The sequence below is a fragment of the Streptosporangium sp. NPDC020072 genome (genome assembly GCF_040631445.1).
Lineage (GTDB): Bacteria > Actinomycetota > Actinomycetes > Streptosporangiales > Streptosporangiaceae > Streptosporangium.
The window spans coordinates 57,672-170,400 of record NZ_JBEYAB010000003.1 but is presented as its reverse complement, the minus strand read 5'-3'; the positions used below and the strand labels follow the sequence as shown (position 1 = coordinate 170,400).

Genomic DNA, 112,729 nt, shown 5'->3' with positions numbered 1-112,729 from the left:
GGCCTTGACGCGCTCGGTGGCCTGGCGCTCACGGAGCTGCCGGTAGGCCTCCTTGCGGTTCTGGGGGGCGTTCACCGGCTGACGGCGGCGCCCCTCGGCGTCGCGGCGCTTGGGTGTGGGACGCCCCTTGCCCGCAGGCTTAGGATCGTTGACGGAGACGGGGGAGTCGTCCGCGGTGGTCTGGGTACGTCGGAACACATCGTCAGCCTACCGGGAGTGCAACTTAGTGACGCCCTCGTGCGTTATGCGTAGGGTGAACCTAGGTGGCTCCGGTGCTTAGCTTGGGGGGCTGGAATCACTGGGGTGACCCGAAGCGCATTTGAAGAAGGGGACGGCCGACGCGCATGAGCGTGATGAAGAGACTTTCAATGATCTTCAAGTCCAAGGCGAACAACGCCTTGGACAAGATGGAGGATCCGCGCGAGACCCTCGACTACTCCTACCAGCGTCAGTTGGAGTTGTTGCAGAAGGTGCGCCGTGGTGTGGCCGATGTCGCCACCTCGCGCAAGCGGGTGGAACTGCAGATCAACCAGATCGAGGCTCAGGCGCGCAAGCTTGAGGAGCAGGGCCGTAAGGCGCTGGGGGTCGGCCGTGAGGACCTGGCCCGTGAGGCGCTGACCCGCCGGTCGAGCCTGCAGACCCAGATCGCCGAGCTCCGGGTGCAGCACGACAACCTCCAGGGTGAGGAGGAGAAGCTCACCACCGCCTCGCACCGCCTGCAGGCCAAGGTCGACTCCTTCCGTACGCGCAAGGAGACGATCAAGGCGACCTACACCGCCGCCGAGGCGCAGACCCGCATCAACGAGGCCTTCTCCGGCATCTCCGAGGAGATGGGCGACGTCGGCCTGGCGATCCAGCGGGCCGAGGACAAGACCGCCTCGATGCAGGCCCGCGCGGGCGCCATCGACGAGCTGCTCGCCAGCGGCGCGCTCGACGACTTCAGCGGCCAGCGCGGCGACGACATCCAGGCCGAGCTCGACCGCATGGGCGGCGGGCACGACGTGGAGCTGGAGATCGCCCGGATGAAGGCCGAGCTCGGCCAGGGCCCCGCGCCGAAGAGCGCGATCGAGCAGGGCCCGTCCCAGCAGGGCTACCAGCAGCAGCCTCACCAGCAGCCGCAGCAGCAGCCCCAGGGCACCCAGCAGTTCCGCCAGCCGGGGGAGGGGCTGTGATCGTACGAATCATGGGCGAGGGGCAGATCGCCATCGACGAGGCCGACCTCGACGTTCTCAACACCCTCGACGGCGAGCTTGAGGCCGCCATCGCCGCCGAGGACGAGGCCGCCTTCCGGAGCAGGCTGCACGACCTGCTCGACAAGGTGCGCCATGTCGGCAAGGCGCTTCCCGACGACAGTCTGGAGCCGTCCGAGCTGATTTTGCCTCCGGCAGACGCTTCCATGGACGAAGTGCGGGAGATGCTCGGTGATGAGGGCCTGATTCCCGGATAGTTTGGGCATATGGCACATACCCGGTTCGCCCCGGACCGGGGCCTGACCAACCGCATGGTCCTGACCATGTTCCTGCTGGGCCTGCTCTACGTCGTGTTCGTCGGCGTACTGGTGGCGCTGGGCGTCCAAGCCGTCGTGGTGCTGCTCATCGCGGGTGCCATGCTCCTGGTGCAGTACTTCATGTCCGACCGCATCGCGTTGTTCGCGATGCACGGGCGTGTCGTCGGCCCCCAGGAGGCGCCGGAGCTGCACGGCGTGATCGACCGGCTCTGCGCCATGGCCGACATGCCCAAGCCGCGGGTGGCGATCGCCGACTCGGACGTCCCGAACGCGTTCGCCACCGGCCGCAACCAGAAGAACGCCGTGGTCTGCGCGACCACGGGCCTGCTGCGGCGCCTGGACCGCGCCGAGCTCGAAGGCGTGCTCGCCCACGAGATGTCCCACGTGGCCCACCGTGACGTCGCGGTGATGACGATCGCCTCGTTCCTGGGCATCGTCGCCGGGCTGATGACCAGGGTCGCGCTCTACAGCGGCCTCGGTGGGCGCAGGGACAACCAGAACGGGCCGCCGATCGGCCTGATCGTGATGCTGGTCTCCGTCCTGGTCTACGCGGTCAGCTTCCTGCTCACCCGTGCCCTGTCGCGCTACCGCGAGCTGGCCGCCGACCGCGCGGGGGCGCTGCTGACCCAGCGGCCGTCGGCCCTGGCCAGCGCGCTGGTCAAGGTCTCCGGTGACATGGCCCGTATCCCGACCAGGGATCTGCGCGAGGCGGAGCCGTTCAACGCGTTCTTCTTCGTCCCCGCGCTCGCGGGTCGCGCGGGAGCCTCCCTGGCCTCGCTGCTGGCCACCCACCCCCCGCTCGACCGGCGTCTTGAGCAGCTGCGGAGGATCTCCGGCCAGCTCGGCCAGGGGGTGTGAGCCGGTGGCCAGATGGTGGGACGCGCTGCTTGGCCGTACCGACCCCGTCAAGCCCGACCTGGACGCGCTGTTCGCGCTGCCCTCGGCCGCGGTGACCCTGCAGGCCGCGACCGGCCTTGAGCCGAACGGGGTGGGGTCCGTCTGCTTCCGCCCCGCGGAGGGCGGGGCGTTCAGCGCCCTGGAACACGACGTCGTGGAACTGCTCGCCACAGGCGAGGGACCGCCGGTCGAGGAGGTCAGGGACTCCTACGGCTACACCTGGCTGGTGGTGCGCCGCGACCCCGGCGCGCTCGGCGGCCTGGTCACCGACCTGCACGCGGTCAACTCCTCCCTGGAGGTGGCGGGCTTCGGCCCGTCCCTGCTCTGCTCGCTGGTCACCTTCACCGGCTCGGCCTCCCCGGGAGGGGGGATCGCGTTGGTCTACCTCTACAAACGGGGCACCTTCTACCCGTTCGCGCCGATGCCCGGCCAGCGCAGGGACAACCCGCTGGAGCTTCAGGTGCGCGGCGCGCTCGCCGGGGAGCTGAAGATCGAGCCCGACCTCGGCCGCTGGTTCCCCCTCTGGGGCGCCCCCGGGCTGTGACCGGTGCGCTCCAGGCGAGGTGTGACGAAGGCCGCCGCCCTGGCGTTCCTCCTGGCGGGCCTGTGTTACACGGCCTGGGCGCCGCTGCAGTTCCTCAACCCGCAGGTGGACCGTTCCCTCTCCTATCTCAGCGAACTGGCCGCCGTGGACCAGCCGTGGTCGTGGCTGGTGCGCTGCGCCGACGTGCTGGCCGGGGCCGCCTGTCTGGCGGGGGTCGCCCTGGCGCCCGACGAGCGTCCCGGTGGGGCGGGCGCGGCCGGCTGGCTCGGCCTGGCGCTGTTCGGGACGATGACGGTGCTGGACGCGGGTGTCTTCCCGCTGGACTGCGCGGTGCTGAGCGACCCCTCGTGCGCCGCGGCGGAGGCGGCGGGCCGTCTGTCCGTCTCCCACACCGTCCACGCGGCGGTCAGCTCCCTGGCCCTCGCGGGGGCCGGGCTCAGCCTCGTCGCGCTGCCGGTGAGCGCGCTGCGGCGCCGCCGCCTGCTCCCGCTGGGGTACGGCGGTGCCGTACTGGCCGTTCTGATGGCCGCCGCGACGGCGTGGACACTCACCCTGGTCGCCGAGGCGGAGGAAGGCGTGCCCGGTGTCCCCGTCGGTCTCGCCCAGCGTCTGCAGGTCGGGGTCGTGACGCTCTGGCTGCTGCTGGCCGGGGCCGCGCTGTGGCGCGACAGGACACGCGTGGTCCCGCAGAGGTCGCACGTCCTGCTCCAGGGGACGGGAACGCCGCCGGTGGTGATCTGCGCGGGAATGGCCGGGGCGTGGTTCCACTGGGACCGGGTCGCCGAGGACCTTCGCTCCGACCACCTGGTGATCCGTTTCGACCGTCCCGGCCTCGGGCTCAGCTCGGGCCACCCGGGGCCGCCGTCCCTGGCCGAGGAGGCGGGACGGATCGCCGCGCTGGCGCGCAGGCCGATCGTGGTCGGTCACTCCGTCGCGGCCTTCCACGCCGAGGCCTTCGCCAGACTCAACCCCGGCGGGGTCGCGGGCCTGGTCCTGGTCGATCCGAGCTGCGAACGGCCGGCCGGGCGCGGGGACGGGACGCGGGCCGCACAGGGGGCCGCACAGGGGGCCGCACAGGGGGCCGCACGGGGGGCCGTGCGCGGTGCCGTGCAGAGGGCACTGCCCGCGCTGGGCGGGACGTTCGGCGCGACCGCGCTCGCCCGTCTGGTCCTGCCTCCGGCGCACCGCCTCCTCATGGGGCCGCACGAGGAGGCCGGGCTCGTGTACGGCAGGGGCCGGGTGCTGGCCGCGGCACTGGCCGAGTGGCTCGCCTACCCGGAGATGGCCGCGGAACTCGACGAACTACGCCGCGCCCGCCCCCTGCCCCCGGTCCCGGTCGTCGTGCTCAGCGCGGGATCCGGCGACGCCTGCCACCGCGACCTGGCCCGGCTGCTCGGCGCCCGGCTGGTCCCGCTGGCGGACAGCGGGCACGAGGTACAGCTCGACCGGCCGGAGGCGGTCGCCGAGGCGGTCAGGACACTCGACATCCCGCGCGACACACCTCCCGTGGCCGGGCACTGATGCACTGACCGTGACTATTTGCCGTCACAATGGAGCCTAAAAGGCCCCTAAAGGGAGGGTAGGTATGCCGGACCTTGCGTCCTTGCGGTCTGGAGATCCCGAGCAGGTCCGGGAGTACCGGCTCACCGCGCGGCTCGGCGAGGGCGGGCAGGGAACGGTCTACCTCGGCGTCTCCCCGACGGGTGCCCAGGTCGCGGTCAAACTGCTGCGGGCCGATCTGGCACAGGACGTCGAGGCGATGGAGCGCTTCGTCCGCGAGGTCAGCACGGCCAGACGGGTCGCGCCGTTCTGCACCGCCGCGGTCATCGACACCGGGATGGACCATAACCGCCCCTACATCGTCAGCGAGTACATCGACGGCCCGACGCTGGCGGAGGTCGTGGCCGCCGAGGGGCCGCGTGAGGGCTCGGCGCTGCACCGCCTGGCGATCGGCACGGTGACCGCGCTCGTCGCGATCCACCAGGCGGGGATCGTGCACCGGGACTTCAAGCCGTCCAACGTGCTGCTGGCCCCCGACGGGCCCCGGGTGATCGACTTCGGCATCGCCAAGGCGCTGGACCGGACCTCGACGCTGACCGCCACGGCGATCGGCACCCCCTCCTACATGACGCCCGAGCAACTCGCCGGGGAGACGGCGGGGTCGCCCGCGGACATGTTCGCCTGGGGCTGCACGATGGTCTTCGCGGCCACCGGCAGTCCTCCGTTCGGCACGGACAGCCTGCCCGCGATCTTCAACCGCATCATGAACCTTGAGCCCGACCTGCGGGCCATCGCCGACCCGGCGCTGCGCGAACTGGTCGGCCAGTGCCTGGCCAAGGACCCCGCCGTACGGCCGAGCGCGGGGGACGCCCTGCTGCGGCTGCTCGGTCACGCGGGCACCGTACCGGGCGGCATGCCGGGCACCGCGGCGGGAACCGTCCCAGGCACCGCGGCACCGGCGGCGCCCGGGGGCATCCTCGCCGAGGGGTCGGCCGCCGCCGCCCAGCGGACGGGCCCCGGCGGGTACGGCCAGGCGCCCCCTCAGCAGCCCCAGTTCCCTCAGCAGCACCACCAGCAGCCCGGACCGCCCGTCCAGGAGGCCTACCCGCAGGCTCCGTTCTACGGCCGTCCCGACCAGACGGGGCCCGGCGCGCTGGGAACGGTCCCTGCGGGACGGCCGTCCTACCCGGTTCCCGGGCCCGGTTACCCGCAGTCGCCCGCGCCGGGCTACCCGCCCCACGGGGCGGCGCCGTACGGGAACAAGGGGCGGCGGGGGGTCTGGATCGCGCTCGCGGCGGGCCTCGTCGTCCTGCTGGCCGGGGGCGGCCTCGCGCTGACGCTGGTGAACGGGGAGCCGGAGACGGGCAGCGAGACGGGCGTGATCGACGTCGCGGAGACCGGTGACCCGGTGAAGCCGGACCGGAGCGACGCGCCGCCGACGCAGGACCCCACGGTCGCCGACCCGCCGCAGCAGACGAACAAGATCAAGCTGCCGGGCAGTTCGATCACGCTCCACGAGAACCCGGACGACCCGATCAAGCTCACCGCCTACAGCCTCGACTGGGACAAGACCCTCTACACGCGTTCCCGGGCCGGCGCCTTCAGCAAGAACGACAAGTACTTCCAGTACGTGGTCAACACCGAGGGCACCAAGGCACTGGGGGTCGACAGGCAGTACGACTCGGGCAACTACGCCGTCGTCTCCCTCGTCGACCGGAGCGACAACTCCGTGACGCCGCTCAGGATCGCCAAGACGCCGGTCTACGCGACCGTCCCCCAGTGGTCCCCGGACGGCACCCGTGGCCTGGTGACGCTGTACGAGTCGGCGGGCAAGACCAGCAAGGAGTACGGCTACGCGATCATCGACATAGCCAAGAAGAAGGTCAGGACCGTCCGGGTCAAGGAGAAGGACGCCGGGAAGTGGAGCTACTTCTGGCGGGGGGACGGCAAGGCGGTCGGCACCTGGGCGCTCACCGGCAAGACCAAGCGCATCCGCTTCTACGACCTGCAGGGCACGGTCCTACAGACCCTGCTCGACGTGGGCACCCCGCTCACCGTCGAGGGCGACGACGTCTCCCCCTCGGGCACGTTGATCATGACCTACTGCAAGCAGGACGACAAGAAGGTCTGCGTCTGGTCCACCGTCGCCGACGCGGACGCCCAGCACCGGGTCCCGTTCGAGACCGACCGGCTCATCGGCTGGTACGACGACACGCACATCGCGGGCTGGCGGCGCAAGGGGAGCGGCTACGAGGCCGTGGTGATCGACTTCGAGGGACGCGTCAAGCGGGTCCTGGCCACCACGACCAACGCCGAGGAGTACAAGAAGCAGTACATGCGCTTCACCCGCGCCGACTGACGGTCCGATCCCCAAGTCTCCGCAAGACACGGCGGACGGCGCCGGGCTTCTCCCCGGCGCCACCGCTCCGCCGTGGTGCCATGAGCCTATGATCAAGTTGTCTCACATCACGGCCGCGGGGGCCGCCGTGGCCGCCGCGGTGTTCGTCACCGCGGGGCCGCTCGGCGGGGCCGCGTCCGCAGACACCGCTTTCGGCACCGCTTTCGACACCGGGAGGACGGTCATGGAGGAGAACCGAGACCAGGTGACGGTCGTGGGGGAGGGCAGCGTCTCCTCGGCTCCCGACGTCATGCGCCTGAACACCGGTGTCGAGGTGCGCCACGCGAGCGCGAGCCAGGCCTTCGCCGAGGCCAGGGCCGCCGCGGCCAGGCTGACCACGGCGCTGAGGGGGGTGGGCGTCGCCGCCGAGGACCTGCGCACGAACGAGTTGTCCCTGGGGCCCGAGTACGAGACCTACCCCAAGGTCTCCGCCTACCGGGCGGCCCAGGGTGTCGAGGCCGTGGTGCGTGACCTGGAGAGCGCCGACAGGGTCATCGAGGCCGCGGTGGCCGTGGGTGAGGAGGTGCGCCTGAACGGCCTGTCCTTCGAGGTCTCCGACAGCCGTGGCGCGCTCGGGGCGGCCCGCGACCTGGCCTTCGCCGACGCCAGGGCCCGCGCCGAGCAGTACGCGAGGCTGGCGGGCCGCCGGCTGGGCCGGGTCGTGGCGATCGCCGAGGAGAACGTCACCCCGCCCAGGCCGGTGTCCTACGGGGCGGGGTTCGCCGCGGAGAAGGCCTCCGTCAGCCCCGGCCAGCAGACCGTCTCCGTCAGCGTCAGGGTGGTCTACGGGCTCGACTGAGCCCCGCTGAGCCCCGTCCGGGGCCCCACAGCGGGGGCCCCGGCGAAAGAGGGTCAGGGCAGGGCGAGCATGCGGTCCAGGGCGACCTTGGCCCAGCGGGTGGTCTCCGGGTCCACGGTGATCTGGTTGACCGTCTGGCCCGCCGCCAGCGACTCCAGCGCCCACACCAGGTGCGGCAGGTCGATCCGGTTCATCGTCGAGCAGTAGCAGACGGTCTTGTCGAGGAACGTCACGTTCTTGTCGGGGAACATCTGCCCCAGCCGCTTGACCAGGTTCAGCTCGGTGCCGACCGCCCAGGACGACCCGGCGGGGGCCTCCTTCAGCCTGTTGATGATGTACTCGGTCGATCCGACGTAGTCGGCCTTGGTGACGACCTCGTGCCTGCACTCGGGGTGGACCAGCACGTTGACGCCGGGGATGCGCTCACGCACCTCGTCGACGCACTCGGCGGTGAAACGGCCGTGGACCGAGCAGTGCCCCTTCCACAGGATCATCTTGGCGTTCTGGAGCTGCTCGGCGGTCAGGCCGCCGTTGGGCCGGTGCGGGTTGTAGACGACGCAGTCGTCGAGGGACAGGCCCATCTCCAGCACCGCGGTGTTGCGCCCCAGGTGCTGGTCGGGCAGGAACAGCACCTTCTCTCCATGGGAGAAGGCCCATTCGAGGGCGCGCCTGGCGTTGGAGGAGGTGCACACGGCGCCGCCGTTGCGCCCGCAGAAGGCCTTGATGTCGGCGCTTGAGTTCATGTAGGTGACCGGGACGGTCGTCTCGGCGATCCCGGCGTCCTGCAACGCCTCCCAGCACTCCTCGACCTGGTCGAAGGTGGCCATGTCCGCCATCGAGCACCCGGCGGCCATGTCGGGCAGCACGACCTTCTGGTCGTCGTTGGTGAGGATGTCGGCGGACTCGGCCATGAAGTGCACGCCGCAGAAGACGATGTACTCGGCCTGCGGCCTGGCCGCGGCGTCGCGGGCCAGTTTGAAGGAGTCGCCGGTCACGTCGGCGAACTGGATGACCTCGTCACGCTGGTAGTGGTGGCCGAGGACGAAGACCCGCTCCCCGAGCGCCGCCTTGGCCCGCCTGGCACGCTCGACGAGCGCCGGGTCCGAGGCGGTCGGCAGCTCCCCGGGACAGTCGACACCGCGCTCGCTGTGCGGGTCTGTCCCCCTGCCGAGGACGAAAAGCGGAAGGCCGGTCTCGGTGGTCGTCACGACCACACCCCCTTATCGTCGAACTGACGACTAATGATGACACACACCTCCGGGGGTTTTATTCCGGGGTGGGGAAGGGCCGAAGCCCCAGGAATGTGTAGCGGTCTGCACGTGTTGGTAGCGTCTAAGAAGGACGTCACACACAGACAGCCGACCCGTCCGGGCGGCTGACGCAGACGCGGGAGTCACCACATGTCGGTTGAGAGCAGCGAGACCAAGACGCAGGGCCTGGTCCTCAGTGACGCGGCCGCGGCCAAGGTCAAGAGCCTGCTGGAGCAGCAGGGCGAGGAAGGCCTCAAGCTGCGCGTGGCCGTGCAGCCCGGTGGCTGCTCGGGCCTGCGCTACCAGCTCTTCTTCGACGACCGTTCGATGGACGGCGACGTCGTCTCGGACTTCGACGGTGTCAGCGTTGTCACCGATCGGATGAGCGCGCCGTACCTCGGTGGCGCGACCATCGACTTCGTCGACACGATCGAGAAGCAGGGCTTCACGATCGACAACCCGAACGCCACCGGTTCCTGTGCCTGCGGCGACTCGTTCAACTAACGGACGCACGCGGACAGTCCGCGGCAAGTGACATACGGCGGCCCCGCGGGGTGAGATCTCTCACCTCGCGGGGCCGCCGTGCGTCCATGTGGTCACGTATTCTTGCGGGGCTCCAAACCCCGTCCATCCAGAAGATGCTGACAACGAGGAGAATGACCCCGTGCGCATCGCCGTCACCGGCTCCATCGCGACCGACCACCTGATGACCTTCCCGGGGCGCTTCGGCGACCAGCTCATCGCCGACCAGCTCGACCGGGTCTCCCTGTCGTTCCTCGTGGACGACCTGCAGGTCCGCCGCGGAGGCTGCGCGGCCAACATCGCCTTCGGCATGGGCAGCCTGGGGCTGCGGCCCGTCCTGGTCGGCGCGGTCGGCACGGACTTCGCCGACTACCGCTCCTGGCTCGAACGGCACGGTGTCGACTGCGACTCCGTGCACACCTCCGAGGTCCACCACACGGCCCGGTTCCTGTGCACGACCGATGACGACCACAACCAGATCGCCTCGTTCTACACCGGCGCGATGGCCGAGGCCAGGCTCATCGAGCTGGGCCCCATCGCCGAACGGCTCGGCGGCCTCGATCTCGTCCTGATCAGCCCCAACGACCCCGAGGCGATGCTCAGGCACACCGACGAGGCCCGGGATCGGGGCATCCCGTTCGCCGCCGACCCCTCCCAGCAGCTCGCGCGCATGCCCGGTGAGGACATCAGGAGGCTCGTGGACGGCGCCGCCTACCTGTTCGGCAACGACTACGAGCGCGGCCTGATCGAGCAGAAGACCGGCTGGTCGGACGAGGAGATCCTGGAGCGGGTCGGCGTCCGCGTCACCACGCTCGGCCCCAAGGGCGTGGTGATCGACCGCAAGGGCGAGCCGTCCCTGCACGTCTCGCCCGCCCCGGAGAACGGCAAGGCAGACCCGACCGGCGTCGGTGACGCCTTCCGGGCCGGATTCCTGTCGGCCCTGGCCTGGGGCCTGTCGCTGGAGCGCTGCGGCCAGCTCGGCAACCTCACCGCGACCCACGTCCTTGAGCGTGTCGGCGGCCAGGAGTACGAACTCGGCCAGGAGGAGTTCCTCAAGCGCCTCGCCGCCGCCTACGGCGCCGAGGCCGCCGAGGAGGCGGGCAGTTTCGTACGGTGCCACCACGCCTGAGGTCGCGCACCGCCCCTCCCGCGCGCCGGGAGGGGCCGGTCAGTAGTTGCGCCGCACGTGGATGGCCCAGCCTCCGTCGGGAAGCTCGTAGCTCGCCACGTGGTGGTGCGACTTCAGCCTGCACCAGGCCGGGATGTCGGTGAAGGCGGCGGGATCGTCGGCCAGGACCGAGACGATCGCGTTGCGCGGCACGTAGTTGATCTGCTCGGCGAGCATGATGATGGGAATCGGGCATTTCTTGCCCAGCGCGTCGATGGTCAGCGCGGGAGGCTGGCCCGCCTCCGCCTCAGCCGCCTGGATGGACGTCATGGAGCGCTCACTCCCCACATCTTGGTCACGACTTGACTCCCGCGTCCTCACGAATCCTCCTCACCGCGTCCGGCAGGACGGTGAGGAAACGGTCGACATCCGTCGCGGACGCGCCCTGGGGCAGCGATACCCGTACGTTCCCGTGCGTAAGCACGCCCATGGCCTCCAAAACATGCGACGGACGAAGCGTACTGGCCGTGCAGGAGCTGCCAGATGATACGGCGAACCCTGCCTTGTCCAATTCTGTCAGTAACGCTTCACCTTCGACGTAAAGACAGGAAAAGGTGATGATATGCGGTGCCCGGGAGACCGGGTCGCCGATCACCTCGACGTCCGGGACGAGCCGGGGGACCTCGGCCCTGATCCGGTCGACCAGCGCGGACAGGCGCGCCGACTCCCTGGCGGATTCGGCGGCCACGGCGCGCAGCGCGGCGGCGGCGGCCACGATCGCGGGCACGTTCTCGAACCCGGGGACCCTGCGCCGCTCACGCTCGTCCTCGGGCAGTGGGCTGCGCCAGCGGGTGCCCTTGCGGACCGCAAGCACACCGACCCCCGCGGGGCCGCCCCACTTGTGCGCGCTGGCCGTCAGCACCGACCAGCCGCCGGGCGGCGGCATCCGGCCCGCGGTCTGCGCGGCGTCGACCAGCAGCGGCACGCCCGCCTCCGCGCACGCCGCCGCCGCCTCGGCGACCGGCTGGAGCGTCCCGACCTCGTGATTGGCGCTCTGCAGGCAGGCCAGCGCCGTGCCCGGCGCCAGTACGGCCTCGCGGAAGGCGGCCGGGTCGACCGCGCCGGTGAGGCCGACGCCGACCGTCTCGACGCTGCCCCCGTCGCGTTCGTGGACCTCGGCGGCGTGCAGCACACTGGAGTGCTCGACGGCGGAGGTCACCAGGCGGCGCCCGGTCCTGCGCCGCCCGTGCAGGGCGCCCAGCACGCCGAGGTGCACGGCCTGGGTCCCGGAGGAGGTGAAGGAGATCTCGTCGGGGCGGGTTCCCAGGGCCTCGGCGACCTCTGTACGCGCCTGTTCCAGTAACATCCTTGCCCGGCGGGCGGGGCCGTACAGCCTCGCCGGGTCGGCCCAGCCGGCGTCGAGCGCCGCGATGAGAGCCTCGCGTGCCTGAGGGTGCAGCGGCTCTGTCGAGGCCGCGTCGAAGTACGCCACGTCCCAATCGTCGCATCACACGCGGCGCAATCGGGGGCTGCGCGGGGGGGCGAGGGTGGTCCGCGCTAATGTGTCCCCCAGCGTAAAGCTGTGAACTACAAGTTGTGAACATGAACAAACGACCGCCCAGGAGCGATTTCTGGGCTTCATCTGTGGGGTAGGCGATCCGTGAGTCCGACCCGCCGTTCCGCACGGCGTCCGTTGGCCCGCCGCCGGGTGCCACGCGCTGCCGCTCTGGCGCTGCTGCTGGTTTCCGTGTCGGCGTGCAGTGCTGAGAACATCGCCGGGGAGTGGTCTCGTGGCGGTATGACCGAGGGCATCACCAAGCAGGCCGATACCGTCCAGAGCCTGTGGAACGGCTCCTGGATCGCGGCACTCGCCACCGGTTTGGTCGTGTGGGGCCTGATCCTGTGGTCCGTGGCCTTCCACCGTAAGAGGAAGAACTCCAAGGAGAGCCTGCCTCCGCAGGTGCGCTACAACCTCCCGATCGAGATCCTCTACACGGTTGTGCCGATCATCATGGTCGGCGTCTTCTTCTACTTCACCGCGCGGGACCAGAACTACATCAACGCCGTCTCCGGCAAGGCCGACGTCAAGGTCAAGGTCGAGGGCTTCCAGTGGAGCTGGCGCTTCACCACCGACTACAACGGCAAGAAGGCCGAAGTGGTCGGCATGCCCGTCAGCGACTACCGCCAGGGCCCGCGGCTGGTGCTTCCCGCGGGCAAGAAGGTGGAGTTCGACCTCGTCTCGCCCGACGTCATCCACTCCTTCTGGGTTCCCGCCTTCCACTTCAAGCGGGACGTCATCCCCGGAGTGGAGAACAAGTTCGAGGTCGAGACCCTGAACAAGTCCGGTGTGTTCGCGGGCCGCTGCGCCGAGCTGTGCGGTACCGACCACAGCCGGATGCTCTTCTACGTGGAGCTCGTCAGCCCAGCCGAGTTCGACAAGTACATCGCTAGTCAGGCGGGTGCCCAGTGACCGCACTTCAAGAGCCCATCGCTCTGACCCCGGTGACGACCCGCAAGGGCTCGGTCGTCGCGAAGTGGATGTCGTCCACCGATCACAAGATCATCGGACACCTCTACCTCATCACCTCGTTCGTGTTCTTCCTGATCGGCGGCGTGATGGCGCTGATCATGCGGGCCGAGCTGGCGCAGCCGGGGCTGCAGCTCACCAGCAACGAGCAGTTCAACCAGCTGTTCACCATGCACGGCACGGTCATGCTGCTGATGTTCGCGACGCCGCTGTTCGCGGGCTTCGCCAACGAGCTGATGCCGCTGCAGATCGGCGCCCCGGACGTGGCCTTCCCGCGTCTGAACATGGTCAGCTACTGGCTGTTCCTGTTCGGCAGCACCATCGCCCTGTCGGGCTTCCTCACCCCGGGCGGCGCGGCCAGCTTCGGCTGGTTCGCCTACGCCCCGCTGTCGGACGCGATCCACTCGCCCGGTATCGGTGGCGACCTGTGGATCGTCGGTCTGACCATCAGCGGTCTGGGCACGATCCTCGGCTCGGTGAACTTCATCACCACGATCGTGTGCATGCGCGCTCCGGGCATGACGATGTTCCGCATGCCGATGTTCACCTGGAACATCCTGCTCACCTCGATCCTGGTGCTGATGGCCTTCCCGGTGCTGGCCGCCGCGCTGCTGGCGCTTGAGGCCGACCGCAAGCTCGGCACGCACATCTTCGACTCGGCGACCGGTGGTGCCATGCTCTGGCAGCACCTGTTCTGGTTCTTCGGTCATCCCGAGGTGTACATCATCGCGCTGCCGTTCTTCGGCATCGTGACGGAGATCCTGCCGGTCTTCAGCCGCAAGCCGCTGTTCGGCTACATCGGCCTGGTCGGCGCGACCATCGCCATCGCCGGTCTGTCGATCACCGTGTGGGCGCACCACATGTTCCCGACCGGCCAGGTGCTGCTGCCGTTCTTCTCCTTCATGACGTTCCTCATCGCGGTCCCGACCGGGGTGAAGTTCTTCAACTGGATCGGCACGATGTGGCGGGGACACCTGTCGTTCGAGTCACCCATGCTGTTCTCGATCGGCTTCCTGGTGACCTTCCTCTTCGGTGGTCTGACCGGCGTCATCCTGGCCTCGCCGCCGCTGGACTTCCAGGTGTCGGACTCCTACTTCGTGGTGGCCCACTTCCACTACGTCGTCTTCGGCACCGTGGTCTTCGCGATGTTCGCGGGCTTCTACTTCTGGTGGCCCAAGTTCACCGGCAAGCTGCTCAACGACACGCTGGGCAAGGTCCACTTCTGGACGCTGTTCATCGGCTTCCACACCACGTTCCTGGTGCAGCACTGGCTCGGCGCGGCCGGCTTCCCGCGCCGCTACGCCGACTACAGCCCGGCCGACGGCTTCACCAACCTGAACATGGTCTCCTCGGTCGGCGCGTTCCTGCTGGGCGCATCGACGCTGCCGTTCCTGTACAACGTGTGGCGGACCCACAAGTCCGCCCCCAAGGTCACGGTGGACGACCCGTGGGGCTACGGCAACTCGCTGGAGTGGGCGACCTCCTGCCCGCCGCCGCGGCACAACTTCACCTCGCTGCCGCGCATCAGGTCCGAGCGCCCCGCGTTCGACCTCAAGTACCCGCACATCACCTCGGCCTCGCGTGAGCTGGAGGACAACCGATGAAGGTCCAGGGCTGGCTGTTCATCCTCTGCGGCATCTTCTTCGCCGCGGTGGACGTCGTCTACTGGTTCTGGTCAAGGGAACCGGTCGGCACGACGGCGATGGCGATCTCGGTCGGCTTCGCCTTCATGATCGGCTACTACCTCATGTACACCGCCCGCCGCATCGGCGAGCAGCCTGAGGACGACAAGCAGGGCGAGATCAGCGACGGCGCGGGGGAGCTCGGCTTCTTCAGCCCGCACAGCTGGTGGCCGCTGTTCGTCTGCCTGGCCGTCTCGCTCACCGCGGTCGGCCTGGTCATCGGCTGGTGGCTGTTCCTGATCGGTGTGTTCGCGGTCATCATGAGCATGATCGGGTTCGTCTTCGAGTACTACCGGGGTCACTTCTCGCACTGAGCGCGTCGCCACCCCAGGCTTCCGGAAACGGGCCACGGAGATTCCGTGGCCCGTTTTTTGGTGTTTATTGGGGACCCACACCCATCGCCATATGTGGCGCTCCGCTTACTACGGGTAATAACAGGATCACCGGACCGGTCCTGAACAGGGGAGCACACGTGGGGCACGTGGGACAGACGATGCGTGGTTCGATTCCGGGGGCCGGGCTACTGGCCCTGCTACTGGTGGCCTCATGCTCGGACGGTTCCACCACCGCCGCGCGCGGGCCGGCGGGACCCGTGTCGCACGCGGACGCGGCGGTCAGTGTGGTCCCCCTCGACAGGGCGGGCAACGTGCCCACCCACGCGACCGTCCTGGTGGCGGCCAGCGGGGGGACACTCAGGAACGTCACCGTGAAGGGCCCCAGGAACTCCCTGACGGGTGTGCTGAGCGCCGACGGGACCCAGTGGCACAGTCAGGACACCGCGCTGCCGGGGACGACCTACGAGGTCACCGCGGTCGCGGTGAACCCGGGAGGAAAGGTCAGCGAGACCCACACCTCCTTCTCCACGGTCAAGGCGGAGAAGACCTTCGAGATCAAGGAGTTCCTCCCCGACAAGGAGCTGACGGGCCTGACGGTCGGGGTCGGCATGCCGGTCATGATCACCTTCGACCAGCCCATCACCGACCGCGTCGAGGTCGAGCGCAACCTGGCGATCCGCTCCTCGAAGCCGGTCCTCGGGGCCTGGCACTGGTTCGACGACAAGACCGTGCACTTCCGTCCCAAGACGTTCTGGCCCGCCAACACCACCGTCCGCGTCGACGCCAACCTTGAGGGCGTCAGGGGCGGCAGGGGCGTGTACGGCAAGCAGAACCAGAGCATCCGCTTCAGGGTCGGCCGCTCCCAGATCACCCGGGGCAGCACCCAGACCCACCACCTGACCGTCAGGCGCAACGGCAAGGTCGTCAGGCAGATCCCGATGAGCGCGGGCCAGGGCGGCGCCTGGAAGTACTACACGACCAGCGGCGTGCACCTGGCCATGTCCAGGGAGCCGGTGACCATCATGACCTCGCCCGGCATCGGCCCCGGCTCTCCCGGCTACTACCAGATGACCGTCTACAACACCGTCCGCATCTCCAACAGCGGCGAGTACGTGCACAGCGCCCCGTGGTCGGTCGGCTCCCAGGGGTACTCCAACGTCAGTCACGGCTGCGTCAACGTCAGCCCGGACAACGCCGTCTGGTTCATCAACAACACCCTCATCGGTGACCCGATCATCATCACGGGCACCCCTCGCCCGCTTGAGCCGACCAACGGCTGGGGCCACTGGCAGGAGGACTGGAAGCAGTGGCTGAAGTGGAGCAGCGTCAAGTACTTCACCACCGACTCCCTGTGACGCCTGAAGGCCGCTGAGAGGCTTTTGCGGCTCTCGGGTCAGAGGAATGCGGCCAGGCCGTTTCCGGGGCTCCCTGAGCCGTACAGGGGCGTTCCAGGGCGGGCGGGGCTCGTCGCCAGCTCCGGGCGGAGACAGACAACAGGGCCCGGACACCTGATCGGTGTCCGGGCCCCGTCGTGTGGCGAAGCTTGTGACGGCCTCTAGTGGGTCAGGGACCTGTCGTCCCCGCCCGAGCCGACCTGCGCGTGCTCGCCGTGCTCGACGCCGTGACCGTGGCCGTCGTCCAGCGGGATCTTCTCGCCGCCGTAGGCCTTGCTCATCTTGGCGCGGAGCCTGCCGAGCGGGCCGCGCATCCCCTTGGGCGGGATGCCGTCCTTGTCGGTGTCGGTCCCGGCGATGGTCGGAACCGGGGCCTTGCCCCGCAGGTGCGCCTCGATGGAGGCCTCCGGCGGAACGTGGACCTCGATGTACTCACCGTGGGGCAGGCGCTTGATGACACCCGACTCCACGCCGTGCCCGATGATCGCCGCGTCGCTGCGCTGCAGGCCGAGGCAGATCCGGTAGGTGACGATGTAGGCCACCAGCGGGCCGAGGAAGACCAGGACCCGGCCGATGTAGGTCGTCCAGTTGAGCGAGACGTGGAAGACCGAGGAGATCTCGTCGTTCGCGCCCAGCAGCCACAGCACACCGTAGAACGTGATGGCCGAGATGCCGATCGAGGTGCGGTGCGGGTTGTTGCGGGGACGGTCGGCGACGTGGTGCTCGCTGCGGTCCCCGGTGACCCACTGCTCCAGGAAGGGATACAGGGCCAGGCCGGTCATGATGATGCCCATCGGGACCAGCGCCGGGATCAGCACGCTCATCGGCAGCGTGAAGCCCAGGATGTTGATCTCCCAGGAGGGCATCAGACGGAGCGAGCCCTCAAGGAAGCCCATGTAGAAGTCGGGCTGGGAACCCGCCGAGATGTCGGCGGGCGTGTAGGGACCGAACAGCCAGATCGGGTTGATCTGGGCGAAGGTGCCCAGCAGCGCGATGACGCCGAACGTGAACATGAAGTACGCGCCCGCCTTGGCCATGAAGGCCGGGTAGAACGGCGCGCCGACCACGTTCTCGTTGGTGCGTCCCTTGCCCGGCATCTGGGTGTGCTTCTGCACCCACATGAGGACCATGTGGGCGGAGATGAGCGCGAGCAGGATGCCGGGGATGAGCAGGATGTGCAGCGAGTAGAACCGGGAGATCACGTCCTCGCCGGGATACTCGCCGCCGAAGAGGAAGAAGGTGATCCAGGTGCCGACCAGCGGCAGCGAGATCGCCACACCCTCGGTGATGCGCAGACCCGCACCGGAGAGCAGGTCGTCGGGCAGGGAGTAGCCGGTCAGGCCCTCGGCCAGCGCCAGCGTCAGCAGCAGCACGCCGATGAGCCAGTTCAGCTCGCGCGGCTTGCGGTACGCACCGGTGAAGAACACACGGAGCGCGTGCACCATCATGCCGGCGACGAACAGCAGGGCCGCCCAGTGGTGCATCTGCCGCATCAGCAGACCACCGCGCACGTCGAAGCTGATCTGCAGAGCCGAGGCGTACGCCTCGGACATCGTGACGTCCTTGAGCGGTTCGTAGGAGCCCTCGTAGACGACGTGCGCCATGGAGGGCTTGAAGAAGAACGTCAGGAAGGTGCCGGTCAGCAGCAGGATGATGAACGAGTAGAGCGCGATCTCACCCAGCAGGAACGACCAGTGGTCGGGGAACACCTTGCGCAGGTTGCGCTTGAGGAAGTTTCCCGCGCCGAGCCGGTCGTCGAGGAAACCGCTCGCGCCCGCGATGGGCTTCGGAACCGTTCCGGTGCTCATGCGTGGCCTCCCTTCTCACGGACCTCGGCCTCGGCGTCGCCGCGTTCCCAGAAGCTGGGCCCCGGCGGGACGGCGAAGTCGGCCGTGGCGACCAGGTAGCCCTCGCTGTCGACGGCGATGGGCAGCTGGGGCAGCGGCCTGGCGGCCGGACCGAAGATCACCTTGGCGCCGTCCGCGGCGTCGAAGGTGGACTGGTGGCACGGGCACAGGATGTGGTGGGTGGTCTGCTCGTACAGGGCCGCGGGGCAGCCGACGTGCGTGCAGATCTTGGAGTACGCCACGATCCCGTCGTGCGTCCAGTTCTTGTTCGTCCCGGACTTGATCTCCTCCGGGCGGAACTTGATCAGGATCAGCGTGGCCTTGGCCAGGGCGTCGAGGTCGTGCTCGTAACCCTCGGGCACGACCGACAGGATGCCGCCGGGGGAGTTGAAGTCGGCCGCGCGGATCGGCGCGCCGGTTCCCTCGACGACGAGCCTGCGGTCCTTGCCGTCCTTGGTCTTCTCGCCCCAGACGGTGTGCCGCAGCTTCTCGGGGAAGTTCTTGTAGCGCGGGCCGAGGTCGCGCAGCAGCACTATCGGCAGCACGCCCAGCGGGGCGGCGGCCAGCAGGAGCGTACGGCGCAGCAGCGGCCGCTTGGTGATGCCGCTCTCGGCGGCGCCCTGCAGGAAGGTCTCGCCGACCTGCTCCCTGACCTCGGAGGAGGAGGCCATCGTGTGGCGCTCCTGGACCAGGCTGTACTTCGGCATGACCATGCGGACCCAGAACACGATGCCCGCCGCGAGCGACAGCAGCGCCAGGGTCAGCGAGCCGCCCAGCGCCAGGGTCGAGGTCTTGGTCGTCTCGACGTCGCCCACCTGGAAGATCACGTAGGAGGCGACGAAGGCGACCGCGGCCAGGAAGGTGATGAGGAAGCACAGGGCCGCGGCCCGCTCACCCTTCCTGGCGGTCTGCTCGTCCTGCAGGTTCACACCCGGGACGTCGGCTGTGGCTTCGGTGCGCTCCTCCTCGCCCAGCAGGGAGGTGGCCGTCGCGGGCGCCGGGGTGCCGATGACGCGGTGTGGCACGCGCCCCTCGGGCTGTTCGATGTCGTGGTTGTTGTCTGTCATTGGTGGGCCTGTCGCTTCTTGGCGGTGATCCAGATAGCGGCCAGGGCGAGCAGGCTGATGCCCGCGATCCAGGCCACGAGACCCTCGGTCACCGGACCGATGCGGCCGAGGCCGGCGCCGCCCGGGTTGGGCTCGTCACGCACGCCCACGATGTAGGCGATCATGTCCCGCTTCTGGTCGGGGGTGATGATGCTGTCGTTGAACACCGGCATCGCCTGCGGGCCGGTGACCATGGCCTCGTAGATCTGCTTCGGGGTGGCCTCGTTCAGCGGCGGGGCGTACTTGCCCTGGGTCAGGGCACCCCCGGCGCCGACGAAGTTGTGGCACTGGATGCAGTTCGCGCGGAACAGCTCGCCACCCTTCGACTTGTCACCCTTGGCCGGGTCGACCTGCTCGTCGGCGGGGACGGTGGGACCGCCGCCCAGCGACTGGATGTAGGCGGAGAGCTGCCGGACGGTGTCCTCGTTGACCCAGGGCGCCGTCGGCTTGCGCGGGGCCTGGGCGCCGGGGTTGGCCAGGGGCATACGGCCACTGCTGACCTGGAAGTCCACGGCGGCGGCGCCGACGCCGACGAGCGTCGGGCCGTTCTTGGTGCCCTCGGCGCTGAGGCCGTGGCAGCTGGAGCAGCTCTGCTCGAAGAGTTTCTTACCCTCGGCGACGTCGTCGGCCCTGCCGGACGCGATGGCCGCGTCAGCCCGCTCGCTCGTCGGAGCCGCGAGGGTGTAGAACCCCCCGAGCAGCCCAAGGGCAAGAAGCAGGACGGCGTATCTCGCGAGGGGATGCCGCCGCCCAGCGGTGATCCTATTCACAGAGATCCCCGATTCCTTAATGAATGCCGTAGATGGTCACGAAAAGGCCGATCCAGACCACGTCGACGAAGTGCCAGTAGTAGGACACGACGATGGCGCTGGTCGCCTGCTCACGGGTGAAGCGCTTCGCGGCGTACGTGCGTCCCAGCATGAACAGGAACGCGATCAGTCCACCGGTCACGTGAAGGCCGTGGAAGCCCGTGGTCAGGTAGAACACCGAGTCGTACGCGGAGTGCGACAGGGTGTGCCCCTCCTCGACCAGCTGGCTGTACTCATACAGCTGGCCGGCGACGAACACGGCACCCATCAGGAAGCTGACGATGTACCAGAAGCGCAGCTTGGCGACCTGGCCCTTCTCAGCCGCCCACACGCCCAGCTGACAGGTCACGCTCGACAGGACCAGAATGATCGTGTTGACCAGCGAGAACTGGACGTTCAAGTGAGCCTCCGGCCAGGGGAGACCCTGGCCGAGACTGACCGACCGGATGGTGAAGTACATCGCGAACAGCGCCGCGAAGAACATGAGCTCAGAGGACAGCCAGACGATCGTCCCGACGCTGACCAGGTCTGGCCTGCGGGACGAATGCGCTGTCGTCGTCGTTGATATTGCGGATGCTGTCGCCACGGGCAGCATTATTGCGGTTCTCCTGGTCGGGTCGCCGCACGACCCCCCACTAGGGGGTCCCCGCGCTCCCTAAAACCGGGCTTATGGCGCATTTATCTCATGGATGCGTCCGGTCTGGGTCTCCGGGCGAGCCGCCCGGTACCATCCCAGGTGACCATACATCGACAAGGGATAGTGAGCGCCACCGTGAGCACCGACGACAAGATGAGGGTCCTCGTCTACAGCGACGACGCGAGCACTCGCGAGAAGGTGCGGCAGGCGATCGGCAGGCGTCCCGCCGCCGACGTGCCCCTCGTGGAGATCGTGGAGTGCGCCACCCACGCGAAGGTCGTCCAGCACTTCGACTCGGGTGAGATCGACGTCGCCGTGCTCGACGCCGAAACCCAGCCCGCGGGCGGCATGGGGGTCGCCAGGCAGGCCAAGGACGAGGTGTACGACTGCCCTCCGATCTGCCTGCTGATCGCCCGCCGCGACGACCGGTGGCTGGCCGAGTGGTCCCGCGCCGAGGCCGTCGTGCCGCAGCCGATCGACCCGGTCGTGCTGGCCGACACCGTCGCCGACCTGATGCGCCGCCGCCTGTCGACCCGCCTGACCGCCCGGTAGACCGAACCCCTCTGGAGACCCCACATGGACGCGCGCACCACCTGGCCCGCGTTGTTGTCCGCCCTGCTCGCGGGTGAGCACCTCACCGCGGACGAGAGCTCCTGGGCGATGAACGAGATCATGTCCGGTTCGGCGACCTCCGTGCAGATCGCGGGCTTCGCCGTGGCGCTGCGGGCCAAGGGGGTGACGGTCGCCGAGCTGACCGGGCTGACGCGCACCATGCTGGAACGGGCGACCCCGCTGACGGTCGAGGGGCCCGTCGTCGACGTCGTCGGCACCGGTGGCGACCGAGCCCACACCGTCAACGTCTCCACGATGGCCGCCATCGTGGCCGCCGCGGCCGGCGCCCGGGTCGTCAAGCACGGCAACAGGGCCGCCTCCTCCCTCTGCGGCGCCGCCGACGTGCTGGAGCACCTGGGAGTCGTGCTCGACCTGACGCCGGAGAACACCGCCAGGGTCGCCGTCGAGGCGGGCATCTCCTTCTGCTTCGCGCCCGTCTACCACCCGGCGCTGCGCTTCGTCGGACCGGCGCGCAAGGAACTCGGCATCCCGACCGTCTTCAACTTCCTCGGGCCGCTGACCAACCCCGCCAGGCCGCAGGCCCAGGCCATCGGCATCTTCGACCCGATCATGCTCCCCGTGGTCGCCGGCGTGTTCGCCGAGCGCGGCGTCTCCGCCCTGGTCTTCAGGGGAGACGACGGTCTCGACGAGCTCACCACCGCGACGACCTCGACCGTCTGGATCGTGCGTGACGGCACCGCGAGGAAGACCGTCTTCGACCCGGCCGTGCTCGGCATCCCCAGGTCCGACCAGGACGCGCTGCGCGGCGGGGACGTGGCCTTCAACGCGCAGGCCGTACGCGACCTGCTGGGCGGCAAGACCGGGCCGGTCCGCGACGCGGTGCTGCTCAACGCCGCCGCGGCCCTGGTCGCCTACGACGCCGCGGGCGACGACCTGGACGCCGCGATGGCGGGCGCCTACGCCAGGGCGGGACAGGCCGTCGACTCCGGCGAGGCCGGGGCGCTCCTCGACCGCTGGGTCGAGGTCAGCCAGGCTCTGAAAACGCCCTGATCCGCGAGTCCTCCCCTCCCGGGCGGACGCAAGATCCTCCCGTGAGGGGATGTCGCGCTGGTCGTGGCCGTCCTAGATTGCGCCCATGTGGCGTGTTGACCTTCCTGCCTGGCGAGTGGCGCTCGGCCTGCTTGTCCTCGCGGTCGTCTGCCTCTCGCTGGCCGCGGCGAGGCTGGCGCGTGAGCGACGCCTGCTGCTGCTGAGCCTGGCCGCCGAGCGCACCAGGCTGGCCGGGCAACGGGAGGCGCTGAGCCGTGCCGCGGCGATGCGGGAGCGCGCCCGCATCGCCGGGGAACTGCACGACGTGGTCGCCCACGGGGTCAGCATGATGACGCTCGGCGTCGGCGCGGGCCGGATGATCATGGAGAAGGACCCCGCGAGGGCCCGCGAGACACTGCGCGTCGCCGAGGAGTCGGGCCGTCAGGCGCTCGTCGAGTTACAGCGGATCCTGAGCCTGCTGAGCGTCGAGGGCGCCCCCGCGGCGACCAGGCACCCCCAGCCAAGGCTGTCCGACCTGTCCGACCTGCTGACCCAGGTCCGTACGGCGGGCCTGCGGGTCGAGGTGGTCGAGGACGGGTCCCCGGCGGAGGTCGGCCTGACCCTGGAACTGGCGGCCTACCGGATCGTCCAGGAGGCGCTGGGCAACACGCTCAAGCACGCGGGAGCCAGTACGGCCCATGTCACGCTGCGCTGGCGTCCCGGCTTCCTCGACGTGCTCGTCCGCGACGACGGCCAGGTGGTTCCTCCGCCCGCCGGGGCCGGCGCCGGGACGGGGCTGCTCGGCATGCGTGAGCGCGCCACGATGTTCGGCGGGAGCCTGGAGGCCAGGCCGATGCCCGAAGGGGGGTTCGAGGTGCGGGCCCGCCTGCCGACAACGGGCGAACTACGCCCGGGGGCCCGCCTGCCCACCTGAGGGGCCGGTCAGTCCGACTCGCCCAGGCCGATCGAGAAGGCGGCCTCAAGATCGTGCCGGGAGTAGGTGCGGAAGGCGATGTGCGTCTCGGTGCGCAGCACCCCGGCCACCTTGTTCAGCCTGCCGGGGATGACCTCGGCGACCTGCTCGTAGGCGGGGACGCGGACGATGGCCAGCAGGTCGTACTCCCCGGTTATGGAGTAGACCTCGCTCACCCCGTCGAGCTCGGCGATCGTCTGGGCCACCTCGGGGATCCGGTCCACCTCGGCGTTGATGTGCACGATCGCGGTGACCACTGGCTCTCCTCCTGGTTGGGAACTGCTCCCACGACGCTATCAGCGCCCCCTGCGGCCCTCGCCGTCCCCGTACTGCTCACGGGAGCGGTAGGCCAGGTCGATGCGGGACCTGAACCGTCCGGCGCCGCCGATCGGCAGGCTCCAGCCGCCCTCGACCTGCACCAGCCGCACCCCGGGGGCCTCCAGCCAGCGCAGCACGCACTCGGTCTCCTCGGCCCCGGCGGCCGGGACCGGGCCGGGACCGGGCACGACGGTCTCCGCCGTCGCCACCAGCGCGTCCACGAACGGGGTCGGGTGGGCGCCTCTGGGCATCACCCCGGCCGAGACCAGCCTGCCGTGCCTGACGACGTGGATCTCCCAGTCGCCGCCCGTCAGCGGGGCCGCGGCGACCAGCTGCGGCAGCGAGGTCAGCCCGCGCAGCCGCTGCATGCGCGCCGAGACGCGCACGTAGGAGGCCAGCCGGTCGCGGTCCGCCGCGGCCTCCTCGTAGCGCTCCTCACGGGACAGGCGCTCCATCCTGGCCTCGATCGCGGAGAAGACCTCCGAGGCGTCCAGCTCCATAGCCCTGCGGGCGGCCGCGGCGTGCAGGCCGTACTCCTCGACGCTCTGACGGCCCTCGCAGGGGGCGCCGCACCGGCCGATCCCGGCCAGTGCGCACGCGGGCCGGCCCGTGCGGGGGGTGATCCGCTCCGTGCACCGGCGCAGGGGGATCGCCTCGTGCAGCGCGGAGCGGGCGTCCTCGGCGGCGCGGACGCTGCCGAACGGGCCGAGGTATCCGGCCCCGTCGTCCTTGACCTCGCGCACGACGGACAGGCGGGGGAAGGGCTCCTCGGTGAGTTTGAGCCAGACCATCCGTTCGGGGAAACGCGACCTGCGGTTGTAGCGCGGTTTGGCCGAGCCGATCAGCCTGAGCTCTCTGACCTCGGCCTCAAGGGGGGTGGCGCAGACGATGGTCCTGATCCGCTCGGCGACGGCGACCATCTCGCGGATCCTCGGCCGGGTCTCGGCGGCGGTGAAGTAGCTGCGGACACGGTTGCGCAGGTTGGTGCTCTTGCCGACGTAGAGAGGCTCGCCCCGATCGTCCTCGAACACGTAGACCCCCGGCTCGCCGGGCACCCCGTTGGCCAGGTGGCGTTTGCGGCGTTGCTCGGGCGTCGGCGCCCGCACGAAGCCCTTCAGCTCCTCCAGCGTGTGCACCCCGAACGAGCCCGCCCGCTCGATCAGGGCGTGCAGCACGTCCACGGTCGCCCTGGCGTCGGCGAGCGCGCGGTGGCACGGCTCGGTCCTGCTGAAGACCCTGGCCAGGGTGGAGAGCTTGTAGTTGGGGACCTCGTCGCGGGTCAGCAGCCTGCGGGCCAGCACGACGGTGTCGACCACGGGGTTGCCGGGCGGAGGGTAGCCCAGGGCCGCGCAGGCCGCCCTGACGAACGACAGGTCGAAGCCCGCGTTGTGGGCGACGAACGTGGCGCCCCTGGCGAACTCCAGGAAGGAGGGCAGCACCGAGTCGATCCTCGGCGCGGCGGTCACCATGGCGTCGGTGATGCCGGTGAGCACCGAGATGAAAGGCGGGATCGGTGAACCCGGATCGACCAGCGTGCCGAACTCGCCGAGCACCTCACCGCCGCGAACCTTGACCGCGCCTATCTCCGTGATGGCGTGCTCGTCGGCGGAGACCCCCGTGGTCTCCAGGTCGAACACGACGAACGTGATCTGCTCAAGCGGCGTGCCCAGTTCGTCAAGCGTCCCCTGCACGGCGTACTCCACGGCTCACGACCATAGGAGCATCGACCGACATTTACCGCTCCGGGGTCCGCCTGGCGTCGTTCCCCCTTGGTGTTCCGGCAACCCTCACGTAACCCTCATCTCACCGCGCGGGCACCATGGGGCACGAGAGGCCCAGATGGGCTCACTCGTCCCGTACGGCCGCGCCCGCCGCCCACAGCGCCAGCCCGAGCACCCCGAGCACGATGCAGGCGAAGACCTCGTAGCCCTCCAGCAGGCCCACGCGGTGCACCAGGAACCACTCGCGGCCGAGGCTCCCCGGCCCCCCGAACTCGCCGATCACGCCGCCGGCGGCCTGGACGACGCAGACGCTCCCGAGGATCCGCAGGGTCGCTCTCATGCCCTCGATGGTGACGCGGGGACCGGATGGGCCGCGTCGGCCGAAAGTCGGCGGAACATCGACTTTGGTCGGTACCGGACGTTCCGGATGGGTCCTACCCTCGGACAACGTGACGGAGTATCGGTGGCTGCTGCCCGCGGTCCTGCACGGTGACCTGGCGGGCGAGCGGTCCCCGACGCGGCGTTCGGCCCGCGACTGGGGTGTCGACATCGTCGTCTTCGTCGTGGCCGCGCTGCTGGGGCTCGCCACCGCGCTGGCCATGCGACCCGGAGGTTCGACCCCGTACGCCGTCGTCCTCACCGACCAGATCGTCGGGGCCGCCGCGTGCGCGCTGCTGTGGCTGCGGCGCCGCTGGCCGGTCGGCCTGGCCCTCGTCATGGTGCCCGCCGCGCTCGCCTCGGGCATCGCCTCCGGAGCCGTCGCCGTGGCGCTCTTCACGGTCGCGGTGCACCGCCCCTTCAAGACGGTCGCCGCGATCACCGGGTTGCACGTCCTCGCACTCGTCCCCCAGCTGTGGTGGCGGCCCGACCCGGAGGTCTCCTACTGGGGGGCGATGGCGTTCTCGGTGCTGTCCTACCTGCTGCTGATCATGTGGGGCATGTTCGTCAGGGCGAGGCGCCAGCTGGTGCTCTCGCTGCGCGACCGCGCAGAACGGGCGGAGGTCGAGGCCGAGCTGCGGGTCGAGCGGGCCAGGCACATGGAGCGCGAGCGCATCGCCAGGGAGATGCACGACGCCCTCGCGCACCGCCTGTCGCTGCTCAGCGTGCACGCCGGGGCCCTGGAGTACCGCCCCGACATCCCCCGCGACGACCTGGTCAGGACGGCGGGGGTGCTCAGGACGGGGGCGCACCAGGCGCTCCAGGACCTGCGGGAGGTCATCGGCGTGCTGCGGCTCGGCGGCGAGGAGACCGCCCCTGACCGGCCCCAGCCGACCCTCGCCGACCTGGAGGGCCTCGTCGAGGAGTCCAGGCTCGCGGGCATGGAGGTGACGCTCGACATGCGGGTGGCCGAGCCGGGCAGGGCGCCCGCAGGGCTCGGCAGGAACGTCTACCGGATCACCCAGGAGGGACTGACCAACGCGCGCAAGCACGCGACCGCGGCCCCGGTCGACGTCACCGTCAGGGGAGGGCCGGGAGACGGGCTCACCGTCGAGATCGGCAACCCCACGACCTCCGGGCGGGCCATCCCGGGCAGCGGGACGGGGCTGATCGGGCTCACCGAGCGGGCCGGGCTCGTGGGCGGGCGCCTCGCCTACGGTGTGGGTGAGGACGGCAGGTTCCGGCTCAGCGCGTGGCTGCCGTGGGCCACGTGAGGCGTACGGCGGGGCGATGACGGCCGAGGTGACGGGGTGTGGTTAACGTGGCGGACATGAGTTCCCCGCCCGCGGGTCAGGCGATCCGCGTGCTGATCGTGGACGACGACGCCCTCGTCAGGGCCGGGCTGTCGATGATCCTCGGCGGCGCCCCCGACCTGCTCGTCGTCGGCGAGGCGGGGGACGGGCTTGAGGTACCGGAGCTGGTTGCCGCGCACCGGCCGGACGTGGTGCTGATGGACATCCGCATGCCCAGGGTCGACGGACTGACCGCGACCGAGCGGCTGCGCGCCGCCCCTGCCCCTCCCGAGGTGGTCGTGCTGACCACCTTCCACGCCGACGCCCAGGTGCTCCGGGCCCTGCGGGCCGGGGCGGCGGGGTTCCTGCTGAAGGACACCCCTCCGGCCGACCTGGTCGCCGCGATCCGCAGGGTCGGCGCGGGCGAGCCGATCCTGTCGCCCGCCGTCACCAGGCAGCTCATCGCGCACGTCTCCGACGTCGGCGCGGGCACCCGCAGGGAGCAGGCGCGGGCGTCGCTCGCGGTGCTCAGCGAGCGTGAGCGCGACGTCGCGCTCGCCGTCGGCAGGGGAAGGTCGAACGCGGAGATCGCCGCCGAGCTCTACATGAGCGTGGCGACGGTCAAGGCGCATGTCTCCCGGGTGCTGACGAAGCTGGAACTGAACAACCGGGTCCAGATCGCGCTGACCGTTCACGACGCGGGTCATTTGATCTGACCTGTTCTGATCTGAATTGGCCAGGTATGGACACGACCGTGCCGAGCATGGCCGGGGCACCTGGCCGGACACCCGCCGCCGATGTCACGTTCGCCTGGGAAGGGGGGCGGCGGACGTCGGCCAGGTCGGTGCCCGGGTGAGGTAGCCGTACCCTTGACGTGAAGACCGATCCGAGTAGGGGCCGTGATGAGTTCAGCCGGAGAGGGCCTGTCTCGTCCACTGCCCGAGCAGGTCCGCTTACACGTCGTGGAGCTGGCGTCCCAGGTTCTGGGGTCGATGCCGCAGGCCGTGATGCCCGCGCCGCTACGGGGGATCGCCAAGTTCGACCCGAGGAAACGGGCCAGGCTGGGCGGCGCGCCGATCGCCGCCCAGCTGGAGACCGACAAGAAGTTCCGCGAGCTGGTCGCGGAGACACTGGCCGCGAGCTGGCCCGAGCTGGTCGAGAGCCTCGCCGAGGGTGTCGTGCCGCCCGCGGCCGAGCCGGTGCTGGTGGCGGCCGCGGCCTATCTGACCAGGCCACCCGGCTGGGTGGAGATGGTCGAGACCGCCCGCGCCGACCTTGAGCGCTCCGCCGCCGTCGCCGAGGGGTCGGCGCAGGAGCAGACGCTCACCCGGCTGCGCGAGCAGCTGGCCGCGCAGAAGGCCTCGGCCAAGGAGGAGGCCGACCGGCTGCGCGAGCAGCTCAAGGGGTCCAGGTCCGAGATCTCCGACCTGCGCCGCAGGCTGCACGACGCCAGGGAGCGCACCAGGGCCGCCGAGGCGCGGGCCGCCGAGATGGAGGAGGCCGCGCAGGAGGCCAAGGCCGCCGCGACCGCCGCGGGGAGCGCGGGGGAGAGCGAGCTGCGGCGCCTGAGGGAACGGGTGGCCGACGCCGAACGCCAGCTTGAGGCCACGCGAAGGGCCGCCCGTGAGGGCCGCAGCGTGGAGGACACCAAGGTCCGCATGCTGCTCGACGCCCTGCAGGACGCCGCAGCCGGGCTGCGCAGGGAGCTGGCGCTGCCGTCGAGCATCCACCGGCCCGCCGACTCCGTCTCCTCTGTCGCGCCGGGCAGGCACGGGGTCCAGGCGGTGCCCGCGCGGGCCCTGGCCGACGACGACCCCGCCCTGCTCGACCAGTTGCTCGCGCTGCCGCAGATCCATCTGATCGTGGACGGCTACAACGTGACCAAGACCGGGTACGGCGCGCTGACCCTGGCCGACCAGCGCAACCGGCTGCTGACCGGACTCGGCGCGCTGTACGCCCAGACCCGCACCGAGCTGACCTGTGTCTTCGACGGCGCCGAGCTGAACGGCCCGGTGCCGGTCTCCGCGCCGCGCGGCGTCCGGGTGATGTTCAGCTCCCCCGGGCAGATCGCCGACGACCTGATCCGCCAGCTCGTGCGGGCCGAGCCCGTCGGACGGGCCGTCGCGGTCGTCTCCTCCGACCGCGAGGTGGCCGAGTCGGTCCGCCGGATGGGCGCCAGGCCCGTTCCCGCGGTGCTGCTCCTGCGCAGGCTCGGACGCGCCTGATCCGTCCTTCCCGGGCCGGGCCGCCTCCTGGCTGACATCTACAGGTAAAGAACAAAACCGCCAAAAAGGTGAGCTGACCCTTACCGGTTCTGTACTATTTCGCCCCAGGTCTTTACGTGGTCTTTGCGTGGGGAGGCGGCGTCGTGGCCGTGGCGGGTGTGCCGGTTGGGTTCGTGCGTGTGCCGATGGCTGCGGGACTGGCCTTGGCCCTGCTCGTGACTCCGATCGGGAGTGCGGCGGCCAAGCCGAAGCCGACGGTCGCGCAGACCAAGCAGAAGCTGGCCAAGCTCAACGAGCAGGCCGACCAGCTCGTCGAGAAGTACAACCAGGCGGGCGAGAAGTGGAAGAGGGCCCGCAAGAAGTACGCGGACCTGAACGCCGACCTGTCGAAGCAGTCCGCGAAGGTCGCCGGGCTCCGCGACGACCTCGTCACCATGGCCGTCACCACCTACCAGGGCGGCGCCATCGGCTGGCCGAACCTCGTCGGTGAGGTCAACCCCAACCTGGTGCTGAGCGGCCTGGCCACGGCCGACCAGATCTCCGCCTCCCGTGCCGAGAGCCTGCACGCCTTCGACGAGGCCAACAAGACGCTGCGTGACAACCGCGACAAGGCCAAGCAGGCCTTGGCCGACGCGGACCAGACGCGCGACGAGCTGGCCGAGGAGAAGGAGAAGGTCGAGAAGATGATCAAAATCCAGACGAAGGTGCTGCGCGACCTCGGCACCTTCAGGCCGGGCGACCCCAACAGCACCGGCATGCAGTACAACGGCTCCGCCTCGGGCAACGCCAGGGCCGCGCTGACCTTCGCCTTCGCCCAGCTCGGCAAGCCCTACCGGTACGGCGGCACCGGCCCGGACAGCTGGGACTGCTCGGGGTTCGTGCAGGCCTCCTGGCGCAGCGGAGGCGTGAGCCTGCCCCGCACCACCTGGGAGCAGTGGAGCTGGGGCGCCAAGCGCAAGGTCTCGCTGAGCGACCTCCAGCCGGGGGACATCCTCTTCAGCCAGGGCCTGGGGCACGTCGGCCTCTACGCGGGCAACGGCAAGATCATCCACGCTCCCCAGACCGGGGACGTCGTCAAGGTCGTCCCCCTCTCCTCCTACGGCGGCCGTCTGCTCGGGGCCGTCCGCCCCTGACCCCCCCTGGTCCCGTCCACGTCCACGGGGCCTCTGGGGGCCGTCTGAACACCTTCGCGACCGCGGGCCGTCCGTTCAACGGGCGGCCCGTTTGGCATGCCCAGGATCGCCGGAGTGGTCCTGTTCGACGCCCTTGTAGGTGAAGGGGCGCTTTGGGAAGTCACTGATAAATGTGATTTATGTGACACTTGTTGTGCTTCTCTGGAAGATCATTTCGAATGTGACAAGGGTCATATTTATAAGATCGTGATGCCGCACTATCAGGCCTTTCGTAAACATGAAAACCTTTTTGTGGATCTTCGTATTTGATGGGGTCTTTGCCGGGGCTTGGTGATCGAGGTACCTTCTGGCGGTCGCAGTGAGCAAGCCATGCCACCGCGTCGAATGCCGGTCCTGCGGGCCGGTGTCCGTATAGATATCCAGTCGGCCGCCGTTCCCCGAAGGGATCGGTTCCCATCACGGCGGCCCGCCGAGTTCGTGCAGCCAGGAGGCACGGAGCCGGGGAACCATCGGCCCTTGACATGTGGCCAGGGGTGAATCGACGCGTTTGCCGTCGTAGGGCGTCTTCCCAGCCCGAACCCGTCAGCTAACCCGGTAGGCATCAGTGGAAGTCCCAAGGAGAAATCCTGTCTACCACCCTGCAAAACCCCCGTTTGTCGCGCTTTTTCCGCCTTTACCTGGGCGGATTCGTCCTCACGCTGACCGCCTCAACCGGAGCGGTGGCACTGGGGCCGGCAACAGCACAGGCGACGACGGATACCGCGGTCGCGGTTCAGGCCAGGAGTACGGCGAAGGACACGTCGAAGAGCGCATCGAAGGGCACGTCGAAGGGTACTGCCGCGAACACGGCGAAGGCCCGTGTCAAGCGCACGGCGAAGGCCGCGATGAACCGGGCCGCACGGCAGCGGTCCAGGGCCAGGACGGCCGTGGCGACGGCCAGGAAACAGATCGGCGATCCGTACCGGTGGGGTGCCTCCGGTCCCGGAGCGTTCGACTGCTCGGGCCTGGTCCAGTACGCGTGGCGCAAGGCGGGCGTCTCCCTCCCCCGGGTGACGGGCAGCCAGTACCGCGCGGTCAGGAAGAAGGTCTCGTGGAGCAAGTTGCACCTCGGTGACCTGCTGTTCTTCTACGGCAAGGGCCACGTCGGCATGTATGTCGGCCACGGCAAGATGATCCACTCGCCGAGCAGCGGCAAGTCGGTCAGGATCGTGACGTTGAAGGGGTACTACAGGTCCGCCTTCGCAGGAGCGGTCCGTCCCGGCACCTGACAGCGGCGGACGGCCCCGCCCATCCTCCCGTGGATGGGCGGGGCCGCCGCCTGCCGGGAACGTTCCGGCCGGGGAGTCGGCTAGCATCGGCTGCCATGTCCGTCCCGAAGGGGCGCCGCGCCGTGCTCGCCGGGATGCTCGCGCTGGCGGGCGCCGGGCTCGGCGGGGCGAGGCCCACGCCGCAGACGGCCCGCGACCTGTGGCCAGGCGCCGCCGAGGTGGTCCGGGGCGAGCGCTCCCTTGTCGTCGGCCACCGTGTCCCGCCCGCCGAACTGCGTGATCTCGCGGCCAGGGCCGACCGTGCCTGCCGTACGATCGCGCGGATCTGGGGGCCGGTCAGGGCGGTGATCGTGGTGCCCGCGACCGACGACGAGGCCGCGGAGCTCGCGGGGACGGCGCGGACCGGCGGGCTGGCCGCGCTGGCGACCGCGGACCGGGTGGTCGTGGTGCCGACGGGATACGCCAGGCTCAGCGAGACCGGCAGGGACGTGGTGATCACCCACGAGCTGACCCATCTGGCGACCGGCGCCACCAGGGGCGGGCGGGTCCCGATGTGGCTGTCGGAGGGGTTCGCCGACTACGTGGGCTACCGGGACGCGGGGATCGCCGTCAGGACGGTTGCGGCCGAGCTCGCGGCCGAGGTGCGCGCGGGCGTCCTGCCCACGGAGCTTCCCGCCGGGGACGGCTTCGCCCCCGGCGCCCCCAGACTCGCGCAGGCCTACGAGGAGGCCTGGCTCGCGTGCCGGTACGTCGCGGAGCGCTTCGGTGAGAAGGCGCTGGTGAGGCTTTACGGTAGCGATGTCGGCAGCACGCTGGGCCTGTCGCGCGCGGAGTTCACCGCCGCGTGGCGCGACCATCTCCGGAGGGAACTCTCATGACGCGGAGCGTGGAGGAGACACCGGCGCGGGAGCGGGGCGGGGCCAGGGGAGCGGGGATCGCGCTCGCCGTCCTGGGGGCGATCACGCTGGCGGTCGTGGCGTTCACCACGCCGTGGCGGGCGCTGCCCGAGGCGGCGCCGTACGTCGCGCCGGACCCGGCCCGTGACTTCACCCCGGCGCAGATCGCCAGGGCGGAGGCGTTCGACGCCGCGGTGAGCCTGCCGTCCTACCTGTCCCTGGGCCTGACGCTGGTCGTGGCCGGGGTACTGGTCGCCACCCCGCTCGGCGCGCGGCTGCTGGGCCGCCTGCGGGGGCCGTGGTGGCTGCGGGCGCTGCTCGGCGTGCTGGTGATCTCCGCGGCCGTCGCGGTGCTGCGCTGGCCGTTCGGCATGTGGGCGGAGACCTATCTGCGCGAGTACGGCCTGTCCACCCAGACCTGGGCGTCGTGGTCGGCCGACCGGATCAAGAACACCGCGGTCGGCGCCGTGCTGACGGCGATCATGGTGGTCGCCGTGGTCGGGCTGGCCCGCCGCTACCGGCGGTGGTGGCTGCCCGCGGCGATCGGGGCCTTCGCGCTGACCATGCTCGCCTCCTTCGCCTACCCGGTGGTCGTCGAGCCCCTGTTCAACGACTTCAAGCCCATGGCCGCGGGGGAGTTGCGCTCCGGCCTGCTCAACATGGCGGCCAAGGACGGCGTCCCGGTCGAGGACGTGCTCGTGGCCGACGCCTCCCGGCGTACGACCGCGCTCAACGCCTACGTCTCGGGGTTCGGCGCGACCCGCAGGATCGTGGTCTACGACACGCTGCTGCGGGCCCCGGCCGACGAGGTCGAGCTGGTGGTGGCGCACGAGCTCGGCCACGCCAAGGCGGGCGACGTGCTGTACGGCACGCTCGTCGGCGCGCTCGGCGCCGCCTGCGGGGCCTGTCTGCTCTACCTGATCACCTCGGCCGGTCCGGTACGGCGCCGCACCGGCGTCCCCTCGGCCGCCGACCCCAGGGCGGTCGGGCTCCTGATGGGGCTGCTGAGTCTGGCGACCGTGCTGTCGGGGCCGGCGCAGAACGTGATCAGCAGGCACATCGAGGCCCGCGCCGACGCGCACGCGCTCGACCTGACACGGCGGCCCGAGACGTTCACGGCCATGCAGAAGCGGCTCGCGATCACCAACATTTCTGATTTGTCGCCAGATGTCATTGAATATCTGCTCTATGTGTCTCATCCCACGACACCGCAGCGCATCGCCATGGCCCGCTCCTGGGCCCTGCTGAACGGCGCCGGGGAACCGTGACCCGCACACTGATCGTCACCAACGACTTCCCGCCCAGGGCCGGGGGCATCCAGTCGTTCGTGCACGGCCTGGCCGCGGGCCGGCCGCCGGAGACGGTGGTGGTCTACGCCCCGAGCTGGCCGGGGGCCACGGCCTTCGACGCGCGGCAGCCGTACCCGGTCGTGCGTCACCCCACCTCCCTGATGCTGCCCACCCGGCAGGTCGCCCGCAGGGCCGCCCGGCTGGTGGCCGAGTTCAAGTGCGAGACGGTGGTCTTCGGGGCGGCGGCGCCGCTCGGCCTGCTCGCGCCCAGGATGCGCGCGGCCGGGGCGCGGCGGATCGTCATGCTCACCCACGGCCACGAGGCCGCCTGGGCCGCGGTCCCGGCCGTCGGAAGACTGCTGGCCAGGATCGGCGCGCACGCGGACACGGTGACCTACCTGGGGGAGTACACCCGGCGGCGCCTGGCCAGGGTGATCCCCCAGGACCGCCTGGTACGGCTCGCCCCCGGCGTCGACACCGGCCTGTTCCGCCCCGGCGCCGGGGGTGAGGCGGCCCGCGCCGCACTCGGCCTGCGGGGGCGTCCCGTCGTGGTCTGCCTGTCCAGGCTCGTGCCGCGCAAGGGCCAGGACGTCCTGCTGCGGGCCTGGCCCCGGGTGCTCGGCGCGGTTCCCGAGGCGGTCCTGCTGATCGTCGGCGGCGGCCCCTACCGGGGCGCGCTGGAACGCCTGGCCCGGCCCCTGGGCGGCTCGGTCATGATGACCGGCCCGGTCCCGTGGGCGTCGCTGCCCGGCTACCTCGACGCGGGAGACGTCTTCGCCATGCCGTGCCGTACGAGGCTGGGGGGTCTCGACGTGGAGGGGCTCGGCATCGTCTACCTGGAGGCCTCGGCGACCGGGCTGCCCGTGGTCGCGGGCTCCTCAGGCGGCGCCCCGGATGCGGTGCTGGACGGCGAGACGGGCCTGGTCGTCGACGGCTCCCGCCCGGAGGAGGTCGCCGGGGCACTGGTCCGCCTGCTCGGCGACCCGGCGCGGGCCAGGGAGATGGGGGAGCGCGGGCGCGCCTGGACCGAGCGGGAGTGGGACTGGAGCCACGTCACCGGCCGCTTCGCCCATCTGCTCGACGCCGGGCCCTGAGCGGCCGGGTCAGGCCGGATAGGCGTGGGTCTCGGTCGCCTTGACCGAGGCCCAGATCGACTGCCCGGGGGCCAAGCCCAGCTCGGCGACCGCGGCGGTGGTCACGTCGGCTGCGACGGGCAGCGGCCCCTCCAGGTGCACGCGGACGCTGTCGCCGTGGCGTTCCACGCCCTCGATCACGGCCCGCCACAGGTTGCGCGGACTCCCGTCGGGGCGGGTCCGGTACAGGGCGACCGCCGACGGGGAGAACGCCACGAACGCCGGACCCTGGACGGGATCGGCCACGCTGAAACGCACCTCACCGACGGTGACCCGCGACCCGGCCCCGACACCCCGGTGGAGGTTGAGGCCGACCAGACGGGCCACGTAGTCGGTGCGCGGGCGGCGGGCCACCTCGGCCGGGGCGCCCTCCTGCACGACCGTGCCGTCCTCGACGACGACCAGCAGGTCGGCCAGGACCATGGCGTCCAGCGGGTCGTGGGTGACCAGGACGGTCGCGCCGTCGAAGTCGGCCAGGTGGCGGCGCAGCCGGGAGCGGATCTCCAGCCGGGTGTGAGCGTCCAGCGCGGCCAGCGGCTCGTCCAGCAGCAGCAGGCGCGGCTCGGCGGCAAGGGCACGGGCCAGGGCGACCCGCTGGGCCTGCCCGCCCGACAGGCGCCCCGGCCTGGTCGCCGCGTGCTCCTCAAGGCCGACCCGCCTCAGCCATTCGGCGGCCGTACGGCGTGCCCGCGCCCGGCCTGCTCCCTGGCAGCGCGGTCCGAAGGCGACGTTCTCCAGGGCGGAGAGGTGGGGGAAGAGCAGATAGTCCTGGAAGACCATGCCGACCGGGCGGTGTTCGGCCGGCAGCGTGTGCAGGGGACGCCCGTCCAGGGTGATGTGGCCGTCGTCCATGGGGGTGAGCCCGGCCAGGGCGCGCAGCGCGGTCGTCTTGCCCGCGCCGTTCGGGCCGAGCAGCGCGACGACCTGGCCGGGGGCGACGGTCAGGCCGATGTCGAGGCGGAAGGAGGGCCTGGTGACGACGACGCGGGCCCGCAGGGTCATGGGGCCCTGCGGCCACCGCTCGCGCGGGCTCACGGCGTGCCCGTCCAGCGGTCACGCAGGCAGGCCAGGATGACCACGGAGACGGCCAGCAGGACGAGGCTGAGCACGACGGCCGCCTCGGGCTCGGTCTCCAGCGCCAGATAGACCGCCAACGGCATGGTCTGGGTCCTGCCGGGGAAGTTCCCGGCGAAGGTGATGGTCGCGCCGAACTCGCCGAGCGCGCGGGCCCAGCACAGTACGGCCCCGGCCAGCACGCCGGGGGCGACCAGCGGCAGGGTCACCCGGCGGAAGACGGTCAGCCGGGAGGCGCCCAGCGTGGCCGCGGCCTCCTCAAGACGCGTGTCGGCGGCGCGCAGCGCCCCCTCGACGCTGATGACCAGGAACGGCATGGCGACGAAGGCCTCGGCGACCACGACCCCGGCGGTGGTGAAGGGCAGGCTGACGCCGAGGGTCTCGTCGAGCCACCGGCCGGCCAGGCCGCGCCGTCCCAGCACCAGCAGCAGCGCGACCCCGCCGACCACCGGGGGCAGCACCAGGGGGACGGTGATCAGGGCGCGCAGCAGGCGCCGCCCGGGAAAGGAGACCCGCGCCAGCAGCCAGGCCAGCGGCACGCCGAGCAGCAGGCAGGCGAGCGTGGCCAGGGTCGCGGTCACCAGCGACAGGCGCAGCGCCTGCAGTACCTGGGGCTCGGCCAGCCGCGCGGCCATGGTCGGCCAGGGCGCGCGCAGCAGCAGCCCGGCCGGCGGCAGGACCAGGAAGAAGACGCCCAGGAGGGCGGGCAGCAGCAGAAGCCAGGGCGGGCGGCCCCGGCTTCCGTATGTCCTGCTCCGGGAGCGTGTCACGGGATCAGGGGGCCTCGAAGCCCGCCTTGGTCAGCACGTCCCTGCCCCGGGGCGACAGCACCAGGTCGACGAACCTCCTGGCGAGGCCGGGGGCGGGTGCCTTGGTCAGCGTCGCGACGGGGTAGTCGTTGATCGCCTCGCCCGCCTCGGGGAAGCCGATGCCCCTGACCCCGCCCCCGGAGGCGATCACGTCGGTCCTGTAGACCAGGGCGGCGTCCACCTCGCCGAGTTCGACCTTGGTCAGGGTCGCCTTGACGTCCTGCTCCAGGGTGACCGGGGTGACCTTGAGGCCCGCGGCGTCGAGCGCCTTGGCGGCTGCGGCGCCGCACGGCACCTGAACGGCGCACAGGGCGACCTTGACCCCGGGGCCGGTGAGGTCCTTCAGGTCGTCGACCTTGGCGGGGTTGTCCACGGGCACGGCGATCTGCAGCGTGTTGCGCACGAACGTGACCGGGGCCGCGGCCAGGGAGGCGTCGGTGACGGTCCTCATCGTGGCGGGACTGGCGGCGGCGAAGACGTCGGCGGGGGCGCCCTGGACGATCTGCTGGGCCAGCGTGGCGCTTGAGCCGAAGTTGAACCGCACCGTGGTGCCCGGGTTCTCGGCCTCGAAGACCCTGCCCAGCTCGGTGAACGTTCCGGTCAGCGACGCCGCGGCGAACACGGTCAGCGTCGTCGCCCCGCCGGAGGAGGCGTCCCGGGAGCCGCAGCCGGACAGGGTCGTCGTGAGCACGAGGGCGAGGGCGAGGACGGGGCGGAACGTGGTCGGCCGCATGGGCAACGAGGTCTCCTTACTGACCCACCGTGCGAGCGGGATCGGCGATCTCCACGACGACGTTGGTGGACTTGATCACGGCGACCGCCACCACTCCCGCCTCCAGGCCGAGTTCGTCGGCGGCCTGGCGGCTCATCAGCGAAACCACCCGGTACGGCCCGGCGGCGATCTCCACCTGGGCCATCACCGAGTCCTTGATCACCTCGGTCACGATCCCGCGCAGGCGGTTGCGCGCCGAGGAGCGCCCGGAGCCGCCGCCCGTCTCGATCTGCGAGCGGGCGAAGGCGGCCAGGTCGGCCCCCTCGACCGTTCGGTGGCCGTTGCCGTCCCGGCGGGCGGCGAGCCTGCCGGCGTCGATCCACCTGCGGACGGTGTCGGGGCTGACCCCGAGCAGCGTGGCGGCTTCGCTGATCCGAAACGTCGTCACGAACAATCACCATACCTTCGCATATTCCAGGCACAAGAGCCGGGCTCTCTCGCAGGCGCGTGACCAGAGGGTGTCCTGGTGTCGCATCCGCGACGCTCGGGGTGTGGGAATGTGAAAGCCGCGGTGACCTGGCCGGTCACCGCGGCGGAAAGAGGAGCGGTCAGGGGGTGTGCACGGCGCCGCCGTACAGGGCGTCGATCCGGTCGGCGAAGTCACGGGCGACCACGGCGCGCTTGATCTTCATCGAGGGGGTGACGTGCCCGCTCTCCTCGGTGAGGTCGATGTCGAGCACGGTGAACTTCTTGATCTGCTCGGCCTTCGAGACCGCCCTGTTGGCCTCGTCGACGGCCTTCTGCACCTCGGCGTGGATCGCCGGGTCGTGGCTGAGGTCGGCGACGCTCGCCCCCGCCCTGCCGTTGGCCGTCTTCCACCGGTCGAGCGCCTCCGGGTCGAGCGTCACCAGCGCCGCGACGAACGGCCTGCCGTCGCCGACCACCATCGCCTGGCTGACCAGGGGGTGGGCGCGGATGCGGTCCTCCATCGGCCCGGGGGAGACGTTCTTGCCCGCGGCGGTGACGATGATCTCCTTCTTGCGCCCGGTGATGCGCAGGTAGCCGTCCCGGTCGAGCTCGCCGACATCGCCGGTGTGGAACCAGCCGTCGGTGTCGACGACCTCGGCGGTCGCCTTCTCGTCGTTCCAGTAGCCGTTGAAGACGTGGCGGCCCTTGACCAGCACCTCACCGTCGTCGGCGATGCCGATCGTGACGCCGGGGAACGGCTTGCCGACGGTTCCGATCTTGTTGGCGCCCGGCTGGTTGACGGCGGAGGGCGCCGAGGTCTCGGTCAGGCCCCAGCCCTCGTAGACCTCGATGCCGACGCCCCTGAAGAAGTGCGAGAGCCGCTCACCCAGCGCCGAACCGCCGGAGACGGCCGCGGAGAGCCTGCCGCCGGTGGCCGCGCGGAGCTTGCCGTACACCAGCCTGTCGAACAGGGCGCGTCTGAGGTTGAGCCCGAACCCGGCGCCGCCCGCCGACTCGGCGCGGCTCCAGGCGATGGCCGTCGTGGCGGCGGCGTGGAAGATCTTCCCCTTGCCCTCCACGGTGGCCTTCAGCTCGGCGGCGTTGTAGACCTTCTCGAACACCCTGGGCACGCCCAGCAGGAACGTCGGCCTGAAGCCCCGCAGGTCGGGGGCGACGTTCTTCATGTTGGGGGAGTGAGCCAGGACCGTGCCCGTCTCCAGCAGCACGAGCTGGATCATGCGGGCGAAGACGTGCGCGAGCGGCAGGAAGAGCAACGCCGCGCTGTCGGCGGTGAACAGCGGTTCGAGCGGGCCCGCCGCGACGTTCCTCGCGGTGAACAGCAGGTTGTCGTGGGTCAGCGCGCAGCCCTTCGGGCGGCCCGTCGTGCCCGAGGTGTAGACGATGGTCGCCAGGTCGTTCCCGCCGCGCCCGCTCCTGCGCTCCTCGACCGTCCGCTCGTCCACCCCGGCGCCGTCCTCGGCCAGTTTGGCCAGGGCGCCGCCCTCGATGTTCCACACGTGGCCGAGCCCGGGAAGGTCGGCCGTGGCCTCGCGCACCGTCTCCTCGTGCGCGTCCAGCTCGACGAAGACCGCCCGCGCGCCGCTGTCGGAGAGGATCCACCTGACCTGGTCGGCCGAGGAGCTCTCGTAGATCGGCACGCCGACGGCCCCCGCCGTCCAGATCGCGTAGTCGATCACGGTCCACTCGTAGCGGGTCCGCGACATCAGGGCCACCCGGTCACCTGCCTCGACCCCGGCCGCCACCAGCCCCCTGGCCACCGCGAGGACCTGATCGCGGAACTCGCCCGCGGTCACGGCGACCCAGTCGTCGCCGGACTTGCGGCGCAGCGAGACCCTGCCGGGCTCCCGTTCGCCGCGCAGGAAGACCGTGTCGGTCAGGCTGGAGGAGAGGGGGACATCCACGAGCACGGGGACGCTGTACTCACGCACGGGTGACTCCAGAGGACGCGCGGTCGGCGGACGCCTGGAGGTCGTCACGGCGGATTCCTCACCAGGCGTTCCCGGGGGCGGTCTCACGGTATCAGCCCCGCCGGGCGTGACCTCCTGATCGATGTCCGCCCGTCCGTGTCGCGGCGCCCGAGACGGCATCCGGGACGGCGGGGCGCGGGCGACCTAGGATGGCGGAATGCGGGTCCACGTCGTCAGCGATGTACACGGAAGAGCGGACGCCCTGGCCCGCGCGGCGGACGGTGCCGACGCGCTGGTCTGCCTGGGAGACCTGATCCTGTTCGTCGACTACGCCGACCACTCCCAGGGCATCTTCCCCGAGCTGTTCGGCGCCGAGGCGGCGACGAGGCTCGTGGGGCTGCGGACGGCCCGCCGCTTCGACGAGGCGAGGCGGATGACGGCCGAGCTGTGGGCCTCGCTCGACGGTGATCCCGCCGACCACATCGAGCGCCTGGTGCGCGGGCAGTACGCCGAGATCTTCGCCGCGATGCCGACGCCCGCCTACATCACCCACGGCAACGTGGACGTGCCGCGTTACTGGCCGGACTACGTCCGGCACGGGCACCACGTGCTCGACGGGCAGAGCGTCGAGATCGGCGGCCTGCGCTTCGGCTTCGTCGGCGGTGGGCTGCGCACGCGGTACCGGACGCCGAACGAGATCGACGACGAGGAGTTCGCGCGCAAGGTCGAGGCGGTCGGCGAGGTGGACGTGCTGTGCTGTCACATCCCCCCGGCCATCCCCGAACTGCTCTACGACGTGGTCGCCCGGCGGTTCGAGCGGGGCAGCGAGGCCACCCTTGAGGCGATCAGGCGCACCCAGCCGCGCTACGCGCTCTTCGGCCACGTCCACCAGCCGCTGGCCGCCCGCACCCGCGTCGGCAGGACCGAGTGCCTCAACGTCGGGCACTTCCGCGGCAGGGGAGTGCCCTTCGCGCTTGAGTGGTGAGCCGGAGATCGTCGCGGAACGGTCGAAAGAGTACGGTGAACCCATGGCTGACCGCACCACCTCGAACATCGTCATCGCCGCAGACCGGCCCACTGTCATGAAGGTGATCGCCGACTTCCCGGCGTATCCCGAGTGGGCGGGACAGGTGAGAACGGCGCGCGTCCTGTCCACCGGGTCCGACGGCCTGCCGGAGACCGTCAGGTTCTCCCTGGACGCCGGGGTGATCAGCGACGAGTACACCCTCGGTTACGTCTGGCACGGGGACGAATCCGTCGATTGGAGTGTCACCGAGACGGGCAGGATGATCTCTGGGCTCACCGGGAGTTACCGCCTGACCGAGACGCGTGGCGGCACCGAGGTGACCTACGAGCTGGCGGTCGATCTCAAGGTTCCGATGATCGGCATGGTCAGGCGTAAGGCGGAGAAGGTCATCATCGACACCGCCCTGAGAGGGTTGAAGAAGCGCGTCGAGGGTTCCTGACCCAGGGGGAGGGTTCGTGACCAGGATCCTGCTGTTCACCGGCAAGGGTGGTGTCGGCAAGACGACCGCGGCGGCGGCGACCGCCGTACGGGCGGCAGGGGAGGGTCTGAAGACGATCGTGGTCTCGACCGACACCGCCCACTCGCTCGCCGACGCGCTCGGCGTCGACGCCAAGGGTGAGCCGGCCGAGGTCGTCCCCGGGCTCTACCTGCACCAGGTGGACACCCAGCGGGCGCTCGAACGCCAGTGGGGCGAGTTGCGCGACTACGCCAGGGGACTGTTCGCCGAACTCGGCCTCGACGAGATCACCGCCGAGGAGATCACGGTGCTGCCCGGCGCCGAGGAGGTCCTCGCCCTGCTGCAGCTGCGTGAGCACGCCCGCGCCGGGGCGTGGGACGTGGTCGTCGTCGACTGCGCGCCGACCGCCGAGACGCTCAGGCTGCTGGCCCTGCCGGAGGCCCTCGACTGGCACGTCAACCGGCTGCTGCCCGCGGGCAGGCGGCTGCTGCGCGCGGTCGCGCCGCTGGTGCGCAGGGTGGCCCAGGTCAGCGTCCCCGACGACCAGGTGATCGGAGCGGGGGAACGGTTCCACCGCGGCCTGCTGGAGGTCCGCGAGCTGCTCACCGGCCCCTCGGCCAGCGTCCGGCTCGTGCTCACCCCCGAGGCGGTCGTGCTCGCCGAGGCCCGCCGTACGCTCACCTCCCTCAGTCTGTACGGCTACCGCGTGGACGCGGTGATCGCCAACCGGGTCTTCCCGGGTGAGGGCGCCGATCCGTGGCGCAGCGGGTGGGTGCGGGCCCAGGCGGCGCGGCTGGCCGAGGTCGCCGAGTCCTTCGCCCCGCTGCCCGTGCACACGGTCCCCTACCTTGAGGCCGAGCCCGTCGGCCCCGCGGCCCTGGCCCGGGTCGCCGAGGCCATGTACGGCCAGGCCGATCCGTTCGCCCCGCCGCAGGGCGATCCGCCGCTGCGGATCACCCCGGAGGGAGAGCTCGTCCTGGCGCTGCCGCTGGCCGACAGGAGCCAGGTGAACGTGGCGCGCAAGGGCGACGAACTGATCGTCGACGCGGGCTTCCACCGCAGGGTTCTGGCGCTGCCCGCGGCCCTGGCGCGCAGAGCCGTACGGGAGGCGGTGCTCCGCGACGGCCTTCTCCGGGTACGGTTCGAGACGGGAGGGCCTGATGACTGAGAAGACCGAGAACACGACGACGGGAACCGGCGCCACGGGCGACGGCAGGGACCCGCTGGGCAACGCGGCCGAGGAGGCGTTCAAACTCTTCGAGACGATCCAGCAGAAGGCGGCCAAAGAGCTGCGGAAGGGCCTGGTCAAGGGCACGATCGGCGGGCTCGGCGGCGCCTTCACCGGTGGTTTCACCGGTGGCGGGAGAAGCCGGGACGTGTGGGAGGAGGCGGTCTCCGAGCACGACGAGTACATCTGCCGGGCCTGCCCCGTCTGCCGGGCGATGGCCGCGCAGCGCGAGGCGGGCGGCGCGGTCGTCGATCACCTGACGCAGGCGGGCAGTGAGCTCTTCGCCGCGTTCAGGTCGGCCGTCGACGGGCTTAACCGGCCCTCGCCGGGGCAGCGGGCGCGTGAGCGGGAGACCCCTGTGGAGCACATCGACCTGGGATGAGTCCGGGGAGAGAGGACGGGTAATGGCGCTGACCATCGGCGTTGACATCGGCGGCACCAAGATCGCGGCGGGCGTCGTGGACGAGGACGGCCGCATCGTCGAGCATCTCCTGCGGCCGACCCCGGCCACCGACCCCGAACGGGTCGCGGAGAGCATCGCCGAGGTGGTCGGGGAGCTGGCCGAGGGCCGGGAGGTCGAGGCCGTCGGGCTCGGCGCCGCGGGTTTCGTCGACGAGACGCGCTCCCTGGTGCGTTTCGCGCCCAACCTGGCCTGGCGCGAGGAGCCGCTGCAGAAGAAGGTCTCCGCCCTGGTCGGCCTGCCCGTCGTGGTGGAGAACGACGCCAACGCCATGGCGTGGGGCGAGGCGAGGTTCGGCGCGGGACGCGGCGAGAGCCATCTGGTGTGCGTCACGGTCGGCACCGGCATCGGCGGCGGCATCGTCTTCGACGGCGCGCTCTTCCGCGGCCGCTGGGGCATGGGAGCCGAGCTGGGCCACATGCAGGTCGTCCCCGAGGGCCGTCTGTGCGGCTGCGGCAACCTCGGCTGCTGGGAGCAGTACGCCAGCGGCAACGCCCTGGTCGCCGAGGCCAGGCTGATCGCCGGCGCCGATCCCGGCCGCGCCGCCACGCTGCTCGAACTCGCGGGCGGGACGCCGGAGCTGATCGAGGGCAGGTTCGTGACCGAGGCGGCCAGGAGGGGCGACGACGCCGCGCTCGCCGCCTTCTCCTCGATGGCCGACTGGCTGGCCCAGGGATTGTGCGACCTGACCGCGATCCTCGACCCCGGCTGCTTCGTCCTGGGCGGGGGCGTCTCGACCGCCGCCGACCTGTGGATCGACCGGGTCAGGGAGGCGTTCGCCGCCAACGTGACCGGCCGGGGGCACCGCCCGATCGCCGAGATCCGCCTGGCGGAGCTCGGCGCCTCCGCCGGACTGGTCGGAGCCGCGGACCTGGCCAGGATCCGCTGAGGGAGCCGCCGACGGCGCCGCTCAGGATCGCCACCTACAACGTCCGTTCGATGAAGGACGACCAGGCCGCGCTCGGGCGGGTGATCACCGCCCTGCGCGCCGACGTGCTGTGCGTGCAGGAGGCGCCGAGGTTCTGGCGCTGGCGCCGCAGACGTGGGCGGCTGGCCGCCTCGGGAGGCATGTCCGTGGTCGCGGGCCGCCGCCTGGGCGGGGTGGCGGTGCTGACGGGCCCCGCCGTACGGCCGCTGCACGGGCGGGGGCGGCTGCTGCGGTTCTTTCCCGGCCTCGAACAGCGCGCGATCGCGATGGCCGTCGTGGAGTACGGCGGGCACCGGGTCGCGGTCGGCTCGGTCCACCTCGACCTCGACCCGGCCGCGAGGGCCCACCACGCGGGCCAGGCGCTCTCCATGCTCGGGGAGGTCGCCGAGCGCTTCGGCGCGCTGCCCGTGCTGGCCGGGGACGTCAACGAGGAGGCGGGGGAGCCGGCCTGGCGGCTCATCACGGAACGGCTGACCGACTGTTACCCGCTCGCGCCGCGCGGCGACGGCCTCACCTTCCCCTCGCGGGCGCCGCGCGTGCGCATCGACGCGGTCTTCGCGGCGCCCGGGGCGCGGGTGGTCTCCTGCGGTGTGGCCGGGGCCGATCCCGGTGACCTGCGGCTGGCGACCGACCACCTGCCGGTGCTCGCGGAGCTGTCGCTCTCCGGCGAGAGACCCGGGTGAGGGGCGCGACGGGGGCGCCGAGATCGGGAAAGGACGGGGCCGGGGCCTCTCCCCGAGATCCCCGCCGGGAGGACAACTACAGCGGGCACGCACACGGGCCGTGCCGGGCGCCGTACCATTTGGGGCATGACCCGTCGCCTTCCGCGGCGTGCGCTGGCGCTGTGCGCGGGAGGACTGCTCCTGACGGCCTCTCTGTCGCCGCCCGCCCACGCCGACCCCCGTCCCGCCTCCGTCGCGGAGGCGTGGCAGGCGCCGACGAGCGCGCGGCTGAGCAGCGACGGATCGCTGTCCGACGTCGCGGGCGTCTCGGCCTCCGACATCTGGGCGGTCGGCCAGGAGAGCGTGTGGGACATCTGGCAGAGCCGCGGCGCGCTCACCCACTGGAACGGCAGCACCTGGACCGAAGTCGGCATCCGCAACGATCCGACGGGCGCGGGGCTGTTGCGTTCGGTGGCCGCCGCGCCCGGCCAGGTGTGGGCGGTCGGTGAGGGCCACGACGGCCTGCCGTACCTCGCCTCGGGCAGCGGGACCACCTTCGACCGGGTGGTCGTCGACAAGCTGCACGTCGGCGACTGGCTCGCCGGGGTCGCCGCGCTCCCCGGCCGGATGGCCGCGGTCGGCCGCCGGGGCGAGCAGCCGCTGGTCCTCACCCAGACCGGCACGAAGTGGAAGCTCACCCAGATCAAGGGCAGGGGCACCCTGTACGGCGTCGCGCTGTCCGGCAAGGGCGACGGGCTGGCGGTCGGCGACACCGGCACGGGGCCGCTGGTCGTCCGGCTGTCGGGGAACCGCTGGAAGCAGGTCTCCGTCCCGGCGGTGCCCGGCGGCTACCTGCGGGATGTCTACTTCGACTCGCCGAAGCGGGCGCTGGCCGTCGGCGGCGTCTACCTGAGGTCGGGCGGGGTCGGCCCGCTGATCCTGTCGTGGAACGGCAAACGCTGGTCGAGGGTGAAGGCCCCCGGCGACGACGTGCGCCTGTACGGCGTGACCGGCGACAGGAAGGGCCGTTTCTGGATCTCCGGTGTGGACATGGAGCGCCCGGGAGAGGCGTTCCTGCTCACCTACGACGGTCACAGGGTCAAGACGGTGCGCGGCGCGGACGGCGCGGCCCCCAGGACGATCAGGCTGCAGTCGGTGACCTACCTGACGGCCACCGGGACGGTGTGGACCGTCGGCCACGTGGTCGACGCCTCGGGCCGCTACACAGACGTGGTCGAGCGGTTCGGCGCGGCCGGGCGGCCGGTCGAGCCCTGAGGCCCGCCCCGGCTCCCGGGGCGCGCGGGATCGGAGCCGGGCCGTTGCGTCGGCCCGTCCTCAGACGACGGCGCCGTCGTCCCAGCCGTCGGTCGGCGGGCCGTCGCCCATCCGCACGACCAGCGCCACGAAGCCGCCGATGAAGGCCGCCACGGCGGTGAACAGCATCCACCCCTGCAGCCGCCAGCTCAGCGCCGCGCTCAGCAGCAGGTAGGCGGGGCCGCCGAACAGGGCCAGCCACGCGAGCTTGGTCGCGGTGTCGGTCTTGGGCAGCGGAGGCGGTGGCGGAGGGACGTAGTGCCCCTCGTCGTCTTCGGTCTCCGCCTCGCCGCCCCGGCCGAGGCCCGCGAACTCCTCGGGCAGCGGCTGGCGCGCCTCCTCCGGCGGTTTGACGACCCTCCTGGGAGGGCCGGCGGGGAGGTTCTCGCTGTCCGGCCACGGCTGATCGGCCGAGTCCAGCTCGGAGGTGTCGTTGAAGGAGGCGACGATCTGACGCCAGACCTCGTCCTCATCGCTCTGGGGTGTCACTTAGCTGGCCCGTCCCTCCCGGAGACCACGCATGCCCCGCCTGCCTTCACTCTCCCTGCAAGGGTACAGAGGCGTTCGCGTTGATGAACTCCAGGCTCCCCGCAAAGATCCGGTCCGCGTCGTTGTCGAGGGTGGCGACGTGGTAACTGTCGTTGAGTTCCACAACATCAAGGTTCCCCCCGGTTAGCTTTTCACGCAAAATGCGCAAACTAGTTGGTTTCACCACATGGTCCTGCGGGCTGTGAAAAGCCAGTACCGGTTGGGTGACCTTGTGCAGTTCCGACTGGGTCAGCGCCCACAGCCGGGGGAGGGTGGCGGCGGCCTTGACCGGGGTACGGCTGTAGCCCAGTTCCCTCGCCCCCTCCTTCTTGATGTCCCCGGCCACGCCCCGCACCGAGGAGACGAACAGCCCGAGCAGCGGCGCCAGGGCGAGCATGGGGACGTCGTTGGCGATCGACGGGTTGACGACCACGACCCCCCTGATGCCCGTGCCGTGCACCTCGGCCAGCCGCAGCGCCATGCAGCCGCCCAGGGAGAGCCCGGCGGTGAAGACCTCGTCACAGTGGCCGCGCAGGCCCGCCAGCGCCCTGTCCAGCTCGGCGTACCAGTCTTCCCAGCGGGTGTGGCTCATCTCCTGCCAGGTGGTGCCGTGGCCGGGCAGCCGGGGAAGCTCGACGCTCAGGCCCGCGGCGGCCAGGTGCTCCGCCCAGGGACGCAGCGACTGCGGCGACCCGGTGAATCCGTGACAGAGCAGAACCCCGACCCGTCCCCCTCTGTGGTGGTACGGCTCCGCGCCGGGCATGACTGGCATCGCAGCTCCTTGTAAGGTTCGCCCGATCGTCGCACGACTGGGGCGTGTTTTGCGAGAGGTCGATATGTGTGGTTTGGCGATGTAGGTGGTCCGTCCGGGAGGTGGGAGGATTGCTCCAGGTCCCACATGCCGACCGAAGGAGCCTCGCGTGTTCTACTGGGTGGTGAAGGCCATCCTCTGGCCCTTCCTCCATTTCATCTTCCGCCCGTGGGCGGAGGGGGTGGACAACGTGCCGAGAGAGGGCCCGGTGATCCTGGCCGGCAACCACCTGTCGTTCGCCGACCACTTCTTCGGGGCGCTGTTCCTGCCCAGAAAGGTCATCTCCCTCGGCAAGTCCGACTACTTCACCGGACGCGGGATCAAGGGCGTGCTCAGCCGGGCCTTCTTCAGCGGCGTCGGCACCGTCCCGATCGACCGCTCCGGCGGGAAGGCCAGTGAGGCGGCGCTGCGCACCGGCAAGCGCATCCTGACCGAGGGGCAGGTCCTGGCCATCTACCCCGAGGGGACCCGCTCGCACGACGGGCGCCTCTACAAGGGCAAGACCGGCGTGGCCAGGCTGGCGCTTGAGTCGCGCGTCCCGGTCATCCCGTGGGCGATGGTCAACACCTTCGAGATGATGCCGCCGGGGCGTCCCCTGCCCAGGCTCGGCATCCGCCCCGGCGTGAAGTTCGGCAAGCCGCTCGACTTCTCCCGTTACTACGGGATGGAGGAGGACCGCCTGGTCCTGCGCGCCGTCACCGACGAGATCATGTACGCCCTGATGGAGCTGTCCGGCCAGGAGTACGTCGACAAGTACGCAGCGAGCGCCAAGGTCGAGGCCGCCCGTGCCGCCAGGGAGGCGGCCAAGGGAGGCCGGGGCTGAGCGCCGCTCAGTCAGGCAGACGCTCACGGATCCGGCGGATGTGCTCGGGCGTCGTACGGCAGCAGCCCCCCACGAAGGAGGCACCGGCCGCGTGCCACTCCGCGGCGGCGGCGCCGTACTCGGCGGGGTCGGCCAGGCCCTCCCAGCGGTGCTCCGCGGCGTTCCAGGTCTCACCGGAGTTGGGGTAGACCACCACGGGCACGTCCGTGACCTCCTTGATGAGGGAGGGGACGTGGCTCGGCGCGACACAGTTGACGCCGGCCGCGACCACCCCCGGGTGACCGGCGAACAGCGCGGCGGCCTGGCGCAGCGGGGTGCCGTCACTGATGTGACCGCCGTCGCGGCAGGAGAAGCTCACCCACACCCGGGTCTGCGGCGTCTCGTCGAGCAGCCGCCGCAGCGCCCGTGCCTCGGCCAGGGACGGGATGGTCTCGCAGGCCAGCAGGTCCGCCCCGGAGCCCGCCAGGATGTGCCAGCGGTCCCGGTGCCAGGCGAACAGGCCGTCCTCGTCGAGGTCGTAGTCGCCGGTGTACTCGGCGCCGTTGGCCAGGGCCGCGCCGTAGGGGCCGACGCTGGCGGCGACCGCGCCCCGGCCGGTCGCGTCCCTGGCCTCGGTCGCGAGCCGTACCGAGAGCAGGATCAGCCGCTCGGCCTGGACGGCGCTCAGCCCGCGCCGGACGAAGGCGGGAACGCTCGCCTGGTAACTGGCGGTGGTGGCGACGTCGGCCCCGGCGGAGAAGTAGTCGAGGTGCGCCTGACGGATCACCGAGGGGTTCTCGATCAGGAGCTTCGCCGACCAGAGCTCGTCGCGCAGGTCCGCGCCGAGCGCTTCGAGATGTGTGGCCAGCCCGCCGTCGAGAACCGTCATTCCATCACTTTATGGGTGTAACGGGTGGCCAGGGAGGACGCCCCCTCCCCGGCCACCCGGCGCTCAGCCGATCCGGCGCAGGGCCTCGGCCAGGCTGGACAGGCCGACCGGGCCGAGTTCAAGGGCGGAGGTGTGCCAGCGGCGCAGGTCGAAGGCGGCGCCCAGGCGCGTCCTGGCCTCCTGCCTGGCGGCCAGCCAGGCCCGCTCCCCGAGCTTGTAGGAGATCGCCTGGCCGGGCCAGCCGAAGTAGCGGACGATCTCGGCGTGGATGCGGTGCGGTTCACACCTGCCCCGCTCGCCCAGCACCTCGCAGGCCTTGGCGAAGGTCCACCGCGACCCGTCGGGCAGCGGCAGGTCCAGATGGACGCCGATGTCCACGACGACCCTGGCCGCCCGGAGCGCCGACCCGGCGAGCATGCCGAGGCGGGTGCCCGGCTCGGTGAACCAGCCCAGCTCGTCGGCCAGCCGTTCGGCGTACAGAGCCCAGCCCTCCCCGTGCCCGCTCACCCAGGAGTTCCTGCCGAAGCGGGACAGGCTCTCCCCGGCCACCTTGGTCGCGCCGAACTGCAGATGGTGCCCGGGAACGCCCTCGTGGAAGACCGTGGTCAGCTCCGGCCAGGTCTCGAACCGGTTCCTGTCCTCACTGACCGGCCACCACGTACGGCCCGGCCGCGACAGGTCCTCACTCGGCGAGGTGTAGTAGGGCGCCCCGGAGGAGGAGCCGACGGCCAGCGTGACGTCCACCCGGCGCAGCGGCTCGGCGATGTCGAAGTGGGTGCCGTGCAGCCTCTCGACCGCCCTGTCGTGACGTTCCTGAAGCCAGTCGCGGTAGGCGTCGCGGCCCACGACGTACTGGGTGTCGTTGAGGATCTCCGTCGCCTCCTCGACCGAGGCGCCCGCCTTGACCCGGTCGGCCTCGACGGCGAGCTCGGTCTCGATGCGTTCGAGCTCGGCCCAGCCCCACTCGTAGGCGTCCACCAGGTCGATGTCGGCGCCCAGGCTGATCCTCGCGGCCGCCGCGTAGCGCTCGGCGCCCACCGCGTCGGCCTCCTCGGCCATGGGCGCGTAGTCGTCACGCAGGTAGCGGGCGATCCGGGCGTAGGCGGCGTGGGCGGCGGCGACCCCCCTGGCCAGATCCTGCCGGACCGGCCCGTCGCCGTACCGGGCGAGCAGCGGATTGTGGGTGCCGCCGTCGGCCAGCAGCCGGGCCTGGGTCGCCGACTCCAGCGCCTGGCGGCGGGCCGCCCGCAGTCCCCTGGACAGGCCGGTCTCCAGGCTCGTCCGCCAGCCGTCCAGCATCTCGGGCATCGCCGCCAGCCTGGCCGCCACGTCACGCCACTCGTCGTCGGTGCCGTTCGGCAGGAGGTCCACGCTGTCACGCAGGTCGTTGACGAGCCCGAAAGGCGCCTGCACCGCGCGCAGCGGCTCGCCGAGTTCGTGCCAGGCGCGTTCGGCCTCAAGACGTTCACGCAGATGGGCGGCCGCCCGCACATCCGCCTCACCCTGGGGGCGCAGGGTGGCGAGCCTGGTCAATGTCTCGCTGATCAGGGCGGCCCGCGCGGCGTGGCCGTCCGGGCCGTAGTCCGACGCGGCGGCGAACTCGACGGCGATGCCCGCCGCTCCGGCGGCGACCGGGTCGAGCGCCGCCGAACGCGAAACATATTCATCACAAAGAGAGAAAATGGGACTGGTCACGCGGGAACTTTAACCAACCTGACCTGCGGCTAATCGCCTGTCGCATAACGTCCTGACCCTTATAAGAGGAAGCTATCCCCTGTGGTGGCGGCGCGTTATACCCTCCATATGAAATAGGTTATATCTCCTAAGAAATGGCCGTTATCGCCTCCAGAAAGAGCGGCGTTTTCCGGTACGGCCCAGCTCCTCCAGCCCTTCGAGGGTCTCGCGCCACAGGTCCTCCACGTCCCCGCCCGCCCGGAGCCGTGCGACCAGGGCCTCAAGCCCGGCGTGACCGCCCAGGGAGACCGCCAGGGCGGCGAGCCTGCCCGCCAGGTCCTCCAGATGACGCAGCCGGTCGGCGGCGGGCAGGGACGCCGCCTCCCGCAGCCCGCGCAGCTCCCCGGCGAGCAGCTCACCGAGCGGCGCGGGTGCGGGAGGAGCCACCGGGGCGGGGCCGGCGAGCCGGGGGCGGGGGCCGGGCGCGGCGACACGTGGAGCAACGGAGCGCGGAGCGGCGGCGCCCGGCGCGGGAGGCGGGACGGGGGCGCCCCCGAAGCTCGCCGCCGCGAACCCGGGCGCGGCGCTCATGGGGGCGGCCATCCCGGTCAGCGACATCGGCGCCGCCGCCGGGGGAAGCGGCCGCTCCCACCCGCTGGGCGGCTCGACCGGCTGGATCACCCGGTGCCCGGGGCCGTCCTCGGCCACCACCCGGCTGTCGACCGCGACGAACGCGGTGAACCGGCAGAGCACGCCGTACCTCAGGGAGACCGCGACGATCTCCTCCTCCAGGGAGTGGTCCCCGGCGGCGTAGCGGTCCTCAAGCGCCCGCAGGCGCTCCCGCGCCCAGATCGCCCGGGTCGCCCCGGTGGCCGGGCCGTCCGCCACGCTCCCCGCGACCCGCCGCCGCCAGGCGTTCCCGGCGGCGTCGGTCCCCCGTACGGCCAGCGAGCCCTCGGCGGCGCCCCGGTAACGTCCCCTGACGACGAGCGGGACCCCCGGGTAGAGCGAGTCGAGACGGCTGACGCCGTCCGGGAGCAGGCCGAGCCCGTCGGCCTCCAGGGACAGGCCGGTGACCACAGGAGAGCCGATCCTGCGGTGGATGTGCTCCATGGCCTCGTCGAGCCTGTCCTCCGACTCGACCAGCTCGCACCGGCCCGCGCCGATCCCGGCCAGCCTGCTCAGGAACCCGGCGTTGACCGCTCTGTCGATGCCGACCGTGTGCACCCGCGTCCCGGCCAGGCGGGGGGCGAGCCGTTCCAGGATCTGGTCCTCGTTGCCGACCTGGCCGTCGGTGACGAGCACCAGGACACGGTCTCTCCCGCCTCTCCCGCCGGAGGCGAGCAGACCGGCCGCCCGTTCGAGGGGGGCCAGCATCTCGGTGCCGCCCCGCGCCTCAAGACGCGCCAGGTGCTCGACCGCGCGGTAGCGGTTGCGGTCGCTCGCCTCGGACAATCCCTCGCCGAGTCCCTCGGGACCCTCGACGACGGTGTCGAAGGACAGCACCGCGAACCGGTCACCGGTGGTGAGCGTGTCGACGATGCGGGCCGCCGCGCGCCGGGCCGCGACCATCTTCCAGCCGGTCATGCTGCCCGAGCGGTCCAGCACCAGCACGACGTCCTTCGCCCTGTCCGTGACCTGGGCCGGGCCCGGCACGACGGTCAGGGTGAACGTGCCCTCCCCGGAACCGTCCTCGGGGTCTTTCCCGGGGTCGGGGACCAGGGCCAGCGAGGTCGAGGCGTCGAAGGCCAGGCGCAGGACGAAGTCGCGGTCGAGACGCTCGCCGGGGCGCAGCCGTACGGTGTTCCCCTCCTCCTGGACCACGTGCAGGCTGGAGCGGATCTCGCGCAGGTCGAGACCGGCGGGGTCGATGGAGACGGCCAGCGACAGGCGGACCGGGTCGGGGAATCCGGGCAGCAGCACCGGGGGTGTGATCCGGGAGGCGTCGGGCACCGCGTCGGTGTCGCACGCCCAGCCGTCACCCGCCCGTTCACCGTCCAGCGGGGCGCCGGGGACGTAACGGGGAGCGACGACCAGCGGGAAGCGGAAGGTCGCCGCGCCGTCCTCGTAGGGGAGCGGCTGGTCGAGCCCGAGGCGTACGGTGACCCGCTCGCCGGGCACGATGTTGCCGACCCTGATGGTGAAGACGTCGGGCCGGTCCTCCTCGGCGATCGCGGCCCGCCTGCCCTCGGCGACGGCCTGGTCGTAGTCGGCCCTGGCCTGGCCGCGCTCCTTCAGGACGCCCTCGACGACCCGGCCGTCGGCCTCCATCGTGAAGGAGGTGACGGCGGCGCGGTCGGGCAGCGGGAAGACATAGGTCGCCTCAAGCGCCACCTCGTGCGGGTTGCGGAAGGTCTGGACGACCTCGACCCCCGCGGCGAGGCCGCAGACGCCCGCGGTCACCTCGACGCTCTCCAGCGGCAGATTGCCCCGGTCGGTGACGAGGGCCCCGAGACCGGCGCCGGGGACCGGCTCGCACTCCTCGGGGCGTAGCGCCGTGATCTCGGTGATCATGGTTGGTTCCCTCCGTGATCGGGGTTGTCGGGTTTGCCGGGGATGCCGGGGACAAGGCCGTGCTCGCGCAGCACCGCCAGGAGCGTCTCCGCGGCGGCGCCGATGTCGGCGAGCGCGCCGGGGGAGAGGGGATGTCCGCCGTCGAGCAGCAGCGTCACCCCGGCGGCCAGCCGTACGCCGTTGACCTGGGCGGGGACGGGCCGCGCCCGCGGCCGGGGGGCGGATGTCCTGGGTGGTTCGGCCCAGAACCTCGGGCGCGCGCCTCCGCCGCCCGCAGGGCCCGCAGGAGGGCCCGGCGAGCTCGGAGAGGCCGGCGAGGGGAGGTCGGCGACGGCCTCAAGGGTCTGGTCGCTCGCCCCGGCCAGCTCGGCCTGGATCTCGGCGATGGTCAGCCCCTCGGCCTGGCGGCGTTTGACGGCGACGAGCTGGAGCAGGTGACGCCTGCCGTACAGGGCCACGCGGCCCCGGCGGGACGCGGGCGGGTCGAGCAGGCCGATCGTGGCGTACCACCGGATGAGGCGTTCGTTGGGCACGTCCCTGACCCGCCCGTTGAGCTGGGCGGTCGGGGACAACGCGGCGGAGGCCCGCTCCGCCAGCTCACCGATGGTCCATTCCATATGACGATAGTGACACTGTCACAATGACAGTGTCAACATAAGGGCCATATTGATGGGTAGGGACGTTTCCGTACAAAACGGAAACCGATCCTGCAAGCAGGGGGAGGACACCACATGTCCGCGATCACCAGTTCGCTCAAGGGCGAGGACAAGAAGGTCGTCATCACCGCGCTCCAGGGCGCGCTCGTGGATCTTCTGGAGCTGTCGCTGCTGGGCAAGCAGGCCCACTGGAACGTGATCGGCCACCATTTCCGCTCGCTGCACCTGCAGCTCGACGAGATCGTCGCCTCGGCCAGGGAGTACGCCGACACCGTCGCCGAACGGGCGGTCGCTCTCGGGGGCAACCCCGACGGGCGCGCCTCGACGCTCGCCAAGACCAGCGAGCTGCCGGAACTGGAGGCCGGTTACATCAACGACGGCAAGGTCGTCGCCGCGATGACGGACATCCTCGGATCGATCATCCGCAGGATGCGTGAGCGCGTCGAGGCGACCGAGAAGGCCGATCCGGTGACCCAGGACATCTTCATCGAGATCACCCAGAAACTGGAGGAACAGCACTGGATGATCGAGGCCCAGCGCTAGGACCTGTTCCGTGGGTCGCCGCCTGGGCGGCCGCGGTGGACGTGAGGATCCACAGAACAGGTGCCGTATCCGCTCGGGGGCGCTCCGGACCGTCGTGGCCGGGGCGCCCCCGCGTCATCGGAAGTCGGCACGGTTCGCGCTCGCCCACTCGGCGAACTCGCGGGCGGGGTGGCCGGTGATCCGTTCGACGGTGTTGGTGACGGGCGCGGGAACGCCGACGGCCGAGGCGGTCACCTCAAGGAGCGTCCGCAGGACCGGCTCGGGCATCCGGGGGTCGCGCCGTCCGAGCGCCTGCTCCACGGTCAGCTCCTCCACCTCGACGGGCGCGCCGACGGCCTCGCCGAGGGCCGCGACGACCTCACGCAGGCGCATCGACCGGGGGCCGGTGAGCACCTGCCTCCGGCTCCGGTGCGTCTCCTCGGTGAGCAGGCGCGCGGCCACCTCGGCGACGTCGTCGATGTGGACGGGGTTGACCTGCGCGTCGGGATGGGCGATGCCGACCCGCCCGGTGGCGCGGATCTCCCCGGCCCAGTCTCGGCGGGCGTTGGTGGCCAGCCAGCTCGGATACAGCACGGTGTGCCGCAGGCCGGACTCCTCCAGCGCCCGCTCGGCCGCCCGGTGGACGAGGCCGATGGGCCGGTCGTACTCCCCGGCCTCGTAGGCGGCGGGGGAGGACAGCAGCACGACGTGCCGCACTCCCGCCTCGGCGGCGATCCTCAGGAAGGCGCCGGTCTCGCCTCTGGTGGGGTAGAGGAACATCGTCTCGACGCCCCGCAGGGCCTGCTCGGCGCCGCGCGGGTCGGTGACGTCCAGCTCGGCGGGCTCGGCGCCCTCGGGCAGCCGCAGTGCGGAGGTGTCCCTGGCCGAGCCGCGCACCCGGTGGCCGCCCTCGGCGAGCAGGGTGAGGAGACGGCCGCCGATGTTGCCCCGGGCGCCGGTGACGAGGATGGTCATGATCGATTCCCCCTGTACGGCTACGATGGATTTGCTTTGAAAGCCAAATACCTTTGTTCGCAAAGGTAATTTGTGAGGGGTGGGGCATGTCAAGCGGAGACGAGGGGCCCGGACTGGGCGTCGACGACGCGATCCGGGCGTTGCTGCTGCTCATGCCGCGCATGGTCGGGCGGGTGAAACGGCTGCCGGTCCCCGAGCCGCTCCAGTCGCTCGCGCTGGGGCCACGGCATCTGTCGCTGCTGTCCTACCTGCTGTTCGACGGGCCGATGACGGTGAACGAGCTGGCCGCGCGCCTTGAGGTCGCGCCGACGACGGTGAGCCTGATGGTCGGTGAGCTGAGCCGCAAGGGCGTCCTGGAGCGGCGCGAGGACGACGACGACCGGCGCCGCAGGATCGTCAGCATCGCCGCGGCCGGTCGCCCGGCGATCGACGACTGGCTGGCCAGGGGGGCCGTCGCCTGGCGCAGGGCGCTCGAACCGCTCACCCCGGAACAGCGCCGGATGTTCCTCGACACCCTGGGCGCCTACCAGCGCGCCGTCGAGGAACTTTCGTGACCGGGCGGCCGGTAATGTGACGACTGTGGCAATGGGCAACGCGGCTCGCAGACTCGCCCCGCTGGGCGGGCTGCTGCTGGTCGCCGCCGTCCTGTGCGGACTGATCGTCATGCACGGGGTGCAGCCCTCGCCCGGCCCGGCACCCACGGCGAGCGTTCTGACCATGGGGTTCGGCCCCGCCTCCGGCGCCGGTGCCCCGATGCCGGACTCCTCCCACGAAGGTCACATGGGCGGCCAGGTCTGCCTGGCCTTCCTGCTCACCGGAGCGGCACTCCTGCTCCTCGCCGCCGTGACGGTTCTCGGCCGGCCGGTGCCGACGCGGGCCCGCTCGCTCGTTCGGGGGCTGCCGCGCGGGCCCACCGCCCGCCCCAGAGGGCCGACCCTCGCCCAGCTTTGTGTGATCCGGGTGTAGAAGCCGCACTCGGCGGTCCGTTCTGGCCGTCGAGCGCCGACTTCTCATTCACCTTGTTGAACACGAAGGGTGTTCGTCATGAAGCGCATCGTCATTCTCGCACTCGTTCTCGCGGCGGCCGGTCTGCCGGTCACCGGCTGTGGCTCCGCCGGGCGCACCACACTCGCCGTGGAATCCGCCCCGGACGCGCCGGCGGCCTCCACTCCGGCCGCCGACCACAACGGCAAGGACGTCATGTTCGCCCAGATGATGATCCCCCACCACCGCCAGGCGGTGGAGATGGCGAAGCTGGCCGAGGGCCGGGCCGCGAGCGACCAGGTCAAGGAGCTGGCCGGGAAGATCGAGGCGGCCCAGGAGCCGGAGATCCGGACGATGAGCGGCTGGCTCACCGCCTGGGGCGCGCAGGTGCCGGGTGAGCGGGGCATGCCCATGGACCACGACATGCCCGGCATGATGTCCGGCCAGGCCATGGAGGAGCTCAAGGGGCTCAAGGGCGCCGCCTTCGACAGGGCGTTCCTGACGATGATGATCCAGCACCACGAGGGCGCCGTCGCCATGGCCGGGCAGGAGCAGGCGGAAGGCGTCCACGAACCGGCCAGGCGGATGGCCGCCGACATCGTCGCAGGCCAGTCGGCGGAGATCGCCACGATGAGGCGGCTGCTGCGATAGCCCCGGGGGACCGGGCGCCCGCCGCGCAACCCGTACGGCGGGCGCCGTCCCCGGACCAGGGCATGGGATAATTCTGCAGGTCAGGCAGCTTCGCCTGCTTCCCCCCTGACCGAGTGACAGGGGGAGCGGGCATGGACATCATTCCTCGGGCGGTCGTCATCCCCAAGGAGACCGACCATCTCGAACAGGGTAAGTACGGCCCCGTCTTCCCGAGGACCCCGGCGTGCTACGGGTTCACGATCATCGCCGACGTCAAACCGGGGCGGGCCGAGGCGATCAGGGACCACGGCCACACCCTGGCCAGGGCGCTGGAGGCCGACCCGCACCTGCTGGCCCCGCTCAAACTGCACTACCTGCGCTGGGTGCTCTTCGACGACGACACGCGTTTCATGTACCAGGGGATCTTCGACACCGACTTCGACAAGTACACCGAGGACGCCGTCGCGCTGTTCACCATGTCGGGGGTGAGCACGGCCTTCGAGAACCTTGAGGGCTTCCCCGAGGACTGGCGGACCAACCCCGAGGCGTTCGTCAGGTTCGTCCGCGAGCACCACTGCCCGAGCTTCATCGAGTACGGGGAGTACCCCTACGTCACCGCCGACGAGATCAAGAAGGCGCTGCGGATCAAGAGCGCCCTGTCGGAGATGCTCGACCAGATGCAGTGAGATCCGAGCCGTGAGCCGCCAGGGCGGGCCGGGCGCCAGGCGTGTCCCGCCGTACAGGGGAGACGAGATGAGCCGGTCAGCGACCGCACGCACCTACAACCAGAACCACGTGCCGCGTCCGTACACCCCCGGTGGGCGGCGGGTGAGCGTCTACGTCTCGTGGAGCTATCCGGCGGAGGCGGGCAGGAACCCGGCCGAGCTGGACAACCGCTTCTCCACGATGACCGAGGTCCGGCGGACGGCCTGGCCCGCCTACGAGGATCCGAAGTGGTCCGATCCGCTGCGCTTCCAGCAGGGTGTCGCCGGATCCCTTGAGCTGTTCTTCTGGGGCTGGCTGCCGTTCCAGCGGTTCGCCGAGGAGGTCACCGGGCACCCGGTGCCGGTGTACCAGCGCGTCGACCAGGCGGGCTTCCCCACCCCGCTGGACGAGCGGGTGCTGGCCGACACCGACACCCTGCTGGTGTTCGGGCTGGACCACATGATCACCGGGCAGGAACCGGCGCCCGAGGAGGTCGAGGCCGTTCGGGCCTTCCTCGCCCGGGAGGGGACCCGCCTGGTGCTGGGGCCGCACCACGACGTCGGGGCCTCCGACGACCTGGCCGTCCGTGAGAGGGAACACCGCCACCACGGTGACCCCCTGGTGCCCCGGCAGCAGCGCTTCGCCCGGTACCTGCGCTCCCTGATGGGAGAACTCGGCATCCCGGTGGAGAACCGCTACGGCCTGCGCCCCGCGGTGAGCGGACCCAAGCAGATCGCGCCCCTGACCATCGCCCGGGACCTGGACGGCGCGGGATGGCTGGAGGGGGTGACCACCCTCAACTTCCACATGCATCTGCCGCACTACGCCGTGACGACCGACGACCCGGACGTCGTCCGTGTGCTGGGCCGGCAGCCGATCGACCTGACCCGGCCGACGCATCCCTTCACCGAGGAGGGCAACACCGAGTTCGACGTGGTCCTGTGGATGCCCCCGGGCGGCGACCGGGCCGGTGACGTGCTGCTGGCCGACTCCACGGTCTTCAGCTCGCTGTTCGGCGGCGACGAGAGCCTGCGCGCCTTCTGGCGGAACATCGTCACGGACCGGAGGGGGACATGACCGGGCGGGCGGTGGCCGTACTCGAACTCGACGACATCCAGCGTGGGGTGCTCAGCCCCCGGCCGAGCCCGTACGCGGCGACCTACGTCCTGTTCCGCATCGACGACCGCGCGCACGGCCGGGAGCTGATGCGGCGCCTCAGCACGGCGGTCACCTCGGCCGCCGACACGACCAGCCCCTTGGGGGAGACCTGGGTCAGCGTCGCGCTCACCCACCACGGCCTGGCGGCGCTCGGGGTGCCGAGGGAGTCGCTGGAGACCTTCTCCTGGGAGTTCGGGCAGGGGATGGCCGCCCGCGCCCGCGCGCTGGGCGACGTCGGCGAGAGTGCCCCGGAGAACTGGGAGACCCCGCTGGGCACCTCCGAGGTCCACGTGGTGCTGGTGGCCCTCGCCCCCGACGGCGCGCGGCTGGAGGCGGCCCTCGGCCGCGCCCGGCCCGCCTACCACGCCCTGCCGGGCGTCACGGCGATCTGGCGGCAGGACTGTCACGCGCTGTCCACCGAGACCGAGCCGTTCGGCTACCGCGACGGCATCAGCCACCCGGCCGTCGAGGGCAGCGGCATCGCCGGGTCCAACAGCCTGGAGACGCCGCTCAGGGCCGGGGAGTTCGTGCTCGGCTACCCCGACGAGCTGGGTGGTCTCCAGGTCCCGCAGCCCGAGGTGCTGGGGCGCAACGGCAGTTACGCGGTCTTCCGCAAGCTTCACCAGCGCGTCGCCGCGTTCCGGCGTTACCTGCGTGACAACGCGGCCGATCCGGCGGACGAGGAGTGGCTGGCGGCGAAGATCATGGGCCGCTGGCGCAGCGGCGCCCCGCTGGCGCTCAGCCCCGGCCACGACGATCCCGGTCTGGGCGCCGATCCGTCCCGTAACAACGTCTTCGGCTACGAGCGGGACGACCCGGCGGGGTTCACCACTCCCGGCGGCTGTCACATCCGCAGGGGCAATCCCCGCGACGCGGCGGTGGCGGGCGTGCCGAGGCTGCACCGGATGATCCGGCGCGGCACCGCCTACGGCCCGCCGCTGCCCGAAGGGGTGCTGGAGGACGACGGGGCCGACCGCGGGCTGATGTTCGCCTTCATCGGGGCGCATCTCGGCAGGCAGTTCGAGTTCGTCCAGTCCGAGTGGATGAACGACGGCGTCTTCTTCGGCGCGGGCGGCGCGCGCGACCCGGTCGTCGGCTCCGGTGACGGCTCCGGCGACTTCACGATTCCCCGCAGGCCGCTGCGGCGCTGCCTGAGGGGACTGCCACGGTTCGTGGTCACACGCGGCGGTGAGTACTGCTTCATGCCCTCGCTGAGTGCCCTGCGCTGGCTGGGCGAACTCGGCGGCTGACGCACGGCGCAGGGCCGGAGGTTCCATGAACGCGCTGCAGCCACTGTTCAACGCGATCACCGTGATCTTCATCGCGGTCACCATGTTCGCCGGGGGCCTGGCGACCACGTTGTCCGCCTTGCGGGCGGTCCTCACCGACCTGCGGTTGCTCGCGCTGGCCCTGCTGGCCAACCTGGTGGCCGTCCCGTTGCTCGGCTGGGGCCTGGCGGCGCTGTTCGCCCTGCCCACCGCGGGTTTCATCGCCCTGATCCTGGTCGCGGCCTCCCCGGGCGGGCCGTTCGGGGCGAAGCTGAGCGTGGTGCAGAAGGGGGATGTGAGCGCGGGTACGGCGACGCAGGTGCTGCTGGCCGCGGTGGCGAGCCTCACCTTCGGCCCGATGAGCACGGCCGTCCTCAGCGTGGCCGACGTCGGCGCCAGGATCTCCCTGGACGTCGCCGCGCTGGTGCGGACCGTGGCCGTCCTGCAACTGGTGCCGTTCGCCGTGGGGCTGGTGGTGCGTCACTGCGCGCGCTCCACGGCGCGTTCGTGGCACCCGGTCGCCGCCCTGGTGTCGAACGTGACGTTCCTGATGGTGCTGGCCGGCATGCTGCTGGGCAGCTGGCACGACGTCGTCGCGCTGCTGGGCTCGCGCACCCTGCTCGCGGGGTTCGTCCTGGCCGTGGCCGCCTTCGCCGCCGGCACCCTGCTGGCCACCGGGCCGTCCGCGCGCCGTACCACCATGGGGTGCGTCACGGCGGTGCGCAACGTGGGGCCTCCGCTGGCCGCCGTCGGGATCGCCTTCGACGACGCGCAGGCCATCCTGGGAGCGCTCGCCGCGGTGCTGATCAGCGGCCTGGTGGCGGTCCTGCCGATCGCCGCGGTGCTCGGTCACCGGCGAGGCGACCTCACCTGAGGAACCGGAGGTCAGAGCAGGCGCTCCAGGAAGACCATGACCGTCATGGTGACGATGCCGGCGACGATCAGATCGACGGACCAGCGCAGGTTGCGGTGCTTGGTGCGGGCGACCCGGGCGATCCACAGGGCGTCGGTCGCCAGGAACAGCTCGTAGTCCGAGGCCTCGGTGTTCATCCGCTCGATCAGGGCCTGTGGTGTCGGCACGTCGGCGTAGCCGAGGACCCGTAGCCCGCCGCGTCTGGGGGACAGCGGGCGGATGGTGAACAGGATCAGTGTGACCGCCACGGTCAGCAGGATCAGCGCCAGGACGACACCGAAACGCCCGATGCCGGGGAAGCGGGCCGGGCCGGTGAGGATGAGGGTGACGAGCACGCCGTAGGCGACGCCCGCCCATGACAGCAGCAGGCCCGCTCTCTTCTCGCTCGCGCTGATCAGCTCGGCGCGGGCGGAGACGACGGCGGCGTCGAGCCGTTCCCTGAGGAGCGGGGACATGGATGCGTGTCCCGCGCGGCTGCCGTTCCCGGAGCGGCCACTGGATGTCACCGGTTCGTGGGTCATGCCTCCCCTTTTCTCCGCCTGGCTCCGGGGGTGCGAACGGGCGTACGCCGGGTTTCAACCACTGTAGGAGGGGGCGAAGCGGGTGATGTCAACGTCGTGGTAAAGCGTTCGTGCCGCCCAGGGAATGAAACGTGACGCCCTGATTCGTCACGGACTCCTCGGGGCGTGTGTATGGCTTCACCGGATCGGCAGGCGGGCGGTCATTCCTGGAGCCTCGCCTCCCGGCCCGGCCGGCGCCAGGTGTGAATGACGGATGGAACGCCGTGGAGGTTCCTTTACGCTCCCATGCCAATGCTGAGCGTGACCGTTGGTGCGGTGGTAGCGTGACATTGCCTTCACAAAAGCGCAAGCTTACGAAAAAAGGCAGTTGAGAATATCCGTATTTACCTGGAATTGGTCCCATAGGGGGAAACGGTCGCAAAGGAGAGTGAGATGGCCGCGAAGAGAGGGCCGACGCTGCGGGCGCAGTGGCTCGGAAAGCACCTGAAGGAGTACCGCGACGCGGCCGGGCTGACACTCAGGCAGGCGGGTGACCATCTCCAGCGTGACGCGGCGACCATCAGCCGCCTTGAGTCGGGCATCATCCCGGCCCGGGTGTCCGACGTCATGGCCCTGCTCAACCTGTACGAGATCGACGACGAGCGGATCCGCGACGGGCTCGAACAGCTCAGCCGTGACATCTGGCGCAAGGGCTGGTGGGACGGCTTCTCGGCCGACTCCCTCGGCGGCATGCTCGACCACGCCTGGCTGGAGGCCCGGGCCAGGGCCGTCCACTCCTACGCGGCGATGGTCGTCCCCGGCCTCCTCCAGACCCGTGACTACGCCTCGGCGATCATCACGGCGGGGGCCACGGGGGCCTCCGCCCGTCAGGTCGAGCAGTGGATCGCGTTCCGGATGGCCCGGCAGGACGTGCTCGACGGGGAGGCGCCGCCGAAGCTGGTGATCGTCCTCGACGAGGGCGTGCTTCACCGGGCGGTCGGCGGCCCGAATGTGATGCGTGCTCAGCTGGAGCACCTTTTCGCGGCCGTCTCCAGGCCGAATGTGACCCTTCAGGTCCTGCCGTTCGCGATCGGGGCGCACGCCGGAGTGGACGGCGCCTTCACGGTTTTCCGCATGCCCGAGCCCTACTCCGACGTGACATACGTGGAGACCAAGGCAGGGGCCGTCTACACCGAGGCGGACGGTGCCGAAAACTTCGTCCAGGCATACGATTCGCTGCTGAACGCCGCGCTTACCCCGGATGATTCCGCGACCGTTATCAAGAACGCGGTCGACCGATTCAAATGAGACGACAGGGAGAAGCAGATGATCACCCCCGAGGAACTGTCGGGTGTCGCCTGGCACATCAGCTCGAAGAGCCCCGACACCGGCGGTCAGTGTGTGGAGGCCGGACCGCTGGCGGACGGCAGCGGCCGGGTGGCGGTGCGGCACAGCCGTCGCCGCGACGCCGAGGTGATCGTCTACACCCGTGCCGAATGGCAGGCGTTCGTCGGCGGCGTCAAGGACGGTGAATTCGACTTCCCGGTCTCCTGACCGGTGCCTGACGGCGGCGCCCCTCGCCCTGGCCGGGCTCCCGGGAGACGAAGGACCCGGCCGGGCGGCACGGCGCGGGCGACGTCCCCGGCGGCCGTCACGCGCCGGGCCTCCAGCCGACCGGGTCGCGGGTGCCGTACCCGGGACGCCGCCGCGTCACCCGGATCGGTTCCGTCGCGGACGTCAAGGCCTCGTGGAACTCCTGAGCCACTCCTGCCGGGTGATCGCGTACTCGACCTCGCCGTGCTCGCTGCCGGGAAGCGGCTCCTCCCACTCCAGATGGAACGTGCGGACGTGCCGCATGCCGACCGAGGCCATCGTCGCGCGGGAGGCGGCGTTGACCGCCATCGTCTCGGCGAAGACACGGTTCAGCCCGAGATCCTCGAAGCCGTGCCGGAGCAACTCCCGTGCGCCCTCGCTGGCCAGACCCTGACGCCAGTGACGGCGCAGGAGGCGGTAGCCGAGCTCGGCCTGCCCCTCGACCGGACCCTGGTCGGCCCGCTGCGGTGGTTCGAGGATCCACCAGCCGACGAACCGCCCGTCCACGGAACCGGCCCAGAACCCCAGGCCCGGCACCCGGTCCGCGGCGGCGAGCCGTTTCCGGTGGAAGCGCTCGACCTCCTCGCGGGTACGGGCCCGGCCTTCGAGATAACGCATGACCTCGGGGTCGGAGTCGAGCTCCACCTCGTCCTCAAGGTGCTCGTCGGCCAGCGGGACGAGAAGGATGCGGCCGGTGCGTAACGTCGCCTGGGACATGAAAGACATTCTCCCCGACGTTACCCGGACATGAGGGCCAAGATCGCGATGGCGGCCAGGGTGCAGGGCAGGAGGATCGAGACGGCGAGGACGGCCCGCCGGGCGGCCACGTAACCGACCGGCACGAGGCCGTCCCGGCGCGGTGACACCCGCCACGGCCTGCGGGGATCGGCGGTCACCGGGCGCCCCTCGGGCAGCTCGTCCGGTACGGCCAGCGGCAGGTCGACCAGCCAGGCGACCAGCCGGGCGACGGCCACGGCGTCGGAGGGAAGGCCCGACGCCAGGTAGCGGGTCTCGCCCGCCGTGGAGGACAGCTCCCTGACCATGTTCCCCATGCCCATCGTGCGGAGCCAGCCGGACACCTCACCGTCTCCCGGGCCTGCCCCCCGGCCGACGCCCGTCCGCACCAGCAGGTCGGCCTTGCTGACGACGACCGCGACCCGCCGCTGCCCGCCCCCGCCGGGACGGGAGGCGAGCTCGTTGCGTACCCGCTGGAAGGTGTCGGCCGGGTCCTCCGAGGAGAAGGAGACCCCGGCCGCGGTGAGCATGTCGCGTTCGGCCGTGGTCAGGCCGCCCCGTACGAGTGGCAGTGCGAACGGGTCGACGACCAGGACCATCCGCTCCCCGTGTGTCAGGTAGCCCATCGCCTCGACCGCGGCCGCCCCCGTGTAGTGCTCGCCGGAGGGGTCGAACAGGTACATGATCCGGTTCCCCCTGCGGGACCCGGTGGGAAGCGAGACGTCCAGCGTCATGGCCGTCGGCAGGGGAGTCGGTGTCTTGGACACCCTGCCCTGCCGCATCTCGTCCCGGTGGCGGGTGAAGGCGAGGCCGTCCTGACGGGTCACGAAGCTCGCCCGCCCGCCGTTCGCCTCGACCGCGGCGTGCAGCGCGGCGATCGCCAGCGTCATGAACGTCGTCTTACCCGCGTCGGGGCCGCCGACGAACGGCAGCGGCTCGGCCCTGGCCCGTCCCGTCCTCGGCGACAGCGGCCTGCCGCACCCGGGGCAGTACCCCGCCAGCCGGTATCTGCCGAGGAGGATCGTCGTGGGGAGCCGGGCACCGCACACGCACACGTGCCGGAACGCGCCGTCCCCGTTGGGGCGCAGCCGCCGGTGCCGTTCCCCGCAGGAGGGGCAGGCGTACTCGGGAAGCGTCAGCCGTTCGTAGCAGTCGGCGTTCTGGCAGACCTGCAGGACCCGGTGGACGGCGGTGAAGGCCAGGTCCAGGCCGCGCAGCACCAGGACGCAGGGCAGCCACACCAGCAGGACCACGCCCGCGACCAGCGCGTACGCCGCGAACGACACGGCCAGGGCGAAGGCGAGCACGACCATGGCCAGCACGACGCCCGTCTCGACGCCGAGCCACAGCGGGAACAGGAAGTACACCTGCGGCCGTTCCCGCCACCGCTGCCCGACCCAGTCCCGGACGGCCCCGGCCCTGGCGACGACGACCGGGCGACTCGCCCTGTCCAGCGCCGCCCAGTCACGCCATATCTGCCGCAGCGCGTAGATCCGGTAGGCGGGATCCCCGCCCTGGCCGCCGGGGCGGGGAACCGTGGCGGCCGTACGGGAGAGCAGCACCCGGCAGGACCGGTGGACGTGGTACCCGGCGGCGGTGAGGACCGTGACCGCCAGCGCAGGCCCGGCACCGGCGAGGAAGGGGAACACGACGACCGCGATCACGACCCAGATCGACACGGCTCACTCCCGCTTCCACACCAGCCGGGGACGCAGGCGTTCCCACAGGGCGGTTCGCGGGCGCACCAGCTCCTCGTAGCCCCGCAGGAGGTCGGGGTCGTGGGCGAACCTGGCCCGCACGGAGCCCAGGGGCGACCCGCGCGCCCATGCGTCGAGCCGTTCTGATCCGGCCCCGCCCAGCCGCAGCCTGACCGTGACCTCCAGGAGCCTCGCCTGCTCCTCCCGCGACCTGACGCGTCTCAGCCACAGGTCGACCAGCCACGCGGCGGCCCGGCGGGAGGCGGTCATGACGACCTTCGCCCGGAACTCGGGCCCTCGGGCGTCCAGGACTCCCAGCACCGCCTTCGCCACGGCCCCGCGCAGCTCGGGACCGGCGGTCTCCCTGGCGTCGAGGAGCCTTTCGAGCGGTCCGGCCAGGTCACCGGGCCGGACCGCGCCGGAGATCTCCGCGACGACGACCACCAGCTCGGCGCTCCCGGCGGGAGCGGTCGGCGTCACCAGTCTCGCCAGCCTGGCCGTCTCCTCCCGCGGCCCGCCGCTGAGGAACGCGCGCCCCGGCAGCTCCGCCAGGACCGGGGAGACCCCGGCCGAGGCGCCCAGCCGTTCCGCGAGCGCCCCGCACTCGGCAGGCGTCGGCGGCCCGGCCCAGATCTCGCGCAGCACCGTGTCACGTCCGGGTTCCGGCGCCAGCCGTACCAGCCGTTCCGTCGCGTCGATCCGGCCGAGCGCGCCGCGCCGCACCAGGCGGTTGAGGACGGCCGCTCCGGTACGCGGGGCGCGTGTCAGGTCGGCGGGCGCGAGCAGGTCGCAGACCTCGTCGGTCAGCAGCCGGGCCCGCACCTCCTCGGGCGCCGTCTCCAGCCCGGCGAGCGCGCCCTCGACAAGCCTGCCGCGCCAGCCGTACGGCATCCGCCCCGCGGCACGCCGGAGATCACCCGCCCCGGCACGGACGAGCGCGGCGGCCCGGCGTTCCAGGTCGCGCCCCGGTACGGCCAGCCCCGCCTCGGCGGCGAGCAGCGCCACGGCGGCGAGACCGGTCAGGCTCTCCGCCCCGCCCAGCGCGTCCCGCACCCGGGGTTCGAGCGCCCGGCGGGTCGCCGCGCGCAGCCGTACGGCGGGCAACGGCAGCTCGGGGTCCCGCAGGGCCAGCGCCACGCACCGGGCCGCGCAGCGGTCGGCCGTGTCCGGCGGGCCGGTCGCGCTCGCGGCGGCGGCGAGCTCGTACTCCATCCGGCCGGCGGCGCCCTCCAACGCCCGCCACACCCAGGCGGGAAGACCGGCCTCCAGCAGACGTGCCGCGTCCAGCTGCTCGGCGCGGGTGACGGTGACGTCGCCGTCGCAGAAGGCCATGAGGGCCGCGGCGGCCTCGGGGTCGGTACGGCCCAGCTCGGCCATGCCGTCCAGCGCGGCCATGTCCATCCGCCGCCAGCGGTCCACGACCGTACGGGCCAGGCGGCCGGTCCCGGGGCCGGCCGCGGGCCGGGTGAGATCGACCACCTCGGCGTCCAGGTCGGAGGGGAGCCAGACGTCCGGCGTGGTCCCCACGATGATCTGCGAGGCCGCCGCCGGATCGGCGCTGTAGGTGGCGAACGACAGGCCGAGGGCGACGGCCTGCGGCAGCGAGTAGGAGATCACGGTGATCCACCGGACGATCTCCTCGACGTCCCCGGCCACCAGGACCAGCCGTCCGTGCCCCCGGGTCAGGGCCCGCACCGTCGTCTCCAGCAGGAAACCGAGCCGGGCGTAACCGCCGTCGCCCTGGCCCGCGAGCCACTCCCCGAGGGATTCGGGGTCGGCCGTGCCGCCGGGGACGATCTCGGTCAGCTCGGGCAGAGCCGTCTCCGGGGAGTCCTTCCAGAAGGGGGCCCGCCAAAGCTCCACCGGTCTCAGGCCGGTCAGCTCGCCGGGGGAGACCACCAGGGCGTGCCCGAGGAAGTTGCCGTAGCGCCCCGAGTAGTCCCGGCCGAGATGGACGCAGCGGGTCAGCACCCGGTGGGAGCCGAGGAGGTCGTAGGTCAGCGCGACGGGGAAACGCGACGCCTCCCGCTCGGTCGGGGCGAGCGGGGCGCCGGGCGGCGGCCGGTAGGTCAGCAGAGGGGCGACACGCGACCGCAGGCCCTCGGGCAGCCCCGGTGTCTCCGCGACGAACTGGAACCCCGCCCGGCCCGTCGGGCCCGCCGCCACCGAGGTGTAGTGCAGCTGCCAGGCCACCGCCTCACCGCCCCGCGCGCAGTATGCCGAACCGGTACAGCAGCCACAGCAGCGGATCCTCGACCCGGTAGGGGCGCACGCCTCCCGGCCCGACCCTGCCGGTCCCCAGGTCGGGCTCCCCGCCGAGGGCGGAAAGCCCGAACAGCGCGTGGCCGGTGTAGTGCTGGCCCAGATACCGGTCGATCGCGCCCGCCTGCCACCGGTCGAGCAGCGCCCGCACCTGCTCGTGCACCGCCTCCCGGTCGTCGAGGTCGAGACGGCCGGTGCGGGGCCGGGCGCGGTGCAGGGCCGACTGGCGGCCGAACTCGGGCCGCAGCGCGTCGATCTTGCTGAGCGCCACCGCCACCGGGATCCGCAGCCGCCGCGGGAACCACCCCGAGAGCCACCCCGAACGGTGCCGTTCGCGCAGCAGTTCGGTGACCCTGGCGAGCACGTCGAGGGGGTCGTCGCCGGGGTCGCCGTTCACCGGGGGGCCCGCGCCGGGAAGCCCGAGCGGGTCGAGGAGGACGACGACGCCGTCCGCCGCGCCGAGGTAGGACAGGTACAGCTCACTGCGGTCGCGGCTGCGCAGGTCCTCACCCGCCGCGTCGAACAGGACCAGCGCCAGCGAGCGCGTCCTGTCCCACCTGATCCGGAACTCCCGCCCGAACAGCCGCACCGCGCGGTCGAACGACCAGACGGTCCTGGACAGCAGATAGACCAGGGGCCCACCGGGGTCGGTCTCCGCCGAGCGGGTCGCGCCGAGCAGCCGGTTCTCCTCGTAGAGCGGGCGGGCGAAGTCACGCCGGTAGCGTTCGATGGTCCGTTCGTCGCAGCCCATGAGGGTGGTGTTCAGCTCCTCGCCGACCTGGTTGGCCAGTTCGTGCAGCAGGACGGTGAGGTAGGTGCTCTTCCCCGAGCCCTTCGCCCCCACCAGGGCGACGATCCTTCCCGGCCGCCGGCAGTACTCCGCGGGCAGCGGGCCGTGGCACCGGGGGCAGACCCGGCGGCCGGTCGGCCGGTGACAACGGGGACATTCGGCCCGGCTCCCGGGACGGGGCACCGCGAACGCGGGAGGCAGCGAGACCCCCGAGGACGAGCCGAGATGGCGGGCCAGGACCTCGTCGGGCTCGGGGTCGCAACCTCCCCTGCGCCCCGAGGCTCCGACGCACCGGAACTCGATCCGGCCGGGCCGCAGCCTCGCGAAGCAGTGCGGACAGGTGACCACGGCTCACCCCACCCTCAGCCGCCGCACCGGCGGATCGACGAGTTCGGCCTCGCCCTCGGCGAAACAGCGCAGCCAGTACGGCCCCGCCCGGCCGGGCCCCGGCGCCTCCAGAGTGACCGGGACCTCCAGGTCGCTCCACTCGGCCAGGACGACGCCGTCGGCGGCGGAAACGGGCTGGACGCGGCCCCGCCGCAGCACGAGAGACAGGCGTGCCAGCCGTACGGGGCGTTCGCAGGTGAACGTGAGCACCAGGCGGCGCCGCCAGGGCGGTCCCTGCCACATCACGTCGTAGCGCACCGGCGGCCTGGCGGGCAGCCGTACGGAGGACACCGGCCCGAAGACGTGTCCCCCCTCAAGGAACAGGGCCGGGGCCACCTCGACGGTCAGCTCCTCGTCCTCGGGGACGGTCAGCCGGACGCCGCCCCGGCCGCGGTAGAGCGCGGAGGAGACGATCCGCTCCCGGCCGTTCCAGCGCACCAGCGCCTCGCTCACCTCGGGCGGCCAGGCGAACCCCACGTACACGACCTCGCCCCGGCGTTCGGCGGTGAGACCGGCGACGGGCGGCAGGCTCACGTGCTCACGGTGGCCGCCGATCGTGGCCAGACCGCCCAAGACGGTCACCGCGAACAGGACGGCGCCGACCCCGGCGGGCCGGACCGTCAGGCCGTCCCGGTGCGGGGAGGAGGGCACGGTACGACTCGCCGCGCGCAGGCCGGCCACCGGGACCGTCGTTCCCGGCGGCCAGGGCGGCTCACCCGGCAGGGCGACGATCTCCAGGACGCCGGTCGTGGGCGCCTGGCAGCGCACGAGGAACGCCCCCGGCTCCTCGGGGTCGGGTTCGAGGGCGAACGCGCGGACCGCCTCCGGGCGCAGGAGGAGTGGTTCGGCGCCCGAGGGCGCGGCGGCGGCCTCGCCCCGGCGGGCGACCACCTCGTAGCGCAGGGCGGTGTCGACGGCGGGGGCCTCGTCGAGGAGGGAACATCCGGCGACGACGGCCAGCGGGACGCCGTTCCTGCGCACCTCGTAGCCGATCTCCCCGACCCTGGACGCCGAGGGCTCCCACGAGACCAGGACGCCCTCCGCGCACGCCTCGGCCGTGACCGGCCCGGCCGGGTGCGGGGCCAGCCTCGCCTGGAGCTCCCCGGCCTCCGGCAGGCCGGGCACGCTCGCCAGCGCGTCCCGCAGCATCAGCCAGGCCCGGTCGGGGTCCGTGCCGTCCCGTACGGCCTCGTCCCTCAGGCGCACGGCCGTGTCCAGCCTGGTCTGGGCCTCGGCCACCAGGTCGCCGACCTCTCCGGCGATCGCGGCCACGTCGAGGGTCCGCGCGAGATCGACGGCGCCGACGACGTCCCCTCCGTCGATCAGCTCCTTGAGCCGGGCCGCCGTGTCACCCGGCGCGCCGCCGTACCGGCTCTCGTGCCGGACCGCGAAGACCAGCCCGCGCGCCTCGTCGAGGGCCAGGCCGAGACGGCCGACGGCGTACCGCACGAGGGTGCCGTCGTCGGCGTGTTCGCGGGCCCGCTCCCGCACCCGGGTCACGAGGTCGTGACGCACCAGCTCAGCCGGGTCGGGTACGGCGCCCAGCGCGGTCAGCACGGTCTCGGCCTGGGTCGTCAGCGTCCCCCTCGGCTCGGCCGCCCACCTCGCCCGCACCCCTTCGAGGGCGTCACCGCCGAGCGGTGTCCCGTCCGGCAGGGAGAAGCCGCCGAGCACCCGCGTATCCCGGCAGGCGTCACCGAACACGAAACGCGCCAGATGCCGTTCGCCCAGCGTGTCGAGGGCCGCGCGGACCTCGCCGTAGCCCGCGTACGGCGGGGCCTGCGGCAGCCGGTCGGGCTCGCGCGCCTCGATCCTGAGCTCGCCGCACAGCGCGAGGGTCTCCTCCGCCCCGAGTCCGGTGTCCCGCGCGATGCGTTCCACGACGTCGGGAAGGACCAGGCGCAGGCGGCCCGCGGCGGCCCGCAGACGCTCCTCGGCGTCCGCGCGCCGCCTGGCCGCGTGCTCCGCCGTCTCCGCCAGGGCCGTGCGCAGCGGGCCGAGATCCCCCCGTTCGGCCGCGGAGAAGATCTCCCGGTACCTCCCCTGGTCGTCGGCCTCAAGCCGGTTGACGAGCCGTTTGAACTTCAGCTGCCCCCTGGCCAGCCGCCAGCTCTGCCGTACCCGCCTGACGGTCTCGGTGACCTCGGCGGCGCTCATCGTCTCGTCCACCCGGTAGCGCGCACGCGGATCGTCGGGGAGCGCGCCACCGGGTCGGCGGGCGGGTTCGAGGACCTCCTCGACGTACCGGTCGTGGTCGAAGGCCATCGGGGCCGCCTAGCCGACCCGCACCTGGGACAGCCATGTGCGGGACTCCGCGACCTTCTCCTCGGACATGCCTCCTATCTGGACCCGCAGGTCGAGCCGTTCGCCGGTCTCCCGTTCCCTGGCGGTCACGTGCAGCAGGCCCGAGGAGTCCAGGTCGAAGGCGACCTCGATCGGCCAGCCCCTCGGCTTGCCCGGCGGGATCGGCAGCTGCCCGGTGGCGATCCTGACGTTGTCGTCGAGGCGCGGCGACTCGGCGGTTCCCGCCTGCTCCACGATCTCGACGGTGACCACGGCCTGGTCGGGGACGACGGTGTAGAACTCCTCCGTCACGGACGTGGGCAGGGGGTCGTTGGCGTGCACGAGGTGGAGCACGTGCGGTGTCTCGCCGCTTCCGCCGGTCAGGACGATGCCGAAGCCTCGGGAGGCGACCGTCCTGATCGTCGTGTTCTCGATCAGCTCCCGCCGCTCCGCCGTCAGCCCGGCCTGGGCGGCGACCGCCTCGGCCCCGGCGTGGTCGCCCGAGCGCAGCAGGCGCCGGTAGGTCTCCTCGAAGGCGTACAGCGCGGCCCCCTTGGCGACCGCGAGGTCGGGGTCCTGGATCAGGACCGGGACCCCGAACGCCCGCCGCAGCGCCTCGGCGACGGCGGGCATCTTCGTGGAGCCGCCCACCAGGATGAACTGGTCGTAGTCGCGCACCCCCTTGGCCGCCGCCGTCTCCATCGTCCGCCTGGTGATCTCCACGGTGCGGTCGAGAAGGTCCCTGGTCAGCTCCTCAAGGGTCTCCCTGGTGAACTCGACCCTGGCGACCCTGCCCTCGTGGGCGACCCGCACGACGTGCCGGTTCCTTGACGAGAGGGTCCTCTTCAGGGCCTCGGCGTCGACCCGGAGCTGTTGTTCGGCCTGCGGGTCGTCCAGCGGACTGCCGACGTCGGGGTGCTCCAGGGTGAACTCCTCGACGAGGTGCTCCATCAGCCGTTCGTCCCAGTCGGTGCCGCCCAGCTCGCGGTGGCCGTCGGTGCAGACCACCTTGATGCTCCCGCCCCTGAGCGTGATGACCGTGGTGTCGAAGGTGCCGCCGCCCAGGTCGTAGACGAGGATCGTGCGGTCGAGTTCCGGGTTGAGCAGACCGTAGGTGATGGCGGCGGCCACGGGCTCGGAGATGATGTCCACGACGGTGAGCCCGGCGATCTCGCCCGCCTTGCGGGTGGCGTCGCGCTCGGCCGCGCCGAAGTCGGCCGGGACGGTGATCACCACGTCGCGCACGGCCTCCCCGGTCGCGACCTGGGCGTCCTCGGCCAGTTTCCTGAGGATGAACGCCGAGATCTCCTCGGGGGTGTAGGTCCTGCCGTGTCTCCTGTGCGGGGTGCCGTGCGCCATCTCCCGCTTGATCAGGCTGACCGCCAGGCCGGGTTCCAGGACGGAGCCGTCCCTGGCGGCCGCGCCGACCACCACGTTGTCCGCCGACTCGAAGAACACCACGGACGGGACGGTGTCGGTGCCCTCCAGACTGCGCAGCACCGTGGGCCTGCCGGTCTCGTCCACCCGGGCGATGCAGGAGTAGGTGGTCCCGAGGTCGATGCCGTAGGCGGTCATCCGGCGCCCCCGCCGCTTGCGCGGAGTTCCGCGACGACGGCAAGCGGCTCGGTGAGCAGCCGGCCGGGCCTGCGGATGAGGTGGCTGAGCTGCCGGTGCCCCAGGCGGAGCACGGCGTGCTCCCCGCCGGCCGCGGCGAGCAGGACCGGCCCGACGAGCAGTACGGCCGGCGTCGTGCCCTCCAGGACCTCGACCAGCTCCGCCGCGAGGTCCGAGCCGGGGGCCTCCCGGTCCGTGGCGCGGCGCAGCTCGGCCTCCAGCTCCTCGGAGGTGGCGGCCCTGCCCGCGTCCGCCGCCCTGATCGTGACCGTCTGGAACCACGGGTCGGTGACGGGCTCGGACTCCCCGGCGACGGTCCATCCGCAGGACCGGACGAACCGGTCGAGGGCGTCCCGGACGTCGGCGTGGTCGTCCTCCCGCCCGAGACAGAGGATGACGCGCTGTTCGAGGGGAGGCTCACCGCCCATGTCGGCCAGCAACGCCGAGCGCTGGTCGGTCAGGGCCCGCTTCAACTCGGCCTCGACGCGGCCTCCCGACGGTCCCCGGGCGATCTCCGGCCGCCGTGGGCCGTTCAGCGCGGTGCTGATCACCTCCTGCGCGACCTGGAGCGGCATGTACTGCAGGATTCCCTCCGCGTTGCCGCCGACGTAGGTCGGCACGCCTATCTCCTTGAGGTGGGACATGAACCGCTCCATGGCGACGTGGTCGGCGCCGAGGAGCCGGACCTGCTCCTCAAGGATGACGGCCTCCAGCCTGCGGCGTTCCCGCTCGGTCCTGATCCGCTTCCGTTTGATCTCCTCCTCGATGTCGGCGTTCTCGTTCTCGTGCCGGAGCCGCTGCTTCCGGGTGCGCGCCTCGACGTTGGCCTTGCGCAGCTCGTGGATGGTCGTGTCCTCGGGCTCGAACTCGCCGATGGTGGTGCTGATCGCGGTGACCTGCCAGTCACCGAGCGCCTCGCGCACCTGCCCGGCGAGTTCGAGCCGGATCGGCTCGGGACTGTCGAGGAAGTCGAGGGTCAGGCGGCCCGCCGCCGCGCGCTGGAAGTAGCTCTCGACCGTCTGGGCCAGGACCTTGTCGATGAACCGCCGCACCGGGGGGTCGTCCTGGGCGGTCTTCTGCTCGCCGACCCGGCTGACCAGCACGGGGGCGGCCCTGGCCGGGATCTGGATGGTCTGGCTCATGTCGAAGCGCACCCAGTAGCCCTCGACGTTGATCCGGATCTGGTCCAGTGAGGAGTCCAGGTTGGTCGGCCGTTTCTGCTCCGGCCTCTTCCAGTCGAGGACGAGGACCCGGGTGGGGATCTGCACGACCCTGGCGAACCAGGGGTTGATCCGGTAGTCGCCGCCGCCGAGGGTCTCCTCCTGCACCCCCCGCTGTCCCCCGCCGTCCAGGAAGACCGTGGGGAGCTGGAAGCTCGCGTGCCCCGGCACCCGGCGGCCGAGCGCCCCCTCCTCCTCTCCCGCGGGTTCGCCCTCACGGACCACCACGACCCCGGTGGTGCCCTCCGGAATGGTGATCTCCCTGAGGTCGTCGTCGGTGAGGCCGTGCCTGCCCTCCACGGGGGTGTTCACGGTGATCACTTCGAACAGCTCCGTGTTGATGGCGTAGGAGGCGCCGCCCCGCAGGACTCCGGGCTGCCTGCCCCGCGTTCCGCCGTTGCGCAGGAACGCCACGCCGTCCTGGAAGTCACGGCACTCGACGTGCGGGGCGAGGTTCCTGACGGGGGAGGGCGGGGCGCCGTCCCTGGCCACGACGACGCCGATCGTCCCGAGCGGCACCTCGGTCCGCCTGACCACCGTGACCTCGTACAGGACACCCGGCAGCACGTGGATGCGGTCCGACTGCAGGACCGCCGCCTGGACGCCCGGGGAGGTCTCCTGGACGCGGATCTCGCGGCCCTCGTCCTCCGGGTGTATCCGGCCGACCCTGCGGCGGACGATGCCGATCTCTCCCTTGGAGAGCTTGACGACGAGCCCGGACATCATCGCCGCCCTCTCATCTTCCTCAGTCGTAGATGGACCGCCATCGCCGTCTGCCTCCACTGGTCGTGCCAGCCTCGGTGGTGTTCGAGCTGCGGGTTGCGCAGCGTGGGGAAGAAACCCGCGGGGAGCGGCTCCGGCGGCACGAACTCCCCGTATCTCGGTGTCGCCTGACGGCCCCTGCGCCAGCCGAGGGCGTCGGCCAGTGCGAAGAAGTCACCGGCGTGCCCGGCGGGCGTACCCGGGGGAGGGCCGCCGTAGCGGGCCAGCTGCGCTCCGAACCCCTGCGTCCCGCCCATGGAGCGGGCCCAGACCGCGTCCACCTCCTCCAGCAGGCCGTACGGCAGGAGCTCTCCGTCGAGCCGGCGCATCCAGCCGTCCCCGAGCCGTCCGGCGGCGTCGAGGAGAAGGGTCGTCGTCCAGATGTCGGCGTGTTCGAGGCCGCCGCCGTCCAGGAGGGAGGTGAGTTTCCTTACCGAGGCCCTGCCGGTGACGTGCGGGACCGGGATCGGCGCCCTGGGCGGTGTCCTTCGAGACGGTGCCTCCCAGGACGGTGTTCTCCGAGGCGGTTCTGCGGGTGGCGGGGGAGCCGTCCCGGTGGCCGCGTCACGGACCTCCCGCAGGACGCGCAGGTAGTCATCGCCGGGCATCGCGCCGTCGCGGGCGTCACAGTGCCGGGTGGCGCCGAGGATGTAGAGGGGTTCCCCGCGCAGGAGGACGGGGAAGAACCTGCGGTTGCGCCGCTGGCCCTCCAGGACCTCTCCGATCACCCGGCTGGATCTCTCGGCGTCGGGTGAGACGAGCACGATGACGCCCAGGGCCTGGGAGATGCGCCGCCTGGTCTCCTCGACGGAGTCGTCGCCCCACCTCACATGGGCGTCGTGCCACACGGGCACCCCCTGGAGACGCAGGTACTCGCCGAGCCGCTCCGCGTAGGCGGCGTCCTCGGCGCAGGAGGAGAGGAAGAAGGCGGGACCGGTGGCCTCCTCCTCCGGCGGGGGAGAGCTCGCGGCGGTCCTGAGCCACTCCTGCAGCCCGGCCCGGACACCGGGGCCGGTCAGCCGCGTGGACAGGGCGGTGACGATCCTGGCGAGCCGGTCGTCTCCGTGAGGTTCCGCGCGGAGTTCCTCGGCGACGAACCTGATGGCGTCCCACGGGGAGCGGAGGTCCCTCGGCCGGGGAATGCCGGGAAAGGTCCCCATGACCAGTTCCGTGAGGTCGGCGCCGGTCCCGGCGCCGTGGACGACCGCCCGCAGCCGGACCCGCGCGTCCCTGGACAGCCAGGGGAGGTCGAGGAGGTCGTCGATGTCCTCCCAGTGGCGGCGGATCGTCTCGACGGGAATCATGCGGCCGGTGCGACGGCTCTCGGCGTGTGAGGCGTCCGAGATCACGCCGAGGACCTCGCCGCTGTTTTCCTCGTATACGCCGGAACCGCTGAACCCCTCCCGGGGAAACTCCGCGTGACCCGTGGCGGCCTCGATGTGCAGCCATTCACCGATTCCGTGTGAGGAGGTCACCCGTAGCCGGAGAACCGATCCGAAAGGACCCGCGTCCCTCGGAAAACCGTGAGCGTTCAACTCGGCGGCGGTGCCGGGCCGGAGAGAGAACCTGGCCGGAGAGAGATCGACCTTTTCGGGCAGTTCGAGAACGGCGATGTCGCCGGGATCTCCGGGACGTCGCCAGGGACCCGTGTACGAGACGCCCACGGGGATGTTCTGGAGGTCTCCCCGGCCCGTCTGCACGAAGCTGACGGTGAGGTCCGAGCAGCCCCACACGAGGTGCGCGCAGGTCAGCAGGTGCCCGGCGTCCACCAGGACGCCCGCGCCCGTGACCAGTGACCGGTCACGTTTCCCGGTGATCCGGGCCCGCCACGTGGTGAGCACGGCTCATCCGCGGTGCTCGTGGTTGTGCGTCCCCGACCACTTGACCCTGACGGTGAGGTTCCCCTCGACGGACGCCTTGGCGATGACGGCCCCCGCCTCCGTGCCCAGCTTCACGCCGAACTCGACCTCGACCTCGTCCGGGCCGATCGCGCTCTCACGGAAGGTCCTCAGGGCGGTCTCCGCCGCGCCCCTGACGTGTTTGAGGGCCTCTTCGAAGCGTTGTCTCGCGTCGTAGATGACCCGGTCACCGGTCGAGGAGACCGGGACCCAGTCCGTGACGTACTCCTCGTCCGTTTCGACGACCACCGTTCCGCCGTCGATCTCCCACCGTACGAGCTGTTTGGCCATATGTCCTCGTCTGTATCCGTCACTGGATGACCCGCCCCCGAGGAATACCGGTCTTAATATCAAAATATAACAAGATCAATATTTCCGTAAAGAGGAATATGGGCTGCTCGACTCGATGCTGAATTTTCCTGATATGGCCCGAAATCTGCACTTTATGGGAGTAGTCGGGGATGCTTCCAGCCGGAGGATTTCCATCGTGGCCGGAATCCTCGTTCAGTCCCGCGACGCCAAGGGAGCCTGCCGGGCCAGGGCACGTGCCGGAGGCAGGAGAAGCGACAGCAGCACGGCCACCGCCGTCGTCAGCAGGGCCGTACGGGGAGAGGCCAGCTCGGCCAGGAGCCCGGCGAGGGCGGCTCCCGCGGGCTGCCCGCCCCAGGCGATCATTCTGGCGGTGGTGTTGACCCTGCCCTGGAGGTGGTCGGGGGTCCGCTCCTGCCGTTCGATGATGCCGTTCAGGCTGACCAGGCTGTTGGCCGCCTGCCAGACGGCCAGTACCACCAGCCCCACGACCAGGTGCTCGGTCAGGGCCCACACCACCAGCAGCATCCCCACGGCCGTCAACGAGGTGAGGGAGATCGCGGGGGTGCCGAAACGCAGCCGCAGCCGGGGTACGGCCAGGCCCGCGGCCATGGCGCCGGCCGCCGTCGCGGCGAACAGCAGGCCGATCGCCGGATCGGCGGGCCCGAGGCCGAGCCGTTGGACCGCCACGACGACCAGCAGCCCCATCACGGCCCCCTCGGCGAGGCTGTTGCCGACGCCGAGGAAGGTCAGCGGCCCGACCACCGGGTGGGCGCGGATGTAGCGGACGCCGTCGAGGACCTCGGCGCGCAGATCACGGCGAGGCCTGGGCCCCGGCTTGGCCGGCGGCAGCCGGGCCAGCAGCAGCGCCGCCGCCACGTAGCTCAGCGCGTCCAGCCCCATCGCCGGGGCCGCGCCGGTCGCGGCGACCAACACCCCCGCCAGGGCGGGGCCGACGAGCGAGACCAGGGTGCTCCAGGTCATCAGGACGCCGGTCGCCCTGGCCACCCCCTCCCGCCCGACCAGCGCGGGCAGCGCGCCGAACGCGGCGGCGTCGAAGAACACGAAGGACGAGGCGGTCGCCGCGGCCACGACGAACAGGTGCGGCGTGGTGAGCAGCCCCAGCGCGGCGGCCAGCGGGACACTCACCACCAGCAGCGCGCTGAGCAGACTGGTGAGGGTCAGCACACGGCGGCGGTCCCACCGGTCGGCGAGCGCCCCCGCGGGCAGGCCGAGCAGCAGATAGGGGACCGCCTCCATGGCGGTGAGCAGGCCGGTCAGGGCGGCGTCACCGGTGCGCTGGTAGAGCAGCATCGGCAACGCGACAAGGGTGATCGACGACCCGGCCCACGAGATGATCCGGGCGGCGAGATAACGGCGCATCAGAACACGTCCGGGTGCAGGGCGCGGGCGATCGCCTGGGCGCCGTCAACGGCACGCAGCCCCGAGTAGTCGGCGGCGGGCGTGGCGACCAGGCGGCTGTTCCTGACCGCCCTGGTCTGCCCCAGGTGCTCACGCAGCCACTTCTCGGCCGAGGCGCGGTCGGCCTCGTCGGTGTAGTGGTAGACGATCGTCTCCGGGTCGGCCTTGGCGACGGCCTCCACGGAGACGACGTCGAAGTTCTTGCCCGGGGGGATCAGCCCGTCGAGCACGTTGGCGCCGCCCGCGACGCGCAGGATGTCGGAGTACAGGCCGCCCGCCAGGCCGTACAGCTGCCTGTCGAAGACCTGCACCATGGCGGTGCGCACCGGGGCGTGTCCGTCGAGGCGGCGACGCAGGCCGTCAAGGGCCCTGGTGACGTCGCGTTTGGCGCCTGCGGCCTGTCCGGGCACGCCGAGCAGCCCGCCGAGGGCGTCGAGGTCGCGCCCGATGTCGGCGAGGGTCGCCGAGCCGGTGGTCCCCGGGCAGAACGCGGCGTCGACGTAGACGGGCACGCCCAGCGCGGCCAGTTCGGCGATGGTTGGCAGCTTCCTGCCGTCGAAGTTGTACTCCCCGTCGGCCAGGATGAAGTCGGGACGGGCGGCCAGCAGCGTCTCCTTCGACACCTCACCCCCGGACAGGACCTTGACCCCGGCGTAGTCGGCGGCGTAGGCCGCCTTCGGCGCCGACTGGCCGGCCCACACCTGGCCGGCGAGCCGGTCCTTGACCCCCAGGGCGAGCAGCAACTCGGTGTTGGACGGGAAGAACGACACGATCCGCTTCGGCCGGCTGTCCACCTGGACACTCCGCCCGCAGTTGACGACCTGGGCGGGGAAGACGCCCTCACCGCGCGGAGCCGAGGGGGCGGCGGATGTGGCGGGGCCGGCGCCGCAGCCCGCCGACAGGGCGAGGAGGGCCAGGGCGCACAGGGCCGTTCGTGGCGTTCTCATCGGGGGTCTCCAGTTTCCTTGAGGGTGTCCTTCAACGGGGCGAAGGTGAGGTTCGGCCGGCCGGTGAGCGGGTTGACGCCCAGGTGGGAGCGGACCCCGAACACCTCGGCGAGCAGGGCCGGGGTCAGCACCTCGCCGGGGGAGCCGTGGGCGACGATCCGGCCCGCCTCAAGTACGTAGAGCCGGTCGCAGTAGGCGGCGGCGAGGTTCAGCTCGTGCAGCGCCGCCAGCGTCGTCACGCCCAGGGAACGGACCAGGCCGAGCAGCTCGAACTGCGCGTTGACGTCGAGATGGTTGGTCGGCTCGTCCAGCACCAGCAGGGCGCCCCGCTGGGCCACGGCGCGGGCCAGCAACGCCCGCTGCCGTTCCCCTCCGGACAGCGTCGAGTACGGGCGCTCGGCCATACCGGTCATCCCGACCCGTTCGAGGGCGGCGGTGACGATCTCCCGGTCGGCCGAGGGCGAGGTCCGGTGCGGGGTACGGCCGGTGGCCACGAGTTCGGCGACGGTGAAGTCGAAGCCGTCCCCGCCGTGCTGGGCCACGACGGAGATCCGCCCGGCGGACTCACGGGCCGTCAGGGCTCGCCACACGTCGTCTCCGCCGACCAGCACCGTGCCGTCGTCAGGACGCAGCGCCCGGTACAGCGCGCGCAGCAGCGTGGACTTGCCGCTGCCGTTCGGGCCGATGAGTCCGACGAACTCGCCGGGCTCGACCCGCAGCGCGACCCCCTCGACCCCGCCGAGCGGCAGGTTCAGGCCGGTGACCTCCACTCGCATCAGGACACCGGCCCTTCCCTGCGCAGCAGCCACAGGAAGAACGGCGCACCGATCGCGGCGGTCAGGATGCCGAGCGGAAGTTCGAGCGGCGGTGACAGGATGCGGGCGGCCAGGTCGGCGAGGACCAGGAACAGGCCGCCGCCCAGCGCGACCAGCGGCAGGGCGCGGCGATGGTCGGGGCCCGCGAGCAGCCGTACGGTGTGCGGCACGATCAGCCCGACGAACGCGATGCCCCCGGCGACCGAGATGACGGCCGCCGTCAACAGCGCGGCGACGGCCAGCAGCGTCAATCGGAACCGGTGTACGGCGACGCCGAGCATGGCGGCCGTCTCGTCGCCGAGCAGCATCGCGTTGAGCCGTTTGCCCTGCGCCGTCAGCCACGCCGTACAGGCCACGACCACCGCGCACGGCACGGTCAGGTCGTCCCAGCCCGCGCCGGAGACCGAGCCGAGCAGCCAGAACAGGATGCCGGAGAGCTGACCGGGCTGGGCGCGCAACTGGAGGTAGCCGGTGGCCCCCTGCAGCAGGTAGGACAGGGCGACCCCGGCCAGGATCAGCCGGGTCGGCGCCAGGGTGCCGCGCCTGCTGCCGAGCAGCAGCACCAGGGCGAGCGTGGCGCACGCCCCCACGAAGGCCGCCCCCGGCACGCCGAGCCCGGCGACGCCGCCCAGGGTGATGACCGCGACCGCGGCCAGCGACGCCCCCGAGGCGACCCCCAGGACGTAGGGGTCGGCCAGCGGGTTGCGCACCACCGCCTGCAGCACGGCTCCGGCGACGGCGAGCCCGGCCCCGGCGACGAGGGCCAGGACGGTCCTCGGGGCCCGGGAGTTCCAGATGATCTCGTCGTCGATGCCGCTGACGTCCGCGGGACGCCGCCCGGTCGTCAGGTGGGCGACGACCGTGTGCCACACATCCGCGGCGGGCAGGTCGACGGCGCCGAGGCTGACGGCGGCCACCATCGCGAGCGGGACCGCGACCAGCAGCAGCGCCACCGCCAGCGGGTGGCGTCGCACGGAGATGAGACGGGAGGAGGCCAAGGGAGACTCTCTCTAGTGGGGCAGAGGCAGGCGACGGCGGGGACGGCCGCCCAGGGTCTCCGCCAGCCGGGTGCCGCCGAGGAACGGCAGTCCGGCCGCGGTGTTGGAGTAGGTGCCGGGCACCACGACCCGCACCACGCGCAGGCCCGCCTCCCGCACGTCCGGGGTGGTCACCTCGGCGCACAGCGCCTGACGGCCCAGCCGTACGGCCAGCTCGCGGGTGTCCCCGGGTGGTGGCACCGCCCGGGCGGGCACGTGCTCGGCCAGCGCCTCGGCGAGCTCCTCCTCGAACTCCTCCTGGACGGCCGGGTCGAGGTACAGCTGGAGGTGGCAGCCGTAGTCCACGACGTCGGCCAGGTCGGACCGGTAGGACGAGCCGTAGGCACGGTCGGCCCGCCACGGCTTCAGGGGACTGCGCGGGTCGGCGGCCACCTGGCAGTACGGCCCTGCGGGGTCGTCGAGCCCGGCGGTGAACAACTGCAACTGCAGCGCCTCGCCGTAGGCCTTGACCATCGCCTCCTGGGCGTCGCGCCGTACGCCCATGCCGAGAGTGAGATGGCCGGACTCCCGGTCGCGGACCAGCGCACCGGTCACGTGCAGACCGGTGGCGGTGGGGAAGCCGAGGAAACGCACGTGCAGCCGCCGCAGCGGCCCGGTGGCGAAGTCGGCCAGCCAGGGCGGCGGGGTCAGGGCGCGCAGCCCGGCCCGCCCGTGCCAGGCCAGCGTCATGGCGTCGCGCTCGGCGATCTCGTACAGGGCGCCCCGGACGGCGTACCCACGCGTCGGCCCGGCGGCCAGTCCGGCCTGGATGACCGGGTTGACGCGGGGCGTCGGCGGGGTGACGTCGGCGGAGAAGTACGACACCCACACCAGCCCCGCCGGCACGAGCGTCCCCCGGCCGTCGAGCAGGTCGACCGCCTCCGTCCATTCGACCGGCAGGTCACGGGTGAACGGCGCCAGGGGGAAACCGGGGGCGGCGTGCTGGGCGGGGGAGTACAGCGCCAGGTCCTCGGGGTCGAGGGCACGGGCCCCCTGGGCGGTCAGGTCGGCGTGGGAGGCCAGGACCAGCCGGGGAGGGACGAGGTTGCCGCAGTAGCGCTCCGCGGCTTCGCCGAACGCCGCGCCGCGCGCGGCCTGCGGGTCGGCGAAGGCGTATCCGGCACCCGCGGAGTCGCAGGGCCACGGGCCGAACCTGGTGGTGTCCGAGAGCACCGCGGTGACCAGCTCGAACGAGGCGGGTAGATGGCCGGGAGCGGCGGAGCGGACCAGGGAGCGGACGATCCCGGTGCGGGAGTCGAGCAGCGAGGAGTACGCCCCTGTTTCCAGGGCGGTGGGAGCAGTCATGTCAGGCCAGGGGGAGAGGGTGGGGGAACAGGTCGTCCTCGTCCAGGACGCGGGAGGTGAGGCCGAGCTTTTCCGGCACCTCGTACAGGCGTCCGCCGCCGCGCAGAGGGAAGGCCGGTGGGGCGTTTCCCACCAGGCCGGGCACCAGGACCCGCACCACGCACAACCCCGTCGCGGCCACGTCGGGGGTGGTCAGGTCCACGCTGTAGGCGGTGAGCCCGGCCCCTGCCAGCCGGTCGAGATAGCTCGCCGCATCGGCCGGGGGCAGGTCGTCCAGGTGGGGGCCGGGAGCCGCGCGCAGCCGGGCCAGGGGTTCGCCCTGCATGCGCGGGTCGAGGTAGAGCTGCGCGACGGCGGGCAGGTCGGTCAGGTCGCGGTAGTCCGGGCGGAAGGCGTCCCGGTAGGAACGGTCGGCCCGGTATGGCCGGAACACGTGCTCCTCAAGCACTCCGGCGGCCACGGCCTGCCACACCGCGCCCCGCGGGTCGGCGAGCTGGAGCGTCAGGGAGTACAGGCCGAAGGCCTCGACCAGCGCCTTCGCCGCCGCCTCACGGGGAGTGGCCCGGCAGGCACTGCCGAAGGCCACGATCCCGCCGGCGAGGTCCTCAAGGAAGGCCGCCATCACCGGCACACCGAACGGTGACGGTACGGCCAGCAGCCGGACCCGTGGTTCCTGTCTCCCGTCGCCGAGGGCCGCGGTGACCGTCTCCGGATCGGCCACGGCCTCGCAGGCGGCCCCGCTCGACCACCAGATCGTGGTGGCGTCCCGCTCGAACAGCTCCTCAAGGGCCGCCCGCTCCGCGTGCTCCCGGCCGCGCCCGGTGGCGATACCCGAGTACGGCAGGGCGTGGGTCGGCGGCTCGGCGGCACGAGGACCGTGAAAGTAGTCGAGCCAGACCAGCGACGCGGGAACCAGCACCCGGGAGCCGTCACGCATGTCCCGCGCCGGAGTCCAGGCGACCGGCAGGTCCCGGGTGAACGGGACGAAGGGGAAACCGGGTTCGCGGTACTGGGCGGCCGAGTACAGCGGGATCGTCTCCGGGTCCAGGGCCGCCTCGGTCAGGTCACGCCAGGAGGAGACGGTGAGCCCGGAGGGGACGGCGTTGCCGCAGTAGCGTTCGACGGCCTCCCCGAGCGCCGCGGCGCGGGCGTGCGACGGGTCGCCGACGGTCGCGCCGAACCCGTGCCGGTCGGCGGTCCAGGGGGCGAACCGCCGGGTGTCGGCGACGGCGGCGCCGTATCCGGTCCACCAGCGGGGCAGACCGGGGCGTCGGGGCTGTGGTTCCAGCGCGGTCAGCACGCCGGTACGGGAGTCGACCAGCAGGTCTTCCGGGTTGTTCACGCGTTCTCCAGGTCTTGCGGGCTTCTCGGGGTCTCCAGGACCAGGCGGGCGGCGCGGACCCGTTGGCGGACGGGGGCCGTCGCGGTGGTCGTGTGGCGGTCGGCGCCGGTGCCGAGGGAGCGGGCCAGGCGCGGGAAGTCGCTGCCGGTGATCTCCAGGCGGAGCCGGGATCCGGCGGGCAGGCACGCCCAGACCGGGCTGAGCGCCAGACGTCCCGAACTCGCCGCCCTGCCCCTGGCCAGCTCGAACACCTGGTCGTCCACGGTGTGCTCGGCGAGCCGTACGATCCAGTCGGCGTCGGGGGCCGAGGCGGTGACGTCCAGGTGGACGGCGACCGAGGTGAACGACAGCGGCGCGGTCAGCGGCGGAGTGCTGAAGCGCAGGATGTCGGGCCGCCCGTCCAGGGCACGGCGGTCGGTGCCGGGGGCCAGGGACGGACACGGGTCGGCCGGGTCGTACACGAAGGCACCGGCCGGACCGTTCCCGGGGACCTCCTCAAGACTTCCATCGGGCGAGCCGTCCCCGGGAACCTCGTCGACACCCTTACCGGGGTGGGCGTGCAGCACGCGTTCGCGGGTCGTGGCCGGCCAGGGCCGCCAGGAGGTTCCACCGACGGGCAGGACCATGTCGGGGCCGGGGTCCTCGCCCGCCAGGCAGGCGCGGATCCACGCGACCTGCGCCGCGCCCAGGTCGAACAGCGCCTGGGGGCCGTGCTCCCGGTCGATGTGCCGGGTCCGTCCGGTGAAGGCGAGGTCGTGCCCCCACGGTCCCATGATCAGCCGCTGCGGGGGGCGCGGGGTGCGGGCGGCGCCGACCGTCCGCCAGTGCAGGACGGTCTCGTCGGCCAGCAGGTCGTACCAGCCGCCGACGTGCAGCCCCGCCGTGGGCAGCGCGGCCAGCTCCTCCTCGGTGATCTCCTCGGCGGGGCGGTGGTCAGGACCCCGCAGGACGACCCCGGCCCAGCCTGGCAGGCGCACGCCGAGCCGTTCGGGCAGGCCGGTCACCGGCAGACGGGCCAGCGCGTCTCCTTCCTTGAGGAGGAAGGCGGCGAGGCCGTCCCTGCTGGTACGGCTGTCCGCGCGTTCGAGCCACCAGGCCGCGTGCTCGGCCAGCCGCAGCACGCCGTCCTCGAACTTGGTGCGGTGCAGTGCCATGGACGGACCCATGCTCACCACCGCGGGCACCGTCTCGGGGCGTTCGACGGCCAGCGCCCAGGCGGTGTACCCGCCGTAGGAACCGCCGTAGCCGACCAGCCGGCCGTCGCTCCACTCCTGGGCGGTGATCCAGTCGGCCAGGGCGGCGCCGTCGCCGCGCTCGTTGCGGTAGCACTCCCAGGCGCCGTCGGAGTCGTGGCGTCCCCGCACATCCTGGACCACGTAGCCGAAGCCGCGGCTGACCCACCCCGCCCCCTCCGCCAGGTGACGGCCTCGCCCGTACGGAGTGCGGGTGACGACGGTGGGGACGGGCCACGAGGAAGGGTCCGGCAGGCGGACGTCGAGGGCGAGCAGGGTGCCGTCCCAGCCGGGCAGCCGCAGGTTGAACCGGTTCATCGGACCGGCAGCGGCAGCACCGGGTGCCGGTCGACCCGTCCGGAGGCCGGATCGACCACGAGCTGGAGCCCCGCGGTGGCGGGCAGGTCACCGGTCCACCAGGTCAGCAGGTCGTTGACCAGCAGGCCTGCGGCGACCGCGATCGCGCCGGGGTTCGGCCACGGCACCGGCGGAAGCGGCACCGTACCGGCGGCGCCCTCGTCGAGGTAGGTCCACAGCCCGGCCAGCTCGTCGGGCAGCGCCGCCGCGGCGAGTCTGCGTCCCCGCAGGTCCCGGTAGGAGGCGGTACGGCCTGGCACGGTCATGGGGCCGACGACCAGCCTGCGGCCCTCGACGTGGCAGCGGTGCCTGACGGCGCCGTCGTCGTCGAGGCGCAGCCAACGCCCGTCGGGGAGCCAGCCCGCGCACTCGACCAGCGCGTCCGCCGCGGCCGGGTCGTCCACGGCGAGCGCGTTCCCCATGCCGGCGAGCAGCCGTACGGTCTCGGCGGCCACCGGCCCGTCCCCGCGCACGCACACCCGAAGCGGCTCCTCGCTCCCGGAGGGAGCGTCGGTGAGCACGCCCCGCTCGCGCAGAGCGGTGGCCAGCGGTTCGAGGTCGGGGGCGTTCCCACCAAGGTAGGACTGCTCACGCATGCGTTCGAGCAGGTCGGCCCGGCCGGTCAGGCGGGTGAACCGCTCGTTCTCGTCGCACGAGCGCCACGTCCCGTCCGGGCCGACGTACAGGTGGTGGCCGGGGGTGATGGACTCCATGGGCTGTTCTTCTCCGCGACTCACAAAGGGGGAAGGATGGGATGGGCGGACGGCCCGCACTGGGAGCGGGCCGTCCGTTCTGGAACTCAGGCGTTCCAGGCGAAGGGGGTGTGGACGAGGGCGTTGGTGCCCGGCCCCTGGAGAGCGGGCAGCGCCGTGGCGGGAGCCAGCTCCTCGAAGCCGAACGGTGTGTGAACGAGGGCGTTGGTGCCCGGTCCCTGCAAGGCGGGCAGCGCCGCCGCGGAGGTCAGCTCCTCGAAGCCGAGATCCGTGTTCATGGTTCTCCTTTCGACGGTGAAAACGGTTGTCGTTTTCGGGGAGAACCATAGATCGCCGAATCCGGCCATCGCAAGAGGGGTAAAAGCAGCTCTTATCCTTACTTTCGGCTTGTCTGTGGTGACTGTGGGTAATCGGTGCGGTGATGAAAGGGCCTCGTGAAGGCTCGTGACATGACGTTTTCGGCCGGGAGGGAACGCTTTCCGGTAGGCCGGTTTTCCCAAATATCCGACCGGATTTTCGCCCACCCGGAAAGGCATTCCGGGCGGCCGGTTACCCGAAGGGCGGTCGGGGCGTTTCGCCAGTTCGCCACGGGCGACTCGGTGGTCGCCGGGCGGTCCGGATCTCGTCTTCGGCGACGCCTCGGCCACTCGGGGGCATCGGGAAACGCGCCTTTCCCCGGCAGGGGGAATTCCCGCCTGGAAAACAGGGCCGGGGCCGTGGAGGGCGGCCGGGAGATCGGCGGCGGTCGGTGTGCGGAGTCGTTCCGCGGGCAGGTCCGTCGAAGGATCTCCTCCACCCGTACGACGCGTCCGCGGGATCGCAGTCTCGGGTGGGGCCGTCCTGGACGCTCGCGGCGATCCGGGGGTGACCGGCGCGGCGAATGGTCTTCCGCGGTCGTCGCCGAGAGCCTTGTCCCGGGGCTCCCGGCGAAACTACGGAACGTTCCACATTGACGAGGGGAGACGTCATGGTGAGACACCTGCTCGCCGCCGCGATCCTGGCGGCGGCGACGATGGGCCCGGTGCCCGCGCGGGCCGGCGTTCCGGAGGGCGGTGCGGCCGAGGTGCCCTGGGGGACGATCTCCTACCGGAAAACCGGCGGTTTCGCCGGGATCCGTCAGACGCTCGTCGTCGACGGGAACGGCCTGGCCCGCGGCGGATCCGCGGGCGCCACCAGGACCTTCAGGCTCACCCCGGCCGAGCTCGGCTCCCTGCGGCAGGGGCTGGACCACATCAGGACGTGGTCGTCCTCCACGGCGGGCTGTGACGTCCCCGACCACTTCACCTACACCCTGGAGTACCACGGCAGGAGCGCCACCCGCTGCCACGAACCGCCCGCCGACTGGCGGCCCGCGATCACCCGGCTCGACGAGGTGATCGCCCGGCACGTCACCGCCCCGGCCACCTCTGGAGACTGAGTCCGGGACGGCCGGTCGCGCCCCGCCGTACATGGGGCGCGACCTAGGGGTTATGGGTGGTTTGTCGCCAAGAAAAAGGGTTGTCGGAATAGCCGGTTTCTGACACAGTGCCCGCGTGCTTCCCCCCGTCGCGGCCCCTACCCGTCTGTGGACCAGGAACTTCCGCCTCTACTTCGTCGCCCGCATCGTGTCGATGCTGGGCGACGCGATGTTCCCGGTCGCCCTCTCGGTCGCGATGCTCTCCCTCGGCTACGGGGTGAGCGGTGCAGGGTTCGCACTGGCCGCCTGGATGGGGGCCTTCGCCCTCTTCGTGGTGTTCGGCGGAGTGCTGGCGGACCGGTTCCACCCCCGCCCGCTGATGATCGGCTCGGACGCGGCCCGGTTTCTGATCCAGGGCTCGCTCGCGCTCTATCTGGGGCTCGGCCATCCGCCGGTGTGGTTCATCATCGTCACCTCGGTGCTCGGCGGGATGGCGACCGCGATGTTCCAGCCGGGCGTCTCCAGCCTGGTGCCGCAGGTCGCCGCAGACCCGCAGCAGGCCAACGGGGTGCTGAAGGTGAGCGAGGGCCTGTCCACGATGGCCGGTCCCGCCATCGCCGGAACGCTCCTGGCCGTGACCTCGGCGGGCTGGGTGTTCGCCATCGACGCCGCGACCTTCGCCGTCAGCGGGATCTGCCTGGTGGCGCTGCGGCTGCCCGCCTTCGAGGTCGACCGGTCGGCCACGACCCTGCAGAACCTGCGCACCGGCTGGAAGGAGTTCCGCTCCCGGTCCTGGCTGTGGGGGGTCATCCTGATCTGGTGGGTGCTGGGGGTGTTCGTCTGGGGGCCGATCACCCCGCTCGGCGCGGCCTCCATCATCGCCGCGCACGGCAAGGCGGCGTTCGGCTTCGCCGAGGCCGCGTTCGGGGCGGGCTGCGTCCTCGGCGGGCTGGCCGCGCTCAGGCTGCGCCCCTCCCGTCCCCTGTTCGGCGGCGCGGTCGCCATGTTCCTCTTCCCGCTGATGCCGCTGGCGGCGGCGCTGGTCCCCTCCCTGCCGCTGCTCATGCTCGGCTACGGCGTCAGCGGCCTCGGCTGGGCGTTCTGGGGTGTCCAGTGGGCCACGACCGTGCAGACCCACATCCCCGCCGACCGCCTCAACCGGGTGGCGGCCTACGAGATCGCCGGGTCGATCCTGGCCGTCCCGTTCGGCCAGGCGATCGCCGGTCCCGCCAGCGCGCTGTTCGGCATCAGGGACATGCTGCTGGCCGCCGCCGTGATCGCCCTTGGCTGCGCCGCGGCCCTTGTCGTCGCCTGGCCCATCCGCCGCCTGCCCCGCCTCGGCAAGGGGTCCTGAGGGCCGTTCAGAGCAGGTGACGGGCCAGTCCCGCGATCGGGTGCGGCCGCGACAGCAACTCGCGCAGGGCGTCGAGCTCGGTACCCCAGGAGTCCCTGGGGCCGCCGAGGCCCTCGCCCGTCAGGCCCGCCTGCCGTACGGCCCGCTCCCAGATCCTGTCGTCGCCGGTGCCCGCGGCGCCTTCGAGGCCCTCCAGCGCGCTCGGCCCCCCGGCCTCGGTGACCAGCGACGACAGCAGGTGCGGCCAGTTGACGGTCAGCGCCGCGAGCTTGGCGACCTCGGCGTCGGAGGCGGGCGCCGCCCCGGCCAGCGCCCGGCGGTAGGTCAGGAACGAGTAGAACCGGAAGACGTTCACATAGCGCTTGATCTGCCGTGGGTTGGAGAACGTCAGCGCGGGCAGCACGAACTCGATCGCCCGGTAGGCGTTCTCGTCGCTGTAGAGGTCGTCGAAGACCCGGTCGGCCGCCTCGCGCGCCGCCGAGGACAGGCCGCCGACCATGTCGCGGCTCTCGACGCCCAGCCTCTCCTGCGCCAGCCTCGCCGCCTCGTCCAGGGTCGTGGCCGTGGGCCGCAGCGCCCAGATCGCCTCCTCAAGACGGCTCACCTGGACCGGGTCCGGCGGCTCCGCCGGGCCGGGCAGCGGGTCGGCGATCGGCGGGTCGGCGGGGGAGCGCGGCGGCGCGACGAACGGCACGTCCTGCCCCTCCGCGGGGTCGGGCACGCCCAGCAGGGCCCGGACGAAGGCGGGCAGCCGGTCGGCGTCGTCGAGCAGCGGCACACTCAGCGGCAGCTGCACGATCTTCTCCAGGAACCGCCACCCCAGCCCGGCCCCGGAGGCGGGCCGCGCCTCGGTCAGGTCCCGGTAGGCGGCCTCGACGTGCGCGACCACCGCCTCGGGCTCCATCGCCAGCACGAAGACGCAGTTGGGGAACTCACCGGCGAGGAACAGGTTGATCGCCTCGATGACCTGCGCGACCGTCCCCGGCGAACACCGGTCGAGGTCGTCGACGAACACCACGAGCGGCCGTTCCTCGGTGGCGACCAGGTCGAGCACGTGCCGCATGTCCGTCTGCACCAGGTGCAGGAACCCGGTCCTGGACCGGTAGCCGGGGCCGGTCACGGCCTCGGCGAAGAGCCCGCCCGCGTCCCGGGCCAGCGGGTCCGGCCTGCGCACCAGCTCGGCGAAGGCGTTGTCGGCAGACTCGCCGAAGAACCGCGCCAGCCGTACGGCTCCCGCCCCGAGCACACCGGCCGAGCCCACGGTGCCGACGGCGGCGGCGAGGTGCCGGATCATCTCTCCGGCGGCGGGCAGCAGCGCCGAGGCCGCCAGCAGCGCGCCGGTCAGCACGAGCCCGGCGACCAGGCAGAGGGCGGGCGGCGCGAGCCGGGTCAGCGCCAGCCGGTAGGCGCGCCGCCGGACCGCCTCCCTGTCGATCCTGGCCAGGTTGAGCCGCAGCCAGAAACGCTCCCGTTCCGCCCTCGGCAGCCGCTCGGTGACCTGGCTGATGATCTCGTGGGCGAGCCCGGCCCAGACCTGCTCGCCGTTCTGGTACATCCAGGGGTTGAACCAGACGGTCGGGCGCCAGTCGGCCTGCCGTACGGGAAGGTGGCCGGGTTCCGCGCGCACCGCGCCCTCCCCGTCCTCCGCCCGGCGCCGTCCCGCGTGGGCGAGCACCTCGGCGTTGGTCGGCGTCCTGCCCGCACGGGCGCCGGACGGGCCGATTCCCGGCAGGTGGATCCTCGCCGGGGTGTTCCCCGCGGCCCCCGGGTCCAGCAGGTCCTGGATCATCCGCATCAGAGAGGTCTTGCCCGCCCCCCACGGCCCCTTGACGCCGATGGTGAGCGGGGGCCGGGTCTCCGGGTGCCTGACGAACGCGGCCACGGCCTCCGCGTAGAGCCGGTGCCCGAGCTGGTCCTGCGTGGTCCACCGGTCGGCCGTCAGCCGGGCCCTCGGCGGTACGGCCCGCAGCCCCGCCCGTCTGCGGCGCAGCAGCGCGGAGGTCTGCGCGCGCTCGGCGGGCGTCAGCCGTGAGTAGCCGAAGGCCCGCACGTCCGGGTGGGCGAACGTGGTGCGCTCGCCGAGCAGCCCCCACCGGCCGAGCTCGGCCGCGTCGCCGAAGACCTCCTCGACCGACTCGTCCTCGGCCAGCAGCGAGGCCACCCGCAGCAGCCGTCTGCCCGCCTCGCTCAGGTGCAGCTCGTAGACGCGCCTGACGACCTCGAACCCCGACGCGGGCGCCACGGCGCCGCCGAGCCCCGCGGCGGCCCGCGCGAGGGCGGCGGGGACGGCCCGGGCCGGGCCGGGACCGCCGGTCAGCGGGACGTCGGCCACGGCGCCGTAGGCGATCAGGATGGGGACGCGGGCGGCGCAGGCCGCCGCGTAGCGCTCCAGGGCGTAGGCGTGCAGCTCGCCGACGGTGATCACGCCGTCGCCGTCGAGGTCGGCGGCCCTGGTCGCCAGCCCCTCCGCGATCACGTCCGTCAGGCTCCGCGCGGGCCCCCTCGGCGCCTCGCCGACCTTCAGCGTCAGTGTCAGGGCCGCCGCGGCCATCCTGGGCTCACCGGCGACCGCGAGCCGCCGCACGGGGGAGGCCGTCTCCTCCAGGGCGCTCCAGCCGAAGTCGACGACCAGCAGCACGGCCGTGGCCAGTGACCGGCCGACCCGCCTGCCGAACGCGCCGATCATGGCCCCCAGCTGCCTGGACGTCCAGCCGCCGTCCGAGGGCAGCCGGATCAGCAGCAGGTCGTCCTCCCTGGCCGAACCCAGGAACTCCCACACCCGCTCGCCGTCCCACCGCGCGCCCCGGCCGTACTCGGCCTCGACGGCGAAGCCCTCGGCGCGCAGCGCGCCCGCCAGGCGGGCGTCGGGACGCGCGGGGGCCTCCTGAGAGGAGGGGTCCGGCGCGTCGAGAAGGACCAGGGCCCGGCGGCCTCCCTCGGCGGGAACGGCCCGGGCCGCCGGATCGGCGAACGTGAGTCCCTCGCTCAACGGTGCCCCCGCTCTGACGACGGTGTGATCTCCACTGTGAACGCCCGGGTGGCGGTGATCGGGGACATCGGGCATGAAACGCCCGGTTTTGGGAAACGCTTGCTCTCCGGTTTCCGCAAAGTTTGAGCGGGGGGAGTCGCCCTGTTCACGTGGGTCCGATCGACTGGCCGTCTACCGTGAAGGTGACGAGGAGGAGCGATGCTTCGCCGTACGTTCGTGCGCACCGGGGAGCCCGCGCCGGGAACGACCTTCGCGGGACCTCTGCGGTGGGGCGCCGCCGGCGCGGACGCCTCCCGCGGCGGCCTGGCCGTGCTGTCCGGCCCGTACGGCCCGCCGAGGCCCCCGGACGCCAACGGGGTCGTGCTGCCCGAGGGCTTCTCCAGCCGGGTCGTCGCCCGCACCGGCCACCGGGTCGGCGGGGTGCTCTGGCACCCGGCCCCCGGCGACGGCGCCTGCTTCCCCGACGGGGACGGCTGGGTCTACGTGTCCAACTCGGAGATCCCGCTGCTCGGCGGCGCGACCGCCATCAGGTTCCGGCCCGACGGGAGCGTGCACGGCGCCTACCGCGTGCTGTCGGGGACCGACCTCAACCGCGCCGGGGCCGCGACCCCGTGGAAGACCTGGCTCTCGTGCGAGGAGACCGCACGCGGACAGGTCTTCGAGTGCGACCCGTACGGCGTGCGCGCCGCGATGCCGCGCCTGGCCATGGGCCGCTTCAGGCACGCGGGCGCGGCCTGCGACCCGGTCAACCGGGTGGTCTACCTGACGGAGGACGAACCGGACGGCTGCCTCTACCGGTTCGTCCCCGCCTGCTGGGGAGACCTGACGACCGGCAGGCTGGAGGTGCTCTGCGTCCTGCCGGGAGACGGTTCGACGGCCTGGCGGCGGGTGCCCAACCCCGCCGCGCTGCTTGAGGCGACCCGCCACCAGGTGGACACGGCCCACAGGTTCCAGGGGGGAGGCGCCTGCCACTACTCGGCCGGGGTGTGCCTGTTCGCCAGCGGCGACGACGGACGGGTCTGGGCCTACGACACCCTGCGGGAACGGCTCGGAACCGTCGAGACCGCGGAGGCCGGGGACCCCATGGAACTCGTCCTGGCCGGTCCCGGGCGGACGGCCGCCCCCTTCCTGCGGGTCGAGGGGCACCCCGGCTCGGAGATCACCGGCCCCGCCCTCTCCCCGGACGGCGCCCGCCTGTACTTCTCCTCCCAGCGCGGCCGCCGGGACGACGCCGCGGGCACCGACGGCGTCACCTACGAGATCACCGGCCCCTTCCCCCGCTGACGGCCCGGTGGAACCGCACCGTCGCCTCCTTCCCCGTGGATGCCCGGATCCCCTCCATAAAATACCTATCAAAATAGAAGGAATTAATACGGGAAGGGGCCGGCTAAAGGTCCATGACCCAGGTCTCCTCGACGACGCCGCCCATGGTGTGCTCCTCGACCCGCTCGAAGCCCGCCGTGCGGTAGATCCGCCGGGCGTCGGTCAGTACGTCCCTGGTGCACAGCATGATCCGCCGGTAGCCCGCCTCGCCCGCGAAGCGCAGGCACTCGTCGACGAGCCGCCCGCCGATGCCCATCCCCCTGGCGGAGGGCTCGACGAGCAGCAGCCTGAGCTGGGCCGTCTCGTCGTCCCTGCGGACGCAGAAGACGCAGCCGACACGGTCGCCGTCGACCTCCGCGATCCACGAGGCCTCCCGCCTCGGGTCGTACTTCTCCGCGTAGTCGGCCACGAGCCTGGCGACCCTGGCCTCGAAGCACAGGCCCCAGCCGAACTCCTGGCTGTAGAGCACCCCGTGCCGCTGCACGACCCAGCCCAGATCCCCCGGCCGGGGCGGACGGATGACGTACGGCGCCGCGCTCCTGTTCCTGGAGAGGATCTCCCTGATCGTCGTCATGCTCGCGGCGAGCCGGTCGCGCTCCTCCTCGGTCAGTCCTTCGAGCAGGTCCCGGACCTGCGCGGCCGAACGCTCGTCGACGTTCGTGAACGCGATCCTGCCCGCCTCGGTCAGCGCGACGATCTGCCGCCTGGCGTCGGCGGGCGAGCGCTCACGGGTGACCAGCCCGTCGGTCTCGAAGCGCCCCAGCATCCGGCTGAGGTAGCCGGAGTCGAGTTCGAGCAGCCGCCGCAGCTCGCCGGTCTCCATGCGGTCCCGCAGGTTGAGCTCGCACAGGACCCTCACCTCCGTGAGGGAGTAGGGGGTGTTGACCATGTCCCGGTGGAGAGCGCCGATGACCTCGTTGTAGAAGTGGTTGAACGCGCGTATCCGCGCGACGAGGTTCTCCATGGTTGACACGATCAACTTTCCCGTTGTCCAGGTCAATGAAGGCCCCCGCGAGGGGCATGGAGCCACGAGCGGGACAGGGGATCGCATCCGGGAAAAGCCGGGTGCCCAGGGGCCGAGTCGCTGCGCTAAGTTCGCAGACTGGCCGAGAACGGTTGAAGATTTCGGGCGGCCCGGGCCGCCCGACCCAGTGACGGGAGCATGATGGCTGAGGTCGCGTACATCGGCGGATACACCCCCGACACCGGGGGATCGGGCACGGGGATCACCGTGGTCGAGCTGGGCAGTCTCACCAGGCTCGGCACCACGCCCGCCAGCGGGCCCTCCTTCCTCGCGGTCCACCCCCGCCTCCCGATCCTGTACACCGTCGGGGAGAGCGAGCGCGGCACCGTCGGCGTCTACGCCCTCGGCGAGGGCGCCCCCACGCCCCTCGGGCAGCGGCCGAGCGGCGGCTCCTTCCCCTGCCACCTGTCCGTCGACCCGTCGGGGAGGCTGCTCGCGGTGGCCAACTACGGCGACGGCACGGTGAGCGTGCACCGCGTCGGGGCCGCGGGCCTGCTGACCGAGCTGTGCTCCTTCCCCTACCGGGACGGCTCCCACGCCCACCAGACGGTCTTCGGCGCCGACGGCGTCCTCTACGTGCCCGATCTGGGCGCCGACGAGGTGCGCCGCTACCTCACCGACCCGGACGACGACAGGGTCGTCCCCCACCCCGACGGCCCGGTACGGCTCGCACCGGGCATGGGTCCCCGGCACATGACCCGTTTCGCGGACCACTGGTACGTGGCAGGGGAGCTCGACGGCACGGTCCGTGTCTACGACGACGCCTGGAACGAGGTGGCCGCGGCCCCGTCCAGTTCGGCGCCGGGTACGAACTATCCCTCCCACCTTGAGGTCTCCGGCGGGTTCCTCTACGTCGCCAACCGGGGCCCGGACACCGTCTCCGTCCTGTCCCCGCACACCCTGGAGCCGGTCGCCGAGGTCGCCTGCGGCGGGTCGTGGCCCAGGCACTTCGCCATCGCCGACAACCGGATGTACGTGGCCAACCAGCGTTCCGACGGCGTCGCCGTGCTGGTGCTCAAGGACGGCGTCCCGCAGCCCGACCCCGTGGTGTTCGTCACCGGGACCCCCGCGTGCGTGCTCACCCTGCCCTGAAAGTCGCCCTGAGACCGTCCTGAGGCGCCCTGGAACGTCCTGGGGCGCGTGCGGACCAAGATCCGGCCAAGTCCCCGGACAATCACGGACAGGCCTCCCCGGTGGGGAGGGTTCCCGTGATCATGCTGGATGTCATGTTCCGAGCGTTCACTCATCTGACGGTCACACTGGCTGTGATCACCACGGTCGCGGCGGTCGCCGGGTGCGCCCCGGCGACCGGCACCGTGTCCGGCACTGTGTCCGGCACCGCGGCTGTGGCCCCTGACCTCCCCGGCGCCCCGGCCGGTGGCGGGGCGCTGCCCGTGAAGGGCTCACCCGCGGCGGCCGGGGCGGCCCTGGAGGGCACGGCGCCCCTGGCGACAGCGACAGCGACAGCGACGGAGCCGAACCCGACCGTGGCCGAGAACGCCAAGCCGGGTGACCCGCTCTGGCAGGCCACCCCCAGGGGCGGCGAGCACGAGATCGAGGGCTACGCCGACAAGGTGAGCGTGCTGCCCGGCCAGACCTTCCGGCTGCGCGTGTCCACCACGGCCGCCCACTACACCGCGACCGCCTTCAGGATGGGCTGGTACGGCGGCGCCGGGGCCAGGAGGGTCTGGCGGTCGGACAAGCTGCCGGGGACGGTCCAGGAGCCCGCCAGGACGATCCCCGGGACCCGCACGGTCACCGCGGCCCACTGGAGGCCCGGCCCGGTCGTCGACACCGCGGACTGGCCGGAGGGCTCCTACCTGATCCGCCTTGAGGCCTCGACCGGCGGCAGGCGGTTCGTCCCGATCACGGTGCGGTCGGCCTCGACCGAGGGACGCCTGGTCGTCGTCAACGGCGTCACCACCTGGCAGGCCTACAACCTCTGGGGCGGGCGCAGTCTCTACCAGGGGCCGGGCGGCTTCGAGGACAGGTCGACGGCCGTCAGCTTCGACCGTCCCTACGACACCTCGGGCGCCAGGCTGTTCCTCGACATGGAGCGCCCCGCGATCGAGGTGGCCGAGCACAGCGGAGCCCCGCTGGCCTACATCACCAGCCTCGAACTGGAGGACGACCCGCACATCCTCGACGGGGCCAGGGGGCTGGTCTCCCTCGGGCACGACGAGTACTGGTCGGCCGGCATGCGCCGTACGGTCGAGGACGCGCGGGACCAGGGCGTCAACCTCGCCTTCCTCGGCGCGAACGCCGTCTACTGGCGCATCCGCTTCGCCTCGACGCCGCTCGGCCCCAACCGCCTGGTCATCTGCCACAAGGACGGCAGGGTCGACCCGACCACCGACCGCTGGCGGGTGACCGAGCCGGAGAGCTCACTGACCGGCCCGATGTACACCTGCTTCCCGGCGGAGGCGACCTACGTGGTCCACACCCCCGACAGCTGGGTCTTCGAGGGGACCGGCGTACGGCGCGGCACCTCCTTCCCCGGCCTGGCGGGGGTGGAGACCGACGAGGTGCTGCCCACGATGCCGCTGCCGCGCCCGATGGAGGTCCTGTCCGTCTCCCCGGTCGACTGCAGCGGCAGGCCGACGACGGCGCACAGCGCCTACTACACCGCGCCGAGCGGCGCGGGCGTGTTCAGCACGGGCACGATGCGCTGGGTCTGCGCGATGCGCGGCTCCGCCTGCGGCCACGGCGTCACCGACCGGGCCGGGGCCTTCGTCCGCGCCGCGACGACGAACGTGCTGCGGGCCTTCGCCGAGGGCCCGGCGGCCCTCAGGCACCCGGCCAGGGACAACCTCGCCGCGCTCGGCCTGAACCCGGTACGGAGGGCCGGGGACCAGGTCCGGGACCGCGCCCGCGACGCCGCGAAGAACCGCGTGCCGATGAGCCGCTGGAAGCGCCACCGGGCCGGGCACCGCCCCGCCGCGCGCGGCGCCCGGCACGACCGGCACCGGTTCACACCCAGGAACGGGCACGGCCGACGGCCTTGAGCCAGCGGGCGTAGGCCGCCTCGGCGGCCTCGTGAGCCTTCTCGTCCCGCCCGGCGGGCTCGAAGCGCCGGTCCAGGGTCCACGTCTCGCGCAGCTCGTCCGCGCAGGACCAGACACCGGTGCCGAGCCCGGCCAGGAAGGCCGCCCCGAGCGCGGTGGTCTCCTGGACCGCGGGCCGTTCGACCGGCACACCGAGCTGGGCGGCCTGCGTCTCCATGAGCAGGTCGTTGCCGCTGGCCCCGCCGTCGGCCTTCAACGAGGGCATCAGCAGGCCCGCCGAGCCCGTCATGACCTCGACGACGTCGCGCACCTCGAACGCGATCGCCTCAAGCGTCGCCCTGGCCAGGTGGGCGGCGGTCGTGCCCCGGGTGAGGCCGAGGATCGCGCCCCGGGCGTCCGGGTCCCAGTACGGCGCGCCGAGCCCGGTCAGCGCGGGCACGAAGACCACGCCGCCGCTGTCGGGGACCGTACGGGCCAGCGCCTCCGACTCCGGCGCGTGGCCGATCAGCCCGAGCCCGTCGCGGAGCCACTGCACGGCGGCTCCGGTGACGAAGATCGAACCCTCCAGGGCGTAGGTGATCTCACCGGAGGGCGACTGCCACGCCACGGTCGTCAGCAGCCCCCCGCCCGGCCGTACCGGCTTGGAGCCGGTGTTGATCAGCACGAACGACCCCGTGCCGTAGGTGCACTTGACGTCGCCGGGGGAGAAGCACGCCTGACCGAACAGCGCCGCCTGCTGGTCGCCCGCCATGCCGCCGATCGGCAGGCGGAGACCGAGGAAGGCGTCCGGGTCGGTCACACCGATCACCCCGTGGTTGGGGACGATCTCCGGCAGGGCCTCGCGCGGCACCCCGAAGAACCCGCACAGCTCCGCCGACCACCCGCCGGCCTCCAGGTCGTACAGCAGCGTGCGGGAGGCGTTGGAGGCGTCGGTCACGTGCCGGGCGCCGCCGGTCAGCCGCGCGACCAGATAGGAGTCGACGGTGCCGACGACGGCCTCGCCGGACAGCACCCGCGCCCAGGAGCGGGGGTCGTTCTCGGCGATCCAGGTGAGCTTGGTCGCGGTGAAGTACGGGTCGAGCCGAAGCCCGGTCAGCGCGCTGACGCGGGGCTCGTGCCCGGCCTGGCGCAGCCGCGCGCAGATCCCCGCGCTGCGGCGGTCCTGCCAGACGATCGCCGGGCGCGGCGCGGCGAGGGTGTCCGAATCCCACACCACCGCGGTCTCGCGCTGGTTGGTGATCCCCACACATGTCGGCCTCGTGCCCGTCCTCTCCAACGCCATACCACAGGCCGCCAGGGTCGCCCGCCAGATTTCCCCGGGATCGTGTTCGACCCATCCCGGTTCTGGGAAGTACTGAGGGAACTCCTGGTAGCCGCGGGAGTCGACCCGGCCGTCCTCGGTCACGACCAGCGCGGTGACCCCGGTCGTCCCGGCGTCGATGGCGAGAACCGACATATGAGGGACTCCTTCGATTTGGTCTAGACCATTGGCGTGTCGGCAGGCAGAATGCGTTGCGTCGGCGTCCGAAAATCCCTCGACCGCCGGCCGCGTCACCCCATTTAAGTCTGGCCGTCTTGCCTCGGAACCACCACCGGAGGATGCCATGCGTATTGGAGTGCTTACCGGGGGCGGCGACTGCCCCGGCCTCAACGCCGTTATCCGCGCCGCAGTGCGCAAGGGCGTGAGTGTCTACGGTCACGAGTTCGTCGGTTTCCGTGACGGGTGGCGAGGGCCGCTCGAAGGCGAGACCATGCCGTTGGACGTCCAGGCGGTCCGTGGCATCCTGCCACGCGGCGGGACGATCCTCGGCTCGTCGCGGACCAACCCGATCAAGATCGACGGCGGTGTCGAGCGAATCAAGGACAACCTCGCCGCCACCGGGGTCGACGCGCTCATCGCCATCGGCGGCGAGGACACCCTCGGCGTCGCCAAGCAGCTCTTCGACAAGGACGTCAACGTCGTCGGAGTGCCCAAGACCATCGACAACGACCTCAACGCGACCGACTACACCTTCGGCTTCGACACCGCGGTCAACATCGCGACCGAGGCGATCGACCGGCTGCACACCACCGCCGAGTCCCATCACCGTGCCCTGATCTGCGAGGTCATGGGCCGTCACGCGGGCTGGATCGCCCTGCACGCGGGCATGGCGGGCGGGGCGAACGTCATCCTCATCCCGGAGAAGCCCTTCGACATCGACCGGGTCTGCGCCTATGTGGAGTCACGCTTCAAGACCCGTTACGCGCCGATCATCGTGGTCGCGGAGGGCGCGCACCCGATCGAGGGGCAGATGACCCTGCAGGCGAACGAACTCGACTCCTTCGGGCACGTCCGCCTCGGCGGCATCGGCGAGATGCTCGCCAAGGAGATCGAGAAGCGCACCGGCAAGGAGGCCAGGACCACGGTCCTCGGGCACATCCAGCGCGGCGGCACACCCACGGCCTTCGACCGGGTGCTGGCCACCCGGTTCGGGCTGCACGCCATCGACGCGGTGCACGAGGGGCGCTTCGGGACCATGGTCGCGCTGCGCGGCACGGACGTGGTCACCGTCGGCCTCGACGAGGCGACCAGAGAGCTGAAGACCGTGCCGGTCAGCCGTTACGAGGAGGCCGAGGTCTTCTTCGGCTGACGGGCCGGGAAACCGGCGGGATCGACGGGCGGCGCACCGGTGACGGGGCGCCGCCCACGCCTTGTATCGGCCTGCAAACGTTCTGCAACCCCCCGGGCATACCGTCGGGCCGCGGATGCGCGACGATCCGCTACCTCTCCATGTACGGCTTGCGCCTCAGCAGCGGCCCGTCCGGGCGCAAGCCGTACATCACCTGTCCTGGGCGTCGAACAGGGAGGGACGTCGCTGCTCGGCGGGGGCGTTCCGCACGGTGTTCTGCCCGGTGTTCTGCGCGGCGGGGGCGCTCGCCGCGGCCGCGGTCGCGGCGTGACGCGCGGTGGTGCGGCGGTTCTCCAGCTGGGCCAGCAGTTCGGCGTCCGTACGCATCTCCTGCTCGGAGGGCGCCAGGATGACGGCGAGCAGCAGGCCCAGCGTCAGCAGGCTGACCGCTCCCAGGACCGGCAGCATGAAGTCGATGCCGCGCGCGCCGTCGACGGGCGTCAGGGAGATGCGGGGGCGCACCTCCATCGCGAACATCCCGACGTAGTGCATGCCGCACACCGCGACACCCATGATGAGGGCCGCGCCCGCGGTGGCGAGCGTCCCGTCCGTCTTGACGCTGAACCAGAGCGCCACGGTCGAGGCGACCATGGCGATGACGACCGACAGGGCGATCAGCGTCACGTCGTAGTAGACGGTCGCCGACATGTTCATCGCGGACACGCCGAGATAGTGCATCCCGGCCACGCCGACTCCGGTGACCATGCCGCTGACCACCAGCCGGGACGCGCTGTAGTTCTTCGAGGAGACCAGGAAGAGTCCGCCGCCGACGATGACGACCGCCAGGAGCATGGAGACGCTCGTCAGGAGCACGTCGTAGCGGATGGGGTTGCCGCCGACCGTGAAGCCCATCATGGCGACGAAGTGCATGACCCAGATGCCGGTGCCCCCGATGGAGAGGGCTCCTCCGACCAGCCAGCGCGCCCGCGCGGGCCCGGTCGCGGCCCGTGCCTTGGCGGTGAGCGCCAGGCCCAGCATGCACCCGATGGTCGAGACGATATAGGCCGCGATGGGGGTGACCAGGCCATATGAGAAGTGGTCTACGTGGGACATGTTCCAATTTCTGAGTCAGTGGGTGATTTGTTGGATTATGACAGTTGTTGGTCGTTGTGCGTAAAAGAGGGGGTTTCGCGGAAGAGAAGGGAGGGTTGCGGGTGGCGATAAGGTCCAGGAGTGACGGGGATCGAAGGTCCGTTCTGGCGGGTCATCGCGGTCTTCCGCGTCGCCTCCCTGGTCTACGCGGTCCTGTTGCTGCTGCGCGCGGGCGGATACGCCCATCCGGTGACCGGCTGGCTGGTGATCTGCGTCATGGCGCTGTGGAGCGCGGCGGCGACCTTCGCCTACTCCTCACCCGAGCTGCGCGGCCGTACGCTGCTGGCCGCCGACATGGTCGTGACGCTCGGCTGCCTGCTGGCCACCCCGCTGGTCCAGGGCGCCTACCGGACGGGCAGCCTGCCGGTGACCGGCACCTGGATGGGCGGCGCCGTACTGGCCTGGGGCGTGTACGGCGGGCGCCGCGCCGGGGCGGTCGCGGCCCTGGTCGTCTCAGTGGCCGACCTGTGGCTGCACGACCTGCGCGGATCCGGTGTCGGCTTCGAGAACCTGCCGATCAACGGCAGCGTGCTGCTCTTCCTCGCCGGGGTCCTGGTGGGGCACGTCGCCCAGCTCGCCAGGAGGGCCGAGGCGCGCCTGCAGCGGGCCATCGAGATCGAGGCCGCAGGGCGCGAGCGGGACAGGATCGCCAGGGACATCCACGACTCGGTGCTGCAGGTGCTGGCGCTGGTCCAGCGCAGGGGCCAGGAGATCGGCGGGGAGGCCGCCGAGCTGGGCAGGCTCGCGGGCGAGCAGGAGGCCGCGCTGCGCGAGCTCGTCAGGCTCCGCCCTGAGCCGCCCCGCGACGGCGTCGCCGACCTGCGCGTCCTGCTCCAGGCGTACGGCTCGGCCTCGGTGACCGTCTCGGTCCCCGCGACCCCCATGTCCCTGCCCGAGACCGTCGCGAGGGAGCTGGCCGCGGCGGTCGGCGCCGCCCTGGACAACGTGGCGGGGCACTGCGGCCCGCACGCCCCCGCCTGGGTCTTCGCCGAGAGCGACGACGGCCTGATCACCGTCACGGTCAGGGACGAGGGGCCGGGCATCCCCGCCGGACGCCTTGAGGAGGCCGCCGCGGCCGGGCGGCTCGGTGTCGCCCAGTCCATCAGGGGCCGCGTCACCGATTTGGGCGGCACGGTCACGATCATGTCGTCCCCCGGCGAGGGGACGGAGATCGAGATGTCCGTCCCCGTCCGGTCTAGGCTTGGCGGATGCGCGTGATGGTGGTTGACGACCACCCGATGTGGCGGGACGGCGTGGCCAGGGACCTCACCGAGGCGGGATACGAGGTCGTGGCGACGGTCGGCGAGGGCGCTCAGGCGCTCAGGGCCGCGGCCGCGGTCAGGCCCGAACTGGTCGTCCTCGACCTGCGGCTGCCGGACCTGTCCGGGGTCGAGGTGGCCAGGCGGCTGGCGGCGCACGACCCCCAGCCCCGCATCCTGGTGCTGTCGGCCAGCGGCGAGCAGGAGGACGTGCTTGAGGCGGTCAAGGCGGGCGCCTCCGGATACCTGCTCAAGTCGGCGAGCAGGCAGGAGTTCCTCGACGCGGTCAGCCGTACCGCGCAGGGCGACGCGGTCTTCACCCCGGGCCTGGCCGGGCTCGTGCTGGGGGAGTACCGCAGGCTGGCCGCCCAGCCGGTCCCCGCGGACGGCCCCCGGCTGACCGAGCGGGAGACGCAGGTGCTCCGCCTGGTCGCCAAGGGACTGTCCTACCGGCAGATCGCCGAGCGTCTGGTCCTGTCGCACAGGACCGTGCAGAACCACGTCCAGAACACCCTGAACAAGCTCCAGCTGCACAACCGGGCCCAGCTGATCCGTTACGCCATCGAGAGGGGGCTCGACGGTCCCGGGGGCGACTAAAGTGAGTTGTCTTTATCAGGTAACGCGCGACACTTGGCGTTGTGGCGCGGTCCTGAGGGCTCCCGCCGCGTGACGGCGGTGCCGTGCGCCCCTTTTCCCCTCGAAGTTCCACCGGAGGTTACGCCATGACGATGTCGGCCTTGGGCGAGCCCTGCGTTCTGCTCAAACTGGGCGAGGTCGTCCTCAAGGGAAACAACCGCGAGCTCTTCGAACGCACCCTGCAGTCCAACATCAAGGCCTCCGTGAAGGACCTGGACTTCAAGGTCGATCTGCGGCAGCGTCACGGAGTCATCGCGCTCTTCCTGCCGGAGGGCTCGGGGGTCGAACGGGCCGACGCGGTCGCCGAGCGCGTCGGGAACGTGCCCGGCCTGGTCTGGATCCATCGCGCGTGGCGGGTCGCCAAGGACCCCTCTGCGGTCACCAAGGCGGCGATCGAACTGCTCGCCGACCGGGAGGACGTCCGGCGGGGCGTCTCCTTCGCGGTCCGCTCACGCCGTCGCGACAAGCGCTTCCCGCTGACCTCGATGCAGCTCGACCGGACCGTGGGCGGCGAGCTCAACGACATCTACGGCCTGCCGGTCGACCTGAAGAACCCGCAGCTCGTGGTCTCCATCGAGGTCGACCGTGACGAGGTCTTCGTCTTCACCGGCGGGCAGCCGGGCCAGGGCGGGCTGCCGGTCGGCACCAGCGGCAGGGGCCTGGTGCTGATGTCCGGCGGCATCGACTCCCCGGTCGCGGCCTACCGGATGATGCGCCGGGGCCTGCGGGTGGACTTCCTGCACTTCTCCGGCATCCCGTTCACCACCTCGGAGTCGATCTACAAGGCGTACGCCCTGGCCAGGGCGCTGGACAAGTTCCAGGGCAGGTCCCGCCTGTGGGTCGTCCCCTTCGGCAAGGCCCAGCAGTCCATCAAGGCCTCGGGCCAGGAGCGGCTGGCGGTCATCTCCCAGCGGCGCCTGATGCTCAAGACCGCGGAGGAGGTCGCCCGCCGCCTCAGGGCCGGGGCGCTGGTCACCGGCGACTCGCTGGGACAGGTCTCCTCCCAGACGCTGCAGAACATCACCGCCCAGGACGACGCGGTCGACATGCCGATCCTGCGCCCGCTCATCGGCCTCGACAAGACGGAGATCATGGCGGAGGCCCGCCGCATCGGCACCCTGCAGATCTCCGAGCTGCCCGACGAGGACTGCTGCACGCTCCTGGCGCCCCGCAGGGCGGAGACCGCCGCCAAGATCGCCGATCTGAAGCAGATCGAGCGGCGCCTGGACGCCGAGGAGCTCGCCGTGCAGCTGGCCGGTTCCCTGCAGGAGTACAAGCTGCAGGTGTGAGGCCTCAGACGGGCTTGAAGGGGTCGTGCTCCGTCAGGAGCTTCTCCAGCCGCGCCCGGTCGACGCGGCTGGTGACGTCGGTCAGTTCCTGACGGTCGCGCACGCACTTGGCCAGGGTGAAGGCCGAGGTGACGACGTACAGGACGCCGATGCCGAGGAAGGCGCGAACCCAGGCCTCGACCGGGAGGTAGGCGACTCCGATGGCGACCGCCGAGACGGAGACGCAGAAGGACAGGACCGACTGGATGTAGAAGGCGCCGGTGTGCCGTGGCTGGATCGTCTTGGTCATGCCCCAACGATCCCCGGCCGCCGGCCGTGACGCCTGGGTGTTCCTACTTAATTACCGGTGAGTACGATGCTACTGGCGAGTACGGCCCACGGGCCGGGCCGTACTCGCCGGTGGTCGTCAGGCGGTGGCGAGGGCGTCACCGCTCGCCGTCTTGCCGAGCAGCGGGGGCAGGGCGCGCATCACCTCGGAGAGCTCCTCAAGATCACTCTGGACCAGTGCCTGCGGGCCGTCGCACAGGGCCAGCTCGGGCTGCGGGTGCACATCGATGATCACTCCGTCCGCCCCGACGGCGATGGCCGCCCGGGTCAGCGGGAGCACAAGGTCACGCCGTCCGCCCGAGTGGGACGGGTCGATGATGACCGGCAGGTGGGAAAGCCGCTGGGCCACCGGAACCGCGGAGACGTCAAGGGTGTTGCGGGTGGCCGTCTCGAAGGTGCGGATGCCGCGCTCGCACAGCACGATGTCGAGGTTGCCGCGCTGGGCGATGTACTCGGCCGCCATCAGCCACTCCTCGATGGTGGCGTTCATGCCGCGCTTGAGCATGACCGGCTTGCCGATCCCGCCGACCGCCTGCAGCAGCGCGAAGTTCTGCGCGTTGCGGGTGCCGATCTGCAACATGTCCGCGTAGGAGGCGACAAGTTCGACGTCGTGGGCGTCCACGACCTCGGTCACGATGGGCAGCCCGGTCTGCTCGCGCACGTCGGCGAGGATGCGCAGGCCCGCCTCGCCCAGCCCCTGGAAGGCGTAGGGGGAGGTGCGGGGCTTGTAGGCGCCCCCGCGCAGCAGGGTCGCACCCGCGGCCTTGGCCATGAGCGCCGCGTCGAGCGTCTGCTGCGGCGTCTCGACCGCGCACGGGCCGGCGATCAGGGTGACCAGGCCCGGCCCGATCGGCACGCCGCCGACCCTGACCGTGGAGCGCTCGGGGTGGTTGTCCCGGCTGACGAGCTTGTAGGGGGCCGTCACCCTCATCACCTCGGCGACTCCGCGCATGCCCTTCAGGTTGAGCGCGCCGAACTGCTCCACGTCGCCCACGAGGCCGATGATCGTACGGCTGACGCCACGGCTGACGAAGGCGTCGCCGCCCGCGGTGCCGATGATCTCCACGATCGCCTCGATGTCGCCCTGTGTGGCGTCGGGGCCCATGACGATGACCATGTCTCTCCTTCGCTGATCCGGTGGAAGTTCCGGGAAAACGAAAGGCCCCGAGTCCGTTGTCCGGACCCGGGGCCTTCACGTTCGCCTGGCTGTCTAGCGCAGCATCTGGAGGCGAACGGTCCGACCCACGGGTCCGTCGCCATACCAAAACCAGAACGCAGTACGCATCGCGGGCAATAGTAGCGCACCGCCGGGAGGCGACGGCGAGGGGCCGGGGAACCATGGCGGGCCCGTGAACGCCGGGTGACACCGGCGACGCGTTAGCGGGTGGCCGCCGCGAGGGCGGTGGACGCACGATGGCAGGATTGCCCCGAGTGATCGGGGCGCGACGGCGAGGGGAGTGATGGTGGAGCAGCCCGAACCTCCGGGGGAGGATGCGCGCCTGCCTCCCGGCCAGTACGTTCCCCGGGGCTATCCGGTGATCCACTACGGGAGGGTGCCCACCTTCCGGCCCGCCTCCTGGCGGCTGCAGGTGATGGGGGCCACGGCCTCCGGGGAGCCGCACGGCTTCACCTGGCCCGAGTTCTCCGAGCTGCCCCGCACCACCGTCGTCGCGGACTTCCACTGCGTCACCAAGTTCTCGGTCATGGGGAACGAGTGGCGCGGCGTCTCGGCCGCCACGCTGATGGAGCTGGTCCCTCCGGCCCCCGAGGTCAGGCACGTCATGATCTGGGCCGAGTACGGCTACAGCGCCAACGTGCGGATGAGCGACTTCGCCCGCGACCACACGCTGTTCGCCCTCGAACTCGGCGACAAGCCGATCACCCCGGAACGCGGCTTCCCCGTCCGCGCCCTGGTTCCCCACCTCTACGCCTGGAAGAGCGTCAAGTGGGTGCGCGCCATCGAGTACCTCGTGGAGGACAGGCGCGGCTTCTGGGAGGAGCGCGGTTACCACAACGTCGCCGATCCGTGGCGGGAGCAGCGCTACTCCTATCAGGAGGAACCGGGTGAAGGGCCGCCGTGATCGGCGTTCTTGCCTGATTGACAGGCGGGTTTGACTACGGTTTCCCGCATGTCGACCAGTGTCTGGGCGCTGCTCTGCGCCGTCAGGACTCTCCTGGGATTCGTTGTGCCGGGCCGTACCCCCGTCTTCCCCCGGCGCGCGGGCGGCTCACCGGACGAGGCCACCTTCGCGACCCTGCACGTCGCCGCGCTGGCGGCCCCCTCCCTGCGCGCGGGCCTGACGCGCGACTCGGCCCGCAAGACGATCAGGCACCTGCGCGCCCTGCTGGGCGCGGGCGCCATCGCGGTGACGGACGTGGACGGCGTGCTCGCCTGGGACGGCGAGGTGGACTGCCAGCGTGAGCACGCCCCGGGCCACGCCCGTGCGGTCCTGGCCTCGGGCAGGCCGCGTGTGGTGACCGGGCACGCCCTGTCCTGCGGCGTCCCCGGATGCGCGATCAGAGGGGCGGTCGTCGTCCCGCTCACCGTGGACAGACGGGTCGTCGGAGCGCTGGCCGCCTACGACTCGGCCGTCGGCCCCTCACTGGTCAGGACCGTCACCGAGGTCGCCCGCTGGGTGTCGTGCCAGCTCGAACTGGCCGAGCTGGACTCCTCACGGCGGCGTGCGATGGAGGCGGAGACCCGGGCCCTGCGGGCGCAGATCTCCCCGCACTTCATCTACAACTCGCTGACCACCATCGCCTCGTTCGTCCGCACGGACCCGGAGCGGGCCCGCGAGCTGCTGATGGACTTCGCCGACTTCACGAGATACGCCCTGCGCCGTGAGCGTGACTTCACCACCCTCGCCGACGAGCTGCACTGCGTCGACCGCTACCTGCTGCTGGAGCGCGCCAGGTTCGGGGAACGGCTCCGTTTCACCGTCAGGGTGGCCCCGGAGGTGCTCTCGGTCCCGGTGCCGTTCCTGTGCCTGCAGCCGCTCGTCGAGAACGCCATCAAGCACGGCATGGGCGAGACCGGGGGGTGTGGTGAGGTGCGGGTGCTGGCCTCGGACGCGGGCTCAGAGGCGCACGTCAGCGTTGAGGACGACGGACTCGGCATGGACCCGGAACGGGCCAGGCTGCTGCTGGGCGACGACTCGCGGAACGAACGGGGTGAGGGCGGGATAGGCCTGGCCAACGTGGACGTACGGCTGCGCCACATCTACGGCGAGGACTACGGGCTCGTCGTGGAGACCGCGCCCGGCGCGGGCACCAAGGTGCGGCTGCGCCTTCCCAAGCTCTCCTGCCGGGCATAGCTAATTGTAGTCATCTCGTTACGCTAAGTTTCCTCTTCCCTTGCGGGAAGGCGGCCGTAGCGGGCAGCGTGGGGCCATGTTGAGAGTCCTGGCTGTCGACGACGAGGTCCCCGCGCTGGAGGAACTGGCCTACCTCCTGCGTCAGGACCCCCGCATCGAGCACGTCTTCACCGCCTCGGGAGGGGTGAACGCGCTGCAGGACATGGTCCAGATGATCGGGGCGGGCGAACGGCTCGACGGAGTCTTCCTCGACATCAGGATGCCCGGCCTCGACGGCCTCGACATGGCCCGTCTCATCGGCGGTTTCCCCAACCCGCCCCGGCTGGTGTTCGTCACGGCGCACGAGGACTGCGCCGTCCAGGCCTTCGAGCTTGAGGCGGTCGACTACCTCCTCAAGCCCGTCAGGCCCGACCGGCTGGCGGAGGCCGTACGGCGTCTCGAATGCGCCGCGCAGGCGTCGGAAGGACCGGAGATCGACGACGTCATCCCGGTCGAGCTCGGCGGCAGGACCAGGTTCGTCCCCCAGCAGGCGGTCAGGTTCGCCAAGGCGAAGGGCGACTACGTGCGGCTGCACACCGTCGACGGCGACTACCTGGTGCGCATGTCGCTGGCCGCGCTCGAACGCCGCTGGGCCTCCTCCGGTTTCATACGTGTGCACCGCAGCACGCTGGTCTCCGCGCGGCACGTGAGCGAACTGCACTTCGACGGCGGCCGGGTGACACTGCGGGTGGGCGCGGAGACGCTGCCCGTCAGCCGCCGCCACACCCGCCGGGTCAGGGAGCGGCTCGTCCGTCAGCTCCAGGACCGTCCGGCCTCCCAGGGGACGCTCGGTTGATGTTTGTCAGGCGCTGCCTGACGGTATAGGCTCGCGGCGATGCTTGTCAGGGTGGGCCTGACAGCCATACGTGTGGAGGGCCGTATGCCCGTGACGTCTTTCGCCGAGCAGGAGATCCACTGCTCCTTCTGCGCCAAGCCGAAGACCGAGGTGGAGAAGGTGATCGCCGGTCCCGGCGTCTACATCTGCAACGAGTGCGTCGACCTCTGCGTCGCGATCCTCGCCGAGACCCGGACGTCCACGGCCGAGCAGGGCGAGCCGGAGAAGCCGGAGGAGGAGGTCCCCGGCATCCCCTGGCCCGAGGGCATGACCGAGGAGGAGATCCTCGCCCACCTGCCCCGCGTCGCGGCGGCGAGCGCCAGGGTCGAGGGCGACCTGCGGGCCTGGATCGAACGGCTGCGCGGGCGCGGGGTCACCTGGGCCAGGATCGGTGCCGCCCTGGGCATGACGCGTCAGTCGGCCTGGGAGCGCTTCTCCGGCGAGGAGTGACCCCTCGCGGGCCGGGGTGGTCCGGCCACGAGGTATCGTAATTGCGAAAATTCGCAATTACGTAGGTGTGTCCCCCCGGGTCGCGCCGCGATCGAAGGGATGACGTGAGTACGGCTTTCGCCGCGGCGATCAGAGAACGGGCGCGCCAGGCCTGGCAGGCCCTGCAGCAGGCCCGTGAGGACGACGACGTGCACGCCGGCCTGGCGGCCAAGAACGAGTGGGAGGACGTCCGGCGTCTGGCCCGCGAACACGGAGTGAGCCTCGACCTCGGCCCCCAGGCCGAGGAGGAGGCGGACTCGTGATGTCGGTACCGCTGTACGAGGCCAAGGCGGAGCTGTTCCGGCTGCTGGGGCACCCGGTGCGCATCCGGGTGCTGGAACTGCTGCAGGACGGCCCCAGGCCGGTACGGCAACTGCTGGCCGAGATCGAGGTCGAGCCGACCGGCCTGTCCCAGCACCTGGCGGTGCTGCGCCGTTCCGGGCTGGTCACCGCGCAGCGCGAGGGCAGCACCGTGGTCTACGCGCTGGCCGGTGGGCGCGTCGCGGGCCTGCTGCGGGCGGCGCGCGAACTCCTGACGGAGAAGCTGGCCGGGCAGAACGAACTGCTCGACGAACTGCTGCGGGACAGGGCGGGGAGCGGCACGTCGTGAACACGGTGGTTTCGCCGGGCGGCCGCCTGCGCGCGCTGCTGCCCGGCAGGGCGGACATGGCCGCGATGGCCCGCCGCCCGGGCAGGGACCTGCTGGCCGGGCTGACGGTGGCGATCGTGGCGCTGCCGCTGGCCCTCGGATTCGGCATCTCCTCGGGACTCGGCGCGGCGGCCGGGCTGGCCACCGCGGTGATCGCGGGCACGGTCGCCGCGTTCTTCGGCGGATCCGGCCTGCAGGTGTCCGGCCCGACCGGGGCGATGACGGTGGTGCTGGTGCCGATCGTGCACGAGCACGGCGCCTCGGGAGTACTGACCGTCGGCGTGATGGCCGGGCTGCTGCTGATCGCGCTGGCGCTGGCCCGTGCCGGACGGTACATGGCGCTGGTGCCCGCCCCGGTGGTCGAGGGCTTCACCCTCGGCATCGCCTGCGTGATCGGGCTCCAGCAGATCCCGGCGGCGCTCGGCGTCCCGACGCCCGAGGGGGAGAAGGTCACGGTCGTGGCCTGGCGGGCCGTGCTCGACTTCGCCGCCGACCCCGGGGGGTGGGCCCCGGCGATCGCGGCCGGGGTGGTCGCGACGATGCTCGTGGGCGCCAGATGGCGGCCGACCGTCCCCTTCTCCCTGCTGGCCGTGGCGGGCGCGACCGTCGTGGTCGAGCTGACCGGAATCGAGGCGAGCCGGATCGGCGAACTGCCCGCCGGGCTTCCCGCCCCCTCACTGTCCTTCCTCGACCCCGCGGCCCTGGGGTCGCTCCTGGCCCCGGCCGTCGCGGTGGCCGCGCTGGCCGGGCTTGAGTCGCTGCTGTCGGCCGCGGTCGCCGACGGAATGAGCGTCAACCACCGGCACGACCCCGACCGGGAGCTGTTCGGGCAGGGACTGGCCAACGTGTTCGCGCCGATGTTCGGCGGCGTCCCGGCGACCGGCGCGATCGCCCGTACCGCCGTCAACGTCCGCTCGGGCGCCCGTTCGCGGCTGGCCGCGCTGGCGCACGCCGTGATCCTGGGCCTGATCGTGTTCACCGCCGCCGGGCTGGTCGCCAGGATCCCGCTGGCCGCACTGGCCGGGGTGCTGCTGGCCACCGCGATCCGGATGGTCGAGGTCGGCTCGGTCGTCGCCATGCTGCGCTCGACCCGCGGCGACGCCGTGGTGCTGGCGCTGACCGCCGTCGCCACCCTGGCGCTCGACCTGGTCCAGGCGGTCATCCTCGGCCTGATCGTGGCCGGGGCACTGGCGCTGCGGGCCGTCGCCCGCGACGTCCGCCTTGAGGCCATGCCGCTGCGGCCCGACCTGCCCGGTGACCACACCGACGAGGAACACGCCCTGCTGGCCGAGCACATCGTCGCCTACCGCCTGGACGGGCCGCTGTTCTTCGCCGCGGCCCACCGTTTCCTGCTGCAGCTGTCGGAGGTCGCCGACGTCTCGGTGGTCATCCTGCGCATGTCCAGGGTCACCACCGTGGACGCCAGCGGCGCCCTGGTCCTGGCCGACGCCATCGGGCGGCTGCGACGGCGCGGCATCACCGTCTACGTCTCGGGCATCCGCGACGGCCACCACCAGCCGCTGAACGCCCTGGGTGTCATCGCGGACCTCGACGAGGCCGGACACGTCTTCGCCACCACCCCGCAGGCCATCGCCGCGGCCCGCGACCACCTCCATCGCACCGGGGTGCTGGCCGCAGGACCGGCCTGACCGGCCGGGGGAGGTGTTCCAAGGAGGGGCTACCGCTCGTCGTCCGGGCGCTGCCGCTCGTCGTCTCCGAACGCTCCGTACATCGACGACTACGCACCGTTAATCGCGCTGGTCAAAAAATGGTGAGTCGTCCTCGGAGCACCCCCTCTAGTGTTCCGTACGTCGGAGAGCCAAACCCGCGGCACCGGAGAGGGGGAGAGAGCCGAAAGGCTCGAGAACACCTGGTGCGCGGAAACCCGAGGTGACCTCCAAGCGCGGTCACCCATTGCCGGGCCCCCAACCGGGGGGAAGGGGGCCCGGCGGCCTCCGGTGTGACGGGACGCCCGCGCCGACCCGCGGGGGCGGGTCCGAGCGATCCGGTCACGCGCGGGGGCGGCCGGATTGCGGGCGGCGGCGTCCCGTCACACCCGGGGACCCGAGGGCACCGGTGCCCGGCGGAGACCCTTGAGCGTCTCGATGTCCTGGCGGGCGGCGGAACCGGGGGTCTCGACGCAGACCGGCACCCCCGCCACCACCGGATGACACAGCAGGTGACCGAAGGGCCGCACGCCGATGTGGCCCGTGCCGATGTTCGCGTGCCGGTCCTTCTTGGAACCGCACACGTCCATGGAGTCGTTGGCGTGGACCAGCCCCAGCCGTCCGGGGGCGAACCCGTGCAGGGCGTCGAGGGTCTCGGCGACCCCGGCGGCGGTGGACAGGTCGTGCCCGGCCGCGAAGGCATGACAGGTGTCCAGGCAGACACGGGCCCTCGGATGCCAGTCGAGGGCCGCGAGATAGGGCTCCAGATCCTGGACGGTCGCGCAGAGCATCGCGCCCTGTCCCGCCATCGGCTCGAGCAACAGGTCTGGACCGTCGTCCGGGATCTCGTCGAGCAGCGGGAGCAGACGCTCACGCAGCCTGCGCAGGGCCTTCTCGCGGGGGTCGGTCACCGCGGACCCGGTGTGGACGACCACCCCCCGGGCGCCGATCGCGTGGGCCCGCCGGA

Annotated in this window: 106 protein-coding genes, 1 pseudogene and 1 riboswitch (2 of these 108 only partly in view); of the genes and pseudogenes, 58 read left to right on the top strand and 49 right to left on the bottom strand. The window is 71.7% G+C overall.

Features of this window, described 5'->3' with window-relative positions:
• Positions 1–198, bottom strand: the 5' portion of a protein-coding gene (locus tag ABZ470_RS07130; RefSeq protein WP_352008825.1) for a DUF3043 domain-containing protein. It extends 411 nt beyond the left edge of the window; the window shows 198 of its 609 coding nt (coding positions 1–198); it begins with the start codon at positions 196–198; its stop codon lies beyond the left edge, outside the window.
• 146 nt (positions 199–344) lie between these two features.
• Between ABZ470_RS07130 and ABZ470_RS07125 the strand changes: the two genes are divergently transcribed.
• From ABZ470_RS07125 to ABZ470_RS07095, 7 genes are all read left to right on the top strand, one after another.
• Complete coding sequence (locus ABZ470_RS07125) at positions 345–1,172, top strand: PspA/IM30 family protein (protein WP_352008826.1); 828 nt, start codon at positions 345–347, stop codon at positions 1,170–1,172.
• Complete coding sequence (locus ABZ470_RS07120) at positions 1,169–1,447, top strand: hypothetical protein (protein ID WP_352008827.1); 279 nt, start codon at positions 1,169–1,171, stop codon at positions 1,445–1,447. The genes ABZ470_RS07125 and ABZ470_RS07120 overlap by 4 nt, the downstream gene beginning before the upstream one ends.
• 9 nt (positions 1,448–1,456) lie before the next feature.
• A complete protein-coding gene (gene htpX, locus ABZ470_RS07115) occupies positions 1,457–2,365 on the top strand; it encodes a zinc metalloprotease HtpX (protein ID WP_352008828.1) in 909 nt (302 codons plus the stop codon).
• 4 nt (positions 2,366–2,369) lie between these two features.
• Positions 2,370–2,948, top strand: a complete 579-nt coding sequence (locus ABZ470_RS07110; protein ID WP_362910542.1) for a hypothetical protein — start codon at positions 2,370–2,372, stop codon at positions 2,946–2,948.
• A 21-nt stretch (positions 2,949–2,969) separates the two neighbouring features.
• Positions 2,970–4,469 carry an alpha/beta fold hydrolase gene (locus ABZ470_RS07105; protein ID WP_362910540.1) on the top strand — a complete coding sequence of 500 codons (1,500 nt, stop codon included), beginning with the start codon at positions 2,970–2,972 and terminating at the stop codon, positions 4,467–4,469.
• Between the two features lie 82 nt (positions 4,470–4,551).
• Complete coding sequence (locus tag ABZ470_RS07100; protein ID WP_362910538.1) at positions 4,552–6,807, top strand: protein kinase; 2,256 nt, start codon at positions 4,552–4,554, stop codon at positions 6,805–6,807.
• Between the two features lie 88 nt (positions 6,808–6,895).
• Positions 6,896–7,645, top strand: a complete 750-nt coding sequence (locus ABZ470_RS07095) for an SIMPL domain-containing protein (RefSeq protein ID WP_362910536.1) — start codon at positions 6,896–6,898, stop codon at positions 7,643–7,645.
• Between the two features lie 53 nt (positions 7,646–7,698).
• Here the strand turns inward: ABZ470_RS07095 and nadA are convergent, their stop codons facing one another.
• Positions 7,699–8,853, bottom strand: a complete 1,155-nt coding sequence (gene nadA / locus ABZ470_RS07090; RefSeq protein ID WP_362910534.1) for a quinolinate synthase NadA — start codon at positions 8,851–8,853, stop codon at positions 7,699–7,701.
• A gap of 192 nt (positions 8,854–9,045) precedes the next feature.
• Between nadA and erpA the strand changes: the two genes are divergently transcribed.
• Positions 9,046–9,399, top strand: coding sequence for an iron-sulfur cluster insertion protein ErpA (gene erpA, locus ABZ470_RS07085; RefSeq protein ID WP_352008834.1), 354 nt, complete (start codon positions 9,046–9,048; stop codon positions 9,397–9,399).
• A gap of 160 nt (positions 9,400–9,559) precedes the next feature.
• Positions 9,560–10,546, top strand: a complete 987-nt coding sequence (locus ABZ470_RS07080) for a carbohydrate kinase family protein (RefSeq protein WP_362910532.1) — start codon at positions 9,560–9,562, stop codon at positions 10,544–10,546.
• Between the two features lie 39 nt (positions 10,547–10,585).
• Here ABZ470_RS07080 and ABZ470_RS07075 read toward each other — a convergent pair whose 3' ends face one another.
• Both ABZ470_RS07075 and ABZ470_RS07070 read right to left on the bottom strand, forming a co-directional pair.
• On the bottom strand, positions 10,586–10,855 hold the full coding sequence (locus tag ABZ470_RS07075) for a sulfurtransferase TusA family protein (RefSeq protein WP_352008836.1): 270 nt from the start codon (positions 10,853–10,855) through the stop codon (positions 10,586–10,588).
• 25 nt (positions 10,856–10,880) lie between these two features.
• Positions 10,881–12,017, bottom strand: a complete 1,137-nt coding sequence (locus tag ABZ470_RS07070) for an aminotransferase class V-fold PLP-dependent enzyme (protein ID WP_362910530.1) — start codon at positions 12,015–12,017, stop codon at positions 10,881–10,883.
• A 306-nt stretch (positions 12,018–12,323) separates the two neighbouring features.
• Here ABZ470_RS07070 and coxB point away from each other — a divergent pair, with 306 nt between their 5' ends.
• From coxB to ABZ470_RS07050, 4 genes are all read left to right on the top strand, one after another.
• Positions 12,324–12,995 carry a cytochrome c oxidase subunit II gene (coxB, locus tag ABZ470_RS07065; protein WP_352008838.1) on the top strand — a complete coding sequence of 224 codons (672 nt, stop codon included), beginning with the start codon at positions 12,324–12,326 and terminating at the stop codon, positions 12,993–12,995.
• A gap of 68 nt (positions 12,996–13,063) precedes the next feature.
• Positions 13,064–14,656, top strand: a complete 1,593-nt coding sequence (gene ctaD / locus ABZ470_RS07060; protein ID WP_362910992.1) for a cytochrome c oxidase subunit I — start codon at positions 13,064–13,066, stop codon at positions 14,654–14,656.
• Positions 14,653–15,048, top strand: a complete 396-nt coding sequence (locus tag ABZ470_RS07055) for a cytochrome c oxidase subunit 4 (RefSeq protein WP_352008839.1) — start codon at positions 14,653–14,655, stop codon at positions 15,046–15,048. The genes ctaD and ABZ470_RS07055 overlap by 4 nt, the downstream gene beginning before the upstream one ends.
• A 179-nt stretch (positions 15,049–15,227) precedes the next feature.
• A complete protein-coding gene (locus ABZ470_RS07050) occupies positions 15,228–16,424 on the top strand; it encodes an Ig-like domain-containing protein (RefSeq protein ID WP_352008840.1) in 1,197 nt (398 codons plus the stop codon).
• 200 nt (positions 16,425–16,624) lie between these two features.
• Here ABZ470_RS07050 and ABZ470_RS07045 read toward each other — a convergent pair whose 3' ends face one another.
• The 4 genes from ABZ470_RS07045 to ABZ470_RS07030 are packed head-to-tail and all read right to left on the bottom strand — an operon-like array spanning position 16,625 to position 20,820.
• Positions 16,625–18,271, bottom strand: coding sequence for a ubiquinol-cytochrome c reductase cytochrome b subunit (locus tag ABZ470_RS07045; RefSeq protein ID WP_362910528.1), 1,647 nt, complete (start codon positions 18,269–18,271; stop codon positions 16,625–16,627).
• Complete coding sequence (locus tag ABZ470_RS07040; protein ID WP_362910526.1) at positions 18,268–19,377, bottom strand: Rieske 2Fe-2S domain-containing protein; 1,110 nt, start codon at positions 19,375–19,377, stop codon at positions 18,268–18,270. Before ABZ470_RS07040 ends, ABZ470_RS07045 begins: the two co-directional genes overlap by 4 nt.
• Positions 19,374–20,186: a c-type cytochrome gene (locus ABZ470_RS07035; RefSeq protein ID WP_352008843.1), complete on the bottom strand. Its 813-nt coding sequence runs from the start codon at positions 20,184–20,186 to the stop codon at positions 19,374–19,376. The genes ABZ470_RS07040 and ABZ470_RS07035 overlap by 4 nt, the downstream gene beginning before the upstream one ends.
• Positions 20,187–20,202: 16 nt before the next feature.
• Positions 20,203–20,820: a heme-copper oxidase subunit III gene (locus ABZ470_RS07030; protein ID WP_352008844.1), complete on the bottom strand. Its 618-nt coding sequence runs from the start codon at positions 20,818–20,820 to the stop codon at positions 20,203–20,205.
• Positions 20,821–21,015: 195 nt separating this feature from the next.
• On the opposite strand from ABZ470_RS07030, the gene ABZ470_RS07025 reads away from it, so the two are divergent.
• From ABZ470_RS07025 to ABZ470_RS07015, 3 genes are all read left to right on the top strand, one after another.
• On the top strand, positions 21,016–21,414 hold the full coding sequence (locus tag ABZ470_RS07025; protein WP_352009452.1) for a hypothetical protein: 399 nt from the start codon (positions 21,016–21,018) through the stop codon (positions 21,412–21,414).
• Positions 21,415–21,438: 24 nt separating this feature from the next.
• The gene (gene trpD, locus ABZ470_RS07020; protein WP_352008845.1) at positions 21,439–22,485 is read left to right on the top strand and encodes an anthranilate phosphoribosyltransferase; all 1,047 of its coding nucleotides are present in this window, start codon (positions 21,439–21,441) and stop codon (positions 22,483–22,485) included.
• 85 nt (positions 22,486–22,570) lie between these two features.
• Entirely contained in the window at positions 22,571–23,398 is an 828-nt protein-coding gene (locus ABZ470_RS07015) for a histidine kinase (protein ID WP_352008846.1), read from the top strand.
• A gap of 8 nt (positions 23,399–23,406) precedes the next feature.
• Here the strand turns inward: ABZ470_RS07015 and ABZ470_RS07010 are convergent, their stop codons facing one another.
• From ABZ470_RS07010 to ABZ470_RS07000, 3 genes are all read right to left on the bottom strand, one after another.
• Positions 23,407–23,694 carry an Lrp/AsnC ligand binding domain-containing protein gene (locus tag ABZ470_RS07010; protein ID WP_352007292.1) on the bottom strand — a complete coding sequence of 96 codons (288 nt, stop codon included), beginning with the start codon at positions 23,692–23,694 and terminating at the stop codon, positions 23,407–23,409.
• Positions 23,695–23,733: 39 nt separating this feature from the next.
• On the bottom strand, positions 23,734–25,458 hold the full coding sequence (locus ABZ470_RS07005) for a DEDD exonuclease domain-containing protein (RefSeq protein WP_362910524.1): 1,725 nt from the start codon (positions 25,456–25,458) through the stop codon (positions 23,734–23,736).
• A gap of 142 nt (positions 25,459–25,600) precedes the next feature.
• Positions 25,601–25,816: a hypothetical protein gene (locus ABZ470_RS07000; RefSeq protein ID WP_352008848.1), complete on the bottom strand. Its 216-nt coding sequence runs from the start codon at positions 25,814–25,816 to the stop codon at positions 25,601–25,603.
• Positions 25,817–25,925: 109 nt separating this feature from the next.
• Between ABZ470_RS07000 and ABZ470_RS06995 the strand changes: the two genes are divergently transcribed.
• The 8 genes from ABZ470_RS06995 (at position 25,926) to ABZ470_RS06960 (ending at position 35,051) form a co-directional block, all read left to right on the top strand.
• Entirely contained in the window at positions 25,926–27,128 is a 1,203-nt protein-coding gene (locus ABZ470_RS06995) for a histidine kinase (RefSeq protein ID WP_352008849.1), read from the top strand.
• A 56-nt stretch (positions 27,129–27,184) separates the two neighbouring features.
• On the top strand, positions 27,185–27,862 hold the full coding sequence (locus ABZ470_RS06990; protein ID WP_352008850.1) for a response regulator transcription factor: 678 nt from the start codon (positions 27,185–27,187) through the stop codon (positions 27,860–27,862).
• Between the two features lie 186 nt (positions 27,863–28,048).
• Positions 28,049–29,371: an NYN domain-containing protein gene (locus tag ABZ470_RS06985; protein ID WP_352008851.1), complete on the top strand. Its 1,323-nt coding sequence runs from the start codon at positions 28,049–28,051 to the stop codon at positions 29,369–29,371.
• Between the two features lie 185 nt (positions 29,372–29,556).
• Positions 29,557–30,504: an NlpC/P60 family protein gene (locus ABZ470_RS06980; RefSeq protein ID WP_352008852.1), complete on the top strand. Its 948-nt coding sequence runs from the start codon at positions 29,557–29,559 to the stop codon at positions 30,502–30,504.
• A 457-nt stretch (positions 30,505–30,961) separates the two neighbouring features.
• Positions 30,962–31,120, top strand: a riboswitch (cyclic di-AMP (ydaO/yuaA leader).
• A 268-nt stretch (positions 31,121–31,388) separates the two neighbouring features.
• Positions 31,389–31,772: a C40 family peptidase gene (locus ABZ470_RS06975; protein ID WP_362775301.1), complete on the top strand. Its 384-nt coding sequence runs from the start codon at positions 31,389–31,391 to the stop codon at positions 31,770–31,772.
• 95 nt (positions 31,773–31,867) lie between these two features.
• A complete protein-coding gene (locus ABZ470_RS06970; RefSeq protein WP_362910522.1) occupies positions 31,868–32,650 on the top strand; it encodes a hypothetical protein in 783 nt (260 codons plus the stop codon).
• Entirely contained in the window at positions 32,647–33,936 is a 1,290-nt protein-coding gene (locus tag ABZ470_RS06965; protein ID WP_362910520.1) for a M48 family metallopeptidase, read from the top strand. The genes ABZ470_RS06970 and ABZ470_RS06965 overlap by 4 nt, the downstream gene beginning before the upstream one ends.
• The gene (locus ABZ470_RS06960; protein WP_362910518.1) at positions 33,933–35,051 is read left to right on the top strand and encodes a glycosyltransferase family 4 protein; all 1,119 of its coding nucleotides are present in this window, start codon (positions 33,933–33,935) and stop codon (positions 35,049–35,051) included. The genes ABZ470_RS06965 and ABZ470_RS06960 overlap by 4 nt, the downstream gene beginning before the upstream one ends.
• Before the next feature lie 9 nt (positions 35,052–35,060).
• On the opposite strand, the gene ABZ470_RS06955 is transcribed toward ABZ470_RS06960, so the two are convergent.
• The 5 genes from ABZ470_RS06955 to ABZ470_RS06935 all read right to left on the bottom strand — a co-directional run bounded on the left by ABZ470_RS06955 (position 35,061) and on the right by ABZ470_RS06935 (position 40,102).
• Positions 35,061–36,092, bottom strand: coding sequence for an ABC transporter ATP-binding protein (locus ABZ470_RS06955; protein ID WP_362910991.1), 1,032 nt, complete (start codon positions 36,090–36,092; stop codon positions 35,061–35,063).
• A gap of 29 nt (positions 36,093–36,121) precedes the next feature.
• Positions 36,122–36,934, bottom strand: a complete 813-nt coding sequence (locus tag ABZ470_RS06950) for an ABC transporter permease (RefSeq protein ID WP_362910516.1) — start codon at positions 36,932–36,934, stop codon at positions 36,122–36,124.
• Positions 36,935–36,938: 4 nt separating this feature from the next.
• Positions 36,939–37,706: a molybdate ABC transporter substrate-binding protein gene (gene modA, locus ABZ470_RS06945; RefSeq protein ID WP_362910514.1), complete on the bottom strand. Its 768-nt coding sequence runs from the start codon at positions 37,704–37,706 to the stop codon at positions 36,939–36,941.
• Positions 37,707–37,722: 16 nt separating this feature from the next.
• Positions 37,723–38,133: a helix-turn-helix transcriptional regulator gene (locus ABZ470_RS06940; protein WP_352008858.1), complete on the bottom strand. Its 411-nt coding sequence runs from the start codon at positions 38,131–38,133 to the stop codon at positions 37,723–37,725.
• A gap of 160 nt (positions 38,134–38,293) precedes the next feature.
• Entirely contained in the window at positions 38,294–40,102 is a 1,809-nt protein-coding gene (locus ABZ470_RS06935; RefSeq protein ID WP_362910512.1) for an AMP-dependent synthetase/ligase, read from the bottom strand.
• A 196-nt stretch (positions 40,103–40,298) separates the two neighbouring features.
• Between ABZ470_RS06935 and ABZ470_RS06930 the strand changes: the two genes are divergently transcribed.
• The 7 genes from ABZ470_RS06930 to ABZ470_RS06900 all read left to right on the top strand — a co-directional run bounded on the left by ABZ470_RS06930 (position 40,299) and on the right by ABZ470_RS06900 (position 46,118).
• The gene (locus tag ABZ470_RS06930; RefSeq protein WP_352008860.1) at positions 40,299–41,066 is read left to right on the top strand and encodes a metallophosphoesterase; all 768 of its coding nucleotides are present in this window, start codon (positions 40,299–40,301) and stop codon (positions 41,064–41,066) included.
• A 43-nt stretch (positions 41,067–41,109) separates the two neighbouring features.
• Positions 41,110–41,547 (top strand): SRPBCC family protein, encoded by a 438-nt coding sequence (locus tag ABZ470_RS06925; protein ID WP_352008861.1) that lies wholly within the window; start codon positions 41,110–41,112, stop codon positions 41,545–41,547.
• 16 nt (positions 41,548–41,563) lie between these two features.
• Positions 41,564–42,733, top strand: coding sequence for a TRC40/GET3/ArsA family transport-energizing ATPase (locus ABZ470_RS06920; RefSeq protein WP_352008862.1), 1,170 nt, complete (start codon positions 41,564–41,566; stop codon positions 42,731–42,733).
• Positions 42,726–43,175, top strand: coding sequence for a DUF5304 family protein (locus ABZ470_RS06915; RefSeq protein ID WP_362775313.1), 450 nt, complete (start codon positions 42,726–42,728; stop codon positions 43,173–43,175). Before ABZ470_RS06920 ends, ABZ470_RS06915 begins: the two co-directional genes overlap by 8 nt.
• 22 nt (positions 43,176–43,197) lie before the next feature.
• Positions 43,198–44,142 (top strand): ROK family glucokinase, encoded by a 945-nt coding sequence (locus tag ABZ470_RS06910; protein WP_352008864.1) that lies wholly within the window; start codon positions 43,198–43,200, stop codon positions 44,140–44,142.
• A gap of 50 nt (positions 44,143–44,192) precedes the next feature.
• Positions 44,193–44,864 (top strand): endonuclease/exonuclease/phosphatase family protein, encoded by a 672-nt coding sequence (locus tag ABZ470_RS06905; protein WP_362910510.1) that lies wholly within the window; start codon positions 44,193–44,195, stop codon positions 44,862–44,864.
• 126 nt (positions 44,865–44,990) lie between these two features.
• Positions 44,991–46,118 carry a hypothetical protein gene (locus ABZ470_RS06900; RefSeq protein ID WP_362910508.1) on the top strand — a complete coding sequence of 376 codons (1,128 nt, stop codon included), beginning with the start codon at positions 44,991–44,993 and terminating at the stop codon, positions 46,116–46,118.
• A 60-nt stretch (positions 46,119–46,178) separates the two neighbouring features.
• Here the strand turns inward: ABZ470_RS06900 and ABZ470_RS06895 are convergent, their stop codons facing one another.
• Both ABZ470_RS06895 and ABZ470_RS06890 read right to left on the bottom strand, forming a co-directional pair.
• Positions 46,179–46,646 carry a hypothetical protein gene (locus ABZ470_RS06895; RefSeq protein WP_362775318.1) on the bottom strand — a complete coding sequence of 156 codons (468 nt, stop codon included), beginning with the start codon at positions 46,644–46,646 and terminating at the stop codon, positions 46,179–46,181.
• A gap of 46 nt (positions 46,647–46,692) precedes the next feature.
• Positions 46,693–47,457, bottom strand: a complete 765-nt coding sequence (locus tag ABZ470_RS06890) for an alpha/beta fold hydrolase (protein WP_352008868.1) — start codon at positions 47,455–47,457, stop codon at positions 46,693–46,695.
• A gap of 148 nt (positions 47,458–47,605) precedes the next feature.
• Between ABZ470_RS06890 and ABZ470_RS06885 the strand changes: the two genes are divergently transcribed.
• A complete protein-coding gene (locus ABZ470_RS06885; protein ID WP_352008869.1) occupies positions 47,606–48,319 on the top strand; it encodes a lysophospholipid acyltransferase family protein in 714 nt (237 codons plus the stop codon).
• 7 nt (positions 48,320–48,326) lie between these two features.
• Here ABZ470_RS06885 and mmuM read toward each other — a convergent pair whose 3' ends face one another.
• The 4 genes from mmuM to ABZ470_RS06865 form a co-directional block, all read right to left on the bottom strand.
• Positions 48,327–49,187 carry a homocysteine S-methyltransferase gene (mmuM, locus tag ABZ470_RS06880; RefSeq protein WP_362910506.1) on the bottom strand — a complete coding sequence of 287 codons (861 nt, stop codon included), beginning with the start codon at positions 49,185–49,187 and terminating at the stop codon, positions 48,327–48,329.
• 63 nt (positions 49,188–49,250) lie between these two features.
• On the bottom strand, positions 49,251–50,882 hold the full coding sequence (locus ABZ470_RS06875) for a DUF885 domain-containing protein (RefSeq protein ID WP_352008871.1): 1,632 nt from the start codon (positions 50,880–50,882) through the stop codon (positions 49,251–49,253).
• Between the two features lie 141 nt (positions 50,883–51,023).
• Positions 51,024–53,375 (bottom strand): VIT domain-containing protein, encoded by a 2,352-nt coding sequence (locus ABZ470_RS06870; protein WP_362910504.1) that lies wholly within the window; start codon positions 53,373–53,375, stop codon positions 51,024–51,026.
• The gene (locus ABZ470_RS06865; protein ID WP_362910502.1) at positions 53,372–53,992 is read right to left on the bottom strand and encodes a MerR family transcriptional regulator; all 621 of its coding nucleotides are present in this window, start codon (positions 53,990–53,992) and stop codon (positions 53,372–53,374) included. Before ABZ470_RS06865 ends, ABZ470_RS06870 begins: the two co-directional genes overlap by 4 nt.
• Positions 53,993–54,106: 114 nt before the next feature.
• Here ABZ470_RS06865 and ABZ470_RS06860 point away from each other — a divergent pair, with 114 nt between their 5' ends.
• Complete coding sequence (locus ABZ470_RS06860; RefSeq protein WP_352008874.1) at positions 54,107–54,574, top strand: DNA starvation/stationary phase protection protein; 468 nt, start codon at positions 54,107–54,109, stop codon at positions 54,572–54,574.
• Between the two features lie 114 nt (positions 54,575–54,688).
• On the opposite strand, the gene ABZ470_RS06855 is transcribed toward ABZ470_RS06860, so the two are convergent.
• On the bottom strand, positions 54,689–55,528 hold the full coding sequence (locus ABZ470_RS06855; RefSeq protein ID WP_362910500.1) for an NAD(P)H-binding protein: 840 nt from the start codon (positions 55,526–55,528) through the stop codon (positions 54,689–54,691).
• An 86-nt stretch (positions 55,529–55,614) separates the two neighbouring features.
• Here ABZ470_RS06855 and ABZ470_RS06850 point away from each other — a divergent pair, with 86 nt between their 5' ends.
• The 7 genes from ABZ470_RS06850 (at position 55,615) to ABZ470_RS06820 (ending at position 61,147) form a co-directional block, all read left to right on the top strand.
• Complete coding sequence (locus ABZ470_RS06850; protein ID WP_362910498.1) at positions 55,615–56,082, top strand: MarR family winged helix-turn-helix transcriptional regulator; 468 nt, start codon at positions 55,615–55,617, stop codon at positions 56,080–56,082.
• 31 nt (positions 56,083–56,113) lie between these two features.
• Entirely contained in the window at positions 56,114–56,494 is a 381-nt protein-coding gene (locus ABZ470_RS06845; RefSeq protein WP_362910990.1) for a DUF6153 family protein, read from the top strand.
• 78 nt (positions 56,495–56,572) lie between these two features.
• Positions 56,573–57,163 carry a DUF305 domain-containing protein gene (locus tag ABZ470_RS06840; protein ID WP_362910496.1) on the top strand — a complete coding sequence of 197 codons (591 nt, stop codon included), beginning with the start codon at positions 56,573–56,575 and terminating at the stop codon, positions 57,161–57,163.
• 131 nt (positions 57,164–57,294) lie between these two features.
• Complete coding sequence (locus tag ABZ470_RS06835) at positions 57,295–57,828, top strand: hypothetical protein (protein ID WP_352008879.1); 534 nt, start codon at positions 57,295–57,297, stop codon at positions 57,826–57,828.
• 67 nt (positions 57,829–57,895) lie between these two features.
• Positions 57,896–58,924 carry a hypothetical protein gene (locus tag ABZ470_RS06830; protein WP_352008880.1) on the top strand — a complete coding sequence of 343 codons (1,029 nt, stop codon included), beginning with the start codon at positions 57,896–57,898 and terminating at the stop codon, positions 58,922–58,924.
• Complete coding sequence (locus tag ABZ470_RS06825) at positions 58,921–60,255, top strand: peroxidase (protein ID WP_362910494.1); 1,335 nt, start codon at positions 58,921–58,923, stop codon at positions 60,253–60,255. The genes ABZ470_RS06830 and ABZ470_RS06825 overlap by 4 nt, the downstream gene beginning before the upstream one ends.
• A gap of 25 nt (positions 60,256–60,280) precedes the next feature.
• The gene (locus tag ABZ470_RS06820; RefSeq protein ID WP_352008882.1) at positions 60,281–61,147 is read left to right on the top strand and encodes a bile acid:sodium symporter; all 867 of its coding nucleotides are present in this window, start codon (positions 60,281–60,283) and stop codon (positions 61,145–61,147) included.
• 11 nt (positions 61,148–61,158) lie between these two features.
• On the opposite strand, the gene ABZ470_RS06815 is transcribed toward ABZ470_RS06820, so the two are convergent.
• Positions 61,159–61,641 (bottom strand): Pycsar system effector family protein, encoded by a 483-nt coding sequence (locus ABZ470_RS06815; RefSeq protein ID WP_362910491.1) that lies wholly within the window; start codon positions 61,639–61,641, stop codon positions 61,159–61,161.
• A gap of 498 nt (positions 61,642–62,139) precedes the next feature.
• On the opposite strand from ABZ470_RS06815, the gene ABZ470_RS06810 reads away from it, so the two are divergent.
• Both ABZ470_RS06810 and ABZ470_RS06805 read left to right on the top strand, forming a co-directional pair.
• Positions 62,140–62,994, top strand: coding sequence for a helix-turn-helix transcriptional regulator (locus ABZ470_RS06810; RefSeq protein ID WP_362910489.1), 855 nt, complete (start codon positions 62,140–62,142; stop codon positions 62,992–62,994).
• Positions 62,995–63,012: 18 nt separating this feature from the next.
• Positions 63,013–63,240, top strand: a complete 228-nt coding sequence (locus ABZ470_RS06805) for a DUF397 domain-containing protein (protein ID WP_352008885.1) — start codon at positions 63,013–63,015, stop codon at positions 63,238–63,240.
• Positions 63,241–63,423: 183 nt separating this feature from the next.
• On the opposite strand, the gene ABZ470_RS06800 is transcribed toward ABZ470_RS06805, so the two are convergent.
• The 18 genes from ABZ470_RS06800 to ABZ470_RS06715 all read right to left on the bottom strand — a co-directional run bounded on the left by ABZ470_RS06800 (position 63,424) and on the right by ABZ470_RS06715 (position 86,684).
• Positions 63,424–63,996: a GNAT family N-acetyltransferase gene (locus tag ABZ470_RS06800; RefSeq protein WP_362910488.1), complete on the bottom strand. Its 573-nt coding sequence runs from the start codon at positions 63,994–63,996 to the stop codon at positions 63,424–63,426.
• 20 nt (positions 63,997–64,016) lie between these two features.
• Positions 64,017–65,693, bottom strand: a complete 1,677-nt coding sequence (locus ABZ470_RS06795) for a hypothetical protein (RefSeq protein ID WP_362910486.1) — start codon at positions 65,691–65,693, stop codon at positions 64,017–64,019.
• 3 nt (positions 65,694–65,696) lie between these two features.
• A complete protein-coding gene (locus ABZ470_RS06790; protein WP_362910484.1) occupies positions 65,697–67,904 on the bottom strand; it encodes a hypothetical protein in 2,208 nt (735 codons plus the stop codon).
• Between the two features lie 4 nt (positions 67,905–67,908).
• Positions 67,909–69,111, bottom strand: coding sequence for a hypothetical protein (locus ABZ470_RS06785; protein WP_362910482.1), 1,203 nt, complete (start codon positions 69,109–69,111; stop codon positions 67,909–67,911).
• Between the two features lie 3 nt (positions 69,112–69,114).
• The gene (locus tag ABZ470_RS06780) at positions 69,115–71,415 is read right to left on the bottom strand and encodes a hypothetical protein (RefSeq protein ID WP_362910480.1); all 2,301 of its coding nucleotides are present in this window, start codon (positions 71,413–71,415) and stop codon (positions 69,115–69,117) included.
• Positions 71,416–71,424: 9 nt separating this feature from the next.
• Complete coding sequence (locus tag ABZ470_RS06775) at positions 71,425–73,008, bottom strand: Hsp70 family protein (protein WP_362910478.1); 1,584 nt, start codon at positions 73,006–73,008, stop codon at positions 71,425–71,427.
• Positions 73,005–74,993 carry an SPFH domain-containing protein gene (locus tag ABZ470_RS06770; RefSeq protein WP_362910476.1) on the bottom strand — a complete coding sequence of 663 codons (1,989 nt, stop codon included), beginning with the start codon at positions 74,991–74,993 and terminating at the stop codon, positions 73,005–73,007. The genes ABZ470_RS06775 and ABZ470_RS06770 overlap by 4 nt, the downstream gene beginning before the upstream one ends.
• Positions 74,990–76,870 carry a TIR domain-containing protein gene (locus ABZ470_RS06765; protein WP_362910474.1) on the bottom strand — a complete coding sequence of 627 codons (1,881 nt, stop codon included), beginning with the start codon at positions 76,868–76,870 and terminating at the stop codon, positions 74,990–74,992. The genes ABZ470_RS06770 and ABZ470_RS06765 overlap by 4 nt, the downstream gene beginning before the upstream one ends.
• 3 nt (positions 76,871–76,873) lie before the next feature.
• Positions 76,874–77,218 (bottom strand): CU044_2847 family protein, encoded by a 345-nt coding sequence (locus ABZ470_RS06760; protein WP_352008894.1) that lies wholly within the window; start codon positions 77,216–77,218, stop codon positions 76,874–76,876.
• Positions 77,219–77,431: 213 nt separating this feature from the next.
• Entirely contained in the window at positions 77,432–78,619 is a 1,188-nt protein-coding gene (locus tag ABZ470_RS06755) for an MFS transporter (RefSeq protein ID WP_362910472.1), read from the bottom strand.
• Positions 78,619–79,605: an ABC transporter substrate-binding protein gene (locus ABZ470_RS06750; protein ID WP_362778701.1), complete on the bottom strand. Its 987-nt coding sequence runs from the start codon at positions 79,603–79,605 to the stop codon at positions 78,619–78,621. Before ABZ470_RS06750 ends, ABZ470_RS06755 begins: the two co-directional genes overlap by 1 nt.
• Complete coding sequence (locus ABZ470_RS06745) at positions 79,602–80,381, bottom strand: ABC transporter ATP-binding protein (protein ID WP_362910470.1); 780 nt, start codon at positions 80,379–80,381, stop codon at positions 79,602–79,604. Before ABZ470_RS06745 ends, ABZ470_RS06750 begins: the two co-directional genes overlap by 4 nt.
• Positions 80,381–81,418 carry an iron ABC transporter permease gene (locus ABZ470_RS06740; RefSeq protein WP_362910468.1) on the bottom strand — a complete coding sequence of 346 codons (1,038 nt, stop codon included), beginning with the start codon at positions 81,416–81,418 and terminating at the stop codon, positions 80,381–80,383. The genes ABZ470_RS06745 and ABZ470_RS06740 overlap by 1 nt, the downstream gene beginning before the upstream one ends.
• 12 nt (positions 81,419–81,430) lie before the next feature.
• Positions 81,431–82,762 carry a YcaO-like family protein gene (locus tag ABZ470_RS06735; protein ID WP_362910466.1) on the bottom strand — a complete coding sequence of 444 codons (1,332 nt, stop codon included), beginning with the start codon at positions 82,760–82,762 and terminating at the stop codon, positions 81,431–81,433.
• 1 nt (position 82,763) lies between these two features.
• Positions 82,764–84,104: a YcaO-like family protein gene (locus ABZ470_RS06730; RefSeq protein ID WP_362910464.1), complete on the bottom strand. Its 1,341-nt coding sequence runs from the start codon at positions 84,102–84,104 to the stop codon at positions 82,764–82,766.
• Positions 84,101–85,654: a CocE/NonD family hydrolase gene (locus tag ABZ470_RS06725; RefSeq protein ID WP_362910462.1), complete on the bottom strand. Its 1,554-nt coding sequence runs from the start codon at positions 85,652–85,654 to the stop codon at positions 84,101–84,103. Before ABZ470_RS06725 ends, ABZ470_RS06730 begins: the two co-directional genes overlap by 4 nt.
• Entirely contained in the window at positions 85,651–86,406 is a 756-nt protein-coding gene (locus ABZ470_RS06720; protein WP_362910460.1) for a hypothetical protein, read from the bottom strand. The genes ABZ470_RS06725 and ABZ470_RS06720 overlap by 4 nt, the downstream gene beginning before the upstream one ends.
• An 86-nt stretch (positions 86,407–86,492) precedes the next feature.
• On the bottom strand, positions 86,493–86,684 hold the full coding sequence (locus ABZ470_RS06715) for a streptamidine-related RiPP repeat protein (protein ID WP_362910458.1): 192 nt from the start codon (positions 86,682–86,684) through the stop codon (positions 86,493–86,495).
• A 689-nt stretch (positions 86,685–87,373) separates the two neighbouring features.
• On the opposite strand from ABZ470_RS06715, the gene ABZ470_RS06710 reads away from it, so the two are divergent.
• Positions 87,374–87,823, top strand: coding sequence for a hypothetical protein (locus tag ABZ470_RS06710; RefSeq protein WP_362910456.1), 450 nt, complete (start codon positions 87,374–87,376; stop codon positions 87,821–87,823).
• Positions 87,824–87,938: 115 nt separating this feature from the next.
• Positions 87,939–89,156 carry an MFS transporter gene (locus ABZ470_RS06705; RefSeq protein ID WP_362910454.1) on the top strand — a complete coding sequence of 406 codons (1,218 nt, stop codon included), beginning with the start codon at positions 87,939–87,941 and terminating at the stop codon, positions 89,154–89,156.
• Positions 89,157–89,163: 7 nt separating this feature from the next.
• Here the strand turns inward: ABZ470_RS06705 and ABZ470_RS06700 are convergent, their stop codons facing one another.
• A complete protein-coding gene (locus ABZ470_RS06700) occupies positions 89,164–92,145 on the bottom strand; it encodes a P-loop NTPase fold protein (RefSeq protein ID WP_362910452.1) in 2,982 nt (993 codons plus the stop codon).
• Between the two features lie 198 nt (positions 92,146–92,343).
• Here ABZ470_RS06700 and ABZ470_RS06695 point away from each other — a divergent pair, with 198 nt between their 5' ends.
• Positions 92,344–93,429 (top strand): alkaline phosphatase PhoX, encoded by a 1,086-nt coding sequence (locus tag ABZ470_RS06695; RefSeq protein WP_362910450.1) that lies wholly within the window; start codon positions 92,344–92,346, stop codon positions 93,427–93,429.
• A 103-nt stretch (positions 93,430–93,532) separates the two neighbouring features.
• On the opposite strand, the gene ABZ470_RS06690 is transcribed toward ABZ470_RS06695, so the two are convergent.
• Positions 93,533–94,432: a helix-turn-helix domain-containing GNAT family N-acetyltransferase gene (locus ABZ470_RS06690; RefSeq protein ID WP_362778675.1), complete on the bottom strand. Its 900-nt coding sequence runs from the start codon at positions 94,430–94,432 to the stop codon at positions 93,533–93,535.
• A gap of 198 nt (positions 94,433–94,630) precedes the next feature.
• On the opposite strand from ABZ470_RS06690, the gene ABZ470_RS06685 reads away from it, so the two are divergent.
• Both ABZ470_RS06685 and ABZ470_RS06680 read left to right on the top strand, forming a co-directional pair.
• Positions 94,631–95,584 carry a beta-propeller fold lactonase family protein gene (locus tag ABZ470_RS06685; RefSeq protein ID WP_362910448.1) on the top strand — a complete coding sequence of 318 codons (954 nt, stop codon included), beginning with the start codon at positions 94,631–94,633 and terminating at the stop codon, positions 95,582–95,584.
• Positions 95,585–95,718: 134 nt separating this feature from the next.
• Positions 95,719–97,497, top strand: coding sequence for a N,N-dimethylformamidase beta subunit family domain-containing protein (locus ABZ470_RS06680; RefSeq protein WP_362910446.1), 1,779 nt, complete (start codon positions 95,719–95,721; stop codon positions 97,495–97,497).
• Here ABZ470_RS06680 and glpK read toward each other — a convergent pair.
• Complete coding sequence (glpK, locus tag ABZ470_RS06675; RefSeq protein WP_362910444.1) at positions 97,463–98,953, bottom strand: glycerol kinase GlpK; 1,491 nt, start codon at positions 98,951–98,953, stop codon at positions 97,463–97,465. The two genes, ABZ470_RS06680 and glpK, sit on opposite strands and share 35 nt — an antisense overlap.
• Before the next feature lie 148 nt (positions 98,954–99,101).
• Between glpK and ABZ470_RS06670 the strand changes: the two genes are divergently transcribed.
• Positions 99,102–100,127 (top strand): 6-phosphofructokinase, encoded by a 1,026-nt coding sequence (locus ABZ470_RS06670; protein WP_352008912.1) that lies wholly within the window; start codon positions 99,102–99,104, stop codon positions 100,125–100,127.
• Between the two features lie 189 nt (positions 100,128–100,316).
• Here the strand turns inward: ABZ470_RS06670 and ABZ470_RS06665 are convergent, their stop codons facing one another.
• Positions 100,317–101,219 (bottom strand): MHYT domain-containing protein, encoded by a 903-nt coding sequence (locus ABZ470_RS06665; protein WP_362910442.1) that lies wholly within the window; start codon positions 101,217–101,219, stop codon positions 100,317–100,319.
• A 120-nt stretch (positions 101,220–101,339) separates the two neighbouring features.
• On the opposite strand from ABZ470_RS06665, the gene ABZ470_RS06660 reads away from it, so the two are divergent.
• The 3 genes from ABZ470_RS06660 (at position 101,340) to thiI (ending at position 104,442) form a co-directional block, all read left to right on the top strand.
• Entirely contained in the window at positions 101,340–102,476 is a 1,137-nt protein-coding gene (locus tag ABZ470_RS06660) for a DUF5931 domain-containing protein (protein ID WP_362910440.1), read from the top strand.
• Positions 102,476–103,114 (top strand): response regulator transcription factor, encoded by a 639-nt coding sequence (locus tag ABZ470_RS06655; RefSeq protein ID WP_352009455.1) that lies wholly within the window; start codon positions 102,476–102,478, stop codon positions 103,112–103,114. The genes ABZ470_RS06660 and ABZ470_RS06655 overlap by 1 nt, the downstream gene beginning before the upstream one ends.
• A 125-nt stretch (positions 103,115–103,239) precedes the next feature.
• Complete coding sequence (gene thiI / locus ABZ470_RS06650) at positions 103,240–104,442, top strand: tRNA uracil 4-sulfurtransferase ThiI (RefSeq protein ID WP_352008915.1); 1,203 nt, start codon at positions 103,240–103,242, stop codon at positions 104,440–104,442.
• A gap of 4 nt (positions 104,443–104,446) precedes the next feature.
• Here thiI and ABZ470_RS06645 read toward each other — a convergent pair whose 3' ends face one another.
• Together ABZ470_RS06645 and aroF are read right to left on the bottom strand one after the other, a co-directional pair.
• Complete coding sequence (locus tag ABZ470_RS06645; protein ID WP_184714681.1) at positions 104,447–104,731, bottom strand: YiaA/YiaB family inner membrane protein; 285 nt, start codon at positions 104,729–104,731, stop codon at positions 104,447–104,449.
• 117 nt (positions 104,732–104,848) lie between these two features.
• On the bottom strand, positions 104,849–105,886 hold the full coding sequence (aroF, locus tag ABZ470_RS06640; protein WP_362910438.1) for a 3-deoxy-7-phosphoheptulonate synthase: 1,038 nt from the start codon (positions 105,884–105,886) through the stop codon (positions 104,849–104,851).
• A gap of 343 nt (positions 105,887–106,229) precedes the next feature.
• On the opposite strand from aroF, the gene ABZ470_RS06635 reads away from it, so the two are divergent.
• From ABZ470_RS06635 to ABZ470_RS06605, 7 genes and pseudogenes are all read left to right on the top strand, one after another.
• Positions 106,230–106,850: a molybdopterin-dependent oxidoreductase gene (locus tag ABZ470_RS06635; RefSeq protein WP_352008917.1), complete on the top strand. Its 621-nt coding sequence runs from the start codon at positions 106,230–106,232 to the stop codon at positions 106,848–106,850.
• 48 nt (positions 106,851–106,898) lie between these two features.
• A complete protein-coding gene (locus tag ABZ470_RS06630; RefSeq protein ID WP_362910436.1) occupies positions 106,899–108,083 on the top strand; it encodes a histidine kinase in 1,185 nt (394 codons plus the stop codon).
• A 76-nt stretch (positions 108,084–108,159) separates the two neighbouring features.
• The gene (locus ABZ470_RS06625; protein ID WP_352008919.1) at positions 108,160–108,918 is read left to right on the top strand and encodes a LytTR family DNA-binding domain-containing protein; all 759 of its coding nucleotides are present in this window, start codon (positions 108,160–108,162) and stop codon (positions 108,916–108,918) included.
• 84 nt (positions 108,919–109,002) lie between these two features.
• Positions 109,003–109,146: pseudogene (locus ABZ470_RS06620) on the top strand (ClpX C4-type zinc finger protein); the annotation flags it as partial.
• A gap of 365 nt (positions 109,147–109,511) precedes the next feature.
• The gene (locus tag ABZ470_RS06615; RefSeq protein ID WP_352008920.1) at positions 109,512–109,709 is read left to right on the top strand and encodes a hypothetical protein; all 198 of its coding nucleotides are present in this window, start codon (positions 109,512–109,514) and stop codon (positions 109,707–109,709) included.
• On the top strand, positions 109,709–110,056 hold the full coding sequence (locus ABZ470_RS06610; RefSeq protein WP_362910989.1) for a metalloregulator ArsR/SmtB family transcription factor: 348 nt from the start codon (positions 109,709–109,711) through the stop codon (positions 110,054–110,056). Before ABZ470_RS06615 ends, ABZ470_RS06610 begins: the two co-directional genes overlap by 1 nt.
• Positions 110,057–110,112: 56 nt before the next feature.
• Positions 110,113–111,744, top strand: coding sequence for a SulP family inorganic anion transporter (locus ABZ470_RS06605; RefSeq protein WP_362910988.1), 1,632 nt, complete (start codon positions 110,113–110,115; stop codon positions 111,742–111,744).
• 401 nt (positions 111,745–112,145) lie between these two features.
• Here ABZ470_RS06605 and ABZ470_RS06600 read toward each other — a convergent pair whose 3' ends face one another.
• A protein-coding gene (locus tag ABZ470_RS06600; RefSeq protein ID WP_362910434.1) for a deoxyribonuclease IV crosses the window boundary here: on the bottom strand, positions 112,146–112,729 show its 3' portion. Its footprint extends 274 nt past the window's final position; the window shows 584 of its 858 coding nt (coding positions 275–858); the start codon falls outside the window, past its right edge — the gene reads right to left on this strand; it ends in the stop codon at positions 112,146–112,148.

Bases quoted from the DNA above. Each gene is read 5' to 3' on its own strand.
- ABZ470_RS06975 (WP_362775301.1), top strand. From the start codon at position 31,389: ATGAACCGGGCCGCACGGCAGCGGTCCAGGGCCAGGACGGCCGTGGCG.
- ABZ470_RS06835 (WP_352008879.1), top strand. From the start codon at position 57,295: ATGGACATCATTCCTCGGGCGGTCGTCATCCCCAAGGAGACCGACCAT.
- ABZ470_RS06815 (WP_362910491.1), bottom strand. From the start codon at position 61,641: ATGTCCCCGCTCCTCAGGGAACGGCTCGACGCCGCCGTCGTCTCCGCC.
- ABZ470_RS06720 (WP_362910460.1), bottom strand. From the start codon at position 86,406: ATGGAGTCCATCACCCCCGGCCACCACCTGTACGTCGGCCCGGACGGG.
- ABZ470_RS06820 (WP_352008882.1), top strand. From the start codon at position 60,281: ATGAACGCGCTGCAGCCACTGTTCAACGCGATCACCGTGATCTTCATC.
- ABZ470_RS06845 (WP_362910990.1), top strand. From the start codon at position 56,114: ATGGGCAACGCGGCTCGCAGACTCGCCCCGCTGGGCGGGCTGCTGCTG.
- ABZ470_RS06710 (WP_362910456.1), top strand. From the start codon at position 87,374: ATGGTGAGACACCTGCTCGCCGCCGCGATCCTGGCGGCGGCGACGATG.
- ABZ470_RS06980 (WP_352008852.1), top strand. From the start codon at position 29,557: ATGGCTGCGGGACTGGCCTTGGCCCTGCTCGTGACTCCGATCGGGAGT.
- ABZ470_RS06840 (WP_362910496.1), top strand. From the start codon at position 56,573: ATGAAGCGCATCGTCATTCTCGCACTCGTTCTCGCGGCGGCCGGTCTG.
- ctaD (WP_362910992.1), top strand. From the start codon at position 13,064: ATGTCGTCCACCGATCACAAGATCATCGGACACCTCTACCTCATCACC.
- erpA (WP_352008834.1), top strand. From the start codon at position 9,046: ATGTCGGTTGAGAGCAGCGAGACCAAGACGCAGGGCCTGGTCCTCAGT.
- ABZ470_RS06725 (WP_362910462.1), bottom strand. From the start codon at position 85,654: ATGAACCGGTTCAACCTGCGGCTGCCCGGCTGGGACGGCACCCTGCTC.
- ABZ470_RS06775 (WP_362910478.1), bottom strand. From the start codon at position 73,008: ATGACCGCCTACGGCATCGACCTCGGGACCACCTACTCCTGCATCGCC.
- ABZ470_RS06915 (WP_362775313.1), top strand. From the start codon at position 42,726: ATGACTGAGAAGACCGAGAACACGACGACGGGAACCGGCGCCACGGGC.
- ABZ470_RS07045 (WP_362910528.1), bottom strand. From the start codon at position 18,271: ATGAGCACCGGAACGGTTCCGAAGCCCATCGCGGGCGCGAGCGGTTTC.
- ABZ470_RS06905 (WP_362910510.1), top strand. From the start codon at position 44,193: ATGAAGGACGACCAGGCCGCGCTCGGGCGGGTGATCACCGCCCTGCGC.
- ABZ470_RS07125 (WP_352008826.1), top strand. From the start codon at position 345: ATGAGCGTGATGAAGAGACTTTCAATGATCTTCAAGTCCAAGGCGAAC.
- ABZ470_RS06955 (WP_362910991.1), bottom strand. From the start codon at position 36,092: ATGACCCTGCGGGCCCGCGTCGTCGTCACCAGGCCCTCCTTCCGCCTC.
- ABZ470_RS06655 (WP_352009455.1), top strand. From the start codon at position 102,476: ATGGTGGTTGACGACCACCCGATGTGGCGGGACGGCGTGGCCAGGGAC.
- ABZ470_RS06990 (WP_352008850.1), top strand. From the start codon at position 27,185: ATGAGTTCCCCGCCCGCGGGTCAGGCGATCCGCGTGCTGATCGTGGAC.
- ABZ470_RS06625 (WP_352008919.1), top strand. From the start codon at position 108,160: ATGTTGAGAGTCCTGGCTGTCGACGACGAGGTCCCCGCGCTGGAGGAA.
- ABZ470_RS06690 (WP_362778675.1), bottom strand. From the start codon at position 94,432: ATGGAGAACCTCGTCGCGCGGATACGCGCGTTCAACCACTTCTACAAC.
- ABZ470_RS06810 (WP_362910489.1), top strand. From the start codon at position 62,140: ATGGCCGCGAAGAGAGGGCCGACGCTGCGGGCGCAGTGGCTCGGAAAG.
- ABZ470_RS06745 (WP_362910470.1), bottom strand. From the start codon at position 80,381: ATGCGAGTGGAGGTCACCGGCCTGAACCTGCCGCTCGGCGGGGTCGAG.
- ABZ470_RS06685 (WP_362910448.1), top strand. From the start codon at position 94,631: ATGATGGCTGAGGTCGCGTACATCGGCGGATACACCCCCGACACCGGG.
- ABZ470_RS07050 (WP_352008840.1), top strand. From the start codon at position 15,228: ATGCGTGGTTCGATTCCGGGGGCCGGGCTACTGGCCCTGCTACTGGTG.
- htpX (WP_352008828.1), top strand. From the start codon at position 1,457: ATGGCACATACCCGGTTCGCCCCGGACCGGGGCCTGACCAACCGCATG.
- ABZ470_RS06985 (WP_352008851.1), top strand. From the start codon at position 28,049: ATGAGTTCAGCCGGAGAGGGCCTGTCTCGTCCACTGCCCGAGCAGGTC.
- ABZ470_RS06680 (WP_362910446.1), top strand. From the start codon at position 95,719: ATGTTCCGAGCGTTCACTCATCTGACGGTCACACTGGCTGTGATCACC.
- ABZ470_RS06735 (WP_362910466.1), bottom strand. From the start codon at position 82,762: ATGACTGCTCCCACCGCCCTGGAAACAGGGGCGTACTCCTCGCTGCTC.
- ABZ470_RS06925 (WP_352008861.1), top strand. From the start codon at position 41,110: ATGGCTGACCGCACCACCTCGAACATCGTCATCGCCGCAGACCGGCCC.
- ABZ470_RS07055 (WP_352008839.1), top strand. From the start codon at position 14,653: ATGAAGGTCCAGGGCTGGCTGTTCATCCTCTGCGGCATCTTCTTCGCC.
- trpD (WP_352008845.1), top strand. From the start codon at position 21,439: ATGGACGCGCGCACCACCTGGCCCGCGTTGTTGTCCGCCCTGCTCGCG.
- ABZ470_RS06910 (WP_352008864.1), top strand. From the start codon at position 43,198: ATGGCGCTGACCATCGGCGTTGACATCGGCGGCACCAAGATCGCGGCG.
- ABZ470_RS07015 (WP_352008846.1), top strand. From the start codon at position 22,571: ATGTGGCGTGTTGACCTTCCTGCCTGGCGAGTGGCGCTCGGCCTGCTT.
- ABZ470_RS06630 (WP_362910436.1), top strand. From the start codon at position 106,899: ATGTCGACCAGTGTCTGGGCGCTGCTCTGCGCCGTCAGGACTCTCCTG.
- ABZ470_RS06610 (WP_362910989.1), top strand. From the start codon at position 109,709: ATGTCGGTACCGCTGTACGAGGCCAAGGCGGAGCTGTTCCGGCTGCTG.
- ABZ470_RS06850 (WP_362910498.1), top strand. From the start codon at position 55,615: ATGTCAAGCGGAGACGAGGGGCCCGGACTGGGCGTCGACGACGCGATC.
- aroF (WP_362910438.1), bottom strand. From the start codon at position 105,886: ATGGTCATCGTCATGGGCCCCGACGCCACACAGGGCGACATCGAGGCG.
- ABZ470_RS06830 (WP_352008880.1), top strand. From the start codon at position 57,896: ATGAGCCGGTCAGCGACCGCACGCACCTACAACCAGAACCACGTGCCG.
- ABZ470_RS06800 (WP_362910488.1), bottom strand. From the start codon at position 63,996: ATGTCCCAGGCGACGTTACGCACCGGCCGCATCCTTCTCGTCCCGCTG.
- ABZ470_RS06760 (WP_352008894.1), bottom strand. From the start codon at position 77,218: ATGGCCAAACAGCTCGTACGGTGGGAGATCGACGGCGGAACGGTGGTC.
- ABZ470_RS06965 (WP_362910520.1), top strand. From the start codon at position 32,647: ATGACGCGGAGCGTGGAGGAGACACCGGCGCGGGAGCGGGGCGGGGCC.
- ABZ470_RS06855 (WP_362910500.1), bottom strand. From the start codon at position 55,528: ATGACCATCCTCGTCACCGGCGCCCGGGGCAACATCGGCGGCCGTCTC.
- ABZ470_RS06970 (WP_362910522.1), top strand. From the start codon at position 31,868: ATGTCCGTCCCGAAGGGGCGCCGCGCCGTGCTCGCCGGGATGCTCGCG.
- ABZ470_RS07030 (WP_352008844.1), bottom strand. From the start codon at position 20,820: ATGCTGCCCGTGGCGACAGCATCCGCAATATCAACGACGACGACAGCG.
- ABZ470_RS06755 (WP_362910472.1), bottom strand. From the start codon at position 78,619: ATGCGCCGTTATCTCGCCGCCCGGATCATCTCGTGGGCCGGGTCGTCG.
- ABZ470_RS07000 (WP_352008848.1), bottom strand. From the start codon at position 25,816: ATGAGAGCGACCCTGCGGATCCTCGGGAGCGTCTGCGTCGTCCAGGCC.
- ABZ470_RS06645 (WP_184714681.1), bottom strand. From the start codon at position 104,731: ATGACCAAGACGATCCAGCCACGGCACACCGGCGCCTTCTACATCCAG.
- ABZ470_RS07075 (WP_352008836.1), bottom strand. From the start codon at position 10,855: ATGACGTCCATCCAGGCGGCTGAGGCGGAGGCGGGCCAGCCTCCCGCG.
- coxB (WP_352008838.1), top strand. From the start codon at position 12,324: ATGACCGAGGGCATCACCAAGCAGGCCGATACCGTCCAGAGCCTGTGG.
- ABZ470_RS06715 (WP_362910458.1), bottom strand. From the start codon at position 86,684: ATGAACACGGATCTCGGCTTCGAGGAGCTGACCTCCGCGGCGGCGCTG.
- ABZ470_RS07025 (WP_352009452.1), top strand. From the start codon at position 21,016: ATGAGGGTCCTCGTCTACAGCGACGACGCGAGCACTCGCGAGAAGGTG.
- ABZ470_RS06900 (WP_362910508.1), top strand. From the start codon at position 44,991: ATGACCCGTCGCCTTCCGCGGCGTGCGCTGGCGCTGTGCGCGGGAGGA.
- ABZ470_RS06670 (WP_352008912.1), top strand. From the start codon at position 99,102: ATGCGTATTGGAGTGCTTACCGGGGGCGGCGACTGCCCCGGCCTCAAC.
- ABZ470_RS07095 (WP_362910536.1), top strand. From the start codon at position 6,896: ATGATCAAGTTGTCTCACATCACGGCCGCGGGGGCCGCCGTGGCCGCC.
- ABZ470_RS06780 (WP_362910480.1), bottom strand. From the start codon at position 71,415: ATGGCCTTCGACCACGACCGGTACGTCGAGGAGGTCCTCGAACCCGCC.
- ABZ470_RS06635 (WP_352008917.1), top strand. From the start codon at position 106,230: ATGGTGGAGCAGCCCGAACCTCCGGGGGAGGATGCGCGCCTGCCTCCC.
- ABZ470_RS06865 (WP_362910502.1), bottom strand. From the start codon at position 53,992: ATGGAATGGACCATCGGTGAGCTGGCGGAGCGGGCCTCCGCCGCGTTG.
- mmuM (WP_362910506.1), bottom strand. From the start codon at position 49,187: ATGACGGTTCTCGACGGCGGGCTGGCCACACATCTCGAAGCGCTCGGC.
- ABZ470_RS06870 (WP_362910504.1), bottom strand. From the start codon at position 53,375: ATGATCACCGAGATCACGGCGCTACGCCCCGAGGAGTGCGAGCCGGTC.
- ABZ470_RS06805 (WP_352008885.1), top strand. From the start codon at position 63,013: ATGATCACCCCCGAGGAACTGTCGGGTGTCGCCTGGCACATCAGCTCG.
- ABZ470_RS06860 (WP_352008874.1), top strand. From the start codon at position 54,107: ATGTCCGCGATCACCAGTTCGCTCAAGGGCGAGGACAAGAAGGTCGTC.
- ABZ470_RS06605 (WP_362910988.1), top strand. From the start codon at position 110,113: ATGGCCGCGATGGCCCGCCGCCCGGGCAGGGACCTGCTGGCCGGGCTG.
- ABZ470_RS06770 (WP_362910476.1), bottom strand. From the start codon at position 74,993: ATGATGTCCGGGCTCGTCGTCAAGCTCTCCAAGGGAGAGATCGGCATC.
- ABZ470_RS07040 (WP_362910526.1), bottom strand. From the start codon at position 19,377: ATGACAGACAACAACCACGACATCGAACAGCCCGAGGGGCGCGTGCCA.
- ABZ470_RS06890 (WP_352008868.1), bottom strand. From the start codon at position 47,457: ATGCCAGTCATGCCCGGCGCGGAGCCGTACCACCACAGAGGGGGACGG.
- modA (WP_362910514.1), bottom strand. From the start codon at position 37,706: ATGCGGCCGACCACGTTCCGCCCCGTCCTCGCCCTCGCCCTCGTGCTC.
- glpK (WP_362910444.1), bottom strand. From the start codon at position 98,953: ATGTCGGTTCTCGCCATCGACGCCGGGACGACCGGGGTCACCGCGCTG.
- ABZ470_RS06665 (WP_362910442.1), bottom strand. From the start codon at position 101,219: ATGTCCCACGTAGACCACTTCTCATATGGCCTGGTCACCCCCATCGCG.
- ABZ470_RS06930 (WP_352008860.1), top strand. From the start codon at position 40,299: ATGCGGGTCCACGTCGTCAGCGATGTACACGGAAGAGCGGACGCCCTG.
- ABZ470_RS06695 (WP_362910450.1), top strand. From the start codon at position 92,344: ATGCTTCGCCGTACGTTCGTGCGCACCGGGGAGCCCGCGCCGGGAACG.
- ABZ470_RS06825 (WP_362910494.1), top strand. From the start codon at position 58,921: ATGACCGGGCGGGCGGTGGCCGTACTCGAACTCGACGACATCCAGCGT.
- ABZ470_RS06750 (WP_362778701.1), bottom strand. From the start codon at position 79,605: ATGAGAACGCCACGAACGGCCCTGTGCGCCCTGGCCCTCCTCGCCCTG.
- thiI (WP_352008915.1), top strand. From the start codon at position 103,240: ATGACGATGTCGGCCTTGGGCGAGCCCTGCGTTCTGCTCAAACTGGGC.